105 protein-coding genes and 3 pseudogenes (1 of these 108 cut by a window edge) are annotated in these 115,343 nt (G+C 54.8%); 62 read left to right on the top strand and 46 right to left on the bottom strand.

What is annotated here, in order from left to right:
- From NTU47_10010 to NTU47_09975, 8 genes and pseudogenes are all read left to right on the top strand, one after another.
- On the top strand, positions 1–850 hold the 3' portion of the coding sequence (locus NTU47_10010; protein ID MCX6134132.1) for an NAD-dependent epimerase/dehydratase family protein. The gene continues 74 nt to the left of window position 1, outside the view; 850 of the gene's 924 nt are visible here — the last part of the coding sequence; the start codon falls outside the window, past its left edge; the stop codon is at positions 848–850.
- A 4-nt stretch (positions 851–854) separates the two neighbouring features.
- A complete protein-coding gene (gene meaB, locus NTU47_10005) occupies positions 855–1,817 on the top strand; it encodes a methylmalonyl Co-A mutase-associated GTPase MeaB (GenBank protein MCX6134131.1) in 963 nt (320 codons plus the stop codon).
- 75 nt (positions 1,818–1,892) lie between these two features.
- Positions 1,893–2,045: pseudogene (locus NTU47_10000) on the top strand (acyl-CoA dehydrogenase family protein).
- Complete coding sequence (locus tag NTU47_09995) at positions 2,042–5,131, top strand: fused MFS/spermidine synthase (GenBank protein MCX6134130.1); 3,090 nt, start codon at positions 2,042–2,044, stop codon at positions 5,129–5,131. Before NTU47_10000 ends, NTU47_09995 begins: the two are co-directional and overlap by 4 nt.
- 88 nt (positions 5,132–5,219) lie before the next feature.
- Positions 5,220–5,381: pseudogene (locus NTU47_09990) on the top strand (hypothetical protein).
- Positions 5,382–5,424: 43 nt separating this feature from the next.
- On the top strand, positions 5,425–6,405 hold the full coding sequence (locus tag NTU47_09985; protein MCX6134129.1) for a hypothetical protein: 981 nt from the start codon (positions 5,425–5,427) through the stop codon (positions 6,403–6,405).
- Positions 6,406–6,413: 8 nt separating this feature from the next.
- Entirely contained in the window at positions 6,414–7,790 is a 1,377-nt protein-coding gene (locus NTU47_09980) for a sigma-54 dependent transcriptional regulator (protein MCX6134128.1), read from the top strand.
- On the top strand, positions 7,774–7,926 hold the full coding sequence (locus NTU47_09975) for a hypothetical protein (GenBank protein MCX6134127.1): 153 nt from the start codon (positions 7,774–7,776) through the stop codon (positions 7,924–7,926). The genes NTU47_09980 and NTU47_09975 overlap by 17 nt, the downstream gene beginning before the upstream one ends.
- Before the next feature lie 64 nt (positions 7,927–7,990).
- Here NTU47_09975 and rlmB read toward each other — a convergent pair whose 3' ends face one another.
- The 6 genes from rlmB to NTU47_09945 all read right to left on the bottom strand — a co-directional run bounded on the left by rlmB (position 7,991) and on the right by NTU47_09945 (position 14,425).
- Entirely contained in the window at positions 7,991–8,734 is a 744-nt protein-coding gene (rlmB, locus tag NTU47_09970) for a 23S rRNA (guanosine(2251)-2'-O)-methyltransferase RlmB (GenBank protein MCX6134126.1), read from the bottom strand.
- 33 nt (positions 8,735–8,767) lie between these two features.
- Complete coding sequence (locus NTU47_09965; protein ID MCX6134125.1) at positions 8,768–9,592, bottom strand: prolipoprotein diacylglyceryl transferase; 825 nt, start codon at positions 9,590–9,592, stop codon at positions 8,768–8,770.
- 38 nt (positions 9,593–9,630) lie between these two features.
- Complete coding sequence (locus NTU47_09960; protein MCX6134124.1) at positions 9,631–10,035, bottom strand: hypothetical protein; 405 nt, start codon at positions 10,033–10,035, stop codon at positions 9,631–9,633.
- On the bottom strand, positions 10,035–11,288 hold the full coding sequence (hisS, locus tag NTU47_09955) for a histidine--tRNA ligase (protein ID MCX6134123.1): 1,254 nt from the start codon (positions 11,286–11,288) through the stop codon (positions 10,035–10,037). The genes NTU47_09960 and hisS overlap by 1 nt, the downstream gene beginning before the upstream one ends.
- 117 nt (positions 11,289–11,405) lie before the next feature.
- Positions 11,406–11,876 carry a PTS sugar transporter subunit IIA gene (locus NTU47_09950; GenBank protein MCX6134122.1) on the bottom strand — a complete coding sequence of 157 codons (471 nt, stop codon included), beginning with the start codon at positions 11,874–11,876 and terminating at the stop codon, positions 11,406–11,408.
- Positions 11,877–11,917: 41 nt separating this feature from the next.
- Positions 11,918–14,425, bottom strand: a complete 2,508-nt coding sequence (locus NTU47_09945; protein MCX6134121.1) for a sugar phosphate nucleotidyltransferase — start codon at positions 14,423–14,425, stop codon at positions 11,918–11,920.
- 502 nt (positions 14,426–14,927) lie between these two features.
- Between NTU47_09945 and NTU47_09940 the strand changes: the two genes are divergently transcribed.
- From NTU47_09940 to NTU47_09890, 11 genes are all read left to right on the top strand, one after another.
- A complete protein-coding gene (locus NTU47_09940; GenBank protein MCX6134120.1) occupies positions 14,928–16,598 on the top strand; it encodes a sensor domain-containing diguanylate cyclase in 1,671 nt (556 codons plus the stop codon).
- Between the two features lie 24 nt (positions 16,599–16,622).
- A complete protein-coding gene (locus tag NTU47_09935) occupies positions 16,623–16,817 on the top strand; it encodes a hypothetical protein (protein MCX6134119.1) in 195 nt (64 codons plus the stop codon).
- Positions 16,818–16,912: 95 nt separating this feature from the next.
- The gene (locus tag NTU47_09930) at positions 16,913–18,097 is read left to right on the top strand and encodes a phosphopentomutase (protein ID MCX6134118.1); all 1,185 of its coding nucleotides are present in this window, start codon (positions 16,913–16,915) and stop codon (positions 18,095–18,097) included.
- 156 nt (positions 18,098–18,253) lie between these two features.
- On the top strand, positions 18,254–19,111 hold the full coding sequence (locus NTU47_09925; protein MCX6134117.1) for a sigma-70 family RNA polymerase sigma factor: 858 nt from the start codon (positions 18,254–18,256) through the stop codon (positions 19,109–19,111).
- 8 nt (positions 19,112–19,119) lie between these two features.
- Positions 19,120–19,824, top strand: coding sequence for an NlpC/P60 family protein (locus NTU47_09920; GenBank protein MCX6134116.1), 705 nt, complete (start codon positions 19,120–19,122; stop codon positions 19,822–19,824).
- A gap of 77 nt (positions 19,825–19,901) precedes the next feature.
- A complete protein-coding gene (gene def, locus NTU47_09915; protein MCX6134115.1) occupies positions 19,902–20,492 on the top strand; it encodes a peptide deformylase in 591 nt (196 codons plus the stop codon).
- Between the two features lie 9 nt (positions 20,493–20,501).
- Positions 20,502–21,443 carry a methionyl-tRNA formyltransferase gene (gene fmt / locus NTU47_09910; protein ID MCX6134114.1) on the top strand — a complete coding sequence of 314 codons (942 nt, stop codon included), beginning with the start codon at positions 20,502–20,504 and terminating at the stop codon, positions 21,441–21,443.
- 108 nt (positions 21,444–21,551) lie between these two features.
- On the top strand, positions 21,552–22,361 hold the full coding sequence (locus tag NTU47_09905; protein ID MCX6134113.1) for an AAA family ATPase: 810 nt from the start codon (positions 21,552–21,554) through the stop codon (positions 22,359–22,361).
- A 1-nt stretch (position 22,362) separates the two neighbouring features.
- Complete coding sequence (locus NTU47_09900) at positions 22,363–23,283, top strand: ParB/RepB/Spo0J family partition protein (protein ID MCX6134112.1); 921 nt, start codon at positions 22,363–22,365, stop codon at positions 23,281–23,283.
- Positions 23,284–23,380: 97 nt separating this feature from the next.
- Positions 23,381–23,770 carry a RidA family protein gene (locus NTU47_09895; GenBank protein ID MCX6134111.1) on the top strand — a complete coding sequence of 130 codons (390 nt, stop codon included), beginning with the start codon at positions 23,381–23,383 and terminating at the stop codon, positions 23,768–23,770.
- 18 nt (positions 23,771–23,788) lie between these two features.
- Positions 23,789–24,379, top strand: coding sequence for a DUF5683 domain-containing protein (locus tag NTU47_09890; protein ID MCX6134110.1), 591 nt, complete (start codon positions 23,789–23,791; stop codon positions 24,377–24,379).
- A gap of 10 nt (positions 24,380–24,389) precedes the next feature.
- On the opposite strand, the gene NTU47_09885 is transcribed toward NTU47_09890, so the two are convergent.
- Positions 24,390–25,316: a TIGR01777 family oxidoreductase gene (locus tag NTU47_09885; protein MCX6134109.1), complete on the bottom strand. Its 927-nt coding sequence runs from the start codon at positions 25,314–25,316 to the stop codon at positions 24,390–24,392.
- Positions 25,317–25,516: 200 nt separating this feature from the next.
- Here NTU47_09885 and lepA point away from each other — a divergent pair, with 200 nt between their 5' ends.
- The 7 genes from lepA to NTU47_09850 all read left to right on the top strand — a co-directional run bounded on the left by lepA (position 25,517) and on the right by NTU47_09850 (position 35,171).
- Positions 25,517–27,316 (top strand): translation elongation factor 4, encoded by a 1,800-nt coding sequence (gene lepA / locus NTU47_09880; protein MCX6134108.1) that lies wholly within the window; start codon positions 25,517–25,519, stop codon positions 27,314–27,316.
- The gene (gene lepB, locus NTU47_09875; protein ID MCX6134107.1) at positions 27,317–28,222 is read left to right on the top strand and encodes a signal peptidase I; all 906 of its coding nucleotides are present in this window, start codon (positions 27,317–27,319) and stop codon (positions 28,220–28,222) included. It abuts the gene before it with no gap.
- Positions 28,223–28,254: 32 nt separating this feature from the next.
- The gene (gene lepB, locus NTU47_09870) at positions 28,255–29,184 is read left to right on the top strand and encodes a signal peptidase I (GenBank protein ID MCX6134106.1); all 930 of its coding nucleotides are present in this window, start codon (positions 28,255–28,257) and stop codon (positions 29,182–29,184) included.
- Positions 29,100–30,401 carry a radical SAM family heme chaperone HemW gene (gene hemW, locus NTU47_09865; GenBank protein ID MCX6134105.1) on the top strand — a complete coding sequence of 434 codons (1,302 nt, stop codon included), beginning with the start codon at positions 29,100–29,102 and terminating at the stop codon, positions 30,399–30,401. The genes lepB (NTU47_09870) and hemW overlap by 85 nt, the downstream gene beginning before the upstream one ends.
- Positions 30,402–30,487: 86 nt before the next feature.
- Positions 30,488–33,232 carry a DUF2723 domain-containing protein gene (locus NTU47_09860; GenBank protein ID MCX6134104.1) on the top strand — a complete coding sequence of 915 codons (2,745 nt, stop codon included), beginning with the start codon at positions 30,488–30,490 and terminating at the stop codon, positions 33,230–33,232.
- Between the two features lie 2 nt (positions 33,233–33,234).
- A complete protein-coding gene (locus NTU47_09855) occupies positions 33,235–34,029 on the top strand; it encodes a class I SAM-dependent methyltransferase (GenBank protein MCX6134103.1) in 795 nt (264 codons plus the stop codon).
- A gap of 14 nt (positions 34,030–34,043) precedes the next feature.
- On the top strand, positions 34,044–35,171 hold the full coding sequence (locus NTU47_09850; GenBank protein MCX6134102.1) for a glycosyltransferase family 4 protein: 1,128 nt from the start codon (positions 34,044–34,046) through the stop codon (positions 35,169–35,171).
- Here the strand turns inward: NTU47_09850 and NTU47_09845 are convergent.
- From NTU47_09845 to ispE, 3 genes are read right to left on the bottom strand one after another with little or no spacing between them, the layout of a single operon-like run.
- Positions 35,160–35,705 carry an LOG family protein gene (locus NTU47_09845; GenBank protein ID MCX6134101.1) on the bottom strand — a complete coding sequence of 182 codons (546 nt, stop codon included), beginning with the start codon at positions 35,703–35,705 and terminating at the stop codon, positions 35,160–35,162. The genes NTU47_09850 and NTU47_09845 overlap by 12 nt on opposite strands.
- A 52-nt stretch (positions 35,706–35,757) precedes the next feature.
- Entirely contained in the window at positions 35,758–37,746 is a 1,989-nt protein-coding gene (locus NTU47_09840) for a TonB-dependent receptor plug domain-containing protein (GenBank protein ID MCX6134100.1), read from the bottom strand.
- Positions 37,747–37,761: 15 nt separating this feature from the next.
- Positions 37,762–38,616, bottom strand: a complete 855-nt coding sequence (gene ispE, locus NTU47_09835) for a 4-(cytidine 5'-diphospho)-2-C-methyl-D-erythritol kinase (GenBank protein ID MCX6134099.1) — start codon at positions 38,614–38,616, stop codon at positions 37,762–37,764.
- 161 nt (positions 38,617–38,777) lie between these two features.
- Between ispE and kdsA the strand changes: the two genes are divergently transcribed.
- From kdsA to pckA, 12 genes and pseudogenes are all read left to right on the top strand, one after another.
- Positions 38,778–39,608, top strand: a complete 831-nt coding sequence (gene kdsA / locus NTU47_09830) for a 3-deoxy-8-phosphooctulonate synthase (GenBank protein MCX6134098.1) — start codon at positions 38,778–38,780, stop codon at positions 39,606–39,608.
- A gap of 17 nt (positions 39,609–39,625) precedes the next feature.
- Positions 39,626–40,126: an HAD hydrolase family protein gene (locus NTU47_09825; GenBank protein MCX6134097.1), complete on the top strand. Its 501-nt coding sequence runs from the start codon at positions 39,626–39,628 to the stop codon at positions 40,124–40,126.
- An 11-nt stretch (positions 40,127–40,137) separates the two neighbouring features.
- A complete protein-coding gene (locus NTU47_09820; GenBank protein ID MCX6134096.1) occupies positions 40,138–40,416 on the top strand; it encodes a hypothetical protein in 279 nt (92 codons plus the stop codon).
- Positions 40,417–40,557: 141 nt separating this feature from the next.
- Positions 40,558–40,914, top strand: coding sequence for a hypothetical protein (locus NTU47_09815; protein ID MCX6134095.1), 357 nt, complete (start codon positions 40,558–40,560; stop codon positions 40,912–40,914).
- A 42-nt stretch (positions 40,915–40,956) separates the two neighbouring features.
- The gene (locus tag NTU47_09810) at positions 40,957–41,937 is read left to right on the top strand and encodes a KpsF/GutQ family sugar-phosphate isomerase (protein ID MCX6134094.1); all 981 of its coding nucleotides are present in this window, start codon (positions 40,957–40,959) and stop codon (positions 41,935–41,937) included.
- Positions 41,934–42,482 carry an LPS export ABC transporter periplasmic protein LptC gene (lptC, locus tag NTU47_09805; protein ID MCX6134093.1) on the top strand — a complete coding sequence of 183 codons (549 nt, stop codon included), beginning with the start codon at positions 41,934–41,936 and terminating at the stop codon, positions 42,480–42,482. The genes NTU47_09810 and lptC overlap by 4 nt, the downstream gene beginning before the upstream one ends.
- A gap of 121 nt (positions 42,483–42,603) precedes the next feature.
- Positions 42,604–43,905: a hypothetical protein gene (locus tag NTU47_09800; protein MCX6134092.1), complete on the top strand. Its 1,302-nt coding sequence runs from the start codon at positions 42,604–42,606 to the stop codon at positions 43,903–43,905.
- A pseudogene (gene lptB / locus NTU47_09795) lies at positions 43,898–44,644 on the top strand (LPS export ABC transporter ATP-binding protein). Before NTU47_09800 ends, lptB begins: the two are co-directional and overlap by 8 nt.
- A 284-nt stretch (positions 44,645–44,928) precedes the next feature.
- Positions 44,929–45,945 (top strand): 3-deoxy-7-phosphoheptulonate synthase, encoded by a 1,017-nt coding sequence (gene aroF / locus NTU47_09790; protein ID MCX6134091.1) that lies wholly within the window; start codon positions 44,929–44,931, stop codon positions 45,943–45,945.
- Between the two features lie 99 nt (positions 45,946–46,044).
- Positions 46,045–47,157: a prephenate dehydrogenase gene (locus NTU47_09785; GenBank protein ID MCX6134090.1), complete on the top strand. Its 1,113-nt coding sequence runs from the start codon at positions 46,045–46,047 to the stop codon at positions 47,155–47,157.
- 258 nt (positions 47,158–47,415) lie between these two features.
- A complete protein-coding gene (locus tag NTU47_09780) occupies positions 47,416–48,633 on the top strand; it encodes a pyridoxal phosphate-dependent aminotransferase (protein MCX6134089.1) in 1,218 nt (405 codons plus the stop codon).
- Entirely contained in the window at positions 48,630–50,270 is a 1,641-nt protein-coding gene (gene pckA, locus NTU47_09775; protein MCX6134088.1) for a phosphoenolpyruvate carboxykinase (ATP), read from the top strand. Before NTU47_09780 ends, pckA begins: the two co-directional genes overlap by 4 nt.
- 258 nt (positions 50,271–50,528) lie before the next feature.
- Here the strand turns inward: pckA and NTU47_09770 are convergent, their stop codons facing one another.
- The 8 genes from NTU47_09770 to hrcA form a co-directional block, all read right to left on the bottom strand.
- A complete protein-coding gene (locus NTU47_09770) occupies positions 50,529–50,873 on the bottom strand; it encodes a zinc ribbon domain-containing protein (protein ID MCX6134087.1) in 345 nt (114 codons plus the stop codon).
- Positions 50,874–50,985: 112 nt separating this feature from the next.
- The gene (gene coaD, locus NTU47_09765; protein ID MCX6134086.1) at positions 50,986–51,492 is read right to left on the bottom strand and encodes a pantetheine-phosphate adenylyltransferase; all 507 of its coding nucleotides are present in this window, start codon (positions 51,490–51,492) and stop codon (positions 50,986–50,988) included.
- A gap of 69 nt (positions 51,493–51,561) precedes the next feature.
- The gene (gene rsmD / locus NTU47_09760) at positions 51,562–52,125 is read right to left on the bottom strand and encodes a 16S rRNA (guanine(966)-N(2))-methyltransferase RsmD (GenBank protein ID MCX6134085.1); all 564 of its coding nucleotides are present in this window, start codon (positions 52,123–52,125) and stop codon (positions 51,562–51,564) included.
- A complete protein-coding gene (gene pilM, locus NTU47_09755) occupies positions 52,122–53,036 on the bottom strand; it encodes a pilus assembly protein PilM (protein ID MCX6134084.1) in 915 nt (304 codons plus the stop codon). The genes rsmD and pilM overlap by 4 nt, the downstream gene beginning before the upstream one ends.
- 54 nt (positions 53,037–53,090) lie before the next feature.
- Positions 53,091–53,507, bottom strand: coding sequence for a ComEA family DNA-binding protein (locus NTU47_09750; protein ID MCX6134083.1), 417 nt, complete (start codon positions 53,505–53,507; stop codon positions 53,091–53,093).
- Between the two features lie 6 nt (positions 53,508–53,513).
- Entirely contained in the window at positions 53,514–54,695 is a 1,182-nt protein-coding gene (dnaJ, locus tag NTU47_09745) for a molecular chaperone DnaJ (protein ID MCX6134082.1), read from the bottom strand.
- Positions 54,696–54,703: 8 nt separating this feature from the next.
- Positions 54,704–55,342: a nucleotide exchange factor GrpE gene (gene grpE, locus NTU47_09740; GenBank protein ID MCX6134081.1), complete on the bottom strand. Its 639-nt coding sequence runs from the start codon at positions 55,340–55,342 to the stop codon at positions 54,704–54,706.
- An 11-nt stretch (positions 55,343–55,353) separates the two neighbouring features.
- Positions 55,354–56,400 carry a heat-inducible transcriptional repressor HrcA gene (gene hrcA, locus NTU47_09735; GenBank protein MCX6134080.1) on the bottom strand — a complete coding sequence of 349 codons (1,047 nt, stop codon included), beginning with the start codon at positions 56,398–56,400 and terminating at the stop codon, positions 55,354–55,356.
- Positions 56,401–56,757: 357 nt separating this feature from the next.
- Between hrcA and carA the strand changes: the two genes are divergently transcribed.
- A complete protein-coding gene (gene carA, locus NTU47_09730) occupies positions 56,758–57,903 on the top strand; it encodes a glutamine-hydrolyzing carbamoyl-phosphate synthase small subunit (GenBank protein ID MCX6134079.1) in 1,146 nt (381 codons plus the stop codon).
- Between the two features lie 26 nt (positions 57,904–57,929).
- Here the strand turns inward: carA and NTU47_09725 are convergent, their stop codons facing one another.
- The 4 genes from NTU47_09725 to NTU47_09710 all read right to left on the bottom strand — a co-directional run bounded on the left by NTU47_09725 (position 57,930) and on the right by NTU47_09710 (position 64,418).
- Positions 57,930–59,069 carry a P1 family peptidase gene (locus NTU47_09725; GenBank protein ID MCX6134078.1) on the bottom strand — a complete coding sequence of 380 codons (1,140 nt, stop codon included), beginning with the start codon at positions 59,067–59,069 and terminating at the stop codon, positions 57,930–57,932.
- A gap of 71 nt (positions 59,070–59,140) precedes the next feature.
- Positions 59,141–60,364 (bottom strand): dipeptidase, encoded by a 1,224-nt coding sequence (locus NTU47_09720; protein MCX6134077.1) that lies wholly within the window; start codon positions 60,362–60,364, stop codon positions 59,141–59,143.
- A gap of 298 nt (positions 60,365–60,662) precedes the next feature.
- Positions 60,663–63,413 carry a vitamin B12-dependent ribonucleotide reductase gene (locus tag NTU47_09715; protein ID MCX6134076.1) on the bottom strand — a complete coding sequence of 917 codons (2,751 nt, stop codon included), beginning with the start codon at positions 63,411–63,413 and terminating at the stop codon, positions 60,663–60,665.
- Positions 63,414–64,199: 786 nt separating this feature from the next.
- Positions 64,200–64,418 carry a hypothetical protein gene (locus NTU47_09710; protein ID MCX6134075.1) on the bottom strand — a complete coding sequence of 73 codons (219 nt, stop codon included), beginning with the start codon at positions 64,416–64,418 and terminating at the stop codon, positions 64,200–64,202.
- 10 nt (positions 64,419–64,428) lie between these two features.
- Here NTU47_09710 and NTU47_09705 point away from each other — a divergent pair, with 10 nt between their 5' ends.
- Entirely contained in the window at positions 64,429–64,800 is a 372-nt protein-coding gene (locus tag NTU47_09705) for a hypothetical protein (GenBank protein MCX6134074.1), read from the top strand.
- A gap of 977 nt (positions 64,801–65,777) precedes the next feature.
- Here NTU47_09705 and NTU47_09700 read toward each other — a convergent pair.
- The 7 genes from NTU47_09700 to NTU47_09670 form a co-directional block, all read right to left on the bottom strand.
- Positions 65,778–66,326, bottom strand: coding sequence for an SPOR domain-containing protein (locus NTU47_09700; protein MCX6134073.1), 549 nt, complete (start codon positions 66,324–66,326; stop codon positions 65,778–65,780).
- Positions 66,323–66,700 carry an SPOR domain-containing protein gene (locus NTU47_09695; protein ID MCX6134072.1) on the bottom strand — a complete coding sequence of 126 codons (378 nt, stop codon included), beginning with the start codon at positions 66,698–66,700 and terminating at the stop codon, positions 66,323–66,325. Before NTU47_09695 ends, NTU47_09700 begins: the two co-directional genes overlap by 4 nt.
- Positions 66,701–67,071: 371 nt before the next feature.
- A complete protein-coding gene (locus tag NTU47_09690; GenBank protein ID MCX6134071.1) occupies positions 67,072–68,883 on the bottom strand; it encodes an L-fucose isomerase in 1,812 nt (603 codons plus the stop codon).
- 88 nt (positions 68,884–68,971) lie between these two features.
- Entirely contained in the window at positions 68,972–69,199 is a 228-nt protein-coding gene (locus tag NTU47_09685) for a hypothetical protein (protein MCX6134070.1), read from the bottom strand.
- Positions 69,200–69,372: 173 nt separating this feature from the next.
- Positions 69,373–70,509: a tRNA pseudouridine(38-40) synthase TruA gene (gene truA, locus NTU47_09680; protein ID MCX6134069.1), complete on the bottom strand. Its 1,137-nt coding sequence runs from the start codon at positions 70,507–70,509 to the stop codon at positions 69,373–69,375.
- 18 nt (positions 70,510–70,527) lie between these two features.
- A complete protein-coding gene (locus NTU47_09675) occupies positions 70,528–71,772 on the bottom strand; it encodes a hypothetical protein (GenBank protein MCX6134068.1) in 1,245 nt (414 codons plus the stop codon).
- A gap of 21 nt (positions 71,773–71,793) precedes the next feature.
- A complete protein-coding gene (locus NTU47_09670; protein ID MCX6134067.1) occupies positions 71,794–72,219 on the bottom strand; it encodes a thioesterase family protein in 426 nt (141 codons plus the stop codon).
- A gap of 138 nt (positions 72,220–72,357) precedes the next feature.
- Here NTU47_09670 and NTU47_09665 point away from each other — a divergent pair, with 138 nt between their 5' ends.
- The gene (locus tag NTU47_09665; GenBank protein MCX6134066.1) at positions 72,358–72,549 is read left to right on the top strand and encodes a hypothetical protein; all 192 of its coding nucleotides are present in this window, start codon (positions 72,358–72,360) and stop codon (positions 72,547–72,549) included.
- Between the two features lie 127 nt (positions 72,550–72,676).
- On the opposite strand, the gene NTU47_09660 is transcribed toward NTU47_09665, so the two are convergent.
- From NTU47_09660 to NTU47_09615, 10 genes are all read right to left on the bottom strand, one after another.
- Positions 72,677–73,273: a DinB family protein gene (locus NTU47_09660; protein ID MCX6134065.1), complete on the bottom strand. Its 597-nt coding sequence runs from the start codon at positions 73,271–73,273 to the stop codon at positions 72,677–72,679.
- A gap of 104 nt (positions 73,274–73,377) precedes the next feature.
- Positions 73,378–74,535, bottom strand: a complete 1,158-nt coding sequence (dinB, locus tag NTU47_09655) for a DNA polymerase IV (protein ID MCX6134064.1) — start codon at positions 74,533–74,535, stop codon at positions 73,378–73,380.
- 19 nt (positions 74,536–74,554) lie between these two features.
- Complete coding sequence (locus NTU47_09650) at positions 74,555–75,067, bottom strand: GNAT family N-acetyltransferase (GenBank protein ID MCX6134063.1); 513 nt, start codon at positions 75,065–75,067, stop codon at positions 74,555–74,557.
- Positions 75,068–75,098: 31 nt separating this feature from the next.
- On the bottom strand, positions 75,099–76,163 hold the full coding sequence (locus NTU47_09645) for a serine protease (GenBank protein ID MCX6134062.1): 1,065 nt from the start codon (positions 76,161–76,163) through the stop codon (positions 75,099–75,101).
- 63 nt (positions 76,164–76,226) lie between these two features.
- Positions 76,227–76,637: an OsmC family protein gene (locus tag NTU47_09640; GenBank protein MCX6134061.1), complete on the bottom strand. Its 411-nt coding sequence runs from the start codon at positions 76,635–76,637 to the stop codon at positions 76,227–76,229.
- Positions 76,638–76,700: 63 nt separating this feature from the next.
- Complete coding sequence (locus NTU47_09635; protein MCX6134060.1) at positions 76,701–79,412, bottom strand: valine--tRNA ligase; 2,712 nt, start codon at positions 79,410–79,412, stop codon at positions 76,701–76,703.
- Between the two features lie 98 nt (positions 79,413–79,510).
- Positions 79,511–79,966, bottom strand: coding sequence for a hypothetical protein (locus NTU47_09630; protein MCX6134059.1), 456 nt, complete (start codon positions 79,964–79,966; stop codon positions 79,511–79,513).
- A gap of 155 nt (positions 79,967–80,121) precedes the next feature.
- Positions 80,122–81,276, bottom strand: coding sequence for a M23 family metallopeptidase (locus NTU47_09625; GenBank protein ID MCX6134058.1), 1,155 nt, complete (start codon positions 81,274–81,276; stop codon positions 80,122–80,124).
- A gap of 46 nt (positions 81,277–81,322) precedes the next feature.
- Positions 81,323–81,700, bottom strand: a complete 378-nt coding sequence (locus NTU47_09620) for a hypothetical protein (protein MCX6134057.1) — start codon at positions 81,698–81,700, stop codon at positions 81,323–81,325.
- A gap of 14 nt (positions 81,701–81,714) precedes the next feature.
- Complete coding sequence (locus NTU47_09615; GenBank protein ID MCX6134056.1) at positions 81,715–82,386, bottom strand: fumarylacetoacetate hydrolase family protein; 672 nt, start codon at positions 82,384–82,386, stop codon at positions 81,715–81,717.
- Positions 82,387–82,631: 245 nt separating this feature from the next.
- Between NTU47_09615 and purM the strand changes: the two genes are divergently transcribed.
- From purM to NTU47_09595, 4 genes are read left to right on the top strand one after another with little or no spacing between them, the layout of a single operon-like run.
- On the top strand, positions 82,632–83,630 hold the full coding sequence (gene purM / locus NTU47_09610; GenBank protein MCX6134055.1) for a phosphoribosylformylglycinamidine cyclo-ligase: 999 nt from the start codon (positions 82,632–82,634) through the stop codon (positions 83,628–83,630).
- A gap of 39 nt (positions 83,631–83,669) precedes the next feature.
- Positions 83,670–84,143, top strand: coding sequence for a DUF2721 domain-containing protein (locus NTU47_09605; GenBank protein ID MCX6134054.1), 474 nt, complete (start codon positions 83,670–83,672; stop codon positions 84,141–84,143).
- Between the two features lie 8 nt (positions 84,144–84,151).
- Positions 84,152–84,769 carry a GNAT family protein gene (locus tag NTU47_09600; protein MCX6134053.1) on the top strand — a complete coding sequence of 206 codons (618 nt, stop codon included), beginning with the start codon at positions 84,152–84,154 and terminating at the stop codon, positions 84,767–84,769.
- Positions 84,770–84,789: 20 nt separating this feature from the next.
- Positions 84,790–86,589: a GAF domain-containing protein gene (locus tag NTU47_09595; protein ID MCX6134052.1), complete on the top strand. Its 1,800-nt coding sequence runs from the start codon at positions 84,790–84,792 to the stop codon at positions 86,587–86,589.
- A 97-nt stretch (positions 86,590–86,686) separates the two neighbouring features.
- On the opposite strand, the gene NTU47_09590 is transcribed toward NTU47_09595, so the two are convergent.
- Genes NTU47_09590 through NTU47_09580 form a run of 3 tightly spaced genes read right to left on the bottom strand, consistent with a single transcriptional unit; the run spans position 86,687 to position 90,685 of the window.
- The gene (locus NTU47_09590) at positions 86,687–88,819 is read right to left on the bottom strand and encodes a pitrilysin family protein (protein MCX6134051.1); all 2,133 of its coding nucleotides are present in this window, start codon (positions 88,817–88,819) and stop codon (positions 86,687–86,689) included.
- Between the two features lie 12 nt (positions 88,820–88,831).
- Entirely contained in the window at positions 88,832–90,325 is a 1,494-nt protein-coding gene (locus NTU47_09585) for a pitrilysin family protein (GenBank protein MCX6134050.1), read from the bottom strand.
- Between the two features lie 27 nt (positions 90,326–90,352).
- Complete coding sequence (locus NTU47_09580) at positions 90,353–90,685, bottom strand: hypothetical protein (GenBank protein MCX6134049.1); 333 nt, start codon at positions 90,683–90,685, stop codon at positions 90,353–90,355.
- A gap of 168 nt (positions 90,686–90,853) precedes the next feature.
- On the opposite strand from NTU47_09580, the gene NTU47_09575 reads away from it, so the two are divergent.
- The 14 genes from NTU47_09575 (at position 90,854) to NTU47_09510 (ending at position 106,271) form a co-directional block, all read left to right on the top strand.
- The gene (locus NTU47_09575) at positions 90,854–91,309 is read left to right on the top strand and encodes a hypothetical protein (protein ID MCX6134048.1); all 456 of its coding nucleotides are present in this window, start codon (positions 90,854–90,856) and stop codon (positions 91,307–91,309) included.
- Between the two features lie 46 nt (positions 91,310–91,355).
- Complete coding sequence (locus NTU47_09570) at positions 91,356–91,718, top strand: four helix bundle protein (GenBank protein MCX6134047.1); 363 nt, start codon at positions 91,356–91,358, stop codon at positions 91,716–91,718.
- A gap of 105 nt (positions 91,719–91,823) precedes the next feature.
- Positions 91,824–93,833, top strand: coding sequence for an excinuclease ABC subunit UvrB (gene uvrB, locus NTU47_09565; protein MCX6134046.1), 2,010 nt, complete (start codon positions 91,824–91,826; stop codon positions 93,831–93,833).
- A gap of 45 nt (positions 93,834–93,878) precedes the next feature.
- Entirely contained in the window at positions 93,879–94,169 is a 291-nt protein-coding gene (locus tag NTU47_09560) for a hypothetical protein (protein ID MCX6134045.1), read from the top strand.
- 133 nt (positions 94,170–94,302) lie between these two features.
- Positions 94,303–95,007, top strand: a complete 705-nt coding sequence (locus NTU47_09555; GenBank protein ID MCX6134044.1) for a ComF family protein — start codon at positions 94,303–94,305, stop codon at positions 95,005–95,007.
- Positions 95,008–95,103: 96 nt separating this feature from the next.
- On the top strand, positions 95,104–96,900 hold the full coding sequence (locus tag NTU47_09550; GenBank protein ID MCX6134043.1) for a T9SS type A sorting domain-containing protein: 1,797 nt from the start codon (positions 95,104–95,106) through the stop codon (positions 96,898–96,900).
- A 508-nt stretch (positions 96,901–97,408) separates the two neighbouring features.
- Complete coding sequence (locus tag NTU47_09545) at positions 97,409–97,591, top strand: hypothetical protein (protein ID MCX6134042.1); 183 nt, start codon at positions 97,409–97,411, stop codon at positions 97,589–97,591.
- Between the two features lie 144 nt (positions 97,592–97,735).
- Positions 97,736–98,791 carry a type I glyceraldehyde-3-phosphate dehydrogenase gene (gap, locus tag NTU47_09540; protein MCX6134041.1) on the top strand — a complete coding sequence of 352 codons (1,056 nt, stop codon included), beginning with the start codon at positions 97,736–97,738 and terminating at the stop codon, positions 98,789–98,791.
- A gap of 91 nt (positions 98,792–98,882) precedes the next feature.
- Positions 98,883–100,151, top strand: a complete 1,269-nt coding sequence (locus NTU47_09535) for a phosphoglycerate kinase (GenBank protein ID MCX6134040.1) — start codon at positions 98,883–98,885, stop codon at positions 100,149–100,151.
- A 134-nt stretch (positions 100,152–100,285) separates the two neighbouring features.
- Positions 100,286–101,212, top strand: coding sequence for a rhomboid family intramembrane serine protease (locus NTU47_09530; GenBank protein MCX6134039.1), 927 nt, complete (start codon positions 100,286–100,288; stop codon positions 101,210–101,212).
- Between the two features lie 16 nt (positions 101,213–101,228).
- Positions 101,229–102,356 (top strand): flavodoxin-dependent (E)-4-hydroxy-3-methylbut-2-enyl-diphosphate synthase, encoded by a 1,128-nt coding sequence (gene ispG, locus NTU47_09525; GenBank protein ID MCX6134038.1) that lies wholly within the window; start codon positions 101,229–101,231, stop codon positions 102,354–102,356.
- A gap of 120 nt (positions 102,357–102,476) precedes the next feature.
- On the top strand, positions 102,477–104,876 hold the full coding sequence (locus NTU47_09520; GenBank protein MCX6134037.1) for a hypothetical protein: 2,400 nt from the start codon (positions 102,477–102,479) through the stop codon (positions 104,874–104,876).
- Positions 104,877–104,922: 46 nt separating this feature from the next.
- A complete protein-coding gene (locus NTU47_09515; protein MCX6134036.1) occupies positions 104,923–105,720 on the top strand; it encodes an aldolase/citrate lyase family protein in 798 nt (265 codons plus the stop codon).
- A 119-nt stretch (positions 105,721–105,839) separates the two neighbouring features.
- Positions 105,840–106,271, top strand: a complete 432-nt coding sequence (locus tag NTU47_09510) for an MmcQ/YjbR family DNA-binding protein (GenBank protein ID MCX6134035.1) — start codon at positions 105,840–105,842, stop codon at positions 106,269–106,271.
- Here NTU47_09510 and NTU47_09505 read toward each other — a convergent pair.
- Entirely contained in the window at positions 106,234–107,517 is a 1,284-nt protein-coding gene (locus NTU47_09505) for a GspE/PulE family protein (protein MCX6134034.1), read from the bottom strand. The two genes, NTU47_09510 and NTU47_09505, sit on opposite strands and share 38 nt — an antisense overlap.
- Before the next feature lie 173 nt (positions 107,518–107,690).
- Positions 107,691–109,724 (bottom strand): M13 family metallopeptidase, encoded by a 2,034-nt coding sequence (locus NTU47_09500; GenBank protein ID MCX6134033.1) that lies wholly within the window; start codon positions 109,722–109,724, stop codon positions 107,691–107,693.
- Between the two features lie 233 nt (positions 109,725–109,957).
- Between NTU47_09500 and NTU47_09495 the strand changes: the two genes are divergently transcribed.
- From NTU47_09495 to NTU47_09485, 3 genes are all read left to right on the top strand, one after another.
- Positions 109,958–110,536, top strand: coding sequence for a hypothetical protein (locus tag NTU47_09495; protein ID MCX6134032.1), 579 nt, complete (start codon positions 109,958–109,960; stop codon positions 110,534–110,536).
- Between the two features lie 255 nt (positions 110,537–110,791).
- Entirely contained in the window at positions 110,792–112,231 is a 1,440-nt protein-coding gene (locus NTU47_09490; GenBank protein MCX6134031.1) for an aldehyde dehydrogenase family protein, read from the top strand.
- Positions 112,232–112,305: 74 nt separating this feature from the next.
- Positions 112,306–113,265 (top strand): hypothetical protein, encoded by a 960-nt coding sequence (locus tag NTU47_09485; protein ID MCX6134030.1) that lies wholly within the window; start codon positions 112,306–112,308, stop codon positions 113,263–113,265.
- A gap of 59 nt (positions 113,266–113,324) precedes the next feature.
- Here NTU47_09485 and NTU47_09480 read toward each other — a convergent pair whose 3' ends face one another.
- On the bottom strand, positions 113,325–114,692 hold the full coding sequence (locus NTU47_09480; GenBank protein ID MCX6134029.1) for a serine hydrolase: 1,368 nt from the start codon (positions 114,690–114,692) through the stop codon (positions 113,325–113,327).
- Between the two features lie 393 nt (positions 114,693–115,085).
- On the bottom strand, positions 115,086–115,343 hold a 258-nt coding region (locus NTU47_09475), incomplete at its 5' end, for a type I glutamate--ammonia ligase (protein ID MCX6134028.1).

Below are 115,343 nucleotides of genomic sequence, written 5' to 3'. Positions count from 1 at the left end.
CCGGGTCATCGTGATCGATGATTTATCCTCTGGAGTGCGGGAGAATGTCAATCCCAGAGCTGAGTTTTATCAGCTGGATATCCGGAGCCCGGAAGTTGAGCAAGTCTTTCAGCGCTCTCCGATCGATGTGGTGAATCATCATGCAGCTCAGATGGATGTTCGCCGGTCTGTCGCCGATCCGAAGTTCGACGCAAGCGTGAATGTGCTGGGGGGACTTAACATTTTCGAAGCGGCAAGGCAGTACGGGGTCAAGAAGATCATCTTCTCATCGACCGGTGGTGCGATCTACGGTGAGCAGGACTATTTCCCCGCCGATGAAGAACATCCTGTCCGGCCTTTGTCGCCGTACGGAATCACGAAACTCGTGACAGAGAAATACCTCTTCTACTACAAAGTGGTGCACGGAATCGACCACGTCGTTCTCCGATATGCAAATGTCTACGGCCCGCGCCAGAACCCGCATGGCGAGGCAGGAGTGGTGGCAATCTTCGCAAAGAAATTGCTCCAAGGGGAAAGCCCGGTGATCAACGGTGATGGGAATCAGACGAGGGACTACACATTCGTCGGCGACGTTGTGAGGGGCAGTATCCTGGCGCTTGACTACAAAGGATCGAACATCTTCAATATCGGTACCGGGATTGAAACAGATGTCAACGAGCTCTTCGGTGTGCTCCGGGGTTGGTTGAACCCGAACAGTGCGGAAAACCACGGACCAGGTAAGCAGGGAGAGCAGCGCCGAAGCGTGATTTCGTACAAGAAGATCGAACGGGAGCTTGGGTGGAAACCGACTGTGGGGCTTTCCGAGGGTCTTCGTGTGACAGCGGAGTACTTCAAAAACAACTCAGCATAGAAGGGTGTCATCCATCGCCGCTACCATGATCGAGCATTTGCTCGCTGGAGATCGCAGGACCGTTGCGCGGGCGATCTCCCAGGTGGAGAACGACACGCCGCTCGCAAAGGACATCCTCAGCAGCGTTTATCCCCGCACGGGCAGAGCCTATCGGGTGGGCATCACTGGCCCGCCGGGGGCGGGAAAGAGCACGCTGACGAACAAACTCGCCCGGTACTATCGCCTCCAGCAGAAAAAAGTCGGAATCATCGCGGTCGATCCAACGAGTCCGTTTACAGGGGGAGCGCTCCTCGGCGATCGCGTCCGGATGAGCGATGTCGAGTTGGACGAGGGGGTCTTCATCCGCAGCATGGCTTCCCGCGGAAGCCTGGGAGGCTTGAGCAAAAAGGCCAAGGAAGCAGCCGACGTTCTCGATGCAGCAGGATATGACGTGGTACTGATGGAAACCGTCGGCGTAGGCCAATCCGAGCTCGATATTGCCAGCGCAGCGGATACAACCGTGGTCGTGCTCGTCCCCGAATCGGGGGATGGCATACAGGCCATGAAGGCAGGGCTGATGGAGATTGCCGATTTCTTTGTGCTGAACAAGGCCGATCGCCCCGGTGCCGATCAGGCTGTGATGTCCCTCAAGATGATTCTCGGATTTCGTTCGCATACTGCGGAGAGTTGGATGCCGGATGTTCTGAAGACTCAGGCGAGCGAGGGGAAGGGAATCGAGGAGGTTGCTGCATATGTTCAGAAACACAGGGAGTTTCTGGAATCGTCCGGTGAGCTCGAACGGAAACGGAAGTCGCGCCTCGAAAGCAGGATCCGGGAGATCATCGAGAACCAACTCCACATCGAATTCTGGAACCGCGAACGTTCCCGTAAGCTTCATGAGAAACTGGATCTTTTGTTACAGCGCCAGTCAAATCCGTACGACGTTGCAGCCGGACTTCTGGAGGATTTTCGGACGGAAGGGGTGTAGTGGGATACGAACGGGAAGTGCCATTGAGCGACAACGCGCAATCGATGAATTTCAGCTACACGTACGACATGAAAACACGGATTCATCAAAGACTTCCCGGTCGAAAAATTCTATCGTGACGTCAAGTTCCTCGCCATTGGTGAGGGGACGTCCGAAGTGCAGAAGATGGTGATCGCAAAGAATCTGTTCCGGACTAACCACGCTCTTCTCTCTCAAAGGACCTCATGACCAAGCAGACTTCGTACAGTATCATCGCAATTCTCTTTATTGTCTCCGGAGCCACGGGTCTCATCTATCAGGTAGCGTGGTTCAAGTATCTCTCCCTCTTCCTCGGCAACACGACATACGCGCAAACCATTGTCTTGGCGACATTTATGGGAGGACTCGCCATCGGTGCGTCGCTGTGGGGCCGTCGTGCAGATAGGGCAAAATCACCAATCCGCCTGTATGCCCTCCTGGAGTTCTTCATCGGCCTCTACTGCTTGTTGTATCCCTGGCTGATGAGCGCTGTGAAGTATCTTTTCGTGGTGACCGTACACGCATTCAATCTGCCCAGCGACGGAAACGCGGTGCTGCTGTTGAAGCTCTTGATCAGTGTGCTGACGCTTCTTTTCCCCACGATTCTCATGGGAGGAACGCTGCCAGTCCTTGTTCGCTTCATTTCTTCCAATGTCGAAGATTCTGGAAAGAATGTTGCGACTCTGTACTTCCTCAACAGCTTCGGGGCGGTTGTCGGATCGCTGCTCGGGGGATTCTTCCTTGTTCCGATGGCCGGACTTCAGGCCACAGTCCTTTCGGCAGGATGCGTGAACATTGTCATCGCTTCCGCAGCGTATGCCCTTGGCTCAGGAAACAGGCTCTCTCCCGCTGAGAGTGCGTCAGAACATGAAACCGAACTCCCCTCGTTTCCTCCTCACTTTGTCTCGCTCGCCGTCGGTGTCGCAGGTGTGTCCGGCCTCGCAGCCATGATTTATGAAGTCGCATGGGTCCGGCTGTTGATCCCCGTCCTGGGTTCGTCAACATACTCCTACACCCTCATGCTTGTCGCGTTCATATCCGGGATCACCATCGGCAGCTGGTTGGTGTCGGTTCTCATCGAAAGATGGAAGAACCTGTTCGCCGTTCTCGCCGTATGCCAGCTCCTTATCGGTGCTTCGATGGCGCTGATGCTTCCGCTCTACGGGCGGGTTCCGTACCTCTTCTGGCAGGTCGGCTCGGTTCTTACGCGATCGGATACAAGCTACCCGATCTTTCTCGCGATCCAGTTCATCATCGGCCTGACGCTCATGATCATTCCGACGATCTTCCTTGGAATGTCCCTGCCGCTGGCGAGCCGCATCGCTACACGGTCTGTGAAAGTGCTCGGGAAATCTGTCGGCACCGTGTTCTCCGTGAATACGATCGGCACCGTCCTTGGTTCGCTGGCAGCGGGTCTTGTGTTGATCCCGGTCATCGGCGTGCGACACGCCATGGAAGTCGGGCTCGTTCTGAACCTCGTGAGCGGCATCGTCCTGACATTAGTCGATGCGGGCGTCCCGAAAATCCGCCGCGGTGTGCTGGTGATCTTCGCTACACTTGTGGGAGCTCTCACGTTTGTGTTCGGCTCCGATTGGAATCAGATCGTAACACTTTCGGGCGTGTTCAGGCAATTCGGCAACAATCGGCAGGCTCCGGCGACCTATGAGGAGTTCGTGCGAGGAGTGAGAGCCAACAAGGTCCTTTACTACAAGGAAGGAGCCTCCGCCACGGTTGGCGTTGTCCAGAATCAGGCGGGGACTGGAGTGCAGAATGTCCTGATCATTAATGGAAAGGCCGATGCGTCGTCCGTTGGAGACCTCCCCACTCAGGTACTCCTGGGCCAGGTGCCGATGATGCTTCATCCCCACCCCGACACCGTCCTCGTGATTGGTTTTGGGAGCGGTGTGACTACGGGAAGCGTGCTCACTCATCCGATCAAGCGCGTGGATTGTGTTGAGATTTCGCCGGAGGTGATCGCGGGGGCGAAGTACTTCGAGCATGTCAACAACAAGCCTCTCGAGGATCCGCGGGCTAGGTTGTACATCGATGATGCCCTGGCCTTTCTCAAGCTTTCACAGACAAACTACGATGCGATCATCAGTGAGCCGTCCAATCCTTGGATCGCGGGCATCGGCAATCTCTACACAATCGATTTCTTTGAGATGTGCAAAGGTAGGCTGCGGCCCAATGGAGTCATGGTCCAGTGGTTTCACCTGTACGAAATCGACGACCCAACCTTCAAGCTCGTCGTCCGGACATTCCGAACAGTGTTTCCGCATGTTGTCGTGTGGCAATCGTTGACTCCCGATCTTCTGCTCGTCGGATCGAAGGACTCCCTGATCCTTGATGAGAACCAGCTGTCGCGGAAGCTGGCAAACGCCGCGGTGAAGAAGGATTTGGAACGCATCAAGATCCCCGATGCGGCAACCCTGGCTTCTCTTCAGATGATCTCTGAGAACCCAACCAGGGAATACGCGAGCGATGGCCCTGTGAACACGGAAGACAAGCCATTGCTTGAACATTGGGCTCCGCGGGCATTTTTCGTCAACAAGGGTGCTAACGAGATCGCCCGCTACGATGAACGACTGGCTTTCAATCGGACAGCACTCTTCCTCAACCAACTGGTGAAGCAGCGTGCTCTCACCGATGAGGAACGGCTGAACATCGGGCTCCTGCATTCGGATATGGGGAGGGGAAATCTGTCCCTCGGATATTCTATGCTCTCCAGCTACCTTGAGGCGCATCCGAAGGATCTTCGCGCTGTCACTGCCATGGCCGGTTTGGCAGATCGCTTGGGAAGGCGGGAAGAGCAGGTTCAGATGCTCGCGCGGGCGGTTGAACTCTCGCCGAACGATCCGGTGCTGCTTGAACAATATGCGTGGGTGAGGTTTACCCGCGAGCGCATCGTGGCAACGCAGTTCGGCGCATTTGATGTGTCGAAGACGGAGAAGCTTCTCAAGCGCTGCATTGAGCTCTCTGCAGACACTGTTGATTTCTATCGCATCCGCCTTGCCGACATGTATTTTGACATCCAGGAATTCCAGCCCGCATTTGAAAACTACAAGAAAGCCCTTCAACTCAGAGAGCGGTATTTTGCTGACCGACGAGTGCGGCAGGATGTCTTGCTCCTGCAGCTCGCGAAATGTTATCGTCGGTTGGGAGATCCGGGAAGGGCGGCGGGGTATGCGCTCCAGGCCATCAATATCAACCCGACGAACGAAGAAGCACGTGAACTGTTCTACTCGATCTTCCTTTTCGGTGGAACGGGGACGCGCGACACGACAGCAAAACAGTGAGGGATGACTCCTCCATGGCCCGCATCGGAAGCGCTATCAAAGCAGACGCCACGTTTCAGAAGAGCCAGCAGCAGGCAGGTCTGGCGAAAAAATGGTGAGCGCAGGGGCGAGCAGTGTGGTCCCGAAATTCAGCTTCATGGTGAGAAATCCCTACGGTGCGGGGAACAGCGCGATGTGCGGCAAGGTCTATGACCCGCGGATGATATTCGCGTGGCCATGCGCCCAGATCGCCTTGATGGGAGGCAAGTAGACGAGCGAGACACTCCTGAGTATCAAGGTTCAGGCGATGGAGAATGGGCGGAAAGCGGATCTCGAAGGAAAAGCAGGGGAGGCTGCTCAATGACACTCAGGATCGGTATGAGGCGGGGTTGGATCCGCTCTTTGCTGCCGCCCGGCTTTGGATTGACGGCTACACCGATCCGGCTGAAACTCGCGGCATCATTTCCCGTGGAATAGAGATAGCAGCCCACAATACCGAAATTCAATTCTGGAGTCATCCAAACCTGATGGTCTCTCGCAGTGCCATAAGACCTGTTGAAGCTTCTGGCAACTCCGTGAGGATATTCTTCGCAGCCGGGTTTCTTCTGCTGCTGATTCACGGCATTTCCAGTGCCCAGTGCGACGGCAAGCCGGGTCCGGACGGTCTCACCTGGGACTACGACGGTGGGGCGAAAGAGTCCTTCTCGCTGTTCAAGTTTATTGGGAACGCGTTCACGCCTGATTTGATCAAGGAGACGCGCCAGATCCGCGAATATGTCCGCGATGCGCGGTTCGGAGTTCTGATGAAACGGTGCGGCGATGCCCGGGCGATTGACGAAATCTACCTCAAGGCATTGAAGATCGCGGAGCACAATATTGCCCGCGCGTTGTTCCTCTCCTTGATGGGGACACTCGAGCATCGCGACGTGGACCTGAAGGTCCCTATCATCGGTCCCATTGGGGTGCCTCTTACCTTCGAAGCGGACAGCATGTTCAACGCCCGTTTTCGCAATCTCCCGTCACGTTTGTATGTTGACACGCCGCCGGAAGGTGACCGGGACAAGTTGCAGCATTTCTTTGCGTCGGCGTATATCGCATACTCATCCGAATCTCGTGAACTTGCCCGGACTGGTGGAAATCTTGTGGAATGGGGAGAGGCACAGTTCGTTGTCGGTGGTGTGGACGACCCTCGAGACCGCCGCTCAAACAAACACGGCGAACAGTTCGGCCATGATCTCCTGACGGTCAAAAACCTCCTGCCGTCGGATTATTTGAACCTTCCATTTCAAGAATAGCGTGCACCATGAAATCGATCCTTGTTGTTGATGATGAGAAGAGCGTCCGTGATTCGTTGAAAATGGTACTCGAATTCGAAGCGTACGAGGTGCTCTTCGCCCAAAATGGACAGGACGCGTTGCACCAGCTGGCGGCATCGCCGGTCGACTTGATACTGCTTGATGTCAAGATGGCCGGAATGGATGGACTTGAAGTCCTTCAACGAGTCCGGGAGAAGAGAGTGGAACTCCCGGTCATCATGATCTCCGGTCATGGAACAATCGAAACCGCCGTCGAAGCCACGAAGCTCGGAGCGTTCGACTTCCTTCCGAAGCCGCTCGACAGGGACAAGCTGCTTGTCACCGTCCGCAATGCGCTGCACCAGGCGAAAATATCGGAAGAGTACCGCCAGTTGCGCGAATCGGTCGAGGGAAAGTGGCAGATCCTCGGGGAGAGCCCGAAGATCAAAGAGATCCTTGGAGTCATCGAACGCGTGGCGCCGACGGATGTCCGTGTGCTCGTGACAGGGGAAAACGGTACCGGGAAGGAACTCGTTGCACGCGCAGTACAACGCCTGAGCAAACGGTCTTCCAAGTCATTCGTCGAAGTCAACTGCGCCGCCATCCCTTCGGAATTGATCGAGTCGGAATTGTTCGGACACGAAAAGGGCTCCTTCACAGGTGCGACAGCCCAGCGTATCGGCAAGTTCGAGCAGGCCGACGGCGGGACGTTGTTCCTCGACGAGATTGGTGACATGAGCTTCCGCTCACAGGCAAAAGTTCTACGCGCCCTCGAGGAGGGGACGATCGAACGGGTCGGCGGCACCAGGCTCATCAAAGTCGACGTGCGTGTGATCGCCGCGACGAACAAGAACCTGGAAGAAGAAATAAAGAAGGGGAATTTCCGGGACGATTTGTATCATCGACTGAGGGTTATTCCGATTCACGTGCCCGCGCTCCGTGAGCGCAGGGACGACATCCCGATACTTGTGAAATCTTTCATCGACGATGTCTGTACTCGCAATGGCATGGCGCTCAAGACGGCATCGGAGGATGCGCTACGCCGGCTTGCAATGCAGGAATGGCGTGGAAATGTTCGTGAGTTGCGGAATACAGTCGAACGGCTGGTTATCCTGTCTCAGGGCACCAGCATCGACATCTCCCTGCTGGAAGTGGGTGTTCAGGGGGGGCACGGAGAGTTCGAGGATATTCTCGCCCAGGGGGGCACATTTCAATTGTTCAAGGAACATGCCGAGGCTGCCTTTATCCGCCGCCAGCTGGACCGGCACAAGTGGAACATCTCAAAGACAGCGGAATCTCTCGATATCCAACGCAGCCACCTGTACACGAAGATGAAGCGGTACGGGTTGATGAAGGAGGGGGAGCCGGATGAAGGGGATCAGTAACAGGCAGAAAATGATTGTGAAGCCCCGGGAGAGTGCACAGAAATACGTCTCCCAACTGAAGGATCTTCAGCGGTCTGCGACCCGTGAAGGGGGACGATTGGTCAAGAAGAGGGGTGTGAACAGAAACAAGCCCTAGAACGATGCCTGCGCCGGGGATGTGCGATCGGACCGCCGGCTTTGTCCTTCTAGCTTTTTGGGGTTTAACTAGCTTGTTGATGTCGCTTCTTTGCCGCTTCAAACAGCACTAACCCGCCAGCCACAGAAGCATTCAACGATTCAATCTTACCGTACATCGGGATCTTCACGAGGAAGTCGCATTTCTCTTTTACCAGCTTCCGAATACCCTTCCCTTCGTTCCCAACAACGATTGCGAGAGGACCTGCATAGTCCTGGACGTCGTACGTCCGCGCCGCGGCCATGTCTGTACCAACTATCCACACGCCGCGTTCCTTCAGTTCATCCATGGTTGCTGCGATGTTGGTGACTTTGGCAATGGGCAGGTGGAGGGATGCCCCGGCTGAGCTCTTCGTCACGGTTTCATTCAGAGAAGCCGAATGGTGGCGGGGGATGATCGCCCCGTGAACGCCGGCGCATTCACCCGATCGCAACAAAGCTCCCAGATTGTGCGGGTCTTCGATCTCGTCGAGGATGAGCAGGAACGGCGGTTCGCCTTTCTGCGCGGCGGCTGCGAGCATAGTATCCACGTCGACATACGATGCCGTCGATGAGACGGCGACAACCCCCTGAGCGTTCACGTCCGGACACAGTTCCAGAAAACGCTGCCGGTCAATTTCCTTTACCGAGACGCCGCGTCGTTTCGCGATCTTCTGGATTGCCTGGATCGCAGCGCCGTGAGTTCCGAAAAGAATATAGATTTTTTCGAGAGGTGTATCCGATCGGAGTGCTTCGAGTACCGGCTGTCTCCCGGCGATCAGGTTTTCCACGAGTACCTCGGTGATGTCAGTACCATGCCAGGGTCACGTCGTCTGATGCGTGTCATGACTCTTCGTGAGGAAGAACCAACCAAACGCACCGACGAGAAAGAGCCCAAGGGCGATGAATTGTGCTTCTGAAAGTCCAAGCGAGGAACGCGGATTGACGCGAATAAACTCGATGAAGAATCGCTCCATCCCGGCCAGGACGAGATACAGCATGAAGAGCTTTCCCGCCGGTTGCAGTTTCGTACGAAGCCGCCATAAGACCAAAAAGAGAATTCCGCAAATGAGGAATTCGTAGATAGGGGCCGGGTGGCACAGCGTCGTGTCGGGTACGATGCCGCCGGGGTATTTGCTTGCGATCTCCGGAACGTTTCTGAATGCAATAGAAGGAGGGTATGTGCCTTTGGAATAGTCGGTTCCCCAGGGGAGGGTCGTCGGAAAGCCGTAATCTCCGTCTCCCGCAAGGTGGCATCCAATCCGTGCGATTCCGTATGCGAGCAACAGGCCGGGAGCGATCGCATCGGCAGCGAGGAGGAATCGAATCCCGCGCTTCCGGAGATAGAGATAGATTGCCAATGTCGCAAGCAGAAACCCCCCGTAGAAGGTCAGCCCGCTCGGAGAAAAGGCCATGCCTGCCGGATCATCGAGGAAGTAGCTCCAGTTCTCAATCAGGAAGAGGATCTTCGAACCGGCGACGCCCGCGATGAGCGCGATCAGGGTAATTGTATTGCCAAGATTCGGATCCATCCCCCGCCGTTTCATGTCGTTCGTAATCAGGTAGCTGCCGACAATGAAACCCACCGCTAACATGAGGCCGTAGCCGTAGATTGTAAAGGGTCCGATTTGCAGGAGTCGAGGGCACATAGTTCAAGAGATAGTTGATACACGAGAGAAGCCCGGCATCACTGAAGCATCACCGGCGTATTGGATACTGTGATGAAAGGCGAAGCTGGAGACCCCGAGATGACAATGCTCGAGGGAGACAGGTCAATCTGGAATTCGTTCAGCTCGCCATCGAGCTTGGCGATATTGAGCTGATACGAGCCGCGCAGGTCAGAGAAATCCTCCCGTCCCCGCGCCGGGCCTACGCCGGGCATCGTCAGAGGCGTTGTGCGAAGACCCAGGATCTTCACCTGAATTGTCCTTTCCCGAAGGGCCACATCCAGGAGGATCTCGTAGTGGAAACTCGTAAACTCCTTGACTGTCTGCACAAGGAATACCTGCAGGACCTTGCGGATCCGTTCATCGAAATAATGAAACACGTGAAGCGAGTATTCGGGATTTCGGTGTTTCCGCTTGCGTGGCATCAGGTCTGGAGTGCGGAATCGATCTCGTTCAAATTGACGGGGACATCGTCACCGGTCCGCATATTCTTAAGTTTCGCGGAACCCGACCGGAGTTCGGTTTCTCCGATCACGACGGTGTAGAGTGCTTCCTGACGGTTCGCCTCGCGCATTTGTGCCTTCACGCTCCGGCCAAGGTAATCGACTTCAATCCGCATGCCTTTTGTCCGCAGTGCGTGTGCTTTGGCGAAAGCCCATCGCCGTGCTTCTTCATCAATCGTAACGATGAACAGCAGCGGACGGAGATCGGTCGTTCGCTGCGGACCAATTTTCGCAAGGACCATCAGGAGCCGTTCTATCCCGGCGGCGAATCCGACGCCCGGGGTTTGCTTCCCGCCGAGTTCTTCGACGAGGAGATCGTAACGACCCCCGCCGGCGAGAGCATCCTGTGAACCGAGAGCTGTGCTCGTGATTTCGAATGCTGTTTTCGTATAGTAGTCGAGACCGCGCACGAGCCTGCCGTCAATGACGAAAGGAGTTGCCGTTGCCTGCAGCAGTGTCTGGACTTCTGCAAAATGCCGGCTGCATTCCGGGCACAGATGGTCCTTCATGAGCGGCACCTGGTTCGTCAACGCCTGATCATGTTCGTCCTTCGAATCGAGCACACGCAGCGGGTTCTGATCGATACGCGCCTGGCTCTCAGGCGATAGCTGGTTTCGCACTGTCTGAAGTGATTCGATCAGTTTCAGTTTGTATGGAGGGCGGCATTGCTCACAGCCGACGGAATTGATCTTGAGCGAGAACTCCTGAATCCCCAGTTCCCGGTACACACTCAACGCGAGAAGCATCATCTCGGCGTCGAGCTGCGGGGAGGAACTCCCCAGCGCTTCGGCCCCGAACTGGTGGAACTGGCGCAGACGCCCTGCCTGCGGTCGCTCCTGCCGGAACATCGGTCCGATATAGTAGAGTTTTGTCAGCGGTGTCTGTTCGCCGACGTTGTGCTGGATGTATGCGCGCAACGCGGATGCCGTTCCTTCAGGTCTCAGCGTCAGGCTCTCTTCGCTCCTGTCGCTGAAGGTATACATCTCCTTGCTCACGATGTCGGTCAGCTCGCCAATACTCCGGGCGAACAACCCGGTCTGTTCAAATACGGGAGTCCGGATCTCGCGGTAGTTGAAAATACCCATGACACGTCGAATGGTCTCTTCGACGTACTGCCACGCTTCCGTTTCTCCGGGGAGAACGTCTTTTGTCCCCCTGATTGATCTGAATTTCAATGGTGTGTCCGTTCCATGAGTCGGCGTTTGACATTTCCCGTCCAGCGCGTCCACGCTATCGTTCGGTGGTGGCGCGCTGCCCGGCGGTTGCGGGTGGTCAGAGTTGCATTGCCGTCGCTACGCTTCAAAATGTGTAGCTTCTTCCTGACGGAAGATTTCGAGAATGTCTTTCGGCGTTGGAGCATCCAGGAGGCGTTTACGGAAGTCTTCGTTATTCATGAGGCGGGAGATCCGGCTCAGCAGCTTGATGTGCGGTCCCACCATGTTTTCGCGGCCGACAAGGAGGAAGACAATTCTGACAGGCTGATCGTCGAGTGACTGATAGTCGATGGGTTGTGCGGTAACGGCGAATGCGGCAACAATGTCGCTGACAGCGTCTGATTTTGCATGCGGGATCGCAAACCCCGCGCCGACACCCGTTGACATGATTTTCTCGCGTTCGAAAATTGCCTCGCGCACTTTCTCCTTGTCAAGTACCCGTTCCTGTGCTGCAGCGACATCGATGATTGCGTTAATGATTTCGTTCTTGGACGTTCCAGCGAGATTTGTTCTGACAACGCTTTCATTCAGTAAGTCTACAATACGCATTCGTTACTCCGAAAAATCTGAGACACTCGTTATCTAGACATCTACGAATTCATCCACACGTGCAGTTTTACCTCGTATTCATTGGACAGCTGCTGCGCGATCGCAGCATCCGGTGATTCAGCATTGATGTGGAACTCGGGTCGGGTCCGGTCGGGAATCAGCAGCACCGATGTGAGCCGGTCATCCTGATTTGGGTAGATCTTTACCCCGTCGATCAATTCCCGCGGCAGCCGTTCTGTATCCTTCATCAGATACCGCATCACCTGCCCTTTGAGGTTCCAGGCACACGCGGTGGCACGCTTGATCATGTGCAGTCTGGGCGTCTCGCGGTCGAGTTCGCCAAAGCGTTTCTTGGTCAGAGAGAGACATTCAAGCAGCTTCGCCACGCAGAACATGCCGTCTGAGGCGAACAGGAAATCGTTGAAAATAAACCCGCCCTTGGTCCCGCCTACAAACCTGATCTGTTTGTTGGATGCTGCTTCCATGAGAGCAAGATGACTGTCCCGGGTTTTCACCACCGTGAGCCCGTACTCCTCGGCGAGCATGTCAACCTCGGCAGACGCTGAAATCGGAACGGCAATTTTCTTGATCTCAGGATGAGCGAGGATGACCAGCTTTGTCATCAGTGTCAGCAAACGATCATTTTCAATCGCGTGACCGCGTTCATCCACGACAATGAGCTTCTCGGCTCCGGGGTCAAGCATGCATCCGACATCGTACTGAAGCGAAGTCACGACGTGCGACAACTCCTTCACCGTCCGCTCGGTAAGCTCCCTGGTCCGCGTCAGTTTCTGACTGTCGAGATACGCGTTCAACGAAACAACCTGCACGTTGAGGTTTCCGAGGACGTTCGGGAAGATGGTGGATGCTATGCCGTTCGAATAGTCGATGACAAGTTTGATGCCGCCGGAGCGGATTGCATGCACGTCGAGTGCAGCGTACTCGCGCTCAACGTAGCTCTCAGTTGATCGCTCGGGGAACCTGATCGTGCCGACCGCGTCGTGGCTCGAACGTGTGAAGTCTTCGCCGAAGAACAATCGCTCGACAGATTTCGACTTCCCGCTCGGGAGGTCTTTTCCATCGGCGTCGAAGAAGATGATATCTGTGAGATTTTTGTCGTGGGGCGATTTCCGGACATGGATCCCTCCGCGCTCGGTAGCGCTCCGGAGCTCGTGGCGAACAATGGGAATGGAGGATATTCTCAGATCTGCGCAGTGGACGCCGGAAGACATCAGGCCGGTCATAAAGGCGCGGTTGATCATCCGGGACACATTGTCAGAATCGCGGCTCGTGACGACTGTTGAGCCGGAACCGGCGAGTGCACCAAACGCTGCTCCGAGTTTGGCGGCAAACTCGGGATTCATTTCGACATTCGAAACGCCGGTAACTCTCGCGTCGCGAAACAGTTCCCGAAGCCACCGGTCTTCCCAGACCAGACTTCGTGTGACCACCGCACCTTCTTCCACAATCTTTTCAGGCCACAGCTTGATGTTGGCAGACAGACGACTGCGTTTGCCAACCGTGCACCGATCGCTCATGAACACGTTCTCGGAAATGACCACATCATCTCCGATCACGCAGTCCGTCCCGATCACATCCGTGGACATCTCAACATTTGTCCCGATCTTTGTGCCGTTCCAGATGACGCAGTTGCGGATGACGCTTCCTGCCTGGATGTCGCAGTCGTCTCCGATTACGGAGTTCGCGATCGTAACGTTGTCGTGAACATGCGTATTCTTGCCGATGATGACTGTGCCCGAGAGGCTTTTGGGGTCCGTTTCGACCCGGCTGTTCGGTCCCACATAAATGTTACCGCGCTTCTCTCCCGGGAGAGCTGCTTTCACCTGGCCTCGCAGCGCATCGGAATGAGCGTCCTGGTATTCGTTCAGGTTCCCGACGTCTTTCCAGTAGCCTTCTGCGATATAGCCATACAGTCCCATATCCTGCTCGAGCAGGATGGGGAAGAGATTCTTGCTAAAGTCGAATTCCTCTTTGGGGGGAATGAGGTCGAGAACTTCCGGTTCGAGAATATAAATCCCAGTGTTAATCGTATCGCTGAAGACCTCTCCCCATGAAGGCTTCTCGAGGAAGCGCGAGATCTTTCCATTGTCATGGGTCAGAACCACGCCATACTGGAGAGGGTTGGGGGCATGCGTCAGGATGATTGTTGCTTTTGCCTTCTTTTCTTCGTGGAAGCGAACAGCCGCTGAAAGGTCAAAATCGGTGAAGACGTCCCCGCTAATGATGAGAAACCGTTCGTCGAGGAAGTCCTTTGCGTTGCGGACGCTTCCTGCGGTGCCAAAGTCGGCCTCGGCCCTCAAATACTGCATCGAGACGCCGAATCGGTGGCCGTCATCGAAGTAGCCCGAGATAACATCCGGCTGATAATAGAGGGTTGCTATGATGTCGGTAACGCCATGGTGTTTGAGCAGTTCGACGATGTGCTCCATCATCGGCCTGTTCAGCATTGGTACCATGGGCTTGGGGATATTGCAGGTAAGCGGCCTTAGGCGGGTTCCAAAGCCACCCGCCATGATCACAGCTTTCATTGAGATGTGGTCTCGGAGTGGTTGATGATAAAGCAATCGATAAGTCAAAAATTAGACAAAAAAAGCTTCTGCTGCAAGGCGATTGTCCGTCTGTCTGAACGAATACGATTGATAGAAAACTAAGAGACGAGATGAGATATAGTTTGGAAGTTCATCTCATTTTTCACCTTGACTTTGTTGGCCTAAATGGGTAAATTTAGCGTAATTTAAGGGCCAGATTCATATTTCTTACTTATATAGGACTGACGCCCGGATGTCAAAGACAATTCGTTCCTGGACTGAGTGGTATTTATCAAGACAGGAACTAGTTGTGTTATCGGGCGTCGTACTGTTTTTAGCTGGCCTGTTTTTCTCCTCACCGCTATTGAGGATTGTGGCGTTTTTGCTCTCAGGCTCGCTCTTTGCGTATGTCATCGTGTCTCGATGGCGGCCGAGGCCGAAGGAGCATTCGGAGGGTGACGGTTCCAGGATTTTAGTCACTGCACAGGAGCAAGAAGCCGAAATGAAAAAACTCGTCTTCGACGATTTTCAGCCGTCAGACAAGAAATTCAAGGTGGATATTGTGGAGGATCCCGCCGGGAAGCCGAAATCCGCAGCATCAAAACGCGGCCAGATTTCGGCTGTTGCAGAGTATGAGTTTCAGCCTTCTGATTTCTTTGATGTGAACGAAGATGTTTTCGTTCGCGAGGGGGGGCCGAAATCGGAATTCGGGTTCCTTATGAAAAAGGTTCTCACCGTCGTGAAAGAAGTGAACTTCGCGCATTCGGTGGCCTTTTTCTGGGTGAACAAGGACAAGAACCAGATTGTCCTGGAGAGCTTTGTTTCCGATAGCGACAAGTTCATGACGCATCGCCGCCGGGAGCTTGGGACCGACGTCATCAGTCAGGTCGCTTTCACGGGACATCCCAGAATTCTCAACCAGGTCAATGCGGCTGGACAGCTCGAGATGCTCGGCTACTACGAGGCTGTGGAACCTGTCAAGACGTTTGTCGCCGTCCCGATTTTCTATGCCAAATCGACGACGGTTCCTCATGAGCCCGTTGCGGTCCTGACCCTCGATTGTATCGATGAGGACGCATATGGACCGGAGACGCTGAGCTCGCTGGGCCAGTTCACGAAGTTGATCTCTGCGTTGATTAGAAGCTATACCGACAAGTATGATTTGCTTCTCGATTCGGAAGTTCTGCGATCAATTTCCAGGATGCGGGAGCAGTTGAAAATCGAGTTCAGTCTGCACAATGTCGTGCGGACGTTGGCTGAAGAGACATCCCGGCTGGTAACGTGGGATTACGTCTCCGTGGTTCTGTTCGATGAAAACCGGAAATCGTGGGTCGTCCAGTTTGTTCTCAATCGGATGAACGATTCGTATGTTACTGCAACCCAGGAAATTGACCCTCACCAGAGCCTTGTGGGGGGCGTTATTCAGTCAGGCGTTTCCCGGATTATCGACTCTATGGCAGGCATCGAGCTGCCCCGGTTTTACAAAGCGGAACGGGTTGATTCCAAGGGCGCTTGTATCATCCTTCCAATCATCTCGACGAGCCGCTGCTACGGTGTATTGGCTGTCGAAAGTAAGGACACTAAAACGTACTCAGACCCCGAGGTCAAGTTGCTCGAGAAGCTCGTCGAGACAACAGCGGTGGGTCTTGAAGTGCTGAACCTTACCGATGTTGTCAACAACTACGTCCTGATGGACGAGACAACGGGAGTGGCGACGAGAAGCTACTTCGCGAGCCGCGTGCAGGAAGAAGTGCATCGTGCCAATGATTTCGGAACGGATCTGACTCTTGTGATGTTGTCGATTGACTCGATGAACGAGCATTTGCATCGCTATGGCAAGGACGGATTCGATTTCGTCCTTCAAAATATCGGCCGAATGATCAAATCGTCTGTTCGACCGTACGATCTCGTGGGGCGGTTTGATTTCAACAGGTTTGCGGTATTGCTGGTAAGCACGGCTGCGAAGGAGGCCCATTTGTGGGCTGAGAAGCTGCGCAAGAACATCGCGAGCAATATCATCAATGTCGACCAGAAGAGCTTTTCTGTTACCGTGAGCATTGGAGTTTGTGGCGCCGTGAGCCAGACAAGTGACATCGAGTTGCTGGAAAATGTTGGCCAGACGTTGAAAAAGGCGGTCGAGGCGGGAGGAAATGTTGTTCGGATTTTTAATTAATGAGAATATGGTGAGGAGATAAGTATGGCAAAACAGACCGATTTTGCAGAAAAAGCTAAAAAAGCCGCACAGGAAAAAGGCACCAAATGTCCTAAGTGTGGGACTGTCAGGGTCCCCACCCTCTTCGTTCAGTCGATTCGATCAGCGCATGGTTCCTATCGTTTCAACCGTTCGCGCGTTCAGATCTGCAAGTGCAACGAAAAACAGGTATTAGCCTAACATTTGTTCTCATTCCTCGTAATCCTCAGTAGTCGGTTCTATCTGGAATCTCTGCGGGCTGTGGTGGGTCGAGTCGTGGAAGGGAGACTGCTATCTTGAAGCCAGGGAAAGTTGTCTTCATGGTCCTCGATAGCGTTGGTGTCGGCGCACTGCCCGATGCTCGTGCGTACGGAGACGAGGGAACGAATACGGTTGGGAATACGGCGAGAGCAATCGGAGGTCTGAAGCTCCCGAACCTGCAGAAACTCGGGCTCGGAAATATCGTCGATGCGCAGGGTGTGCCGCCAGTCAAAAATGCAGAGAGCTGTTTCGGAAAAATGGCCGAGCGTTCGGCCGGAAAAGACAGCACGACTGGTCATTGGGAACTTGCGGGTGTCATAACAGAAAAGGCGTTTCCGTTGTATCCGGGAGGATTCCCTGCTGATGTCCTCCGGAGTTTTATGGACGTTGCAGGTTGCAGCGGAGTCCTGGGTAACAAGCCTGCGTCAGGCACCGATATCCTTGTGGAACTCGGTGATGAACACGTTCGCACGAGGAACCCGATCGTCTATACTTCCGGCGATTCAGTATTCCAGATCGCCGCTCACGAAGGGGTGATCCCGCTTGAACGGCTCTATGAGATTTGTACGCGAACTCGTCATGAAGTGATGACGGGGATTCACGCTGTCGGACGAGTCATCGCCCGGCCATTTGTGGGTTCAAGCGGTGCATATGTCCGCACCACAAACCGAAGGGATTTTGCTCTCAATCCTCCGGCGCCCATGCTTTTGGATCTTCTGCACGATGAAGGGATCGAGACGATCGGCGTCGGGAAAATCGATGATCTGTTCTGTGGACGCGGACTGAAGCAGAAGATCCATACGACCTCGAACGCGGAAGGTCTTCGCAGGACGGTCGAGGCCGCAGCAGCATTGCGGCATGGGTTTGTTATGACAAACCTGGTCGATTTCGACATGCTGTACGGACATCGTCAGGACCCGAAAGGGATGGGGGCGGCCCTGGAGCAATTCGACCGAGGACTTCCCTCGCTGCTCGATGCGATGCATGAGGGGGATTTGCTTATCATGACGGCCGATCATGGCAATGATCCGACGGATCAGAGCACGGACCATTCGAGGGAATACGTGCCGCTGCTGAGCTTTGTGAAGGGCGGGAAGCAAAACGTGGACCTGGGAATTCGCCAGACGTTCGCGGATGCTGCAAAAACGGTTGCAGAGTACTTCTCCTTGAAGAAATCATCATTGCTTGCAGGGAACAGTTTTCTTCAATCGATGGTCTAATCAAGAAGAGCGCGAAGGGGGAGTCGGAAGCTTCGGTTCTCCGACGAAACACGAAGTAGATTCGGGAAATACCGAACTTTGTTGTATCTGAGTGATGTTGATAGGGTAGGGCTCAGACTACCTGCATAGTCCCATTGGAAAGAGGCGCGACAGTACATGGTAAAAATCAGTAAACAATACACGAATCGGGAAAGCCAGTCTCTCGACAAGTACCTTCAGGAGATCGGCAAGGTCGACCTGCTCACACCGCAGGAGGAAATCGATCTTGCCCGACGCATCAAGAAGGGGGACCAGAAGGCGCTTGAGAAACTGACGAAGGCCAACCTCCGCTTCGTCGTCAGCGTCGCAAAGCAGTATCAGAACCAGGGACTGTCCCTCGGCGACCTGATCAACGAGGGGAATCTCGGGCTGATAAAAGCTGCCAAACGGTTCGATGAGACGCGTGGATTCAAGTTCATCTCGTATGCCGTGTGGTGGATTCGCCAATCGATTTTGCAAGCCCTGGCTGAGCAGTCCCGTATCGTGCGTCTGCCGCTGAACCGCGTCGGTGCGCTGAACAAGATTGGCAAAGCATTCAGCACGCTTGAACAGGAATTCGAGCGTGAACCGAGCGCCAGCGAGCTTGCGGAAGAGCTGGACATGTCGCTCTTCGAAGTCTCCGACACGCTGAAGATTTCCGGGCGCCACCTTTCGATGGATGCACCGTTTGCACAGGGAGAGGATAACCGGCTCCTGGATGTTATCCAGGATCAGCGCCAGCCATCTCCTGATCACCAGTTGATGGAAGAATCCCTGAAGGTTGAAGTGCGACGTGCCTTGAACACGCTGAGCGAGCGGGAAGCACAGGTCATCAGGTTATATTTTGGGCTCGATCAGGAGCACTCGCTGACTCTTGAAGAGATCGGCGAGAAGTTCAATCTCACGCGGGAACGCGTTCGACAAATCAAAGAGAAAGCGATCCGGCGTTTGCGGCATGCCTCCCGGAGCAAAGCTCTGAGGGCTTACCTGGGATAATGGAACGAATGAGACATGCAACCAGTGGAAAGCCTCGGTGTAAGCCGGGGCTTTCGCTGTTCCGGAGGGTCCAACACACGAAAACTCTGGCCGTCGTGATCACTGCTCCCTTTCTTTTCGCCTCGGTTCTGGCAATCGGTGGCTGTGGTGGGACGTCCCCCCGGTTCAAGAGCGGGGAAACAAAGAGAGCGGAGTCTGCCGGGAAGACAGAACCAGCACGTTCCGGCAAAGACTCGGTTCAGGCACGAGATGAGGACGTCGAGACTGCTTCCGACGCAGCTGAAAACGTGTTGGCGGGAAAGCGGAGTTTCCGGACAGAGAAGAATTCGGCGATCTCGAATCTCGATCAGGCGAAGGTGATGCGCGAGATATCGAAACTGATGGGAGTGTCGTACAAACTCGGCGGAATGGATGAAGATGGAATCGATTGTTCCGCCTATACGATGACGGTCTACAAGAAATCGATCGGGAAGCTGCTGCCTCGAAGCAGTGCTGAGCAGTTCAAGACTGGAATTCCGGTGACCAACGACGATCTGAAGTTCGGCGATCTCGTATTCTTCAATACGACCGGCGAGACAGCCTCGCACGTTGGGATCTATCTCGGTGATGATCTCTTTGCTCATGCAAGCGTCTCGCTGGGCGTAACGATTTCGTCACTTGAAAGCTACTATTTCAAACAACGATACGAGGGAGCGCGTCGGGTTGTGGAGTAGGTTGCATTCAAGCGATGTGCTGAGTATATTTTCTTATCGAAGTTGAATTTCTACATTTGGGGCGGCAGAAAACAAGAATGTCCAGATTGCCTATCTATCTGTATGGGACTGAGGTGCTGCGCAAGAAGGCGAAGCCTGTCCAGAAGCTCGATGATTCTGCGATCAAGCTGATGTACGATCTGGCCGAGACAATGCACAGAGCGAACGGCATCGGACTCGCTGCCACCCAGGTGGGGGATCTCCGACGGATGCTCGTCGTTGATGTAGGCGCAATTGAGAGGGGAGTGCGGGAGGAAGATGAAGGAAAGCCCGCTGAACACGATTCGGAGTCCAAAGTACTTGTGATGATCAATCCTGTCATCAAGGTCATGGAGGGGTCAATCTCGATGGAAGAGGGGTGTCTCAGCATCCCCGATCTTCGCGCAGAAGTGGATCGGCCTGAGAGAATTGGCGTGAAATACCGGGATGTAAATTTCCAGGAGGCAGAAATAACAGCCGACGGCCTGCTCGCCAGGGTTATACAGCACGAAGCCGATCATCTGGATGGCGTCATGTTCGTGGACCGTGTTGGAAGAACGCGCCGGGCGCTTCTCCGCAGCGAGCTGAAAAAGATTGAAAAGGGTGAGGTAGACACGTCGTATCCTTCCATCAGTTCTGACGAGGTATGAGCCTTCACCATGCGAATTCTCTTCATGGGCACGCCGGAGTTTGCCATCCCCAGCCTCAAGACGCTGTTGGAGCATGGCTACAATGTTGTCTCCGTCGTGACATCGCCCGATATGCCTCAGGGGCGAGGACAGAAAGTCGCCCCATCCCCCGTCAAAGAATTTGCCGATGAGAGAAGCCTCCCTCTTCTCCAACCACAAAGCTTGAAAGACCCGGCGTTCGTTTCCGCCGTTGCCAGTCTCCAACCGGATCTCATCGCAGTCGTGGCGTTCCGCATTCTCCCGCCAGAAGTGTTCACAATCCCCCGGTTTGGTGCATTCAATCTGCATGCGTCGCTCCTCCCAAAGTTCAGGGGTGCCGCGCCGATCAACTGGGCGATCATCAAAGGGGAAGAGGAAACGGGAGTCACAACGTTCTTCCTGCGCGAGAAAGTGGATACAGGCGCGGTGCTTCTGCAGGCCCGCGTTCGCATCGGGCGTGACGAGACCGCCGGCGAATTGCACGACAGGTTGTCGGATCTGGGAGCCCAGGTTGTCCTTCAGACTGTCCGTGCAATCGAGCTCGGCAATGCCAAACCCATGGCCCAGGACGAATCCTCCGCATCGCTTGCCCCCAAGATCTGGCGTGAGAATTGTGAAATCGACTGGAAGAAACCTGCGCAGCAAATTCACGATTTTGTGCGCGGTCTTTCTCCCAGTCCGTGTGCCTGGACGAGGCATCATGGAAAGATCGTTCGGATCTATGGGACGGAACGTGTCGATGATTACGGACTGGTCCATGCGTGCGAACCGGGTGTCGTAGCGGACACGACCGCCACGAAAGTACTGGTCGGAACTCAGACAGGTTTGCTCGGACTCACCGAAGTTCAACAGGAGGGGAGGAAGCGAATGGCGATCGCAGAATTCATACGCGGCTATCCGCTCAAAGCGGGTGACCGGTTCGGCAAAACCTGAACGTCCTGCGGCGGCTCCCCCGACTGCGGTTGTTTGCATACTCTCCGAAAAAGGATTATATTCGCACATTCATTTGCCCCCCAGTCAGAGAGAACCGATAACTCGTCGATGTCAAAAGTCATTGTTATTGCGAATCAAAAGGGCGGCGTAGGGAAGACAACAACGGCCGTGAACCTGGCTGCGTCTCTCGCTGTGGCCGAAAAGCGTACACTTCTTGTTGATATGGATCCGCAGGCGAACGCGACCAGCGGAATCGGCATCTCTCCTCTCGAAGGCCGCACCATTTACGAAGTGATCGTCGACGGACTGAACATGGGATCGACAATTGTCGAGACCCAGATGCCGTTTCTCTCCTGTGTCCCATCCCATATCAATCTCGTCGGCGCAGAGATTGAGATGGTGGCCCTGGAAAACAGGGAGCGGAGACTCTTGACAGCTATTCAACCTGTGCGTGAGCTGTACGATTTTGTTGTCATCGATTGCCCTCCCTCGCTTGGACTTCTGACGCTGAACGCACTCACCGCAGCCGATTCCATTCTGATCCCGGTGCAATGCGAATACTTCGCTCTCGAAGGACTGGGTCAGCTCTTCAGCACGATCAATCTCGTGAAGAAGACGCTCAATCCGAACCTTGACATCGAGGGGGTGTTGTTGACGATGTTCGACTCGCGCCTGCGGTTGTCGAATCAGATCGTCGATGAGGTCAAACGATATTTTGGAAACAAGGTGTTCAAGACGGTTATCTCCCGCAACATCCGTTTGAGCGAAGCTCCGAGTTTCGGCAAGCCAATTATTCTGTACGACGCCATCTGCTCAGGCACCCGGCACCATATGGACCTGGCCAAAGAGGTGCTGGCGAACAACGATGCGCTGACGCCCGAGTCGATCCCGCAATCACACTCTGTTACCGGATCCTGATATGTCTACTCAAAAGAAATCAGTTCTTGGACGGGGGTTGAGCGCTTTGATACCGAAGGCGCCACCGAAAGAAGTGAGCTACCGGCACGATGAGATTGGAGCAGACACGGGAGAGGTAGGCATTATAGCCCGGGTCGCGATGGAGCTCATACGGCCCAACCCATTCCAGCCCCGGACGGAATTTGACGTTGAGGCGTTAGCGGAACTCACCCGTTCGATCGTCGAAAAAGGGATCATACAGCCGATTACTGTCCGGCGCGTGGACGGCGGATATCAGCTTGTAACGGGCGAACGGCGATTGCGCGCGGCGCAGAACGCCGGACTCACAGAGATCCCCGCTTACATCATCACGGTGGAATCCGATGAGGAAATGCTGGAACTCGCTCTCATCGAGAACATCCAGCGCGAGACGCTGAACCCTATCGAAATTGCCCACGGTTACAAACGCCTCATCGACGAGTGCCATCTGACGCAGGAAGAGGTGGCAGACAAAGTCGGCAAGGACCGCACGACGGTTACGAATTTCATCCGCTTGCTCAAACTGCCTATCGAGATCCAGGTAGGGTTGCGGAAGAACCTCATCACGATGGGGCACGCGCGGGCGCTGATCAACGTGCCGACAGAGGGCATGCAACTCCGTCTTTATCAGAAAATCGTCGATTCAGGTATCTCTGTCCGCAAGATCGAGCTCCTCGCGAAAGCGACGGGTAAAACAACACAAGGGACCGGCCGGAAGACCCTTCCGACAGAAGGCTCGGCCAGCGTTCAGAGCGTGGAAGCGAAACTGCGACAGACGCTCGGCACGAAGGTGAGCGTAAAGGAACGTGTCGGCGGAAAAGGGGAAATCGTCATCGAGTACTATTCGCTCGATGATCTGGATCGCCTGCTCGACCTCTTCGCATCACTCGAGAAATTTCACTAGAAGTCATTTCAACAAGAAGTCACGCAAAGGCACAAAGGCACGAAGAGATGTCTGCGGTGTGCCTGCTCAACGTTTCTTGAATCATCTGGAAGATACCATGGCCAATCAGAAAGTTCTCACCGACAAGGCGCCGAAACCAATCGGGCCGTACAGCCAGGGAATCATTGTTGACGGACGATTTGTCTACACGGCTGGTCAGGTTGCCATCGATCCTGCGACGAATAAGGTCATCGAGGGAGATATCAAGGCGCAGACCAGGCAGGTCCTGAAAAACATCGAAGCTGTGCTGAACGCAGCCGGCACGTCCATGAATGCCGTCGTGAAGACAACAGTCTTCCTGAAGGACTTCAATGACTTTGCGGCGATGAACGAAGTCTATGCGGAGTTTTTCTCGTCAGCCGCTCCGGCTCGAAGCACCGTCGAAGTGGGCCGGCTCCCGCGAGACATGAAGGTCGAAATCGAAGCTGTAGCGGTCATCGAGAAGTAGGTGGTTGTGCCTTGCATAATGAAAGCTTGGACGCATTCTCTCATCCATTCGCGGGTCGCTCTTCTGTGTGGTCTCCTCTCTCTTCTGATCGGCCCTGCCGTTAGTCAGGAGCGAGTCTCGTCGGCGTTGTTCAAGGCGGACCCGGTTTCGCAAACACCGTTCTTCCGCCTCCTGCCGGATTCCCTGAAGGCTGATTCTGCCAGCGTCGTGTTCATTCGTTCGAAGTCTCCGACAACTGCGGTACTGCTTTCGGCTATTCTCCCCGGTGCCGGCCAGATTTACACGGGGAGATATTGGAAGGTTCCGCTCATTCTCGGATTCGGAGGGTATTTCGGGACGCAGTGGTTTCGTATGAATGACCGCTATACCGAATCCCGATCGAGATACGACGAGTCTGTAAAGCTCGGGGCTAACAATGGGCAGGGGGATGCGCAACTGCTCTACGAGAGGGACTTCTACCACGATGAGCGCGACAGGTTCGCGTTCTATTTTGCAATCACTTATCTGCTAAACCTCGTCGACGCATACGTCGGAGCCAGCCTCTACGGTTTCGATGTCGGGGATAATCTTGGCGGAACTTCTCTCAAGATCAGCATCCCAATCCGCTAGGTCTGGTCCACTACCCCAGTATGTCCTTGAGTGCTCCGGTCAGAGCAGGAAACCGGAATTCAAACCCCGCTTTGAGGAGCTTCTCCGGCTTTGCACACTGGCCGTTGAGGACTATGGCCGACATCTCTCCGAGAATCGCTCTCAGAACAAAAGACGGCACCGGGAATATTGACGGGCGGTGCATAACTGCTCCGAGGGTTTGAGCAAAATCGCGCATCGTCGTGGCTTGCGGCGCTGCCAGATTCAAAGCCCCTGAAAGCGCTGTTGTATCGAGCGCGAACCGAATTGCCCGCACCTCGTCTTCATGGTGAATCCATGGAAACCACTGATCTCCGGAGCCAAGCGGGCCGCCGACAAAAAGCCTGAATGGAAGGAGCATTTTCTTGAGAGCGCCGCCCCGAGAATCCAGGACGATGCCGGATCGAAGCAGGACAACCCGAACACCAAGTTCTTGCGCCTCCAGCGCGGACGATTCCCATGCGACACATGTTCTTCCGAGAAAATCCTGTCCGGGTGGATGATTCTCGACAACGTTTCCCCGGGGGACGTTGCCGTAAAACCCAACGGCAGACGCGTTGACGAGGGCTTTCGGTTTTTTGCTCGAATGCCGGATAGCTTCCACCAGTGCCCCCGTCGGCTCTGTGCGGCTCAGAAGGAGTTCTTGCTTGCGGGTTTCCGACCACCTCTTCTCGCCAATCGACTGTCCCGAAAGATTTACAATCGCTTCTGCGGACTCAACATACTGTGTCCATTCGCCCTGGTTCTTTCCATCCCAGCGAACATACCGTACCAGGGGATGAACGGGCGCTCGCATCGCGTCCTGGCTTCTTGTGAGGACAACAACTTTTGTCCGACTCTCGACCAGACTTGATGTCAATTTCCGACCGATCAATCCCGTAGCGCCGGCGACTATGACCGTTCCCAATGGAGTATCCATACGATGTACATAATCAGAATTTCCGTGGAATTCCAGATCATGCCTTGAGTCGGATGCACCGACCTCCACCTTGCTCTTACGGCGATTTTACGCTATATTTCTTGTCCGAACGGGGAGTAAAGGGTGATTTGATTGCACTTCCACTCTTTACTTTTTCTTTTTTTGGAGCACTTGATTCGCAATCGAGTCACTGAAGGTTCATGAAGCACATCCGAAATTTTTGCATAGTCGCACATATCGATCACGGCAAATCCACCCTCGCCGACAGGATCCTCGAGCTTACCGGAGCAATCTCTTCCCGCAACATGACCAAGCAGGTGCTGGATGATATGGAGCTTGAACAGGAGCGCGGCATTACCATCAAGCTCCACGCTATCCAGATGCAGTACAAGGCACTCGATGGAGAGCAATACACGCTTAACCTGATCGATACGCCCGGGCACGTCGATTTTACGTATGAGGTCTCACGTTCTCTCGCAGCGTGCGAAGGGGCGATTCTTGTTGTGGACGCGACGCAGGGGGTGGAGGCGCAGACAATTTCCAACCTCTATCTCGCCATCGACGCGGGGCTTGAGATCATACCTTTCATCAACAAGGTCGACCTGCCCAGCGCAAAGACGATGATCGACACGGTCAAGCGCCAGGTCGTAGATCTCCTTGGATGCACAGAAGAAGAAATCCTGCTCGGGAGCGCGAAGTCCGGATTGGGGACGCACGAAGTCGTCGAAGCGATCGTGCATAGAGTGTCTGCTCCCAAGGGAGACCCCGACGCGCCGTTGAGAGCGCTGATATTCGACTCCGTGTTTGACGAGTACCGCGGCGCAGTGGCATACGTGAGGGTGATTGATGGGACGTTGAACGAAAAGGAACACATCAAGTTCTTCTCGAATGACAAGCAGTTCCAGGCCGAAGATGTCGGAATCCTGGAAATGCAGCGAAAACGTGTAGGCAGTATTTCCGCCGGCAACGTCGGATACGTCATCGCCAATGTGAAGGATGTCCACGATACCAAGGTGGGAGACACCATCACACACGCAGACAAGCCTGCTGCAGGGCCGCTTCCCGGTTACAAAGAAGCGAAGCCAATGGTCTTCAGCGGTATGTATCCGTCCAACAGTGACGCGTTTGGTGAATTGAGGGAAGCGTTAGAGAAACTCCGCCTGAACGACGCCTCGCTGACGTTCGAACCAGAGAGTTCGCTGGCCCTCGGGTTCGGCTTCCGGTGCGGTTTTCTTGGGCTTCTGCACATGGAGATCATCCGTGAGAGGCTCGAGCGAGAATACAATCAATCCCTCATCAATACTGTTCCGAACGTCGAATACAGCGTTATCAAGCTCGATGGCAAAGTCATGCTCGTGGATAACCCCGCGTTCATGCCTACCCCAGGCGAAATCGAGAGGGTCGAAGAGCCTTACATCAAGGGACAGATTATCACGCCGACCGAGTACATCGGTCCAATCATGAAGCTCTGCATGGACCGGCGCGGAATCCATCGTAATACTACTTATCTGTCCCCCGAGCGTGCCGATATCCACTATGAGCTCCCTCTGGCTGAAATCATCTTCGATTTCTATGACAAGCTGAAGTCCATTTCCCGGGGTTACGCCTCGTTCGATTACGACTTCCTGGAAAACCGGGAATCGGACCTCGTGAAGCTCGATATTCTGCTGAACGGGGAGTCTGTCGATGCGTTATCGACCATTGTACATAGGGCGAAATCGTATGACTGGGGCCGGAAGATGTGCGGGAAACTTCGCGAGCTCATCCCACGTCAAATGTTTGAGGTTGCAATCCAGGCCGCGATCGGCAGTAAGGTCATCGCACGGGAAACCATCAGCGCGATGCGAAAAAACGTCATCGCCAAGTGCTATGGGGGAGACATCAGCCGCAAGCGGAAGCTCCTGGAAAAACAAAAAGAAGGCAAAAAACGGATGAAACAGGTCGGCCGGGTGGAGATCCCCCAGGAAGCCTTCCTGGCTGTCTTGTCGATGGAGGAATGAATGAACGATGCACGCAAAGTGAAACAGGAAGAGCCACGGGACGACAGACCCTTGAAGGCGAAGGTGCTGGCCTTTCTAAAGGAGTTTGGTATAGTCTTTGGGGCTTTTCTGGTTCTCAATAATTTCGTCATCGCCTCCTTCCTGGTCCCGACCGGATCGATGGAGAATGAAGTGATGACCGGTGACCTGCTCTTCGTGAACAAGTTCATCTACGGCGGCACCTCGCCGCGCAACATACCCTTCACGAATGTGCGTCTACCCTGGTTTCGGATTCCAGGGTTCAGGGAGGTTGAGCGGGGCGATGTGATCGTTTTTGTGTTTCCCGGCTATCGGGATGAAGTGAAGCCGGAAGATTTTACGTTCTACCTGAAGCGCTGCGTGGCACTTCCGGGAGATACGCTGCAAGTGATCAAGAGGGTTCTCCACGTGAATGGCAAGGTTGCTCCGGTGCCGCGGAACATACACTTCAGTTTCCCGCGGATGGTGAGTGCAAGCGGTGTGGATGATCGGATTTTCCCGAAAGGGGCTTCCTGGAACGAAGACAACTATGGCCCTCTTGTGATTCCGAAGCAAGGGATGACGCTCCGCATCGACCCGACGACGATCGAGGCGTGGGATACGTTCATTCGCAGGGAGGGGCACACGGTCACTGTCAGCGGCAATCGTATCGAAATCGACGGCAAGGAGGCCACGGAGTACACGGTCCAGCGTGACTATGTGTTTGGCATGGGAGACCATCGGGATAACAGCCTCGACGGTCGTTATTGGGGGTTCATCCCCAAAGAAAACCTCGTCGGTACACCCCTGGTTGTCTATTGGTCGTGGGACACCAACATCCCGATCTACAACATTTTCTCCAAGATCGCTTCGGTTCGTTTGGGCCGGATAGGAACGCTTATCAAGTAGGGATGGTGGACGAGGAGAACCGACACATATCAATGAATGCGTCACCGGACGCGAAGCCTCCCGGCACGCCGCATGAATCGACTGTAATTCCTTCGACGCCCGAGCCTCCCCTCGGGCGTCGGGCGATGAGCTTTGCCAGGGCGATTCTCTTCACGATCTTCATTGCCTTCCTGCTGAAGACGTTTGTCGTAGAGGCGTTTCGGATCCCTTCCGGATCGATGGAGAACACTCTTCTCGTCGGCGACTTCCTTCTGGTCAACAAGCTCGCGTATGGATTGAAGACCCCGCGGTACGTTCCACTTACCAACCTTGCGATCCCTTCGCTGACGTTTCCCGCTTTCGGTTCTGTCGGGCGTGGGGATGTCGTTGTCTTCGAGTATCCCGGTAGGCATAGTGAGACTGAAGGAAACGAACCCGTCTACTACATCAAACGTTGCATCGGGATTCCAGGAGACACTGTTGCGATACAGTCGGGTGACGTTCTTGTTGACCGAAGGATGGTGCTTCCTCCGTCGCACGGGAAATCCTCTTTCCCGGGGCGGTCTCTCTGGCCGGAACCCGCACGAGGGGAGGGACGGGAGCCGATCGATGGGAACAATTACGGCCCGATCATAGTCCCAAAGAAAGGTGACGTGGTTGCACTGACGCCGGCGTCTGTTTCGCGGTGGAGAGATTTCATTGAGCGTGAGCATCACCGGTTGGACATGGATTCGAGTGGAACAGTGCTGGTCGATGGGATCACGTCATCTACCTACACGGTCCAACAGAACTATTACTTCATGCTCGGGGACAATCGCGGCAACAGTCTTGACAGCCGGTTCTGGGGGTTCGTCCCCGAGAGAAACATCGTCGGAGCGGCGCTCGTGGTGTACTGGTCATGGGATCCCGAAGATCCGGGGAGTGGCCTCAAGGAGAGGGTGAGCAAGATCAGGTGGTCGCGGGTTGGGATGTTGATTCGATAGCAGTCATCGGCAGTCAGTACCGCACACGAAGTGAGGAACTGGACAGAAGAGTGGCGAGCCTTTACATCCATATTCCGTTCTGTGAACACAAGTGCATCTACTGCGATTTCTATTCGATCGCCCCGAACGAGACCGCGTCGCGTTCCGAGCTGCCGACGACGCGGTTCGTTGAGACGTTGCTCAAGGAACTTGATATCCGGGCCCGCGAAGAGCGATTCCAGGTGCCTTATGAGACTGTCTTTCTGGGCGGCGGAACTCCTTCGTTGCTCTCTGTGGAAGACCTCAAGCTCATACTCGACAAAGTCACGAGTTCGTTCCACATAACGGCAGATGCTGAGATCACTGTCGAGACCAATCCCGGGACGGTGGATCGGCAGAAGCTCGACTCTTTCCGAAGGCTCGGGATCAACCGACTGAGCATAGGGATCCAATCATTTCACGATGACGACCTGAAATTCCTGACTCGCATCCATTCATCGGATGAGGCAAAGCAGTGTGTCCGTGATGCGCAGAATGCGGGGTTCGACAATGTCAGCCTTGACCTGATGTTCTCGCTTCCGAACCAGACGAAGGAACGGTGGCGTGCAAACCTCGAGCAGGCAATGGAGCTGAGCCCCGCGCACATTTCTTGTTACAGCCTGATTGTGGAGCCGAACACGCCCCTTGCCAGGATGGTCGAGTCACGGCAGATTTCGCTTCTGACCACCGATGAGGATGCGTCGATGTACGAGTTGACGATTCAGTATCTCGCCGCACACGGTTTTGAGCAATACGAGGTATCGAACTTCGCCCGCCTGGGGCTGAAGTCACGGCACAACGGCAACTACTGGAATCACTCGAACTATCTCGGGTTCGGACCTTCCGCTCATTCATTCTGGTCCTCCGGCGGTGCAGAAGGCTCCGTCCGCTGGTGGAATGTATCAAGCATCGTTGGTTATCTCGACAAACTCGATCAGGGATCGCTTCCTGTCGCGGGGCAGGAGCACCTGACGACGAAACAACTTGTGGAAGAGGAGATCTTTCTCGGTCTTCGGAGTGAAGGGATTGACATCGCCGGTTTTCGCGGGCGCTATGGGAAGGATCTGATGGCAGAGCATCGCTCCCGACTCAATGATCTCATTGAAAGCCGGATGGCGATTGTGCAGGACGGCAAATTGAGGCTTACATCCAAAGGGTACATGGTTTGCGATGAGATATGCGCTTCGCTGCGCGTCTGAAAACGCTGTTGCAGTTCAGGGCATTTCCTGATAGATTTTGCAGGTTTTGACTCGTCGCATCTGTCCAGATTGATAACGAGGAGTGCATGGAACACAAAAAGCTGAACCGCGTCATCGCCGGAGGCGTTTTTCTTGTCTCCCTTATTACATATATGGCTACCCTTTCTCCCACCGTCGTGTTCTGGGATGTAGGAGAGTTCTCCGCTGCAGCATTTTCATTGCAGGTACCCCATCCGCCGGGAGCTCCGCTGTTTCTTCTTCTGGCCCGCCTGGCGTCGATGGTGCCTTTTGTGCCTGATATTGCTGTCCGGATGCACTTTGTTTCCGGGCTCGCGAGCGCCTTGTCATGCGGTTTGCTGTATCTTCTTTCAGTCAAGTTCATCGTGACGTGGAGAGGCATACCGGGGACAACGTACGACCGGATTGTCGTGTTTGGATCGGCGGTTGTCGGAGCGTTGTCGCTGACCTTCAGCCCGACATTCTGGTTTAACGCGGTGGAAGCCGAAGTGTACGGCATGAGCATGCTGTTCGTCAGTGGCATCATCTGGTTGGGAATGCGATGGTATGAACGGGCGGATTTCAAGCGGGGAGACATGTATTTGCTGTTCATCGCCTACCTCGTCGGCCTGGCGGTTGGTGTCCATCTGCTGGCCATACTGGCGCTCTTCCCTGTGATGCTGTTCTACTATTTCCGGTACAACGAGTTTTCGATTCCGTCGTTCCTCAAGTTCGGCGTCGCGGCGATGATAATTTTCGGGATCATCTATCCCGGTGTGGTGAAAGTGCTGCCGTCCCTGCTCGACGGGGAATTTGGAGGAACAAAGAGTGAATTGTTCACATTCATGCCAATCGCGTTGATCGGTGCAGCTTTCTACGGCATTTACTATTCTGTCAAGAAACAGAACCGCCTCCTCAACCTCGCACTCCTGAGTTTCCTGCTGATCATCCTCGGGTACTCCACCTACACGATGGTGTACATCCGCGCGAATGCAAATCCCCCGATGAACGAAAACGATCCGAGTACGATGGCGCGCCTGGTCTCGTACCTCAATCGTGAGCAGTATGGCGAGGCCCCGCTGATCAACCGGCGATGGAACACCGAACCCGAACAGTCGGCTGCCGCAGCAAAATACGCGGGCGATCTGGACTACTTCTGGAAGTATCAGCTGAATCACATGTATCTGCGATATTTCGGATGGAACTACGTTGGTTCGGAAGGCGATTTCAAAGATGCGGGGGTCAATTGGAAGCAGCTCTACGGTATACCTCTGTTCCTGGGATTGCTGGGAGCCTTCTTTCACTGGCGCCGCGATCCAAAGATGGCCGCGGTTGCAAGTGCTACGTTTCTCGTGATGGGGCTCGCCCTGGTAGTGTACTTCAACATGCAGGAACCCCAGCCCCGGGAGCGTGACTACTTCTACGTGGGTTCGTTCTTCATATTTTCTATGTGGATTGGTATGGGCGTGCTCGGAGCCATCGATTGGATCAAAGAGAAATACAAGTCGAACGGCAGTCACGAATACATGGGATACGCGGTCCTCGTCCTTGCAGTCCTGTTTGTCCCTGTGAATATGTTCCGGACCAACTATCATCAGGCGGACCGGAAGGGGAATTACGTCGCGTGGGATTATTCGTACAACCTTCTGCAGACGTGTGAACAGGATGCAATTCTGTTCACCAACGGTGACAATGACACATTCCCTCTCTGGTACCTGCAAGACGTGGAAGGTGTCCGGCGCGACGTCCGTGTCGTCTGCCTCAGCCTTTTGAACACGAGCTGGTACATCAAAGAGCTCAAACACAGGGAGCCGTACGGCGCGAAGAAAGTCCCGATCACAACCCCCGACGGCGATATTGAGGTCATTAGGCCGAGGGAATTCCAGCCGCGTGTGATCAAGCTTCCAGTCCCCGGCGAAATCATGCGAAAGTACAGCGTGGAAGGGACCGCCGCGACACTTGATGCCAAGACGAAGGTGCAGGATGTGACCGATACCATGTCTTTCTACATGCCGAACTCACTCGAATTCGGCAAGGTGAAGGCCATCCGCGTGCAGGATATCATGGTTTTCGATATCGTTGCATCGTCCAACTGGCAGCGCCCCATCTATTTCGCGATGACTGTTTCCCCTGACGGCCAGATCGGCCTGAAAGAATATCTGCAACTCGAAGGACTTGCGTTCCACCTGATTCCCAGGAAGGGGACGTCGCTCGTCAGCAATATCAATGAACCCAAGATGCGCGCACAGTTCTTCACAGATATCCAGAATCCATCCAAGACTCCCGCAGTTGGATATCGGTGGAGGGGATTGCAGGACAGCACGACGTATTTTGATGAGGACATTCGCCGCCTGATGACAAACTACCGGCAGGCCTTTGTCCTCCTGTCGCAATACTACGCCAATACGCCGGGTATGATGTCGAAGGTCTCAGAACCGCTTGACAGGATGGAGCAGGTCGTTCCCCGGAAGGTCATTGCGATGGACTACCGGACAAAGATCTATGTCGCAAACCTGTATGCGGCCGCGGGAAGAGACGACAAGTTCCGCCTGATGTGCAATGAGATCGTTGGGGAGCTGAAGCCGATCGTCGAGCGCGGAACCGCCGAGCCGCTCTCGTATGAAAATCCGTATGTGGTGCTACTCCAGACCTATGAGACCCTGCATCAGTACGACGATGCTCTCAAGCTTGTCGATGTGATCCGCTCGACGTACCCGCGCGAACAAGGGATTGAACAGATCACAGGACAGCTGCGAGCCCGCCTCATGGCGGAGAAATCCGCGGCGCAGCAAAAGGACTCACTTGCCACACGTGCGCCGGTGAAAGGGAAGTAGGCATGGAGGGAAGAACGCAGCCGCCTGAAAAAGAATCAAGACGGGAACACTGGGAGACGTTTTGGGAAGAAAAGGAGAATGTCGCACACGTCTATTCGAACGAGGACCGGATTCTTCGAAACCTCCAACGTGTGGGCGATCTGCGCGGGATGAAAATACTCGAGATCGGAGCCGGAACGGGGAGGGATAGCTTTCCGCTCATGAAGTATGGGGCGGAGGTCGTCCAACTCGACTATGCTGAGAATTCACTCCGGATTCTCAAACGCCTGGCGGAAAATTTGCAGCTTCCCGCGAGAATTGTCGGCGGCGATACGTTCCAACTGCCATTTCAGGCTGAGACGTTCGACGTTGTGTTCCACCAGGGATTGCTGGAACACTTCCGTCATCCGCAGGCCGAGGCCCTTCTGAAGGAGAACATCCGAGTTCTCAAAACCGGCGGCATACTGCTGGTGGATGTCCCGCAGCGGTATCACTTGTATACGCTCGCCAAACATCTCCTGATGGCCGTGGACAAGTGGTTCGCAGGCTGGGAGCGATCGTTCTCCGTAGGCGAGCTGAAAAACCGCATGCAAACGCTCGGATTAACGCCTGTCTATGCCTACGGCGAATGGATGTACCCGAGTTTCTTTTATCGCTCCTTCCGAGAAGCGATGAAGGCCGTTGGCCTGACGCTGCCGCTCAACCCTCAACCGTTCAAATCCGTATCACGCTTCCGAAAGGGTGTTCGGATGGCTCTTCTCGAAACGCCGCTGCCTCTCTATACCGGCATCTCGATAGGCGTCATGGGCAGAAAGTAGCAGCCGGGAGCCTGATGAAGATCCTCGTCCTGAACTGGCAAGATATCAAGAACCCGCTTGGCGGCGGCGCCGAAGTCCATCTCCATGAGATTTTCAAGAGAGTCGTGGCGCAGGGACATTCGGTGACGTTGTACTGCTCAAAGTTTCCCGGATCACCTGATACGGAGGACATCGATGGCCTCCGTGTCATTCGTGAAGGGGGACGATATCTCTTCAACTTCCATGTCCCTCTCCGGTACCAATCGCAGTTTCGGAAAGAAGGATACGATGTCATTGTCGATGACATCAACAAGATTCCCTTCTACACCCCCTGGTTTGTCGACAGGCCGCTCGCGGGGATCGTCCACCACCTGTTTGGGAAAGCGATTTTCCTGCAGGCGCCCTTTGTCCCGGCGTCGTATGTCTACCTTGCCGAAAAAGTCGCAGCAAAGGTGTACAAGAACACTCCGATGGCGGTTGTCTCTGAAAGCACCCGCCTGGAGCTTATTGACCTCGGATTCCCTGCGGCGAACATCGTCATAGTTCCCAATGCAGTCAACGATAAGATCTACAAGCCGTCAGAAGATCTCTTGCCGGGGCAACCGTTGGTCGGTCATCTCGGTCGGTTGAAGAAATACAAGAGCGTGGACCATCTGCTCAGGGCGTTTCAGATAGTACTGAAAGACGTTCCCGATGCGCAGCTCAAAATCATCGGCGATGGTGATTTCCGGGCGGAACTGCAGCGGCTCGCTGGTGAGCTCGGTATTGCCGAACGGGTTGAGTTCACGGGATATGTAAGCGAGAGTGAAAAAGTGCGGCAGCTTCATCAGATGACCCTCGCGGTGAACTGTTCTGCGAAGGAAGGATGGGGATTGACGGTGATCGAGGCGAATGCGTGCGGCGTCCCTGTCGTGGCGAGCGATGTGCCGGGGTTACGCGATTCCGTGGTCGATGAGAAGACCGGTTTCTTGTACGAGTTCGGCAACATTGAGCAGCTGGCGCAGAAGATCACGTTGGTGCTTCGGGACGAGAACCTCCGGAATAGGATGCGGGTGAATGCGATTGCATGGGGGCGTTCGTTCAATTGGGAAGAATCAGCGGGGAAAATGATCGGTTTCCTCGAAGGAGTGATCGAGCGGAAGAGGGTGCGTTCAGTCCCCTGATCTCAAAAGCCTCTGCGTGAGCAACGCCGCACATTCCTCCGATGTCGCGACTTTCTGAACGAACTTCGTACAGTCGCCAAGCCCTTCCCACAACAGCTCGTCCTTCAGTGTATCAACCACTTGTCCCCAGAAGTTCCCTACGATGATGATCGGCTTCTCGGGAATGAATTTCTTGTTGATGAACTCCCAGACGTAGGCAAGTTCGAGGAGTGTGCCGGTTCCTCCCTTGAGGATGACATAAGCGTCCGCCTTGTCAACCAACACCTCTATTCGTTCAACGAGCGTCCTCATTCTGATTTCCGTATCGACCCACCGGTTTGCCTTTCTGGTGAACGTCTCAACTGTGACGCCGATAGTCTCTCCACCCGCTTCCTTCGCACCCCGCGCAGAAGCTTCCATGATTCCGCCATAGCCGCCATTACAGACAATGAAACCTGCCTGCGCCAGGGCGTTCCCGAGTTTCCTGGCCTCGACATATTCAGGGTCGTCTTCATGGGGCCTGAGACTTCCGAATACAGTAACGACTTTCTTCATTGGGATCTTTTCGGTTGGTTGCAGTGCTCAGGTAAGTAATAAGAGGAGCGGATTAATCGGTGAAAACCCAATTCACTCCCAACTTGATGTTTCGGTCCATCAGAGGATAATAGGGAATCATCATCCTGTTGACGCTGAGCGGATTCTCCCACTCGAATGTGAGATAGGCATCCCCGATTTTCGCCACACAGTAGAAATCGAGAGACGCGAACGCAGGCATCTCAGCAACGCCTTGCTCCGCAAACAAGCCAAGGCGTGGCAGGAACTGAAGTCCCCGATGGCGTGTCACAGCCTTTAACCGGATAGCCCCCTTCAGGTCCAGCTCGCCTCCAGCAAATTGGTCCCTGTACGACAATTCGCTGACCGACGTAATCTGCGGGATGACTGGAGGATCGCTCCCGTTCTTTTTGCTTCGTGTGAAAGTGATGTTGCCTGCGAGTTCGAATACCGAGACACGGAGCTTCAGATCGGCTGTCACACCGCTATAATCAAGCACCGGAGTCGAGACGAACGAATATCCTGCCTCTCCATTAGTCCAAGGCGTCAGGCTGATGGAGTTTTCTATTTTCTTGATGAAGCCCGTCAGCCCCAGTTCAAATGAGCTTGTCCGGATGCGAGTTCCGGCCTGGATCAGGGAATGAGTCTCTTTCGTCAGATTGTCAGCACGTTCAAGGTCCGAATCCACCCAGAACAATTCCTGAATCGTTGGGAATCGGTAGCTTCTTGACTGATCTCCCCACACTTCAAGCCACAAAGTCGGTCGAGATTTCAGATTAACACCCCACGAAAGACCGTGGTCCCCGCGAAGCCCTTCAAATCGGGCAGAGAACGCTCCTTCGATCCATTGGCCCGCCCGGAGCATTGTCATTGCGCTTCCTGCGGCATAATTCTCAGTGCGGTCTGCGAGGTAGTGATCCTGCCTCGTATGGCGCGATTCCATCTCCGCTCCCAGATCAAGGGAACCGACCGGGAAAGTGATGTTCTGCTGTAGCTTCATGCCCCAGAAGGAACTGACTTGATTATTGGAAAACAGGGGCTGCCCCCCGAGCGGGTTACCATTCGAATATTCCCTGTCGATGGAGGAAAAATAAAGTGTGGCTTTCGAGAGGGAAGTCGTATCGGAGAAAAACCTCCCGATGACTCCGACCGTAAGATCGTGCCTGGACGAGATCTGATAGGAGGCGAGGTCCTTCACGGTGGCATTCAGCTCATCGTACAGCGAAGCGCTCTTGGACGCATCCACGCCGTCGTTGAGGCCAATGGTCGACTTTGTGTAAAAGTCCCCGATCCACATGTTAAGATCCTCCGACACGTTGTAACGGAGGCGCAACCGGAAATTCCAGGAGTCGTACGCGGAGTTCTTGAATCGGCCATTTGTCACATGCCGTTGGAAGCCGAATACGGCGTTCATCCCGCGGCTTACGTTCTGGGCGAAGATCCCGTCTGACAAAATGTGATCAAACGCCCCCTGGAAGAACCGCAGCTTCGTGAGCGGTCTGGAACTGTTGTATTGATGGGAGACGAAATTGATCCTCCCGGCCGCAGAATTTGGTGATTGGAAGAGCGCACCCATGCCATCAGAGGATTCGATTTCATTCAAATACTCGAGAGGAATATCATACAGGTTGTACAGTCCCGTCACCGGATCGTTCAGCGGACGGCCATCGAGCTGGAGCGAAATTCCACGGGTGTCAACCCCGGTCTTGCTCAATTGTCCGGCCTGGCCCGGCTCCCCAAACTCGCGCAGAAGCACTCCCGGTATTTTCCAGAGCAAATCCCCGACATAGACGGCATCAGTATGGAGAAATTGATAGTGGTGGAGAGCGCTCGAAGTATCGACAGGTCGGCCGAGATTGCCAATACCTGGGATGAACCGCTTACGTGTGTCAGCGCGCAGGGAGTCGAGCCGCTGTGCTTTCACCGAATCGGGAATCTGGATATCCTGAGCGCTGGCGGCGGAGACCAGGCAAACAAGGAGAAAAGCAGACCGAATGACCTTTTGGTAAACGAAGTTTGGGCGGGGAGAATGTCGGATCTGCACTCGATCAGTCACTTGTTAGTTGATCTCTGGTTTGAACTGCGGCTCTGTGACCGATGTGAAATACTGTTTCGAAAGATCAGATGCGAGCCCTCTGGCTGTTTCGGCAGCAGAAAAAAGCCCGAACACAGACGATCCGCTGCCGCTCATAAGGGCTATGTCAGCGCCCCCGGACATGAAGGCCTCTTTCAGCTTCGCGATCTCAGGATGCCTCTCGAAAATCGTCGCTTCGAAGTCGTTCGAAAGCTCCCGGCGAAGCGTCGGGATGTCGCGAGTGTTGCCGGAGAGCAGCTCTTTCAATTTCGGTCGTTTTCTGTTCTCGGCGAGTCGAAGTGAGGAATAGGCCCAGGCGGTGGAAACGTGGATTGGCGGAGTGGCCACCAGGATGGTGTAGGGAAGCGGCAACACGAAGCTCTCCAGGATTTCTCCTCTTCCTGTGGCGAATGCTGTTTGTCCTGTGAAGAAGAACGGGACATCTGATCCCAGCGTCTCGCCGATGGTCTGCAGCTCGTCCGGGCTGATGTCGAGTGACCAGAGTTTTGTCAGTCCCCGGAGAGTGGCTGCCGCATCCGCGCTCCCCCCGCCGAGCCCCGCGCCGATGGGGATGCGTTTTGTCAGTTTCATTTCAACACCGGTGTGACACCCGGTGAGATCCCGGAGGACGTGCGCTGCGCGCACACAGAGGTTGGTGTTGTCGTCAGACAGCTCGGGTCTGTTGGAGGAGAACTGAATTCCCTGATCGTTCTGAACCATCTCCAAATCGTCGTAGAGATCAATGAGCCGGAAGACGGTCTCGATGGAGTGATACCCGTCGGATCGCTTACCGAGGACGTGGAGTCCAAGGTTGATTTTCGCGTATGCCCGGACTTTCATTCAGAAGTAGATATATTCAAACGCTAAAATACGTGAATAACGGAGGAGATGCAAGAAAGCAATAAAATCAGTCTTTTTTGATTGTTGTGGCAATTTTTCGTAGGTTAAAAATCACAGGGTCATTCAGGTAAGAGTCTCTGAACGATTTTCCAGAGGGTTTCTTGATAGTCCGGATAGGTGACATACGAATCGGTGGCAATGGTCCGCTCGTCCTGATCGCCGGGCCGTGCGTTGTCGAAAGCAGAAAGATGATTCTCTCGACAGCAGAGAAAATCGTTCACATTGCAGAACGCCGCGGCATCCCGCTGATCTTCAAGTCTTCCTACAAGAAAGCAAACCGCACAAGCGCTCATTCCTTTGTTTCAATAGGTGATGAGGATGCCCTCGAGATTCTCGCCGAGGTCCGTACGCGGTTTGGTATACCGGTACTGACCGACATCCACACCGCAGAAGACGCGGTGAAAGCAGCCCAAGTTGTGGACGTTCTCCAGATACCCGCGTTTCTGTCCCGACAGACGGAGCTTCTGCAGGCCGCCGGGAGAACGGGAAAAGTCGTCAATATCAAGAAGGGGCAGTTTCTGGCGCCGGCTGATATGCGCCTGGCAGCCGAAAAAGTGGCGATGACCGGCAACAAGAAGGTGCTCCTGACGGAACGCGGCACGACATTCGGATACAACAACCTGGTTGTCGACATGCGCTCGCTTCCGATTATGAGGCGATTCGGATTCCCCGTTGTGCTCGATGCAACCCACTCAGTCCAGTTGCCCGGAGGAGACAAGACCCGGAGCGGTGGTCAGCCCGAATTCATCTTCCCCATTGCGCGGGCCGGGGTCGCAGCCGGATGCGACGCGCTCTTTGTCGAAGCGCATCCGAACCCGTCAAAGGCTCTCAGTGACCCTGCAAGCCAGCTCAGGCTCGATCTGCTTGACGACCTGGTCAAGCAGGTGATGGCGATCGACGCCGTCGTGAAAAAGGATCTGAAAGAGCGGTAGACCTTCAAAGACCGACCTTGCCAACGAAAATCCCACAACGCTCAGTGCTTCGCAGGATCAGACTCCTCCTTCTTGATGTGGATGGAGTGATGACCGACGGCGGAATCTATTATTCCGGCCGGGGCGAAGAGCTCAAGCAGTTTAACACGAAGGATGGATACGGAATCGTTATGCTCCAGCGAAGGGGCGTGAAGGTTGGCATCATCACCGGAAGAGTGTCATCGATCGTCAAAGTAAGAGCGAAGGAGCTTGGGATCACGGAACTCCACCAGAATCTCGACAACAAGCTAGCGGCCTACGGGAAAATCAAGAAGAAAATGGCACTCACCGATTCCCAGGTGGCATACATGGGAGATGACGAACCCGATCTTCCCGTGCTCCAGTGCGTTGGATTCTCAGCTGCTCCTGCGGACGCGGTGCGGCGCGTACTTTCTCAGGTCGACTATGTTTGCGTGCGCTCAGGCGGTAAAGGCGCCGTGCGCGAAGTGATCGATCTCATTCTCGACGCTCAATCCTGAAGGAGCCCGTCATGGGGCTTGAGGAGTCCTTTCCCCGTCGACTCTCGGAGCCCGAGCGTGCATTGCTCCTGTGGGTGCTTCCGGAGGATCGGCCGGGATACGCTCAGTATCGCAGGCTTGTGAGTCAATGGATGGTTGTGGGAAAAGGTCGGAGGGAAGAGGGAAACTACATCCTCGGTTCACATGGTCTGACGCCTGACGTTGAGTCTCCGCTTCCGCAGATATTCGCATTCGGTACCGTGAAACTTGGGAAAGAGGATGTAACGATCAGTGTGCGGGAACGTCTTTAGGACCAGCTGGAATACGAGATCTCCGGGCCTTCTGAGGCGGATCTATCCCTCGGAATCGAGTCGTATCGCCGGTGGACGCTGTCGGAATGGCTGCCGAACCGGCCTTGTCCGAACTGTGGCGCTGCTCTGAGGGAAGTGGAGATGAAAACGGTATCAGGTCATTCACTGATTCTCGCTGTCTGTGCGGAGGATCATCGGCTCTGGGTGTTTGACGCTCAGACCGGAGTCAATCACCCGATACCCGTCACGAGTTTCTACAATGAGTTGATGCTTCAGAACCGGGCGCAGGATCGCAGGACTGTCCCTGATTCAAAGCGCCTTTTCACCGACCTTGATACGCACAGCGACGCGGCCTTGACGGGCGCCTTTTCGTCCTACAACAGGTTGCGCACAAAAGTTTTTCTGGGGGAACCTCTGGTTGTTCAGTCGGAGGCAGGTTTCAACTGGTTCAGACGAGCCACGCGCCGGCTCTTCAGGCAGGGAAAGACAGGGATGTGATCGTAGAATCGAGCGCGGTCCAGTTATCTCCGGAGTCACAGAATGGATACTGCAATCAGACGAGGCAAGGAAGTCGTCCGCATCGAAGCGGAGGCCATTCAGGCCCTCGAATCGAAAATCGACGAGAACTTTTCCGCCGCAGTTGACCTGATCTTCAATTGCACAGGGCGCGTCATCGTCACGGGCCTGGGCAAGTCGGGACTTGTCGCCCGCAAGATTGTCGCGACAATGAATTCGACGGGTACCGCTGCGATTTTCCTCCATCCTTCCGATGCGGTCCACGGAGACCTCGGCATGGTGAGGGCGGAAGATGTGGTGATCTGTCTTTCGAAGAGCGGCGACACGGAAGAAATCCGCGAATTGATTCCTCTTTTCCGGCGCATCGGCGTAAAGGTCATTTCGATGATCGGCAATACGTCATCGCATCTCGCGCTTCAAAGTGACATCGTCCTCGACGCGAGCGTGAAGGAAGAAGCATGTCCTCATGACCTGGCGCCGACGGCATCGACGACGGCTGCGCTGGTGCTGGGCGATGCGCTCGCTGTTGCGCTCCTGGACAAGCGCGGATTCACGAAAGAGGAATTCGCGATGTTTCATCCTGGGGGGAACCTGGGAAAGAGACTCCTTCTCAAGGTCGAAGAAATGATGGTCGGCGGGCCAAACGTTCCGATTGTACGTGAGGAGGTTCCACTTTCGGACGCAATCGTCGAGATGACGTCAAAGCGCCTCGGAGCAACGTGCGTTGTCGATGCAACGGGGAAGTTGCGCGGCATTATCACGGACGGCGACCTGCGCCGTTTGCTGCAGCGGACGAAGAACGTGACCAACGTGACCGCTGCCGAGGCCATGTCGAAGAATCCAAAAACCATTCGCAAATCTCTTCTGGCGGCGACGGCATTGGAGGAGATGGAGTCGTACACCATCACGCAGCTTATTGTCGTGGACGACGAGCAGCGTCCGGTCGGCATGCTGCACCTTCATGATCTCGTGAAAGCCGGTCTGAGGAGCGAGAGTGCGGGATGAGTGCACTGCGTCTTATAGCTGGGATATTGTCCGCTGTTCTCTTGATGATGACAACGCCGGGCTGCGAAGACAAGATCAAGCCGTCGGTGCTGCCGGGGCTCGATTCCAAAACTATCCCACAGCAGGAGAGTTGGAACAGCACAATCGTCGTCTCAGATTCCGGGCATATTCAGGCCAGGATCTTGGCGGGTTACATCCAGAAATATGATGGTCCGCAGGAAACGCAAATGAGCGACGGGATAACGGTCTTTTTCTACAACGATGTCGGGAAGCAGACTTCCGTGATGACAGCCAGGACGGGAAAGGTGAACGAACAGACGTACAGCATAGAGGCGGAAGGGGATGTGCTCGTTGTCTCGGATGACAGCACGAAACTCCGAACCGAGCGTCTGTTCTGGGACAACAAACATAAGTTGGTTCACACGAACGACTATGTGTCTGTGACGTCGCCGCGTGAGAATGTCCAGGGGCGGGGTTTCGAATCGGATCAACGTTTACGCAATTACAGAATTTTCAAGGTCACTGCACAAGTTCGCGGAAATTGAAACTACGATGCACGACGGTTCCGTCTGCAAATACGATATCCACAATCCGAAAGGGAAAGGCACACGTCGTGCTTCGAAGTATGGATTTTGTGCTTCGGATTTGTTCAGGATGTCGAGATTCGTGTTTCGTGCTTCACGTGTCGCATTCCAAATGCTTATCGTTGCGCTGTGTATCCTGGTTGGCGTCGTCGCGGGCCGATTGTCCGCCCAGCAAAAGAACTTCGAGATTCGCTCCGCCGACGTGCTCAATGTCAGGCATATAGGTGCGCAACAGATACAAGCCCTCATTGGGAACGTTCACATGGTGCAGCCTTCGGCATCGGGCGACATCAAGATCTGGTGCGACTCGGCGTTTCGCAACTTGCAGACAAACGTGGTGGACCTCTTCGGCCATGTGAAGATCGTCCGGGATAGCATGACGCTGACTTCGACAGAAGGAACCTATTCAGGCAACGACCGTCGGACGGTGTTGCCAAACAATGTGCGTCTCAACCGCGGTCGTATGGTTCTGACCTCGAAATACGGCGAGTATTGGGCGAATGACAAGCGTGCGTACTTTCGCGGCGACGTACACATCGTCGATTCAGCTTCTACAACCACGTCCGACGAGCTTACGTACTTCGAGAATGAAGACAAGTCGATTGCTGTCGGTCAGGTCAGGGTATCGAGCCTGGAGAATAATCTGACGGTTTTTGGCGACTCACTGATACATTTTGAGAAGCAAAAATACAGCCTCGTACCGAAGAACCCCCGACTGATGCAGATTGACTCGGCCGCAAACGGAGGACTCGATACGCTGATGATTGTCGGGTCACGGATGGAGGCATATCAGGACTCCCTCCAGCGGTTTGTTGCTGTGGGCAAGGTGGAAATGGCGCGGACGGACTTCGCTGCCCGATGCGGTGAGGCAACGTATTTCTATAAGAGGGACCGAATCATCCTCCGGCAGCAGCCAGTGGTCTGGAATGTCGGGAATCAAGTTTCGGGAGATTCCATCGTCGTCATGACGCGGAATCGGAAGTTGCAGAGTGTCTACGTGCGTGGACGTGCGATGGCCGTTTCGCTGGCTGATTCTCTGAACAGGACGAGGTTCAATCAACTCTCTGCCCGAGAGTTGACGCTTCGGTTCAATGAAGGAAAGATCAACCAGATCGATGCCGATCGCACAGCGACGAGCCTATACTATCTGTTCGACGGCGCATTGCCAAACGGCGCCAATCGCTCAAGCGGAGATCGAATCGTCATGGAAATCGTCGCCGGAACGATCAACAAGATCAAGATCGTCGGTGGCGTCGAGGGGAGATACTTCCCTGAGAAAATGATTGCGAAACATGAGAGGGACTACAATCTTGACGGATTTCGCTGGATCACCGATCGACCCCGGCGGAAACAATTATCCATCGTGCACGAATCTTATGACTAATACAGTGACGCAGACAGAGCCAAATGTTCTCCGCTCTTCGGCTCTCGTAAAGAAATACAAGAAGCGGATCGTCGTGAACGAGGTGACCATTCAAGTCCGACAGGGGGAGATCGTCGGTCTGCTCGGGCCGAATGGCGCGGGAAAGACGACGACGTTTTATATGATTGTCGGGATGATCAAACCGAACGGGGGAAAGGTGTTTCTCAACGAAGCCGAGATTACGACGATGCCGATGTATGAGAGGGCGCGTCTGGGGATCGGCTATCTACCGCAGGAGGCGTCTGTCTTCCGGCGGCTGACGGTGAAGGAGAATCTGCTTGCAGTGCTCGAGATCAGCAACCTTTCGAAGAAGGAGCGTCAAGAGAAATGCGATCAACTCCTGGAGGATTTCGGACTGACGCACCTCGTCAAGAGCAAAGGATATGTGCTCTCAGGGGGTGAGCGTCGCCGTACGGAGATCGCGCGCGCGTTGGCACTCGATCCGAAATTCATGCTGCTTGACGAACCGTTCGCCGGCATCGACCCCATCGCAGTTGAAGAAATAATGAAGATCGTCACCAGACTGAAGGAAAAGAACATCGGTGTGCTTGTGACGGACCACAACGTCCATGAGACCTTGTCCATTACGGACCATTCGTATCTTCTCTTCGAGGGTAGGATTCTGAAAGCGGGCACCGCAGAGTACCTGGCCAACGACCCGGAAGCCAAGAGGCTCTATCTGGGCGAAGAGTTCAAGCTCGATCGGTACAGTACGGGTAGAGCGGAAACGCCCTCCGCCGCTGACAAGAGTTCTGGGATTTCCAAGACCGTCAAAGCTCCGCGGGTTGCCAAGACCGCAAAGACTGTCAAGGTTGCCAGGGTCGCAAAGACTGTGAAGACTGCCAGGATCGCAAAGGTGGTCAAGATCCCCGGCAAGCGCAGGCAACTTTAGATTGTCGATCCTGGAACGTGGCTTCTGGTCCGCAGACCGACACACGAACTTAGCTCTCATTCTAATCACAATGTCACAGGCAAGTAAACGTCATGGTCGTCGTTACCGAACCTGGAGTATCTGAAAAGCAGATAGAAGAGATCATTCGCGCGCTCAACGAGCATGGCTTCGATGTCCATCGCTCGACGGGAATACAGCAGACTGTGTTGGGGGCGATCGGGGTGCATCCGGAATTCGATCATCGCCAGATCGAGCTGCTTCCCGGTGTCGCAGAGGTCCTGCGCATTACGGAGCCGTACAAGCTTGCGAGCCGGACGTTCAAGAGGGAGGGTTCGGTTTTTGACATCGGAGGCCTCAAACTGGGGGGCGAGAACGTTGTCGTCATGGCGGGGCCTTGCTCTGTCGAAAGCGAGAAGCAGATATTCACGATCGCGAAAGCTGTCGCAGATGCCGGAGCGAAAGTCCTGCGCGGAGGTGCATTCAAACCGCGCACGTCGCCTTACTCGTTCCAGGGAATGGGAGAGGAGGGCCTCAAACTTCTGCGCGCCGCCGCCGACGAGTACAAACTGAAGGTTATTACGGAAGTGATGGACAAGAGCCACATCACGTTGGTCGAAAAGTACGCCGACATTCTTCAAATCGGCGCACGGAATATGCAGAACTTCACGTTTCTCCGTGAGCTCGGTACAGCGTCGAAACCGGTGTTCCTGAAGCGCGGCCTCGCTGCGACGATAGACGAATGGCTGATGTCGGCAGAATACATTCTTTCCGGCGGAAACCACCAGGTGATCATGTGCGAGCGGGGAATCAGAACGTTTGAAACGGCAACGCGCAACACACTCGACATCAGCGCAATTCCAGTCGTGAAGAAGAAGAGTCACCTCCCTGTCTTCGCCGATCCGTCACATGGTATCGGTATCCGCGACAAGGTGATCCCCATGGCCCGCGCCTGTGTGGCCGCGGGGGCAGACGGGATCATGGTGGAAGTCCACAACGATCCCGACCACGCAAAATCCGACGGCGCACAGTCTCTCTTCCCGGACCAGTTTGCGCAAATGATGAAAGAAGTCCGCATGATTGCAGTAGCCATCGGGAGAACGCTGAATTGAGAAATCCAAGATCCTGATGGTGGCATTCGTACCCCGAATCTGCATCGCGCCCGGACTTTTACAAATCCCTGGAACACATCGACCCTTCAGCCAAACTGAATGAATTCTCGTCTTCGTATACAAAGTTCTTTCAAAAGGATCACCATCATCGGTGTTGGTGTCATCGGCGGCTCCCTTGGTCTTGCGATCAAGAAGCACTATCCCGACGTACGAATCGTCGGCGTTGACAAGGGAAGCGTGTTGGGGAAGGCCCTCAAGAGGGGCGCAATTGACGAAGCGGCGACAGATCTCCGGAAAGCTCTCTCCGGATCCGACCTTGTGTTTCTCGCTACCCCGGTCTCTGTCATCCAGCGGGTCCTTCCGAAAGTGGCAGCGTTTGCTCCTTCACGCACAGTCGTCACGGATGTCGGAAGTGTGAAGCGGAGCATCATGCGACGCGCGTCGAGACTGTTTCCATACGGTAATTTCATCGGCGGGCATCCGATGGCAGGCGTGGAGCTTTCAGGCGTGGATGCTGCTCATCCGCTGCTGTTCGAAAATGCGGTCTACGTCCTTTCTCCGATGAAATCCACACCTCCCTTGATGATGCAGCAGTGCGCCGACTTCCTGAAGGAACTGGGAGCGCGGATCGTTCTGCTTGATCCGGACACTCATGATGAAGTCGCTTCGGTGGTAAGTCACCTTCCCCAACTCACAGCCGTGGCTCTTACGAACGTGGCAGGGAAAGAGCATCGTTCGGGCCGGCGGCATCTGAGGCTTGCGGCGGGCGGTTTCCGCGACCTGACACGCATCGCTTCGAGCAGACCCGAGATATGGAAGGATATTCTTGAATTCAATCGCGACGAGATCGACAAGTCGCTCGTGCTCTTGATACGGGAACTTGAGCGTTATCGGACATATCTTCGCAAAGGAACAACTGATCTCGCGGCCAGGTTCAGATCGGCCAGGACGATTCGCGACGGCATTCCGAAGTCGATGAAGGGCTTCCTGCACCCGCTCGCGGAATTGTACGTGTTCGTGAAGGACAAGCCGGGCATGATGGCGAAGATGACTTCGGTGCTGGCAAAGGCGGAGATCAACATCAAGGACATCGAGCTTGTAAAGGTTCGCGAAGGGAGAGGCGGTACGTTCCGACTCGCGTTTGAGTCTAAGGAGATGTCCGCGCGCGCAGTGGTGATCCTAAAAAAGGCGGGATTCGAGATCGGGGATTGATCTCTGTACATGAAAATGCTGATGGATCGGAAGGAGCACCGAAGACAGCAGTCTTGTTGCACTGCATCCAAATGCGGTCGTCTGTCTCGTTACCAGCAATTCGTTATCAGAAATTGGAACTACCTCTTTCAGGCGTGCGAAACAGCGCTGCGGGAAGTGCAATACTCCTGAACAACAAGAGTGTTTCGATGGCATAAATGTTGATTTCAGAAGGTATTATCCGAAGTGGCAGGAACAGGAAAAGGAGGATGTTAGAACATGACAGTCAGCCAGCTAGCAAAATCGATAGCCGAATCTCCTACGTTGAAGCTGAACGAGGAAGCGAGGCTTCTGCGTGAGAAGGGGGAAGCCGTGATCCACCTTGGAGCAGGTGAGCCGAAGAATCGAGCGCCGATGTCCGCTATTCTCAGTTCGGCAGCAAAGCTCAATACAGGTGATGTCAAGTACACGCCGGCGGACGGAACACCATCCCTCAAGAAAGCGATTATCAAGTACACCGAGGAAAACTACGACAAGGTCGTCTCCCCGGAGAACATCATCGTCTCGGCCGGAGCGAAGCAGTCGGTGTACAACATCCTCTACTCGATACTCAACCCTCAGGACGAGGTGATCATCCTTGCACCGTACTGGGTGAGCTACCCTGAGATGGTGCGCATGGTGTACGGTGTTCCCGTGATAGTGACTCCCGAGGATGGCGGTTTCCACCCGAGGATGGAAGATATCCTGAAGGCGGTCAGTTCGTACACGAAAGCGATCATCATCAACAGCCCCAACAATCCTTCGGGGGTGGTTTACTCGGACGAGTTCATCGCTCAGATCATCGAATACTGCGAGAAGAAGGGGATCTATGTCATCATGGACGACATTTATCACAAGCTCGTCTTCGATGGCAAGAAGTGGCCTGCGTGCTACAGGTTCACAAAAAAGGATCTGGAGTCGAGCCATATCGTTGTCGTCAATGGTGTGTCGAAGTTGTATGGCATGACCGGCTTCCGGATCGGCTGGGCGGTTGCTCCGAAGGAACTCGTGTCGATCATGACAAACGTCCAGGGACAGATCACGACCACCACCTCGGTTCTCCTCCAGGCAGCGGCGGAGGGGGCCCTTACCGGACTCCAGAGCCATATCGACACCCTGCGTATGACTCTTGAGAACAACCGCGACGTCATGATGCAGGAGCTGAAATCGTTTTCCGGAGTGAAAATTACGAAACCAAACGGGACGTATTACTGTTTACCTGATTTCCGGGCGTTCTCAAACGATTCCGTCAAACTCTCGCAGCTGTTGCTGAAGAAGGCGCTCGTCGTCACCGTGCCAGGCAAGGAGTTTGGCATGGAAGGGCATCTCCGGCTCAGCTATGCTGGCTCGATCAAGGACGTCACGGAAGGCGTTGCGCGGATCAAATGGGCACTCGACCCCAACTCACCTAATGAAATATATATTGGCGACCGCAAACTCGTGAGGGATTGGAAATGAACAATATTCTTGACATCAAAACCCCGGCTCAAAGTGAAGCCTCCGCGCTGAAGAGCGACTACGGCCTCGAGAACCACGGGCTGTCGAATCTGCGGATGGTGTACTGGAACCTGCCGTCCGAAGCTTTGTATGAAGAGATATCGTTCAGGAGGGAAGCCCGCATCACGCAGATGGGCCCGATCGTCGCAAACACCGGCAAGCACACCGCCCGTTCTGCGAACGATAAGTTCGTGGTGAAGGAAGCTTCGACACAGGACAAGATCTGGTGGGGTCAATACAACCGCCCGTACAGTCCGGACAAGTTCCATGACCTCTACAATCGTATGCAGGGTTTTCTTCAGGGAAGGGATCTGTTTGTCCAGGATTGCTATGCCGGAGCAGACCCGAACTACAGGATGCCGATTCGTATCATCTGCGAGCACGCGTGGCATGCATTGTTCGCCCGCAATATGTTCATATTGCCGAAGACGAACGAGGAATATCGCCGCCACATTCCCGAATACACGGTCATGGCAATCCCCTCGTTCAAAGGGATGCCACAGATCGACGGAACGAATGCGAATACGTTCATCGTACTGAACTTTGCACAGAAGCTGTGCCTCATCGGCAACACGGCGTACGCGGGAGAGATCAAGAAGTCGATCTTTACGATCCTGAACTACGTTCTTCCTCTCGACGGTGTCATGTCAATGCACGCGTCGGCGAACGTGGGCAAAGAAGGGGATTCGGCGATCTTCTTCGGACTCTCGGGGACGGGGAAAACCACGCTATCGGCCGACCCGAAACGCGGCCTCATTGGTGATGACGAGCATGGATGGAGTGATGAGGGCGTGTTCAACATCGAAGGGGGATGCTACGCGAAGGTGATCCGACTCTCAGCGTCGGCGGAACCGCAGATATATGCAACAACAAGAATGTTCGGAACGATCCTGGAAAACGTTGTGCATGATCCGGTCACGCGCCTCATCGATCTTGATGACGACGCCATCACGGAGAACACACGAGCCTCCTATCCGCTCGAATACATCAGCAACGCAATCCCCGAGAAAATGGCCGGGCATCCGAAGAGCATCATCCTGCTGACGTGCGACGCTTCCGGCGTGATGCCTCCCATTGCCAGGCTCTCGCCTGATCAGACGATGTATCAGTTTATCTCGGGCTACACCTCCAAGATCGCAGGGACTGAAGTTGGGCTGGGGAAGGAACCCGAGATGACGTTCAGCACCTGTTTTGGCGCCCCGTTCATGGTGCATCATCCGTCGTTCTACGCCGACCTCCTGAAGAGGAAGATTTTGAAGCACGGCTCGAACTGCTGGCTCGTCAACACCGGCTGGATTGGCGGAGCGTACGGGGTTGGGAAGCGCATCAGCATCGGGCATACGCGGCGTCTCCTGGAAGCGGCTCTGACGGGAGAGTTGTTGAATTCAGAGTTCGTGACAGACCCAGTCTTTGGCTTCAGCGTTCCGAAAACGTGTGAAGGTGTCCCGGCAAATATCCTGGACCCTTCGGCTTCCTGGCCGAGCAAAGTAGTATATATGCAGAAGTACAAGCAGCTCGCATCCCGTTTTGTCGAGAACTTCAAGAAGTTCGAGGAGGGCTGTCCTCCGGAAGTGATGAAGGCAGGTCCGAAGATCTGATCCCGTATTCCATGACGATGCCCGGTGCTTGCCGTGTTTCACGAGCAAGCGTCGGGCATTGTGCTTTGGGGGAAGTTCGTCACATTCGCCAGGCGTCATTCGAGGGATTTGCTGAGTTCTCCGTGTCTTGGCGGGTCTTCATGTCCCGGGACTCAGACGGAACAGCCCGTCCAGTCAAGGACTTTGGGGAATGCATCTCGAGAGCTGTCTTCTCAACAGGCGGGTACATGTCAACAGTCGCTAATCGAAAATCGACAACTACTTCTGATCCGGTTTTGGCGGAGCGGCGGGCGGGGTCGATGGCTTTGAATCGGATTTCCCAGAATCCGTTGAAGAGTCGGAGCTCTTGTCGCTGGAAGAAGACTCTGACTTGGAAGACGGCTCGGATTTCGAATTTGACGAGCTTGTTGAAGAGCCTGCCTTCTTGTAGTCTGTCAGATAGAATCCGCTGCCTTTGAAAACCAATCCCGCCCCGCCTGCCATCAGACGGACGAGCCCGGGTTTGCCGCATGACGGGCATGTGACGAGGAAATCAGAACTCATCGACTGGAATTCTTCAAACAGGTGTCCGCACTCTTTGCATTTGTAATCGTACGTCGGCATTCCTTTGTCAACTCCCTCTAGAAAACCTTTCAATCCAGATGATCATTGCTGACCACTATCAAATGTTCTTGATGCTTCAGTTTTCTCAGCCATGTGGCGGAGACGTTATCCGCTATCGCTTGACTCGTTTCGTGTTCTTTGTTTTGTGAAGCTTGTTCTCCAGGGCGCGGAGCACGTGGGGCTGAACGAATTCCCGAATATTACCCTTATGCCTGGCTATCTCGCGTACGATGCTCGAATTGAGGTACGTGTATTTCTCGTTCGGCATAAGGAATACCGTCACCAGGTGCTCATCGAGCTTCCGGTTCATCAGTGCCATTTGGAGCTCGTATTCAAAGTCAGAAATGGCCCGGAGTCCACGGACGACGGCCGTCGCTTTCTTTTTTCGTGCGTAGTCGACCAGCAGGCCGTCAAAGCAGTCGATTTCGACCCCTTTGAGGTTTTTGACCGACTCCTTGATCATCGCCAGCCGATCCTCTTCTGAAAACAATGGATTCTTGGCAGAGTTCCTCGCGATTGTAATAATCACCTTGTCGAAGAGCTTCAGTGCGCGCTTCAATATGTCCAGATGGCCATTGGTAATGGGGTCGAAGCTGCCGGGGTATATGGCTGTTCTCATGGTGGTTCCTCGTATCAAATGGTCAATTGTGAACAATCAATTGACGCTTGTCCATTGGCCGTTGACCATTCACAATTGCAGGGTTTTCGCTCTAACCTGCATGATCAGCACTGTCGTTTGGCCGAACGGTTTGCGCGTGACGTCATACATCAAGTCTGAGACGATTACCTGACTTTCCTTGCTGTGCTCCATGACCACATATGTCCCCTCCTTCACGATGGGGGATTCATAGATGGCATTCGGAAGTTCTTCAATGCGCTCCAAGCGATAGGGAGGATCGACGAAGACGAGATCGAACGCTTTGCGCGTGTTCTTCAGATACCAGAAGACATCCGCAGTGTATGCTGTGCACTGATCCGAACAGCCGAGCGTAGTGACGTTGGACTCGAGCACCCGGAGTGTCTGTTGTGCTTTGTCGACGAATGTAACGTGGGCGGCGCCACGACTGACAGCCTCCAATCCCAGGCTTCCGCTCCCGGCAAAAAGGTCGAGAACCTCGATACCGTCGAAATCCAGTCGATTCGACAGAATATCAAAGATCGTCTGTTTTGCCCGATCTGTGGTTGGTCGTACAGAAAGATCACGGACGGTGGAGAGAGTTCGGCCGCGGTACTGTCCGGCAATGATTCTCATTGAGTTCGCAGAGCCAGTCCGATGGCTGCAGCAAAACGAGAACTGTCTTTTACGTACGCCTCGTAGAGCTTTTTGGATGGAACCAGATTGCGCACGCAATCGAGAGCCAGCGTGGCGATCCCCGTTTCTTTCTGAATCTGATTGATGATCTGGGAAGTTACGTCGAATCCGTAGAGGATGATCTTTGTCGGAGACGCAACGCCCCCCTTCTGCTCAAGGTGCTGCTTGTACGTGAGTACACATTTCTTCAGATCGTCCAGGCCGTCCACGGTGAATCCGCGATAGTCGGTATATTGCCCTTGTGCAACCATGCTTGCATCGGCGGAGCTGCCGCGGAGGCCGAACAGCAATACGTTCTCCTTTAGGACTTCGGGATGGCAGAACCGCAGCGTCTTCTCGGCGCTGAAATGATCGATGTCGATAACGTGCACCTGCATCCGGAGCTCACTCGCAGCCCGTTTCAGGAACGCGATGAGTCCTCTCCGGACTCCGACGAGAAACACTTCTTTCGCGCTATCCTTGGGTCCCGGAATGGGGTAGGCGCTGACCATGTAATCCTTGACGGCAACATTGGGATAATATTGCTCGAATTCCCACTGCACATGCGCGTTCAACTCGTTTCCCTGAAGCGCTGCATCCACGGGAATGACCGTGAGAAGGATCGGTTCCGTGGGAAGCGCGAACGAGATGGTCTTGGAGTGGATCTTGTTCTCCTTGAGAAGCTCTTCAAGCTCATACACGAATGTGTTGACCTGGGGATGGTCGGCAGAGAAATTGTTGTCCTGGCTGAAATCGATCGCCGTGCTTCGCTCGGACAGAGCGGTGACGGTCTTGTTCTTTCCGTGGTCGAGTTCGGCAAGTTGGATCTGTCCCTTGTAGAGGGATACGCCGACATAGTAAGAGGATCTCATAGGTTCACGGTACCTTTCCCGTTCGTCATGTGCAGGACATGAACCCCTGCAAGATTATCGAACGGTGACGTGTGGTTTGAGCTTTTCCAGTTTCTTTTTGCTGATCCCTTTGACCTTCTGCAAATCCTCAACGGACCCAAACTCCCCCTCTTGCTCCCTGAATGAAACGATTCTCTCCGCCAGTGTCGTGCCTATACCCGGGAGCGCGACAAGTTCCTCTTTGGACGCGGCGTTGATGTTGACCGCTTCACCGGGACTCAACTGCTTTTTCCTGGTGGAATCCGCCGCAAGATGCTCCCTAAAAACTGCGAACGAACTGTCAATGGAGCGGTAGTCGAACCGGCGCTCTGACGGATAGGTCTCCTGATACAACCGAATACCTGAGCCGACAATGAGCGTTGCCGAGAGGAACAGCAAGACTCGTTGTTCCGAGCGGGTCAACGCAAGCCAGTTGACGAACCGCTGCACCATTGAAAGTTACGAAAATGCGTCCTTCATTTTGTCGAAGAATGTCTTCGAATGGCCGTGGCGCTCTTCCTCGTTCGGAGAAATGTGCTCGTTCCCGGCCAGCTGTTTCAGAAGTTCTTTTTCTTTTGATGTGAGCTTTGACGGGACCCAGACGTTGATCCGGACGAGCTGGTCACCCCGGCTATAGCCATTCAGGTGGGGAATTCCCTTGTCACGCATGCGCAGCATGCGGCCGGAGGGGGTGCCCGGATCGATCACCAGCTTCGCTTTGCCCGTCAGTGTGGGGATTTCGATATCGCCCCCGAGCGCAGCCATCGGAAAGCTCACATTGAGGTCGTAGATAATGTCGTCCCCGCTGCGAATGAAATACTGGTGCGGTTGTTCTTCGATCAGGACGATCAGGTCTCCCGGCGAGCCGCCGCGTTGTCCGGCGTTTCCCTGTCCCTGGAGCGTGATGTAATTTCCCTCGGAAACGCCGGCGGGAACATTGACCTTGATCGTCGTCTCGCCGGGGACGCGTCCTTCGCCGTGGCAGCCCGTGCATGGTTCGCGGACGATACGCCCTTCGCCCCCGCAGGTTGGGCAGGTGGTGATATTTACGAATTGACCAAACATCGACCGGGATACCTGGCGCAACTCGCCTGTGCCGCTGCATTGCGGGCAGCTCGATGTTCCGGTCCCGGATTTCGCTCCGGTACCATTACAAACATCGCACTTCTTCTGCTTTTTTACCTTGAGCTTCTTCTCCACTCCGGAAGCAATTTCTTCGAGCGTCATAGGAAGCTTCGCCTTCAGGTCCGCTCCGGGCGTCCCATGCTGCGTGCGCGTCGCACGTCGGCCGCGGCCTGAAGCACCGAACACCTCGTCAAAGATCCCGCCGCCAAATCCTCCGGCTCCGCCTCCGAAGATGTCGCCAAAGGCCGAGAAAATATCGTTGACATTGTGGAAGTCATGCGTGTTCATCCCGCGCATGCCTTCGTGGCCGAACTGGTCATACCGCTGGCGTTTTTCCTTGTCGGACAGAACTTCGTATGCCTCCGCCGCTTCCTTGAATTGCTCTTCTGTCTCCTTATTGCCGGGATTGCGATCGGGGTGATATTTCATTGCCATCTGCCGATACGCTTTCTTGATCTCATCCTGCGAGGCGGTCCGGGAGACGCCGAGTATCTCGTAATAATCTCGTTTGGCCATGCGTCGACTCAGTTCTCCCGCTTCGTGGTAGTGCCCGTGCCCGGATTGGAGGCGTTGGGTGAACCCTTGACATCGTGAGCTCCATGATCATCCGGAGTGGTGGAGACTACGACTTTTGCATGGCGAAGGACGCGATCGTCCAGTGAGTACCCTTTTTCGACCACTTCGATGACAACGTGGGGGGGGACGTCGATGCGGGGCACCTGAAGGAGGGCGTCGTGGTAGTGGACATCGAATTCTTTCCCGAGGGAATCGATTTCCTTCACTCCCTGCGTGTCGAGAAACCTTACGAGCTTCTGGTAGATCAAATCAACCCCTTTCGCGAACGCTTCAGATTCCCGGCGGTCCTTGCTGAGCTTCAGCGACCGCTCGAAATCGTCGATAACGGGAAGGAGGCTCTGAATAATGTCGACCTTCGCGTATTTCAGCGTGGCGGCCGAGTCGTTCTCCATCCGCTTTTTGAAATTGTCGAAGTCCGCGACCTTTCTCAGAAGAAGGTCTTTATAATACTCCACCTGTTTCTCAGCTTCCGCAAGCCTCTGAGCCGTTTCATCAGCTTTCGATGGTTCCGGCGGTTTGGTCTCCGCTTCAGTCTGCTCCGCGTCGGGGTTCTTTATCTCTTCCATTCTCTCCTGATTGTCATCCATCGTGATATTTCCTACGCCCTCATCATCTTTGCCACAAGCTTGGCGACATGATCGACCAAGGGGATCATTTTGGCATATTCCATGCGCTTTGGCCCGATGATCCCGACTCTCCCTGTGACTCCATCCAGATCATAGGTTGCTGAAATGATGCTGTATTCCTTCGCCTTACTGTCCTGATTTTCCGATCCAATCGTAATCGCGAAGCTCTTGTCGATGTATTCGTGTTTCTCGAGCAAATGGACGATGATATCGTCGTTCTCGATGAGCTCGATGACGCTCCGGAAGTTCTTCGGATCAATGAACTCCGGTTGCTCGATGATGTTCTGTGTGCCGGAAATATGCACCTTGTCCCTATCCTTCATATCATCGAACAGATTGTCGACAGAATCAATGAACAGACGGATAAGACCTGTCCGCTCGTCCTGCATATCACGAGTCCGTTCAACAAATGTATCGCGAATGTCCCTGAGCGTCAAACCGGACAGCCGTTCATTCAGGAGGCGGGCAACCTGCTCAAGGTATTCCGGCTTCATTTCGATTCCCACTTCCATCATCAGGGTCTTGACCAAGCCGGTCCGGATGGAGATGACGACCAGAATTCTCGAGCCCGAGATCGAGATCAGTTCGAGCTTTTCAAATATCCCGCTACTGATATGAGGCGAGGAAACGACACTGAGCTGCCTCGAAATCTTGCTCAACAGCCTGGAAGTTTCCTTCAAGAGGGAGTCGGCGTCAGCGGCACTGGTGAGATGCTGCTCGATCTGAAGAATCTCGTTCTCCGAAAGCGACTGAGCCTCCATCAGATAATCAACATAATAACGATAGCCGAGGTCGGTAGGAACCCTTCCGGCGGACGTATGCGGATGCGACAAGAATCCAAGTTCCTCGAGGTCGGCCATGACGTTACGAATCGTGGCCGGGCTCAACTGGGAATCGAAATGCTTGGAGATGTACCGAGAGCCAACCGGGACGGCGGACTGGATGAAATTGAAGACGACGTGGTGAAGGATATCCCTTTCCCGCTCGTTCAACGGCTCCGGTTTTCCAGGTGTAATCATCAAAAAATGCCTATTTTTCTGCCTAAAATTAACACTTTTTGCATAGGATGTCAAGGATGAGTCTGGAAAGTCTCCTATGAGCAATGTAACATTATATGGCGAATCAGAGTTCTGCATAAGAAAAGAATTGGCGCTTCGTCGTGAATGCGGTTTTCAGGGAGCGAACGAATCATTTGCGGCGGGAGATAGACGGGGGAGTGTCTTTCCATGGAAGAGAGTCGAAGGGAGAACCGGAGAATTCGGAACCGACAAGTGAGCTGCGGAGCATTGCCCGTGACTCGTTATTTGCACCGCCGCGCATTTCTTGCTATCTTTGAATGAAAAGTGAATTCGAACTGTGGGAATGAAAGGACATCATTGGTCGCAAAGCTGGCGTTAGAGAACGGGACTGTCTTTACCGGCGAGAGCTTCGGGGCTGCGGGTGAGGCCACTGGCGAGGTTGTGTTCAATACGAGCATGACCGGGTACGAGGAGATCCTTACCGATCCTTCGTATGCGGGGCAAATTGTGACCATGACGTACCCGCTCATCGGCAACGTTGGGATTAACAGCGAAGACCTCGAATCGGCGAAACCGCAGGTGTCCGCATTCATCGTGAAAGAGTACTTTGATTTCTACAGCAATTTCCGCGCTACCGGAAGTCTGGGTGCATGGCTGATCTCTCATAACATCGTTGCCATCCAGGGGATCGATACCCGGATGTTGACAAAGATGATCCGGACGGTGGGCGCTCTTCGCGGCGTTATTTCGACTGTTGACCTTGACGACACGAGCCTGATCGCAAAGGCGAAGGGTTCGCTGATGATGGATGGTCTTGATTTGGCGAAGGTTGTGACGACCAGGGATCTCTACAACTGGAGTGAGGTCGATCGGACTCCTTTTGCCCTCAAGACAATCGGCAACAGGAATGGCGATGGCCGGCGATGGAACGTGGTTGTGTACGACTACGGTGTGAAGCAGAACATCCTCCGGCGCCTGACCTCATATGGATGCGAACTGACCGTGGTCCCTGCTTCATTCGCAGCGGAGAAGGTGCTGGAATTGGAACCCGATGGAATCTTCCTTTCGAATGGCCCGGGAGATCCGTCCGCAGTGAAGTACGGCATTCAGAACATCAAGAAGATTGTCGGCAAGAAACCCATTTTCGGTATATGTCTCGGACATCAACTCTTGGCGCTTGCGCTGGGCGGGAAGACATTCAAGCTGAAATTTGGCCATCGGGGAGCGAACCATCCGGTCAAGAATCTCCGGACCGAGGGGATCGAAATCACTTCTCAGAATCACGGTTTCGCGGTGGACCCCTCATCGCTTGATACAAAGACCATCGAGATCACACACACGAACCTGAATGACGGAACGAACGAAGGGCTGCGGCACAAGGAGCTCCCGATTTTCAGTGTTCAATACCATCCGGAAGCATCGCCGGGTCCGCACGACAGCGATTACCTCTTCGAGCAATTTGTCGCGATGATGGAACGGGAGCGTGTACCTGGCCAGCGATGAGCGGCCCGGTTTTCGACGACGAAAGTCTATTTGATCCGCCCGTATTTCCTCAGAATCTCCCGCACCTTGTCCAAAGGCAGAGCCTGCACCTCCGTGCCGCGATATCCTTTTGTCGTTGTTGCCTGAAGCAATGAGTTGTACACAGCTTCTTCGGTCGATTCGACAACGGCCTGAAAGAGCGGGGAGAGGTCGTCTTCGCGAAGCCGGGGGATAGATTGAATGATCGGATCGTCGGGGCGAAGCCGGATTTCGCGCGCCGTGGAAAAAGCGATCACGTAGTCACCGCTTCCGTGACTCATGGCTGAGCCGGTCCTGCCGAGAGCGAGCGTCGCTCGTTTTGCGAGACGTTTCAATTGTGCGCTGTTGAGGGGCGCGTCGGTCGCGATGACGATCATGCATGAACCGTCGCCCGGATTCTTCACTTCGTTTCGAAAGCTGTAACGCTGCAATTCCTTCCCGACGGGGACGCCTGCGATATCCAGCACGCCGCCGTAATTCGTCTGGACGATTGCACCGACTGTAAATCCACCCAGAGACTTCGGGAGTATCCGCGAACTCGTCCCGATTCCTCCTTTCCAGCCGAAGCAGACCGTTCCAGTACCGGCGCCGACACAGCCTTCAGCAACTTCACCTGGTTTCGCCTGTCTGATCGCCTCCAGAGCATGCGATCTCGTGATATGCCTTCCCCTGATGTCGTTGAGGCCGCCATCGTTGGTTTCTCCGACGATCGGGTTGATGGACCGCACCTTCTCATTGCCGGGGAGCGCAAGCATATAGTCTACAACGCCGTTGGTGACATCCCAAACGCCCAGCGTATTTGTGAGCAAAATCGGAGTCTCGATTTGGCCGAGTTCATCGAGTTGCGTGATACCGACAAACTTGCCGAAGCCGTTGCCAACAAAAGCAGCGGCGGGGACTTTTTCCTGAAACAGATTTCCCTCGTGCGGGAGTATCGCGGTGACGCCGGTGCGCACGCTGTCTCCCTGCACGAGTGTCAGGTGTCCGACGCGCACGCCTGCGACATCAGTTATCGCATTGAGCGAGCCAGTACGAAAAATCCCGACCTCGACGCCAAGGTCTCTGAGGCGAGGGCGTGCGTTTGGTTGGGAGAAGGCCGCAACCGATACGAGAAAGAATGAGAGGGTGAGGCAGAATATTCGTTTCATCTGAGCTGCTCTCTTTCATGACTCGATCCATCTGCCTCCTTGTGCGTCCAGGCAGACAGGCACAATGGACGTTACTCCGCTTGAAGCTCCTTCGCTCTCTGCTCCACTTGCGACCACACTCTGAGGAGATTCCCGCCGCAAATCTTCTGAATATCCTTTTCCGAATAGCCCCGTTTCAACAGCTCGTAGATCAGGTTGGGATACATTGAAACGTCTTTGAGCCCTGTCGGCAGCGAGTCGCCAACGCCGTCAAAGTCCGATCCGAGGCCGACATACTCCACGCCCACCAGCTTGACCACGTGGTCAATGTGATTGGCGACGTCCGTCACATCGGCGAACGTGACGGGATGATCGTTACGGTATTGTTTCAGGTACGTTTCCGCCTCCGGGTCGCCGAACTTGAGGTGGTGTTCCTTGAAGTAGGCTCTGACTTCCTTCTCCTGAACCGATTCGGTCTTCTGGTAATCCTCACGGAGGAATGATGACCCGAAATTGATCTGTATGACGCCCCCGTTCTTTGCCAACCTCGTGATCATGTCATCCGACATGTTTCGTTCAAATCCGGGCGTGAAGGCCCTGCACGAAGAGTGGGAGGCGATGACGGGTGTTCGCGTGATGTTCATGACTTCGTAAAATGCCTCATCCGTGACATGGGAAATGTCTACCATAATGCCGACGCGGTTCATCTCGGCGATGAGCCGGCGTCCAAAGAAGCTAAGGCCTCTCCACACACGGGTCGTGTCATAGGATGAGTCGGAAATGTGATTACTCAGGGCATGCGCGAGCGTAATGTAGCGGATGCCGCGGTCGTAGAAGTACTGGACATTCTTCAGGTCGTGTTCGATTGGCGTCCCGTTTTCCATCCCCATGCAGAGCGAAATCACTCCGCGCTTGAACTGGCTGGTGACATCCTTTGTCGATGTGGCGACCGCAAACTGTTTTGGCCAGTCCTTGGAGAACTTCACGACCATGTCGATCAGGCTGTCGGCGAGTTGTTTCCCCCCGCCTGTCTTCTCATAATCGGCAGGGATGTAGATCGACATGAACGGTGCATTCAGGCCGCCTTGCTTTGCCCGAACGTAGTCGAAATTCCCCTCCGGAGTCAGCTTCGAAATATCTTCGAACTTCATCTTCAGGCGAAAAGGGACGTCGACGTGCGTATCGATGATGACAAACTGTTGGGCGAGCTTCTGTGCCCTTGCCAGCATCGCCTTGTCCTGTGGAGCTTGCCGGGCGGTGAGTGACAACGTTGCGAATGAAAGAAGAATCGTGAGCCTGACGAGGAATGTCCTCATGTTTTCACCTCAGAGTATTGGGGAGTTGTTTGATTGGACCTGAATCCTGATTGCTCTTGCTATCGGCGCGCCGATCGCGTGCATATCAGCTGGCTCGGCGTTTTCGTTTCCGCGAGGCTCGTTGTGCTCGATTGAACTGCCCTCACAGCCGCCAATCGATGAGATCATCCTATGGCCTGATGCCATTGATGCTTCAATGTTCGCGTTCGGAATCATACGCCGCGAGGGGGAAAAGCAAATCGGCACGCCCTGGTTCGAGCGTGCCGATGCTGTTACTTTTGACGACAGGACAGCCTGATCAGGAACATCCGCTCGTTGATCCGCACTGCAGGCATTTGTAGCAGCTTCCGCTGCGGATCATGATGCTTCCGCATTCATGGCAGGGGGGAGCATCGGCCTGTGTTTGGAAGACGACTTTCTCGTTGCGTTCCAGAGCTGAGGTACCCCGTTGTGTTGAATCCTGCTGACGGATCACGGGCTGAGTAGCAACTTCAGGAACCGTCGGTGTGATGCTGCCGGTTGTTGGGGCGTCGCCCTTCGCGAGAAACTTCAGGCCGAGCCAACGGAAAATGTAATCGCTGATCGATTTGGCGATCGGGATCTCGGGATTGTTCGTGAACCCGGATGGCTCGAACCGCGCGTGGCTGAACTTGTCCACCAACACCTTCAATGGAACCCCATATTGCAGGGCAATGGAGATCGAAGTTGCAAAGGAGTCCATCATGCCCGATATCGTGGAGCCCTCTTTGGACATCGTAATGAAGACCTCGCCGGGCATCCCGTCTTCGAACATGCCGACGGTGATGTAGCCCTCGTGTCCTGCGATGCTGAACTTGTGCGTGATCGACTGACGTTCGTCCGGGAGGCGGCGGCGCAGCGGATGCGCCTTCGGAGCCTCTTTCTTCGCGTCGAGTGACGTGCTGAGGGGCTGTGTGCGTTTGCAGCCGTCGCGATAGACCGCAATGGATTTCAAACCCAATCTCCACGCTTCCACGTACGCCTGCTGGATATTATCGGCAGTGACGTCGGACGGCATGTTCACAGTCTTGGAGATGGCTCCGGAGAGGAACGGTTGCACGGCCGCCATCATCTTGATATGTCCCATATACTGGATCGACCGCTCGCCGTTGGCTGGCTTGAACGCGCAGTCGAAGACCGGGAGATGCTCTTCCCGCAGATGCGGTGAGCGTTCGATCGTGTCATTATTGTCGATGTAGGCGACGATATGTTCGATCTGTTCGCCATCGTACCCGAGTTTGCGAAGCGCTTCGGGGACGGTCTGGTTGACGATCTTCATCAGTCCGCCGCCGACCAGTTTCTTGTACTTCACCAGGGCGATATCGGGTTCCACGCCGGTAGTGTCGCAGTCCATCATGAAGCCAATGGTTCCGGTGGGCGCAAGCACGGTGGACTGGGAGTTTCTGAACCCATGCTGCTTTCCGTACCTCACGACATCTTTCCAGACATCATTCGAAGCGTCCCATAGATCTGCCGGGAGGAGTTCCTTGTCGATTCGCTCGGCATGGATGCCATGCTTCTGCATCACGTTGAGCATCGGTTCCCGGTTGGCCGCATATCCTTTGAACGGTCCCATCTCCTTTGCAACGAACGCTGACTGCTTGTACGCTTCACCGCACATCAGGGATGTGATTGCACCCGCGAAGGCGCGTCCTTCGTCGCTGTCATAAGCAAGGCCGCGTGCCATCAGCAGGGCGCCGAGGTTTGCGTAACCAAGGCCGAGCGGTCTGTAGTCAAAGCTGTTCTGCCCGATTGCGGGCGTCGGGTAGCTGGCGTTACCGACCTCGATCTCCATCGCGGTGATCGTGATCTGGACAGCTTTCCGGAACGCTTCAACGTCAAATTCTCCGTCGGGGCGGCGGAACTTCATAAGATTGAGCGATGCAAGGTTGCAGGCCGTGTCGTCGAGGAACATATACTCGCTGCACGGATTGGAGGCATTGATCGGAGCAGTGTTCGGGCAGGTGTGCCAGCTGTTGATCGTCGTGTGATACTGCATGCCGGGGTCGCCGCAGATCCACGACGCATCGGAGATTTGTCGCATCATGTCACGTGCGCGGTACTTGTCGACCGGTTTTCCGGAAGTGACTGCTCTTGTGACCCATTCCCTGTCTTCCAGGAAGGCCTTCATAAACTCGTCGCTGACGCGGATCGAGTGGTTTGCGTTCTGGTAAAACACGGAATCGTAGGCGCCGCCGGGGACGTTGAAACCGCCATCGTAGCCGGCTTCGATGAGCGCCCATGCCTTCTTCTCTTCGTCGGCCTTGCAGTTGATAAACTCTGTGATGTCAGGGTGCTCAACGTTCAGAATGACCATCTTTGCCGCGCGCCGGGTCTTGCCGCCCGACTTAATGACGCCGGCGAATGCATCATATCCTCTCATAAAAGAGACCGGGCCTGAGGCCGTGCCGCCGCCGCCGAGAGATTCCTTCGAGGATCGCAGAGTAGAGAGGTTCGAGCCTGTGCCGGATCCCCATTTGAAAAGCATGCCCTCTGTCTTGGCCAGCGTCAGGATCGAATCCATCGAATCCTGCACCGAATTGATGAAGCACGCAGAACACTGCGGATGTTCCTCGTTCCCCACGTTGAACCAGACGGGGCTGTTGAACGACATTTGCTGGTTGACCAGGAGGGCCGTCAGTTCGTTGTAGAAGATATCGCCATCTTCCTGACTGGCGAAATACTCATCCTTGAGACCCCAGTTGGTGATCGTCCGTGCAACGCGTTCGATGAGTTGTTTGACACTCCGTTCACGCTGTGAGGAGCCAAGTTTGCCATGGAAGTACTTCGAGACAACGACGTTCGTAGCGGTCATAGACCAAGACTTCGGTATCTCGACGTCCTTCTGTTCAAAAATCTTCTCTCCCTTTTCGTTCGAAATCACAGCAGTGCGCAACTCCCATTCAACTTCATCAAACGGGTGAACTCCTGGCTTCGAAAAATAGCGCTGAAATTTCAATCCACGAATATCGTTGGATTGTTCAGCGCGCTCAGCTTCTACGGGCGTCGAAATCGTCGCCTTCTCAAGCATAACGCTCTCCTCTTGATAACACGGTTCTTGAAGTAGGGTTTCTAAACTTTTGAGAAAAAGCTACCCGTGGACAAGGCGGGGGCCTGTCCCTGGATAGGTCATAGTCTGTGAATAGGTAGACGCCTCTAAGCGGCGTGGGACGTACTCTTCCACTGTGACTGCCCCTGGTGGAAGAAGGAACGTCCTGGGGGTAAAGAACAAGAAATCAGGTTTTCAACTGACGCAACTGAGTGTGAATATAAGCGGTTGCGGTACCTTTGTCAAGTTAATATTTAGGCCGCGACAATATCAGTTATAATTTAACTTGACATAACCTCCGTTTGAGAGTGAAAACACCTCCCGAGGAGGTGGATTTCGTCACACGACGTTTTTGTCGCTTCTGGACTGCTGGTCGTGAGTCTAACAACCTCGTGGTCGCTTGCCGTCCAATGCGCCGAAGCCCAATCCGCTCGATCGGCGTAGATTGCAGACTCGCAGCCTTTGCATGCAAATGAAGAACATCGCGCAAGTCATATTGGTTTCTCCGCGCGCCTCTTTCAACATTGCACTTTGGTTCATGCAATTCATTGAGACGATTGATGATGAACATGATGAGTGCGCAAATTCGTTGTCATCGGTTTTCTCTGATCTCTCAGATGTCCGACACGAAGATGAACATTTGTGCGGCTGATAAACGACCGACGTCGGTCGCAGTTTGCGGAGCCACCATTCGCGAAGTGCCGAACACATGTTGAAGTGTCTGCACTCGGCTTCTGTTGGTGTGAGGAGCAACGAGTAAGGTCGAAATCATTTCGGAAAACAAGCATGAGGCATTTCGTCGCCGATGGCGGATTCAACGCGATTGGCGCGTTCGAAGTTCCCACGTATCGGTTGCTCACCTCTTCTTTCATCGCCTGCATTCCAAGCGGTGGAGAAGCCAAGATCGTTGTTGTTTCGAACCCCTCTGGCCTGTGCAAATTCCGAAAACAAAATAGGAAGTGAGAGCACTTCGGCCTTCGTTGTCATAAATGAGATTTTGGATCAGCGACAGGGATGGACGCAAACGCTCTTCAAGGCACTGATCATCGGCGAGGCGTTTGAGAAACTGCACAGGTCATTTCTAAACAATGGGAACATCACGAGGGTGATGCAGACACTTCAGAATCCCTGGTCCAACATCAAGTGTGCGCGCGATCCAGTTCCGCCGAGCGAGCAGGATACAGTGCGTTCGTTTTCTCCGATCTGCAATTCCTTCGAACGCATAGCGGGGCATGAACCTGTGACGGCATGCGGCACTACCGTTGCAGAGGTGGAGAGAACTGAAACGGTCAGCGACAACTTGTCTGCAGCATGGCCAACAGCGATGCCTCGGCTTCGCGACTGTTTGACCGGGTCTGCGCAAGGGTGATGAAGCAAATCGACAGCAGCCTGCCTGCGTATGCTACGGTGGGCTGTAAGTGCGCGAAAGGGATTTGTAAAGGAGGAGAAGCGGGAAATTATCTCTCACGTTTTGTGTCATCTGCAGACACTGCGCGAAGTGTTCGGGTTTTCCAAACTGAAGCAGCGAAAGGGAGGACGGATCCGGATCTCTTGTCCCGGCGGGATCTGCTCTTGCACGCGAGCTTCGGAGATCGCGATCTTCCACCGGAATGGACTGACGGAGACATCGCTCGCTGCTCATGCGAACAGGGGCGAAGATCACGAATTCGGGAAAGTCGGTAGCTGATGCCCGACGTGAAAACCGAGATTGCCGAAGACGGAGAAACCTTGGAGAAGGACTCCAGGATCGTGCGGTTGCTAGCGCCATGTCTAACAAGAAATCTTGTGGATTGACGTTTCTGGTTCCCAACGCAGAGACGCCCCGACAATCCTTCGACTCACTGCCCTCGCTCAGGACGTCGGGGTAAGCAGAGAACGGTGAGCTCCGCAGAGGAGAGCGCCCATCACGCTGCGATTCTCTCCGCCAGACCGCATGGCGGGCCGTGGCGAACTCAGCGCCCGCCTGCTCATAGAATCCTCGGAAGCGGGCAGCTCTCTGCGATGAAAAATACAATATGAATTATTGGACACTGTCCCCGAGTGATCTTGTGATGGTCGCGGATCCTGAAGAGATGAAGGACACCTGGGAACGCTGCGGGAAGATCTGCGCACCTCCAAATGAGTTTGAAGTTTTACACTTCCCCTGAAACAGTTTCCGGCGGGTGATTGGGAAATCACTAAGGTCGGGAAAAGCGGAACGGATCGTGGTTAGGAAGGATCACTTCGCGAGATCAGGGGAATACGCGAGTGGGTGCGTGTGTCTGCATAACGATTCGAAAAAGGCCGGACGGCAAGGAGAGGGTACGGTTATGCGTGCCCTCTGTTGATTATTGGGGGTTGGGCGGCCTAGTTGTTCTTCGGGGAGGGTTGTGAAGGGACGCGAACAAGTTTTCGCTGCACGATTCTGTCGCCCACGACCCAGGCATCGGAAAACCCCTGCGCCACGATCGCCGCAAGCTTCTGATTCGCTTCGGAGCGTGTGGGGAAGTCGCCGACCCTGACTTTGTACGTCGGTGAGTCATAGACGACGTAGAGGGAATCTTCGGTGACCCTTTGTGCGGCGGTCATACGCATGGCATTTGCTTCGTCGATGCTGCCCGTGGCGAAAATCTGTATACGATAGCCTTGCGTGAATGTCGATTCTACGATGACGCTGTCCTGCCGATGTTCTGCTGCTGCTCGTTCCAGTTCTATCACGTGCTGGCGCTGGATTTCTAATATTTCGACATCGTAGTCGGAAGGGTTGAAGGCTTTTTCGTAGCGGGAAAGGGGGACCTTTTGCTCCCGTTCCTCGGAAGCGGCAGCAGTATCTTTCTGCAGACTACCGGAAGAGCCGCAACCGGAAAGCATGAGCAGGACTGCGGCGAAAAGCGGCGAATGTAGCCAGTACTTCATTTGGAGATATAGTTGATCCAGGAATCGGAATAGTCATCCGGAAATTGCTTGATCATCGACTTTCGAAGTGAATCGGCCTGCTGCCTTGTATCGAGCTTTCCGACGCGCACCCGGTACAGCTTGTCGTATGGCTCAAACGTGTTGAAGATGGGGATTTCGGCGAAGCGCTCGCGGGCGAGTTTCTGTGCCCGAAGTGCATGATCTGTCCTGGCGAATGCCCCAACCTGGACTGTGTAGGCTGTATTGGCCGGTCTCTCAATCGGTTTCACCACACGCATGCCTTGTTTTGAGGTTTTGACGACAGAAGCCATCAAGGTATCGTGCTGCGACGTGAAGCCTGCCCGTTTGGCGCGGAGAGAATCAGATCGCATCATTGAATCCACTTTGGCACGGACAGAATCTGAGACTGTCTGGCTCGCTACAGGTGCTCCTGCTCTTTTGCCTGTCCCGGTCCCTTCGGAGGAGACACAAGCGCCAAGAAGAAGAGAAGCGCAGACAAATGCACCGAGGCACACCCATCGAGCGATAAATGGACGATCAGAATGGATCATATGATCCCCGTTGAAATTGGCCGCCACGTTCTGAGGTCATTCGACACGGACGCTCGTTGATGTCCCTCTGATTCTGACTCAATGAGCGCTCTTCCTTTCGCGCGCAACGAATAATCACCAATATACCACAAAATCGACGAGTTACAAGTGCGAACTGCAGGCTCTCTCCAAGCCGCGACAGAAGCTGCGAGAGCTCAATATCTCCAATACAGCGGACCGTAGTTCCTGCAGGCCCGGAAATCGGCGCCTTCCGGATCGTTCGTCCCGAACGCGGTCCACGCGCTCGGCCGGAAGATACTCTCCTCAGGAACATTGTGCATCGACACCGGAATCCGGAGGAGCGAAGCGAGTGTGATCAGCTGGCTGCCGACATGGCCGTAGCTCAACACGCAATGGTTTGCACCCCAGGTGTTCATGACCGTATATGCATCGCGGAAGGGACCGCGTTCATGGGTCGTCGGTGCGAACCATGTCGTGGGCCAGGTCCGGTCCGTCCGCTCTTCGAGCGCACGATCAACCTTCTCCGGCAGATCAACAGTCATTCCTTCGGCGATCTGAAGTGAAGGTCCGAGCCCTTTTATCGTGTTGATGCGGAACATTGTCGCCGGCATACCCCCGCGCGTCAGATAACCAGACGAGTAACCGCCGCCGGGGAAGTATTCCCTCATTGCGGGATACCAAGTCGTTGCCCGCAGGCACTTCTCGGCTTCCTGTTTCGATATCTCCCAGAACTCCTTCATGACGGGTTTGCCATGGAGATCTTGTTGGCCTGAACCATCGAGGGCCGCCGCGCCCGAGTTGATGAGATGAAGAATGCCGCTGGCTGCGTGTCCCGTGAGCTTGTGGCCGGTCACGCGCTTCACGGCGGCCGGACTCCAATACGTACGCACGTCGGCAAAAATCTGAGCTCTGTTTGTCAGAAGGTGTCCGAAGAGCATCCCGGCTGCGTTGAGCGAATCGTTTTCCGTGGCGATGACGATTGGTTCACGGATTCCATTCCAATCGAATGAGGAATTCAATATGGCTTCGAGGAAATCGCCGTTCGGACTGTGGTCTGTCCATTGCCGCTGTCCCTGAAATCCTCCTGCGATGGCATTGTGCCCGAGGGCCTCTTCTCCGAATCCGATCTCTGCGAGTCTTGGATTGCCGATCATCAGGTCGCGGGCGATCATCGTCATCTTGACGACCGTTTCCCAGTCAGCATCTTTCGCGGCGCGGCTCTTTTGCACCTTCGCAGAATTGAAGTCTTTTCCTTCCCTGCAATTGTCCTTTGTCCACTTCAATGCTGTGACGAACTCCTTCTTATCGTAGATGTGCTCTTCCATCCTGCGGGTGAACTCACTCATATCCACAGTCTCGACGCGCATGCCGAGGAACGATTCAAAGAGGCCGTGGTCAACGATTGAACCTGCGATCCCCATCGAGACGCCCCCCATGGCGAGGTACGACTTGCCGCGCATCGTGGCCACCGCGAGGCCGGCCTGGATGAATTGAAGAATCTTCGCACGAACGTCTTCCGGTATGGCGGTGTCACCAGCGTCCTGCACATCCCTTCCATAGATGCCGAACGCCGGCAGCCCTTTTTGATTGTGTGCTGCGAGCGTTGCGGCGAGATACACCGCCCCGGGCCGCTCGGTGCCGTTGAATCCCCAGATCGCCTTCGGGAGCAGCGGATCCATGTCCATTGTTTCTGCGCCATAGCACCAGCAGGGGGTCACTGTGAGAGAAACGCCGACGTTTTCGCGGGAAAACTTGTCGGCGGCCTGTGCGGCCTCCGCCGCACCGCCGATGCACGTGTCGGCAATGACGCATTCCACGGGAGCTCCGTTCGAATGGCGGATGGACCCGGAGATCAGTTTCGCAACCGATCGCGCCATGCCCATCGTGGCGCCTTCGAGCGATTCCCGGACACCGCGCCGTCGGCCGTCAATCGCGGGGCGGATTCCAACCTTCGGGAGAGTGCCGATCAGGCGATGTGGCGCAACTTTCAAATTCTTCTGTGACATTGGAAAGCCTCCGGGGAGAGAAACTCATGTATCCTGATTATCAACGAGTGGAATTGTACCGTGTAATTCTTAGATCGACATCTATCGTTCACTTCTGGTCCGACTTCTTTTCATCAATTCCATCGAGCGATCCAAGCTCGTTTTTGGAATCCTCTATCGTGAGGTCCAGAAGTTCGCGCGGGATGGAGTCCGATGGTCTCATGCGCTCGGGCGGTTCTTCTGATTTCCAGGATGCGATTTCTCTGAGCTTCATCCACAACTTCACGCCCAGAAAGAGAAAACCGAAGATGATAATTCCGTAAGCGAGTTCGACCATCCAGACATCCGTAGCTTGTCAGTGAACGCTGTTCGAGGACGCCCCCAAAATAAGCCACCGAGAGCACTGAAACGATGACGTCAAGCACGCTGCGTTTGCTCCCGGTGATCGCCTGCAACAATCATATCAGAAGGTGCGGAACGACTCGAAACTATAGAAAATCTCCCGGATTTTCAACTTCCGCTTCCGGCACGAGCGGAACGTGAAAAGGCGAGCATCTGTGACCATGCCAGGACCGCGACACCGGTCAGGATTGAGAGGTCGGCGAAGTTGAAAATGGCCGTTTTCAGCGGCCCAAGTGTGATGATCATGAAATCGACAACGATACCTCCCTTGAACACCCGGTCCAAAAGATTGCCCAACCCGCCGCCGAGAATCAGAGAAAGAGACACCATGGCGGTGGCGGTCAATGTCTTGTCGAGCAGTGTGAATGCAAGTATGGCCGAGAGAGCACACGCCGTGAAAACTATGAAGAGCCAGAACCGTGTTTGGGCAGAGAGGTCGGTGCCAACCCCCATCATCGCGCCGCTGTTCTCAGTATACTCGAGATGGAAGATATGATTGACGAGTGTGACCGGTGTGTTGGGGGCGAGCGTGCGGCTCGCGATTGTCTTCGTTGCCTGGTCGCAACCCATGCAACCGAGGACGACGATGAGGGTGATCAGGATGCGCCTTGTCCTGTTCACGAGATTGCTCTTGAATCGACCGTCGCCCACCACCTGCCGGACCATTTTCCAGAGGAAATGCGACCCGATGAAGCGAATGAGAATCAAATCCCCATGCTCGCGGATATCAATCTGCTCGATGTGCACCTTGGTGGATTTTTCGTCCGGATCGTCGGCCGTGAAGGAGCGAAAATCCCTCATGCCTGTGAACAGTTTCAGCGCCGATCGCATCCGGTTGACGTCCAGTTGATCTTTGATCCACCATACGTACTTCTTGCCAAACGCTGTTCTGCGTCGGCTGATCTGGTAGAGGTAACTTCGCGACACCGCATCGTGCCGGGCATGGAACTGTGGGGACGCTTTGTCGACCTCGAGGATGTTGATATCGGCCGGCAGTTCGTCGTTGATCTTGCGGCGAAGGATCTCAGGAGCGAGCATGGTCGTTGCCTCGAGATGGGCGACCTGCCGCAGCGCATGCACGCCGGCATCTGTCCGTCCGGCGCCGTACAATTCGAAGCTCGTCGTGTTCAGCACAGTCCCGCAGGCAGACGTGAGTTCACCCTGCACGGTGCGGGCGTTTTTCTGAATCTGCCACCCGCTGTAGCGGGTGCCTTCGTATTCGATCGTGAGCTTGAAGCGTGCCATAGTGTTGTCCGTATTGAGTTACGTTTGGAGTCCGGAAGGGAGGCGCGGTGAAGAAATCAATTGCCTGAATTCGTCCCATCGTCGGGTGGGATCTTCAGCTGTGCCGCCCCGCGATTCGATGTACTTCCGCACGAGATCCTGACCGAGGTTGTAGTTGATCACATAACTCCGGTATGCATCAATGAACCGGACACGCTGTTTCGCCCGCTCGGGGGCCATCAGCGCGTACATCACGAGCCATTCTTCAGCCTGCTCTCGATTCATCGTGCCGTCGAGGTAGGACCGCGCCGCTTCATTGTGTGCATAGCTGAGAACGCCGGTCAGCCGGTGAATGGAATAGTACTCGTCTGCCCGGCTTCCATCCAGTCCGGCAATGGGGAAGAGCACATCGCGTTCGAATTCGATCCGTTGCGTGCCGGGAAATGCGACCTCGATGCCGAAATTGGCGGTACCCTCTGCGATCAACGATTGAGGGCTGAAGAGCGCGTAGACCATAAACTCGACCCAGCCCCGGGCGCGAGCGAGGAGAGATTCCAGCATGCTGTTGTAGACGTGGTGACCGGGATAACCTTCGTGCGCGGCGAGATCGACAGCGCGATCGATGTAGATCGGCAGATCGGTATTGATCTGTATGAGGCTGCCGCTCCCCCCTTTGAACCAGTTGTACCCGCTCCACGGTTTGTTGTTCACGTACTCGAGAGTGAATCGCTCGTCTGCCGGCAAGTCGATCATGCGGCGTGTCCGATCCCGGCATTCGCTGATCGCCGTCTGAAAAACCCGGTGCAACAATTTCAGCGGGATGATGAAATCACCGCGGTAGTGTTCATAGCGTTCCGCGATTGAACCCTTCCCCGGAATCACTCCATCGAGACTCGACAGAACAGTTCGGAAGTGCTCTTCTGGATAGTGTGGTGGCTCAGCGTCGTAGAGTGCCAGGGCTTCTTCGTCGAAGGTGAACACGCGTCCCTGAAGCATCTCGACCCGGGCGAGAAGTGCGTGGAGCTGCCGTGTCAAGTACTGGCGACGGAGCAGCACAATTTCCTCCTGTGCGACCGGGGTGCGTTCGATATCCTGGAGGACACTGTGAGCGGAAGAGCGGATGTCGTTGAGTGGAGGGACGTGTGCTGTTATCTCTTCCCGCCACGCGGCTGGTCCGAAGTAGGCGTCGACGTAATCGGGATAGTGCCCGCCGACTGCGAGGACGAGTTTCACGTATGATTCCGCAATAGCGTTCAGCGGATGCGCTGATAGTTCATCCTTCATCGGTGTATCACTTCTCTCGCGTCACGTGTGTGGAACGAACAAGGATTTGAATTCTTCAGGCATCTGAGCGATCTTTCGCTTCTCGTAATCGAAAAATACGATCCCTGTCTTTGCCCGGGCAATTTCTTTTTCCCCATCCAGCACTCTGTACGTGAGATCCGTTCCATGCGCATAAAGGTCCGTCACGCCCAATTCGATCGTCAGCGTTGTGCCGTAGAAGACCTCGGACTTGTAGATGATGACCGCATCTGACATGATGATGCCTCTCCCCCCGATGTTGCGCTCGGTAAACCCGAAGTGGGTCAGGAATTGTACTCGGGCTTCATGCAAGATCGAAAGCATGGAATCGTTGCCGACATGCCCCCCGTAGTTGAGATCGGTGATACGGACGGGGACCGTTGCGGCAAAGACGGGGCTTTCAGGGAGATCCAGTTTGACGCGCGCCATCGGAGCACTTCGCGATGTGAAAGGAAGAGAATGTTCCCCTCATAGTAGGTAAAAAACCGAAAACGGTCAACGAGTGATTGACTGGAGGCGAGTGCAACACCCGGCGGGATGCGCCGTAACTCAAAGAAGGAGGCTTCTATGACGAAATTTCTTCTTTGGCTGATACTTCTGATTCTCTGCTGGCCGATTGCGCTGGCCGCCCTGATATTGTATCCGCTTGCATGGCTCTTCTTGCTTCCATTCCGACTGGCCGGAGTGGCTGTCAAAGGGGCTCTTGGTTTGATTGAAGCAATCATTCTGCTGCCTGCCAGCATTCTGCGGCGGCTTTGATTGACCCTTCATCAGAGAGATACAGGAAAACGGAGGGGCGGGAGTTCAGAGGGGATGGAAGGAAAGCCTGCGGTCCCTCTTTTTCAAAGGACAGAGGATCCGCAGACTCCGTTCCAGCGTACGAGCATTACTTCTTCTTCATTGCGTCCTTCAGTGCTGCCTGTTGTTCCTCTGACCACGGGGGAACAACGCCATTAGAGCGGGCATACGCGATTGATTGACCCAGATGTTCATGCAAGTGACTCAGGAGCACGAACAGGACATTCCTGACGGATGATTTCCCGCCGAAAAACGCAACCTGCTTGTCAAGGTCCGCATCGGTCAGCTTTGAGACCTCTTCTTTTGTCCAGTCGAACGAAGCTTTCAGTGCGTCAGCAATCTTCGCCTTGTCGGTCGTACCTTTTTCGTCAATTTTCGAACTAGCAGGCAGCTTTGACCCTGTGAAGCTCATCAGGAAGTAATTGCTTCCGGCAATGTGCAGATACACCTCGCTGATTGAGCGAACTCCATCGGCGGGGCGCCAGTTGGCCTTATCCTGCGGGATTGCGCTTTCGAGAGACACGATCTGCCCCTTGACGCGCTCCAACTGACCGAGCATGTCCTGAATAAACGCGGACTTCGGACCATCTGTCGCATTCGCTGTCCCGGCCTGAATTGAAAGAAAGAGCGCCATTCCAGCAAGCAGCGCGCGAAGTGAGGTAAAGCGGTGTGATGCGTTCGACATGAGTATCTCCTTGATACGGTGTGTAGTGTAGTGGGTTGGCCTGGATACCCGTAGAACGGAGAGACGTGCGAATCCGTTCCCGGCCGCAACGTGGAGCCCGGGCGTCAATGCCCGCCGACATGAATGACGTCATCTCCGAATTTCTTACGGAGTTTGTCGACGGCATCCAGCATCTGTGCGCGCTTGCCGGTTTCGGGGAACAAGGAGAGTTCGAGCTGTTTTTCATCAACCAGATGGGAGGCGCGGACACCGAGGAGTCGGATGCCGATGCGCCGCGCATAGGATACCTCAAACAGTTCGCAGATTGTCTTGAACACGATGGTGTCGTCGTCCGCCGGTTCGATGGTTGTCGCACGAGTGATGGTGTCGAAGTCTGCATATCGGAGCTTGAGTGTAAACGTGCGCGCTTTCAGATGACGATAGCGAAGCGAGGAACACACTTCCTCGGTCAGGGAGAATATGATCTTCTTCAATTCGTTCCGGTCGGAGATGTCACGGGCAAACGTTTCTTCATTGCCGATGCTCTTTCGCTCGTGCTCCGTCGAAAGCTCGTCGGGTCCGAGTCCGTTCGCGACATCGTGAATCCAGAGGCCATGGTTGCCAAGGATGCGTTGGAGCTTGTCTTGCGAAGTCTTCTGAATGTCTGCGACTGTCGCGAACCCCTTCTTCCGGAGTATCTCGCCGGTTTTCTTCCCGACACCCGGGATGGCATCGATAGGAAGCGGGGCGAGGAACTCCCGCTCGGTGCCGTGCGGCACGTAGATCACGCCTGCAGGTTTCACAGTTTGTGCAGAGATCTTTGCGACAACCTTGTTGGACGCGAGGGAAATCGTGCACGGGAGTTGAAATTCTTTCCAGACGATGTGCTGCAGACTCTTGATGAACCCCGGGAGGTCGTTGTGGTAGAGGGACTCGCAGCCGGTCAGGTCGAAGTACATTTCGTCGATTGATGCACGTTCGACGACCGGGGCAAGCTCGAGGATTCGCTCGTACAGTTTGTTGGAGTAGTGCGTGTAGTCGCCGAAACGTCCGCGGACGATGGTGAGATGAGGGCAGAGACGCAGAGCGGCAGCAGTCGGCATTGCAGAGCGGACACCGAAGGCGCGTGCCTCATACGATGCAGAGGCTACGACGCCGCGGCCCGTCGGAGTGCCGCCGACAACGACAGGCCTCCCCACGAGCGACGGATCTTTGATCCTCTCCACCGAGACGTAGAAGCAATCCAGGTCGAGGTGGGCGATAGAGCGAATCACAAGAGACATTAAGAACTGTCCGAGATGACTACAGAGGGCGACCGGCGGAACCCGCGAGCTGCTCCAGCGGATCCCCCGTGAGACGATAGACCGTCCAGGTATCCATCGGTTTGGCGCCGAGCGATTTGTAGAAACCGATTGCGGGCTCGTTCCAGTTCAGCACTGCCCACTCGAGACGGCCGCACGTTCGTTTGACGGCAATTCCCGCGAGCGTTGCGAGAAGTGCTTTGCCAATTCCCTTGCCGCGAAGCGCCGGCCGGACAAAGAGGTCTTCGAGGTACAGTCCGGGTCTCCCGAGAAAGGTCGAGTACGAATGAAAGAACAAGGCATATCCCACCGGCTGGTCGTCGTAGTATGCCAGGATGACTTCCGCATAGGGGCGTTCGCCGAAGAGAGTCTCGGTGAGCAGGTCTTCCGTTGCCTCGACTTCGTGCGACAGGCGTTCGTATTCGGCAAGCTCCCTGATCAGAGCAAGAATGAGCGGTATGTCATTTCTGGTCGCCGGTACAATTCTGAGATTTTCTTCTGGGTGCGTTGTCATGCGTATGCTGGATTGGAGTGTTCTCTGTGATCTACTTCGCTTTGGATTCTATCTTCGCGGGTCTGATCCACGAAATCAGGTTGTATCCTCTTTGCGCGAGGCGCGATTGGTTCTTCTCAACGAACGCAACAATTGCCTCAGTCGGTATTGCCACGGCAATCCCCTGCTGGATCTCCGCTTTTCTTTGAACAAACATATCTCCATGGTACGGTTCCACGGGGTCGTACTCGACGTCTCCGTCCTTCGAGGGGGTGAGGATGTACGAAGTCTGTGCTGGGATCATCTTGATCATGCCGACAAGTTCAAAATGGGGTACTCCGTCTCGGATAGCAAGAGCGATTGAGCCGCTGGCCCCCGGCGAGACGACTGCATCGACGACGAACGAGCCCTGTGGTTTGGCTGAAAGACTGACGATTCCCTTCGTGACCATTCTGTACCCAGCCGGATATCCAAAAACATACACAAACGATCCCCACTCGAGCTCCTTTGATTTTCCCAGGGGATAGGAGAAGACGCGGAGGTTCGCGGTTTGATGAGGCTCGACCGTTTGGCCAAGAATGGCGAGGTCGGCAGTGCGGTCAAGAGCGAGAATGTCAAGCGCGATCCCGCCTCCCACCTCATTGAGGAAGATGAGCTGATTGGTTTTCACAGAGATTGTGCGGATAAACGGCGTAAGCTTGAAGTCCGCTCCCACGTAACGGGTAGTGACCGTGTCGGAGAAGTCTACAACGTGAGAGCAGGTTATGAGAGCGACTTTTCCGTTCTCGACATAGATGACCGTTCCCGTGCCTGCGGTCGAGTGGTGCTGGTAGGCCGCAAGAGTTTCCTGCCTGTCAAGGAAATCCCCGGTGATGTCCTGAACGCGAACAGAATCTTCCCGCCGGAACGAATAGGTCTTGTAATGCACCATGATCGTGACGCGTTTCACCGTTTGCGCAATTTCCTCGAGCTGCTGCGAGCATCCCCGGTACGGGAACTCCGAGTCATACTGGCCGTCGTTCAACGTCGGGTAGGCTTCTTTCAGGACGTACGATGAGCAGGAAGAGAAGACGAGCGTGAGAGATATGAAAGATAGAAGAGCAAAAACTTGCTTCATCGAGGGCTCCTGTTCTCACCTGTGGTGAATACATGAGGTCTCCCGGTTTGGGAGTATGAGGTGTCAATCAGGATACGAAAACAACAGATCGAGTGTTACGTCCGGGTGGAGGCTCTTTGCGACGGGACACGTGCGTCCGCTGTATTCCAGCTTCTGGCGGTAGTCGCGCGCGATACCCTTCGGGAAATCGATCTTCATGACGACGCGGGCGATGCGCCGGGGGGCATCGGTGCTCATGTGTTTTTCGGCATACACTCTCGTTCCATCGAGGTTGACACTGTCGCGCTGCGCCACGATCCCCATGGTGGTGACTGTGCATGTCGAGAGGGCGGTGACGACGAGATCCGTGGGGGAGAAGCTCTCACCGCGCCCCTGATTATCGGTTGGCGCATCGGTCACAAGTTCGACGCTGCTCGGGCCATGCGTGGCCTTGCAGCGGAGTTCGCCGAGGTAAATGAATGTTTGGGAAACCATGGAAGTTCCTTCGATGAAGCGGAACGGGATGCCGAGAATACCCCGTTCCGGTCTTTCACAGGACTAGGAGAGATGTTCTACATTTGTTCTCAGCTTCTCGATCGTTGCCTTGAAGGAGGAGAGCTTTTCGTGTTCCCGATCGACGACCTCTTTCGGTGCGCGATCGACGAACGAGGAATTGGCGAGCTTTCGCTCCGTCGCCTCGACAGCCTGTTGCAGCCGGGCGATTTCCTTTTCGAGCCTGCCCCGCTCTGCATCGAGGTCGATGAGCCCTTCGAGCGGCACGAATATCTCCGACCCGTCGACGACTGCGCTTGACGCGAGTGTGGGTTTGGCTCCTGAAGCGAGGATCTCGATGCCGGAGACGCGGGCGAGTTTGCTCATGTACTTTTCATATGTCTGAAATATCTGCACATTCGCGCCCTCAGCAAGACGGACCTGAAGTCTGATCTCCTTCGACGGTGCGATATTGTTCTCTCCGCGTATATTGCGCACCGCGTTGATGACATTCTGAACAAATGTCATCTCATCTTCCGTCTTCTGATCTATCCAGCGCTCATCGACGGCAGGGAAGGAAGCCCGCATCAGGGATTGCCCGTTGCGTGCCGTGAGATGTTGCCACAATTCCTCGGTGATAAACGGCATGACCGGGTGGAGCAACCGCATGGCCTGGTCGAAAACCCAGAGGGATCGTGCAAGGACGATCTTCTTCGTTTCCGCGGGTTCGTCGCCGTAGAACCGCGTTTTGACAAGCTCCACATACCAATCACAGAAATCATGCCAGATGAAGTCGTACAGCACTTTGCTCGATTCGTTGAGATGAAACTCATTCAACGTGGAATTGAAATGTTCGATCGAATGATGGAGCCGCGAAAGAATCCACCGGTCTGCAAGATCGAGCTGGGTTTCGGGCAGTGACTCCAGGTTGGCCTCGTCGGTGCCGAACAGCTCAGCCTTGTTCATGAGAAGGAAGCGTCCCGCGTTCCAGATTTTGTTGGCGAAGTTTCTGCCGATTTCGCACTTCTCGTTGGAGAACAGAACATCCTGGCCGAGGGGCGAGAGGAACGCTATCGTGAAGCGGAGCGCGTCTGCCCCGTATTGATCGATCACATCAAGCGGGTCGGGCGAATTGCCGAGTGACTTGCTCATTTTGCGTCCCTCGGCGTCACGGATAATGCTCGTGAAGTACACATCCCTGAAGGGGACTAGCTCTTCGTCCGTCGCCCGGGGTTTCCCGTTCGGCCCCGGTTCACCGCGCATGAATTCCATGTTGGCCATGATCATGCGTGCGACCCAGAAGAAAATAATGTCGGGACCGGTGACGAGCGTGCTCGTCGGGTTGAAGTACCGCAGGTCCTCATTGTCGTTCGGCCATCCGAGGATCGAGAACGGCCAGAGCCACGAGGAGAACCACGTGTCGAGCACATCCTCGTCCTGTGTCACCGGGACGCTGGAATCGAGGCCGAGTCTTGTTCGCGCCTCGTCCTCGTTGCGTGCAGCAGTGAAGGTTCTGTCCGGCGCGTAGAACACAGGTATACGATGTCCCCACCAGATTTGCCGTGAGATGCACCAGTCGCGGATGTTTGTCATCCAGTGGTCGTACACTTTTTCCCACCGCTGCGGATGGAAGCGCACGTTCCCCTGTTGCACGACGCGCAGCGCCGGTTCGGCAAGCGGTTTCATCTTCACGAACCACTGGTCGGAGAGATACGGTTCGATGACCGTGTGGCATCGATAGCATTTTCCCACGTTGTGTGTGTACGGCTCGACCTTCACAAGGAAGCCCTGTTCTTCGAGGTCCTGCACAACCTTTTTCCGTCCCTGGAAGCGATCGATGCCAGAGTACTGTTGCGGAACAGCCTCGTTCAGGAATCCTTTCTCGTCAAGGATGTTGATCTGTTCGAGGTTGTGCCGCTGGCCGATCAGAAAGTCGTTGGGATCGTGGGCGGGGGTCACTTTCACCATGCCCGTTCCAAATGATTCGTCAACGTAGTCGTCTGCGATGATCGGGATCCTGCGGCCAACAAGGGGAAGGATGGCGTACTTGCCGACGATCGATTCGTAACGCGTGTCGCGCGGGTTCACCGCGATGGCAGTATCACCGAGCATCGTCTCGGGGCGCGTCGTCGCGACGACGGCGAATTCCTGTGTCCCCTCGATCGGGTAGCGGATGTGCCAGAGGTTTCCGTTCGACTCTGAGTGATCGACCTCGTCGTCGCTAAGCGCGGTCTGATGAAACGTGCACCAGTTGACGATGTATTTTCCGCGGTAGATCAACCCCTTGTCGAACATCCTGACGAAGACTTCTTTCACGGCGTCGGATAACCCTTCGTCCATCGTGAACCGTTCGCGTTCCCAGTCGCACGAAGTTCCGAGTTTTCTCAGCTGCTTGATGATGGTGCCGCCGTACTGTTCCTTCCATTCCCAGACGCGGTTCACGAATTTCTCGCGGCCCAGGTCATGACGCCTGAGGCCGTCCTTTGCGAGTGCTTTCTCGACGGCATTCTGTGTTGCGATTCCGGCATGGTCCGTGCCCGGAACCCAACATGCTTCGAAGCCCAGCATGCGTTTCCATCTGACAAGGATGTCCTGAATCGTGTTGTTCAGAACGTGTCCCATAGTCAGAATACCGGTAATATTCGGAGGGGGAATGACCACCGTGTATGGCGTGCGGTCCTTCTTGACGGTTGCGTGAAAAAGCCCGTGCGATTCCCAATACTCGTACCACTTGTCCTCAACATCCTTCGGGTTGTATGCTTTCGAGAGTTCCTGCATTCCTGTTCTTACGTTGAGTGATGATGAAAAAAAAGGGGAGCTGAGAAGCTACCCGGCGATTGGCGAACGTATGTTTCTTCGGATCAGTAGCTTGATGTCTATTTCGAAAAATCCCTGACTGCTTCGAACGCACCCTCCGCCGTCGGCCCGATGAACGTGGACCACATCCATCGGCCGGTGATGCGGTCCGAGGAGACGGTCCCTTGAAGGAACACGTTGTTGTCGGCCCAGCCGGGGTTCAGGTTGATGGAGATCGACGATTTCTGCGTCGTCCCCGTCAATGTGCCCGTTCCAACCTGTGGACCGATCGTCTCCGCCGGCAGGACTGCGACGAAAGACCAGGTTCCGGTGACAGATATCGTGTCGAGCTGTGTTACCGTCATCGTGCCGTTGACCGCGACATTCCTTGCTGAGTTGAACGCCCTGTAGGCGTATGTCGCGGGTGCACCCCCGGGTTGCCAACTGTCGACCGGCTGATTCCCCCTGTCAACACACGCACTGAGCGTAAGAAAGAAGGAAATTGCGAGCAACCATGGATTTCGGCTCACGTTCATCGGGTCCCTGCAAACGGATTGCGGATATCCTCGGTCCAGCGGATGGACGAACAAATACCTCGCTGCTGGAAATAAACAAAAAATCCGCGTATAAATCAACGAGGGGGCCGTGGAGGATCGTGCTCGGTGAGAGCAGACTGGCGGTCGAGAAGCTGCTAGCGGGTTTGCGGCTTGCTGACTGTAAGAATCGCGGTCAGCGTTGATTCGTTGCCTGCGAGATCCCACGTGATGATCTTGAGCTCGTGGTCTCCGGGTTCGAGGTCAGACGCCTCGATCGAACCGGCCCCTTCAGGAAGGCGATTGTAGAACGAGAGACGATTGCCGGATTCGATATACAGCTTTTCGAATCGACCCTTTCTCGCCCGGAGCAGGTTCCTGTCATAATACGCCATGACCTGATGCGCTTCTCTTTCGAGGATGTACTTTTTCACTGAACTGAAGACCGGCTGACCATCGATGTACATCTCGAACCTGTAGGCTCCGGTCCGGTAGCGAAGTACATCGGCCTGATCTGTGACGCTGACGCTGACGCCTATCGACCCGGAGAGCTGTATCGGATGAGGGAGTACAAAATTGCCTGATGACTCCATCTGAGCGTCACTCACCCACGTCTTGTGCCTTCGTTGGATCTTGGCAGACCCGGAAAGCGGGGTGAAAGCGACCATATGATACACCGGTGGAACGACATCCCTGATGGCAGCAGAAATCTGCGGCAGGAGGAACGGATTGATTGGATTGGACGACGAATCCCGTACCTCGAAATGGAGATGAGCCGAACCGATTCCTGTGTCGCCGGTGTAAGCGATCAGGTCTCCTTTTGAGACACGAAACAGTGATGTGTCGATATCGACCTCCAGGGAATACCTCCGGTTCTGTTTCTGGAGCTGTTTAGCGTACTTCTCGATGGGGTCGAAAAACCGCTGGAGGTGCGCATACATGGTGACGTAGCCGTCATGATGCCGGACGTAGAGCATCTTGCCGTATCCGCGACGCGAGATGAAAATGCGGCTCACGTAGCCGTCACGGGCCGCATAAACGGGGTAGCCCTTCTGATTGTTTGTCGATATGTCGATTCCTTCGTGCAGATGAGTGCGACGGTAGTCGGCAAACGACGATGTGATGTTCGTGCTGGCGTTGGTCGGCCAGATATAATCCTGCAAATCGGTTCGGAGCGTATCGAAGGGGGCGTAGATCTCATCGACCCGGGAAACATGCGGCCCGTTTACGCTGGAATCGAGGTTCGTGCCCGGGAAATGGTTAACGCCCGAGAAACTCGCTACGAAGCCTATCAGGGCGGTAGCCCACACCATCAATGGTTGTCGCAATGTCAACGTATGCCCCGCGAATCATTTGTGATCAAACCAGTTTCCCGAGAATGTACCCGAACGTGATACCTGAAAGCAGCGCAATGGTGATGATTCGATAGTTCAATACATCTTTGGAATATCCCCGCCTTATTGCAGTGATCGAGGCCACATATCCGACACCGTTGATCAGCCAGATGAAGGGAAGTGACAGTACATGGGCAATCATTGGTCCGACCAGTGGAAGAAGTCCAATCCAGGCGATGAGTGCGCCAAACGCGTGACCCAGGACACCGAGAACGAGGACGGCAAGTGCAACGACGCTTCTGTCGACACTATAATAGAGCCCGGCACAGATCACGATGATGATAAGCATCCACGCAAGGAGAGCGACCCGGTAGTTGCTGAGGAATTGCCTGATCCTGGTCATGAGCTCGCGCGTGCCTACTGAACGCTGACTCGCAACGATGTGAGAATTGCGCGGGTAGGGGAGAGAAGCTGAGCTTCAAGTCGGTCTCCGGAGGCCGCTGCGGCAACTCCTTCCGGAGTCCCCGTGAAGATGATGTCCCCGCGTTCGAACGTGAAGAACTGGGAGATGTATGCTATCAGCTCATCGAGTTTGAAGATGAAGTTGCTTGTGCTGGATTGCTGCCGGGTTGTCCCGTTCACGTCCAGCTTGACTCCGAGCTCGTGCGGGTCCGGGATATCTGCGGCCGGAACGAACGGGGATATGGGGGCCGACGTATCAAATCCCTTTGCCAGCGTCCATGGAAGGCCTTTCTTCTTTGCGTCGCTCTGGACGTCGCGCAAGGTCATATCGAGGCCGATCCCGTATCCGGCTACGTGGTTCAGAGCGTTCCCCTTGAGGATGTCTTTGCCGCCGCGGCCGATGAGAACGGTCATCTCGATTTCGTGATGAAGGTCTTTTGATATTGATGGAATCCGGATAACCCCGCCTTCTCCGATGATTGCCGTGGTGGGTTTCAGAAAGAACACGGGAGCTTCGGGGATGGCTGCGTGCATCTCTTTTGCGTGGTCGGCATAGTTTCTTCCGATGCAGAAGATCTTTCGCACCTCGACAGGCTCCGCCGATCCCATAATGTAGGCACTTGCCATCGCTGGTAAATCAACTCCCTATTCTGATAATCTACAATATACTCAAGGCGGTTCTTTTTCGCAAGAATAGCTTTTGTCGGGTGGATTCGATTTTGGAATTTGTCCGCCGCGCATCTCGGAGGATTTGAGCCCGCGTATGGTCCCCGCCCAGAGAATTACTCTTGTCCCCTTCGTGAAACCGCCAAGAATATTGTTGTTCACCGAACGAAAAACTGGTATCTTACCTGCAAATCTCAGGCTGATGCATGAAAACATACAAAGATGCGGGTGTCGACATCGAGGCGGGTGAAGAACTTGTGCGACGCATCAAACGCCGGGTTCGATCCACCTTTACGCCAAATGTACTGACAGACATCGGAGCATTCGGCGCGTTCTATAGAGCCGACTTCAAAGGCATCCGGAAGCCAGTTCTCGTGACGAGCGTTGACGGCGTCGGAACAAAGCTTAAGATCGCCTTCGCGATGAACCGACACGACACAGTCGGACAGGACCTCGTCAACCACTGCGTCAACGATATCCTCGTCTGCGGCGCAAAACCCCTCTACTTTCTCGATTATTTCGCAACAGGAAAGCTCTCCCCGGCGATCGCCGCACAGGTCATCGAAGGATTTGTTGTCGCTTGCCGCCAAAACGGGTGTTCGCTCATCGGCGGCGAAACTGCAGAAATGCCGGGCTTCTACTCCGAGGGAGAATACGATCTCGCAGGCACCATCGTCGGTGTCGTAGACCAAAAGCGGGCGATCCGCGGGAACCGTGTCAAAAAGGGGGATGTCCTGCTGGCTCTCCCTTCAACCGGACTCCACACGAATGGGTATTCTCTTGCTCGATCCGTCCTGCTCGAACGATTCCAACTCGATCAGTATTTCGAGGAACTGCGTGGAATCCTTGGCGAGAGTCTTCTGACGGTCCACCGATCCTACTACAAAGCTGTCTATCCGCTTCTGTCGAAATTCGACATCAAAGGGATGTCGCATATTACGGGGGGAGGCCTGGAAGGGAACACGATGAGAGTGGTCCCTAAGGGGTTGACGCTTCGCATTGACTGGGAAGCGTGGGAGCGCCCGTGGCTCTTTGGCCTGATTCAGAAAACGGGCATCGTGCCTGAAAAGGATATGCGGCGGACGTTCAATCTCGGAGTGGGGCTTGTCATGATCATCTCTCCCGGAGAAGTTGACGGCATTCAAGCGGCGCTTCGGCGAAAGCGGGAGCGCTCATTCATCATTGGCGAGGTCGTACGGGCATAGTCTGGACCTTCTGTACAGAATTGGTCCAAAGGAAATAGTATGGATACGGGTTTCTCTGTCATTCAGATCATCCAGCTGATTCTGGCCCCTGCGGTCATGATCAACGCGTGCGGTCTGCTGCTGTTGGCAACGAGCAACAAATACTCCAGCGTGTTGAACAGAATTCGTCTTTTGAATGATGAAAAGAGGAAAATGTTCAGAAAAGCGGGAGACAAGAACTTCGAGGAGACGCAGCGCCTCGAGAGTCTCGCTCGCCAGATAGAGCATCTCATGCTGAGGGCGAAGTTGGTGCGGAATGCGGTGATGTGCTATACCGGCGCGATCGCTCTCTTTATCATGACCTCGTTGCTGATTGGATTCAGTTTCCTCATCAGAGGGTTCCAGTCGGACTCGGCGATCATGATTGCGTTTCTGATTGGAATGGCGACAATTTTTGCCGGCGTGATATTCTCTTTTCTTGATGCAAAACATGGATATGAGATCGTGCAGTTTGACGTACTTGTTGATAATTGAGGGCAGGGATGATCAAGATCCAGGTCGAAGAGGGGCTGTATCTGAAGAGCCTCGAGTTGAGAGATTCTGAAGACTTGCTCCCCCTCATTGAGAGCAACAGGGCGTATCTGCGCGAGTGGCTGCCGTGGCTTGATATGACGACCACCATAGACGAGATGATTGCATTCGTCGACGCGGCCATCCGCCAGCAGGCGGCTGGCCTCGGCTTTCAGGCGGGCATCATGCATCAGGACCAGCTCGTCGGCATTATCGGATATCACCATCTGGAATGGGCCAATCGGTCCACGTGCATCGGCTACTGGCTGTCAGAACCGTTTCAGCGCCGCGGAATCATGACGAAAGCCTCGCGTGCTCTTGTGGAGCATGCATTTGAGGATTGGCAGCTGAACCGGGTGGAGATTCGATGTGCCGTTGGAAACATGAAGAGCCGTGCGATCCCCGAGCGTCTGGGATTCAAATCGGAGGGGCTGCTGCGCGAAGCGGAGTGGCTCTATGACCATTATGTGGACCACATTGTCTATGGGATGCTCGCCAGAGACTGGCCAGTGGTACGCCGCACGCAGGGATTCCCGGCATCGGCGACACCAAAACAATCAACTATTGAAACTACTCATTCATCGTCGTGAAGTCATTCGTCTTTTCCCCTATGTCACCTGAATGGCACGCTCCTGATAATCTCGATTTTCTGACACCCGAGGAAATGCGGGCGCGGCTGATAGAGGCTCAGGAATTCAGCACACGCGTCAATACGCTGACCGAGGTCTCCCTCAAAGTGGATGCTGCGCACTCGCGGGAGGAAATCCTGCGGATCCTGAAGGAGAATCTCCGGCGTTTGATCGAAGGAGAGTGTGCTTTCATCGGATTGCTCAGCCACAACAAGACTCACTACGTCATCAGCACGCTCTCGCCGCTGATGGACGCGATCGAGCTCGATCACAAGCATTTCTCAATCGACGTCGGCATGCCCGGCTGGTCAATTCGGAACAAAGCCGGCATCATGGTCGACATCGATTCCGCCCCTGCGCTCCATCCCACGCTCGAGGGCTCGCTCAAAGATCTCGGGATCCGGTCGCTGATCATCGTGCCGGTCCATACACACGAAGAGATGGTGGGAGCGCTCGTGTTCGGTTCGTCGAAGCCGAATGCCTATGTCGACCCCGACCTGTGGCTCGCCCGGCTCCTGAGCCTGCAGATGGCTATCGCGTTGCGGCACACCTCGCTGCTCGAGCGCGCACAGAAACGTGTAACACAAATCAGCCTGGTGAACCAGGTCGGCCGCAAGCTCACGTCCACGCTCAACATCGATGAGCTGCTGACGTCGGCTTCGGAGTCAATTCAGAAGGACTTCCAGTACTTCGACGTGACCATCTTCCTGACCAACAAGGAGGAGAACGAGCTTGTGCTCGCGGCGCATTCCGGCAATTTCATCGATTTCCTCCCTCACGGATACAGGCAGAAAATTGGTCTGGGGATCGTGGGCTGGGTAGCCGAACATGGGCAATCCGTGCTGGCCAACGACGTAAGCCTTGAATCGCGGTTTCTCGCCCATCAGTACCACAATACGAATTCGGAGCTTGCGCTTCCCATCATCTCAGACGATGAAGTGGTCGGAGTACTGAATGTCGAGGACACAAAGCTCTACGCGTTCGACGAGACCGACGTGCTGGTCCTCGAAACTCTCTGCGACCAGATCGGCAGTGCAATCAGAAACGCCCGCTTGTTCGAGGAGATCACGCGGACAAACGAGCGATTGATGGAGCTGGACAGGCTGAAGACGGATTTTGTCGGGATCGTATCGCATGACTTCCGCACCCCGCTTTCAACGATCATGCTCGCTGCGAAGTCGCTGCTTCGCAAGGAGGTAAGCGCTGACCGGCTCCGCGAGTACCTGAACATTATCGTCGAGCAGGCCGGGCGGCTGAGCATGCTCGCGGAAGACACGCTCTCGATCGCGAAAATTGAGTCCGGTCAATTGAATTACCAGTTCAAGATTGTGAACGTCGAGACGATCATCCAGGAAGCGGTTTCCATGGTGAAAATCTCAGCCCGTCACACCTTTGGATTCTCGATCGACATGAATTGCGCGTATGTCCGCGGCGACCAGAACAAGTTGCGTCAGGTGTTACAGAACCTCATCTCGAACGCTGTGAAGTACTCTCCGGGCGGAGGGGAACTGAACGTCCGCGTTGTTTCGAGCGAGGAGCAGGCCGACGAGATTCTCTTCTCCGTCAGCGACCAGGGTCTTGGTATCCCTCAGGAACATCTGGGACGGCTTTTCCAGAAGTACGCACGGGTCGAATCGGGAGAAGCGGGGAAGATCAAGGGGACCGGTCTCGGGCTCTGGATATGCCGTGAGATCATCAAAGCGCACGGGGGAAAGATCTGGGTGGAGAGTGAAGTGGGGAAGGGGAGCAGTTTCCGGTTCACGCTGAAACGAGGTACCTGAGCTTATCGTCATTCGTCAATGGCCTGGTGGCAAAACACAAAACCTCCGGAATGCGATCTTCCGGAGGTTTTGTTTGTACCCTTGAGCAGGACTTCTCCTACTTCTTGAAGATCTCCTCTTTGACTCCCGCGTTCACCTTAATGCTTTCCACAGCCATTTCCGAAATCTTCTTTCCTTCGCTGGTTCCGAGCGTCTTGAAAGGGAACTGTATCCCGCTGATCGCTCGGTAGTCGGAAAACGACTCTTCAACGGTGGCCGGTCCGGATGGCCCCGATCCACGCACCGTTTTTTTCAGAACCATTCCGGTTTTCGAATCAATGGTGAACCGCATCGGATAGTTCGTCGGTGTGTAGCGAATGAGTATCACGTCTGCTGGCTTTCCGTCCACGGCTTCGTCCTTGAGATACTGCACTGCGTACTCCGGTTTCTCGAAGTTCTGCAGAACGTAGTGGACGTCGCTGATCGCTTCCTGCTGGAAACTCTCTCGTTGTGAGCCCGGAAGGTCCTGTGTCCCGTTTGGTGACTTCATCCATGCGTTCGAGCCGTCGAACACCATGGACATCTCGCCCATGGGCGTCTTGAGCTGCGCCGCCATCTTGTTCGGGCGGACGACTTGTATCTCGGCGTCCATGGCAAACTCGCCCATCGGTGTTACCTGAGTCTGCTTTCCTTTGATGACGAGATCCTTGATGCCAAGGAGCGCTGGTCCTCCCATCGTCGCCATGGTCTTCCGGAGGATTTCTCTGCCCTTCGCGATGGTTTCAGGGGTCGGATCCGGGATCTTTTCCGGCGGCGAAGGAATCGTGATATCGATCGTGCGGACATCGGCGCCGAGAGCGCTCAGCGGTTCATCGAAGTCGGAGTCCTTGCCGACGACGAGCAGGGTGAGCGATTCGGGTTTCCATCGTTTCTGCACTGCCTTGGTTACGCTCTCTTTCGTGGTTTCCTGGATGTCCTTTTGCTGCTTCTGAATGAAGTCTTTCGGATAACCATAGTACTCCAGTGCCATCAGCTGGTTGATGATCTTTCCTTTTGTGTCGTAGCGGAACACGAACGAGTTCAGATACGAATCCTTCGCATACTTCAGCTCTTCGTCAGTGATTCCGTCCTTGATGAATTGTCCCAGTTCAGTCCCGATCGACCGGACCATTTTGACCGTTGAGCCGGATTTCGTCGAGCCGCTCATGCTAAACGCGCCCGGATAGTCGTAGCTCTCTCCCCACGAACTGCCCACGGAATAGGCCAGCCCCTGTTCCGATCGCACTTTCCTGAAGAGGCGTGAAGACGCCGCTCCGCCGAATGCCTGATCGGCGACATTGAGCGGTCCGCTTTCGGGATCATTCAGCACACCCCCGAGATGGCCGAGGAAAATATTCGACTGGTTGACGTCATCCTTCTTGATGAAGTTGACCGTTTTCGTGCCCGCCAGGCGCGGCTGCGGGACAGGAGGGAAGCTGACTTCCTTGCGCTCCCACGACCCGAAGAGACTTTCGATCTTCGATTTCATCTCCGGAGTCGCAAAGTCGCCCCACACGGCGATCATCATGTTGTTGGGGACGAAGTACTTCTTGTGAAACCCGGCCATGTCCTCCTTCGAGATGTTCTCGACGGTGGCATATTCCATGGTTCGGGCATACGGATGGCTGGCGCCGTAGATCAGTTTGTTGAACTCACGGGCGGCAATCGCGCCTACCTGATCGTTGCGCCGCGAAATTGATGAACGGGCGGTTACTTTTGCGAGGTCGATCTTGTCATCCCGGAAGGCCGGGCTCTTGAGAAGATCCGCAAGAACTCCCAATCCCATGCCGACGTCTTCCTTGAGTACAGACATCCGTGCACCGCCGGACGTGGTTCCGATGTACGTCTCAACCGAGGCTCCGACTTTTTCAAGCATCTCGTCGAATTCCTCACCGGTCTTCGTTGCCGTGCCCCCGGTGCGCATGACCTGCCCCGTCATTGACGCAAGGCCGACCTTGTCTCCCGGTTCGTACCGGGACCCGGTGCGCACGAGCACAGCAGCTTCAACGAGCGGGAGCGTGTGATCTTCGATGAGAAAGACAGTCATCCCGTTGCCGAGTTGATACCGGAGAGGTTCAGGTATTTGCACCTGTCGCAACGGAGGGTACTTGAGATTCTTGTAGTGTTGCGGTTTCGTTACTGTCTGGGCAGAACCGTTGAGCACAAGCCCGATGACGAGCAAGAGAAGTGAGAACGTTTTTGAGGTTTTCATGGTCATCGCTCCTTATTTCACCGGCTCGATAGCGCCGATCGTGCGGTTAGAATTGGCGAACGCTTTGTTCGCTACCCGCTTGATGTCGGCTACTGTCACAGCGTTGATCTCATCCAGCTGCTTGAACAGATTTCGCCAGTCTCCAGTGATGACCTGGTAGAACGTCAGCTGACCGGCCATTCCGCCGTTGTCCGCCAACGACCGGATGAGGTTCGCCCGGGCACGGGTTTTCACGGCCTGGAGTTCTTCCGCTGTTACCGGATCTTTCTTGATCTTTTCGATCTCCTCGTTGATTGCCGCGAGGCATTCTTCATTCGTCTTTCCCTGGGCAGGGACTGCAAAGAACGCGAAGAGGTTGGGATACTTCTGTCCGGGGAAGCCGGAGAATCCAGCGGCCTGGATTGCGATTTTCTTGTCGCGAACCAGCGACTTGTAGAGTCTCGATGTGCGTCCCGAACTCATGACATCCTCGATGGCATCATAGACTGCCGCATCCGGATCCCGCGCCGATCCCTTCTTGTAACCGAGCAGAAGGATACGCTGTGATTCCTCGCGCAGCGTCACCGATCGCTCGCTTTGTTGTTCGGGTTCCACAGTGCGGACCTCGGGCGGCGGCGTCCCTGCGGGAATCCTGCCGAAGTACACCTCGGCAAGACGGATGGTCTGCTGTGGATCAACATCGCCCACGATCGCGATGATGATGTTGGAGGGGACATAGTACTTCTTGAAAAATGCGAGCGCTTCATCGCGTGTAATGCCCTGGAGGTCCGACATGTGTCCGATGACCGGCTCTTTGTACGGGTGTGATTTGTAGGCGACGGCGAGAAACTCCTCGACGAGCTTTCCAATGGGACTGCTCTCTGTGCGCATCCGGCGCTCTTCCATGACGACATCTTTTTCTTTGTAGAAATCGCGTATGACGGGATCAAAGAATCTTGATGATTCGAGCGTAAACCAGAGTTCAAGCTTGTTGGAAGGAAGGCTGAAATAGTACTGCGTCGCGTCGGCGCCTGTGCCCGCGTTGAGCCCGACGCCTCCTTGCTGCTCGATGATCTTGTCGAACTCACCATTTTCCACGAGCCCGGATGCTGTTTCCTGAGTCTTCTCGAACGCGGCGCGCAGTTCTTTGAGCTTCGAGGAATCTGCACCGACCCCTTTCTTACTTTCCTCTCTCCACGCTGACCAGGCTTTGTCCAGAACATCGAGAGCCGGTTTCTCTTTCTTGTAGTCTTTGGTGCCGATGTCGGAGGTTCCCTTGAACGCGAGATGCTCGAAAATGTGGGCGAGGCCTGTGATGCCGCGGTTCTCATTGACCGCACCGACATTGACGTAGGTATGGAATGACACGACCGGAGCGTCGTGGCGGGGCAGTATGAGGAACCTGAGTCCGTTTTTCAGCGTGTGTTCGACAACCTGGTTCTGCACAGCCTTGAATCCGTCTTGTGTGAAGAGCAGCGACGGCACAAGGGCCCAGGCGAGTAGAAGCAAAGCGTATCGTCTACGCATGGAGAGTACTCCTCATGGAAATGATGATTACTTCGATTGTTTGGATTTACGGCGTTCGAGTTCGGCGTGTACTTTGGTCTGGAACTGACTGAAGACTTCCTGAGATTGAGCGAGGGCTATCATGCGGCTTGAGAATTCCTCTCTCGTCAATCCGTTTGTCGAAAGAACGGCATGAACCTGAGATTGATAGGCAGTAGAGTCAATTGTCGGCCGTGGAGATTTGAGCTCCTCGTTCAGCATCAGCAGTTCAGCGTACACGGGGACGAGTTTCTCGTCTGCTGGGGTCAGGTCTTTCTGCTGCCGGGAGCAGCCGAACTGCAGGGCGATGAGCGCGAACAACAAAAACGGGCGAGTGTTCATGGCATGCATTGGCACTTAAAGTAGCAAATCGAATGGACGGATGCAAGATGCTGCGTTCTTGCAATCAGATGGGGCATCGCGTATATTGGTGGAGAATCTATCACGGTTCACGGTATCCCGGGTCCGACACGCATCTGATCATGGAATCAACAACCAGCAGGGGGAACTATGACTGAAGCATCGAAGACGATCCTTATCAACACGGTGAAAGAGTGGGCAAAGTTTGCGGCTGAGCGCGACAAATTCAGCACGATGGCCCACGAAGTTGCCGATCTTGCACGCCGTTGTGTGTTCGAAAGCGTCGCGTTTCTCAAGGCGCAGAACATAGACGTCGAAGCAGAGTCGCCTGAAACGATGACGATCATGAAAGTGGCGGTGCACGTTGACCCGGTCATCGAAGCGAACTTCCCGAACATCAAAGCGAGCGTGGCCATGAAATGCGCCGGGGCATCGCGTATGATTCTCATCAATCCGAATCTGACGGTTTCTGCCGGCGGCACTCCTGTGGCGTACGAAGCCCTGAAAAAAGGAATCCCGGCTTCATTCGAAGCGAACGCAGCAGACTTCGTCAGGGATGCGTTCTTGTACATCGCGCGCACGGGAGGTAAAGAACAAGCACCATAGAATTTTCGATTTTCAATTTTCGATTGTCGATTGGAAGAGAGGAAGCATGGATTCGGTCGAGCTGAAATCCAGGACGAAGGCTCTGGCGGTTAGCACAATTCGCTTCGTCGAAGGGTTGAGCAGAAGCCCTGCTTCGGATGTCATCGGTAAGCAGCTCATACGCTCTGCAACATCTGTGGGGGCGAACTACCGTGCGGCCTGTCGAGCGCGATCGAAAGCGGACTTCGCGAACAAAATGGGGATCATTGAAGAAGAAGCCGATGAAACCCTTTTCTGGCTCGAGATGTTGATTGAATGCAGCAAAGCCAAGTCCGAAGATCTGAAATCGATAATGGATGAATCAGAACAACTGCTAAGAATCTTCGCCGCTTCAAGAATGACGGCCAGGGCGCATGCCTCCTCGAAGTAGTCACGTAGGTGTCTGTGGAGGTTGGGTCACGCGTTGTATTTGCAGCACTTCCTAATCGACAATCATCAATCGAAGATCGACAATCCACCATCGACAATCTCTCTGATGCCCTACCAACTCACTTCTGAATACAAGCCCAGCGGCGACCAACCCGAGGCCATCAGGCAGCTGATTGAAGGCGTCGTGCGCGGAGACCGGTACCAGACGCTCCTCGGCGTGACGGGGAGCGGCAAGACGTTTACGATGTCCAACGTCATCCAGCACATCAACAAACCCGTGCTCGTGTTGTCGCACAACAAAACGCTTGCAGCACAGCTCTTCGCAGAGTTCAAAGGGTTCTTCCCCAAGAACCGGGTGGAGTTTTTCATCAGCTACTACGACTACTACCAGCCCGAAGCCTACGTCCCGTCAACCGACACCTATATCGCGAAAGATTCCTCCGTCAACGATGAGATTGACCGGCTCAGGCTCCGGGCGACAAGTTCGCTCCTGAGCGGCGATCCGAACGTGATCGTCGTGGCATCCGTGAGCTGCATCTATGGTATCGGCGCGCCTGAGGAGTGGCTCGCTCAAACGCTGCAGCTGCGCAAGGGGCAGAAGATCGCGCGCAACGATGTCCTGAAGAAACTGCTCGACATGCTATATTCGCGCAACGATTACGAATTCACGCGTGGATCGTTCCGCGTGCGCGGAGACGTTGTCGAGGTAATCCCCGGATTTGAGAACGAGGAAGCGATCCGTATCGAGTTTTTCGGTGATGAGATCGAGCGGCTGTCGTACATACAGAAGACCGATGGAAAGATCCTCGCGGAGACCGAATACGAAGTTGTTTACCCGGCAAAACAGTTCGTCACGACGCGTCCGAGCATCGAACGGGCGCTGAAGACGATCGATGTCGAGCTTCGAGAACGGCTGGCAGAGCTGCGCGACATGGGGAAACTCCTGGAGGCGCAACGGCTCGAGCAGCGGACGCGGTTCGATATGGAAATGATGAAAGAGATCGGCCATTGCTCCGGCATCGAAAACTACTCGCGCCATCTCGCCGATCGGCCGCCGGGGTCTCGTCCGTCCTGTCTCCTCGACTATTTCCCCGAAGATTTTCTTACGATCATCGATGAATCGCACGCGACCGTTCCGCAAATCGGCGCAATGTATGCTGGCGACCGCTCGCGAAAGGGAACGCTGGTGGAGTACGGGTTCCGGCTTCCTTCGGCGCTCGACAACCGGCCGCTGACGTTCGATGAATGGAATGCGATTGTGAAACAGGTCGTCTTCGTCAGCGCGACTCCGGGAGACTACGAACTTGAGCAGAGCAAGGGGGTGTTCGTAGAACAGGTCATCCGTCCGACCGGCCTGATCGATCCTGAGGTCGAGATCCGGCCGAGCAAACATCAGATTGACGACCTGATTGCCGAAATACGCGCACGTTCCGCGAAAAAGGAACGTATCTTGGTGACGACGCTGACGAAGCGAATGGCAGAAGATTTGACGGAATATCTGCTGAACATCAGCATCAAGGTCCGGTACATCCATTCCGAAGTCGACGCGCTGGAACGAGTCGAGATTCTGCGCGATCTCCGCCTTGGCGATTTCGATGTTCTCGTCGGCGTCAACCTTTTGCGCGAGGGGCTCGATTTGCCGGAAGTCTCGCTCGTCGCCATTATTGATGCAGACAAGGAAGGTTTCCTGCGCTCAGATCGATCCTTGATACAGACTGCCGGCAGAACGGCGCGCAACGTGAACGGGAAAGTCATCCTCTATGCAGACAGGCAGACTGGGTCGATGCAGCGGATGATGGAAGAAACATCCCGTCGCCGTGAAAAGCAACTTGAGTACAATAAGGTCAACAATATCACGCCGGTAACTATCTACAAATCAATCGAGGAAGTGCTGGCTGCAACGGCGATTGCGGATGTTGCCGCCCAACGTACCGCCCGCCGCGAAGGAGCGAAGCCGACGACGGTATCAGACAGCGTCGTGAAGTACCTCAATGAAGGGCAACGGCAGGATCTGCTCGTTGAGCTGAAAGAGGAAATGCGGAGAGCTGCCAAAGATCTCGAATTTGAACGCGCTGCGGAACTGCGCGATGAGATTGCGAGATTGGAAAAGAAGTGAATAGTGAAGTGTGACAAGAGGACATTTAAATCAGGAGTGCTCACCATGTCAGCCGACGACACGACAACCATGAGTCAAAAAGGGCGGGATCTTGCCCTCATTTTCACACTCACCAATTCAGCTGTCAATCAGGCGCTTGTGCAGGAGATGTATATGAAGACCTTCGGCCTTTCGCCCGAACAGACGGAGGCACATGTAGCGGATCTCCGGAAGCAGATATTCGCCGATGTGTGCACGACCCTCGCGAAGTATGGTGACCTCGATGTTTCAAGCTTGCTCCAATTACTTGAGACGTCGGGTGATGAGAAGGGGACAACAAAGTCGAAAAGTGAATAGTAAGTCTTGAACCGTGAACCGAACAACTTGAAACCTGGAACCACAAACCCAGAACGCGAAACTCAAAACCCTAGGTTCTTCCCAGCAATTTCTCCTTAATAGCCACGTTATACCGCGTATCCCGCCGATTGCCATGGCATTCGCGATCAAAGAGACCGTTCAAAGTTTCCTCGATTCCATTCTCGATTTCGTCTATCCACCGCTCTGCATTTCGTGCGGACGGTTGCTGGAATCGGGCCGGGAGCATGTTTGTCCCGACTGCTGGTCGGCGATCAAACCTGCCACGCGTGAGTTGTCCCTCTTCCGGGAAACCAGGAACAAGCTCATCTCGTCTGGAGAAGTTGATGATCTCGTATCCCTTTTCATTTTCGAAAAGGAGGGACCGTTTCAGAAGATCGCTCATGCCCTCAAGTATTCAGGTGTCCAGGAATTGGGACTTGAGCTTGGCGGGCTGCTCGGAGTTCGTATCCGGGATGAGGAAATCTGTGCGGACATACTCGTCCCTGTACCTTTGCACAAGCGGAAAACTCGCGAGAGAGGGTTCAATCAGGCTTTGCTCATTGGTCGCGGTGTCTCTGAAGTGTTGGGGATCCCTGTCCGGTCAGATCTGGTGTTGCGGAAGAGGTGGACCGAGACTCAAACCACACTCTCGAAAGAAGAGCGAAAAGAGAACGTGGAGAATGCATTCCAGTGCGGAAGGGCAGACCTGAAGGGAAAGCTCGTGATCGTGATCGACGATGTCATTACGACAGGGGCCACCATTGAGTCTGTTGCGAAGGCCCTGAAGGCATCCGGCGCGATGCGTGTCATCGCCGCATCCGCGGCTCTCGCACAGTAGAATTGGCAGGATTCCCGGGCGTGGAAGTGAGTCTCTTGACAATGGACTGTGAATGAGTAAATTAGTATTGAGCTACTTTCCTTCAGGGGGTCTCTCATGAAGAAGCACGCACGTTCATTCTCACTTGGATTCTTGATCGTATTCCTGCCGACTACCCTTCTTTCGCAATCGGAATCGACGCCCCCTGCCGCGAAGGTTCCGACCGGAAGCATCAACATCAACAATCTCTGGCTCAAGATCCGGAATGATGGAATCATCGGTTACGATTCAGCCAAAGGGACTGGCTTGAGCTATCCGTACCAGAACGGAAACCTCCTCTACAGTGACGATTTGATCTGGGTTGGGAAAGTCAGGGACGGCAAATTGCCAGAGCTGCGTACCGGGGGTGGAATCTGGCAGACGGGAGTGCGTCCGGGGAGCATCCTCGGCAAAGGTATGGCGGAAGATTACAACTCCGAGGGAGCCCGCGTCTATCGCTATCGGCCCGATTATCAGTCCGCCGACCTAACATACGATGTCGCGGCGTCGAACGGAATCGATGTTTCTAAAGTGACCCCTGAGATGATTGCCGCTCTTCGGAAGAGCTACGAAAAGGACGTGACCGAATGGCCCTGGCAAAAGGGGGCGCCGTTCATAGACCAGAATCGGAATGGCGTACTGGACGGAGGAGAAAAACCAGGCCTCCAGGGTGCGGGTCAGATCGCCTGGTTTTCGTATAACGATCTTGACGAAGCACGATGCAAATCTTTCGCCGGTGATCCTTCAATTGGTGTTGAAGTGCAGGTCACTCTTTGGGCGTACAAAGGGACTCCCAATCTCGACGATGTGATATTCAAACGATACCGCCTGGCATACAAAGGGACATCCACAGCCGCTCCGGGTTCGTCGATTGATAGCATGTATATCACGCAATGGGCCGACGCGGAAATCGGCACCGATCCGAACGATCTGGGCGGATGTGATTCGACATTGAATTTGGGCTACGTCTTCAATAATACTGTCGAACCCGACCCGGTGTACCGAAGTCTCGGCGGTGCCAATCCTGCCATTGGTTACACGCTTCTCCAGGGTCCGCTCATCGCAGGCAAGCCGAGCGACTATGGCTTATTCGATTTTGAGATCCGGCAGGGCAAGAAGAATCTCGCGATGACTTCATTCCTGCTGAACGCTGTAGGCGATCCGATCGGCGAGCCTCAGTACACTAAGCGTACGTTCTGGTACTGGAACGTTGCGAGAGGGTTCAATCCGTGGCCGGATAGCTATCCCAGCGTGACCCCCTGGACAGATCCGAACCATCAAACAACAAAATTCATGTGTTCGGGCGATCCCATTTCGAAAACCGGTTGGATCGACGGGTTGGGCATGATGTATGGCAATGCGCTTTCAGCGACAGAAAGCTACAGGCGTTTCATGCTGAGTTCCGGCCCCTTCACGATGGCATTGGGCGATGTGCAGGAGGTGGTCATCGCAATGATCGCCAGTGCCGCGCCAACAGGCGTCGAAAACGTTACCTGGTTGAGAAACAGGGCGAAATACCTGCGAGCTATCTATCCCAACCTGGAAGGGTATGTTACCGGATTCGTGACAGGGATTTCTGGGAATTCGAATGTCCCACAGGAATTTGCCCTCGAGCAAAACTATCCCAACCCCTTCAATCCTACCACGCAAATCAGATTCACAATCCCGCACGAGGGACAAGTGAAACTCTCAGTCTTTGATCTCCTCGGACGGGAAGCCAAGGTTCTCTATCAAGGTTTTCTCCCTTCCGGATTGCATACCGTTGCGTGGGATGGTCGCAATGCCTCTGGCGAAGCCGCGCCGAGCGGTGTGTACTTCTACAAATTAACACGAGGCGATCGACACGGTATTCGAAAGATGATTTTGATTCGTTGATCTGCACCCCGTTGTGATTTTCACCCCCGTTTTCGCCGCGAGGTCCTGAGAAGAGTTCGCGGCGTCCGCATGGCTTCGATGTCATCACCGCATGCCGCCTGGTGCTTGCCGCTTCGCGCTTCCCTGCGTACCGACGCCCCGAAGGACAATGAAAAATATTCGACAGAGAAAGAACAGCCTTCGCCTGATCGGATTCGATTATTCACAATGCGGTTCCTATTTCGTAACGATGTGTACGAAGGATCGGGAATCCTTGTTTGGCACGATAGAGAATGGATTTATGCGATTGACTGAAGCGGGAAGAATTGCTTCAGAGTGCTGGAGGCAGATCCCAGAACATTTTGGGAATGCAAGGTTAGATGAGTTCATAGTGATGCCGGATCATTTGCATGGGATCATTGTAATTGCCGATCGAACGAAATCGATCAGAGGGTTTGTTCACGGCGGGGCGATTCAAGAATCGCCCCGACTGGAGCGAAACGATCCAGCGTGTCGTCGAAGAATGCTCTTGCCAATGATCATCGGGCGATTCAAACAAAACACAGCAAAACAGATCAACATTCTGCGCGGCACACCGGGCATCCCGGTCTGGCAACGCGGCTACCACGACCACATTGTCCGGGACGAGAATTCTCTCTACAGAACCCGTCAGTACATCATTGCGAATCCGCGCCGTTCAAGCTCAAACTAGGCCTTTGTCTCTCGTCAACGGTCTTGGATCCCCCGGAGACCCCATTTCTTGACTATCACCCCATTTTTCGGTAATTTTTCAAGCCTCTTTGAGGCATTTTCCACCACGCGAACGATAAGTTTCTAACTTCTTTTGGAGGTATCTATGGCAGTCAAAGTTGGTATTAACGGCTTTGGGCGAATTGGACGTCAAGTGCTCAAGGCAATCCGGGACAAATACCCGAATACGCTTGAGGTCGTGGCGATCAACGACATTGGCGATCTCAAGACGATGGCTCATCTGTTGAAATACGATTCAAACTACGGCCGTTTCAATGGCAAGGTCGAAGTCGGTGAAGGTACTCTCATTATTGATGGGAAGACCGTGAAGGTCTTCAAAGAGACAGATCCTGCCAATCTTCCCTGGCGAGAGCTCGGTGTCGACATTGTCATCGAAGGCACCGGTTTGTTCACCATCAAGAAAGATGGCGTGAACAAGAAAGGCAAGACCGTCAAGGGTGCTGAAAATCACATCACCAAGGGGGGAGCAAAGAAGGTCATCATTACCGCTCCGGCAGAAGGCGAAGACATCACGATCGTTATCGGTGTCAACGATTCGAACTACGATCCCGCCAACCACCACGTGGTTTCCAACGCTTCCTGCACAACCAACTGTCTTGCACCTGCAGCAAAGGTGGTGCACGACAAGTGGAAGATCCTCCGGGGATTCATGACCACGGTCCACGCCTACACGAACGATCAGAAGATCCTCGACCTGCCGCACAGCGACCTCCGCCGTGCGCGCGCTGCGGCAATGAGCATCATTCCGACGACGACTGGCGCCGCAAAGGCCGTCTCGCTGGTCATCCCAGATTTGAAGGGAAAGATTGACGGATACGCGCTCCGGGTGCCGACCTCAACCGTGTCGGTAGTAGATCTTACGGCTCAGTTGTCAACGTCAATCTCGACCGAAGAACTGCGTCAGGCATTCCGCGATGCGGCAGCAGGTCCGATGAAGGGGATACTGGCTGCTGTGGATGAACCGCTTGTCAGCATCGACTTCAAGGGGGATCCGCACAGCTCATCTGTGGATCTGCCGTTCACGACAGTTCTGGGGAAAGAGAAGAACGATTTCGTGAAGATCGTGACGTGGTATGACAATGAGTGGGGATACTCGGTTCGCACCGCCGATCTCGCCAACATGATGGCGTCCAAACTCTAATTCTCCTCCTGCACACCGGTTGATCGGGAGCTCAGCTCCCGATCAGCGTTGAGGAGCATGTCACTTTTTGTGTCTTACAGGAAGGTTGATTATGAACAAGAAGACGGTCCGCGACGTTGACCTTCGGGGCAAGCGCGTACTGATGCGGGTTGATTTCAATGTGCCGCTGAAAAACGGCGTGATTCAAGACGACATCCGTATGCGAGCCGCGTTGCCAACGATCAACTATGTTCTCGAACAGAAACCAAAGTATCTCGTACTCATGTCGCATCTGGGGGATCCCAAGAAGGATGCGCAGAAGGCGAAAGAAAAAGCAGAAAAAGACGGCAAGCCCTTCGACGAAGCAAAGTACATCGAGGGGAAGCACAAGATGAAACCGGTAGCAGAGCATTTGGCCGAGCTTCTTCATTGCCCCGTCAAGCTGGCGCCAGCGGCAATCGGCCCGGATGCGAAGGCGGTGGTGGATGGATTGAAAGAGGGAGAAGTCGTGATGCTGGAGAATACGCGCTTCCACAAGGCGGAAACGTCAAAGGAGGCAGCAGATCGTGAAGGGATGGCGAAAGAGCTGGCGTCGTACGGTGATGTCTATGTGAACGATGCGTTCGGCACGGCTCATCGTCCCCATGCGTCAACGGAGACGGTCGCGCATTACCTGCCTGCCGTTGCGGGGTTCCTGATGGAAAAAGAGCTGGACTACCTCGGGAAGGCCATCGAGAATCCGGCGAAACCGTATGTTGCCGTGCTGGGCGGTGCCAAGATCTCCGGCAAAATCGATGTACTCCAGAACCTCATGGGTAAATGTGATGCGCTCCTGATCGGGGGCGGAATGATGTTCACTTTTTACAAAGCACAGGGAATGGAAATCGGGAAATCATTGTTAGAAGAGGACAAGATCGAGCTTGCAAAGAAGATCCTCTCTGATGCCAAAGCGAAAAACGTGAAGCTGCTCTTGCCCGTGGACACGGTCATTGCCGACAAATTTGAGAACGATGCGGCGACGAAAGTCGTGCCGGTGAATGCAATTCCGGCTGGCTGGGCGGGAGTCGACATAGGACCAGAGACTATCAGGATATTTTCTGAAGAGATCCGCAAGGCAAAGACAGTTGTCTGGAACGGCCCGATGGGTGTGTTCGAAATGTCGAACTTTGCCGCTGGCACGAACGCCATTGCCCACGCGATGGCGGACGCGACGAAAGGGGGAGCTGTCACGATCGTGGGTGGCGGCGACTCTGCATCGGCGATAGCGAAAGCAGGATTGGAAAAGCAGGTTTCTCACGTTTCGACCGGAGGGGGAGCTTCTCTCGAATTTCTCGAGGGGAAAGTGCTGCCTGGCGTGGCGGCGTTGAATGCCAAGTCGTGAATCCTGCAACACTGAGGTCCTTGTAACGTGAGTGTGGGGAGAGGGTCCGTCCCTCTTTCTCACACTCGCCCGTTTCAGGTCTGACCGAATCGGTCAGAGAAATCATCAGTCATCTCATTCAAATGTGAGTATGTATGGCATCCTATCCCGGACAAGGGAACTACTATAGACCAGCGATGTTCGGCGGATTTCAGTTCTTTCCGCCGGTTATCAAATGGTTGTTGATTACCAATGCGGCGGTCTATGTTCTGATCGGCATGGGGGGCAGGATGTTCACGCTCGATATGATGCCCCTTGAGATCGTCTTCAATTACTACCTCGGTCTGATGCCGCTTGGCCACGGGTTCTATCCCTGGCAGCTTCTGACCTACCAGTTCATGCACGCGAACTTCACGCACCTGCTCTACAACATGTTCGGTTTGTGGATGTTCGGCATGGAAGTAGAGCATGTATGGGGGTCACGCAAGTTCCTCGGATTCTACCTCCTCTGCGGAGTCGCCGCCGGAATCTCGCAGCTCATCCTCGCTCCGTTGCTCGAGCCGTCTTCTGTCGTCAGCATAACCGGAGTTGGTATCCCGACCGTCGGTGCGTCAGGAGCGGTCTATGCGGTCCTGGTGGCTTTTGGAATGATGTTCCCCGACCGTTATATCTACCTGTATTTTCTCCTGCCGGTCAAGGCGAAGTATTTCATCTTCGGCCTCATCGCCCTGGGCGTCTTCTCCATCGGCAGTCAGAGTGCTGTAGCGAACCTCGCACACCTGGGAGGTGCTGCTGCGGGTTTCGTGTACGTCATTTATCTTTCGCGACGATTCCCGTTCCAGGACACCGTCGAGCGGCTTGGCTGGTGGCTGAACTCGCGGCGGTCCAAGCATAAAGAAGAAACGTATCAGGAAACCGTCGAGGCAAAAGTGTTCGATATCAATGAACGTCCCAGGACGGAACAGGAACTCAATCAAATGAAAATCGACGAGATCCTGGACAAGATAAGCCGTGGCGGGTATCAGAGCCTGACGGAAGAAGAGAAGAAGATCTTGTTTGAAGCGAGCAAGAAACTCAATTGAAGAGCATCGGGACACTATGACAATCGAGACCCCGGAACTTGGCGTCAGCCAACAGTCGGCGCACCATGAAACCTACAAAGTGGGAGTGCGCAGGAAAACGCGTTCGGTTCTTGTCGGCGGCGTGAAAATCGGCGGTGATGCCCCGATCTCCGTGCAGACGATGACAAAGACAAAGACGGATGACATCCCTGGCACCGTGGCGCAAATCTGCACTGCGGCCGAAGCCGGCGTGGACATTGTGCGTGTGACGGTGAACGACAAAGAGGCCGCCGATGCGATGAAGGAAATTGTGCGGCAGTCGCCTGTGCCGATCGTGGCTGATATTCATTTCAATCATGTCTTCGCCCTCAAGGCGGTGGAGGCGGGCGTTGCGAAGGTCCGCCTGAATCCCGGCAACATCGGTTCCAAGGACAGGATCCGCCAGGTGCTCACGGCATGCAAAGACAAGGGCATTCCGATCCGCATCGGCGTCAACTCCGGTTCGCTCGAGGAAGATATTTTGCAAAAGCATGGGTACCCGACGCCGGAAGCTCTGTACGAAAGCGCGATGCGGCACGTCGGAATCTGTGACGAGTTTGATTTCAAGGACGTCGTGATTTCGGTGAAGTCGACAGACGTCAAGCTGATGATCGAGGCATATCGTCTCGTCGCTCAGCGGACCGACATCCCACTCCACCTTGGCGTGACGGAAGCCGGAACGACCCGCGTGGGAACGATCAAGTCCGCAGTTGGTATAGGGGCGCTCCTCTCTGAGGGGATTGGCGACACGATTCGTGTTTCCTTGACCGATGATCCCGTCAAGGAAGTTGAAGTGGGGAAGGAGATTCTGCGTTCGTTGAGTCTCGCCAGCCGCAGCCTTGAGTTGATCGCCTGCCCGACATGCGGGCGGCTCGAGGTTGATCTCTTTGGTATAATGGCTCAGCTCGAAGAAAAGCTTGCAGGCGTGAAGAAACCGGTCAAGATCGCCGTCCTCGGTTGCGTTGTCAACGGCCCGGGCGAAGCGAGTGAGGCCGATATTGGAGTTGCAGCCGGCAAAGGTGTCGCAATACTGTATCGCAAAGGCGAAGTGGTGAGACGCGTGAAGGAGGAGGAGATCGTGAGCGCCGTGATGGAGGAAGTTGAGCGCTTTCAGCCTGAGGTCTAGCCATTGAGCGCTCGCGATGCAAAAAAGAATTTAGATGTGAAGAGAATCGAAGGGCCGGATCAATCATCCGGCTTTTTTATGAATCATGCCGACCCCTGTATCTAACTTCTGACCCGAGCCATGCTGGATCTTCTCACTCTCAAAGACTTTGAACCCCCCATGGGGGATACCGCCACCCGCCAGAACGTCTCGAGCTGCAGAGCCATCTGGACTTCACCTCTCGAAGGAGAAGAAGACGCTCCTCTCCAGAGAATTATCCATGCCCGCGTACTCCAGCTTCATGCTCCCGCTCGTGTAGGACGTCTCGGCGTCCGCAAATCCGCCGGCTATCACAAATGCGGAAGCCGGCAGGATCTTGACTGGGTCACTGCGCTGCGCGTCCTGGCGTGGACGGGGACAGAATGGTCTGTTCTTCTCTCGGAGAGCACGATCCCTTCTCCGACCGACAAAATACTCTGGTTCAATCTCGGCAACGTTGAGACCAGTGCGATCATCATCGAGGTCAGGAGATGCGGCATCGACAATTGGTGGACGTCATGGAATCTGGCGTCGGGCGCTTTCATCCTCGAAGGTGAATACCCAGGCACAACAGCGCCGAGGAAAGAGAAACTCCTCGCGCTTGAACATCTTGACATTGCGGGAGTCCCCCCAACGGTTGCTGCATCAAGCGATGCCGGAGAGGTACGGTACCGCTCGCGGTTTCTTGATGTCGGATTCCGTCTTAATCGGGCGGGATTCTCTCATCTCTCGGTCGACGAAGAGGGACAAGGAAGAACTGGCGCGAACGTCCTCAAGCTACAGCCTGGTTCATTCTATCAAGGAGCGCAGTTGTCAGAAGTTGGCGCCGTCCCTGTCGCTGCCACTGTCCTGCGCCACGACGTCGAAGGAAGCACACGTGTTGAAGGTAACCGTGTCTCATACGATTTGAATTTCAAAACCGCAGGTCAGCGCTATGTGCTGAGATGGACGGTCGAAGAGGATCGACTGCGTCTCCATGCCGAACGGATCAGTGATCGTACAATCCGTGCGTGGCGGAGCTGCGCGTGGATGATCGGCATCAATAGTCTCGCTTCAGCTGCGCACGTTCTGGGGAAATCGATTCGGAAGGGGGAGACTGGGGTCATGGAGCTTCCGGCGCTGCTTCACCTGCCGCGCTTCGGCACGCTGAACGTGACGGCCTCAGGCAGCGACACACTGTGGCGTTCTGATTCTGAGCGCCCGTTGAACATGACCACCAGCGAGTTGAAACTCGGCGAAGTTCTCCAGCCTGAGGGAGACTATCTCCTGCCTGCCGGTCACTTCGTTGCAGATATTGAGATGACGGTCGGCCCCGTCTTCACTCCGCTGTCCGAAGGAACTCCTCAAAGTGTCGACCAGGCAGTGAAGCGCTGCTCGCTCACGGCGCTGACATATCGCGCTGACACCGGCACCCTGAGCAACAATGGTAATTCCATCCACTGTCCTATTTGCATGGACAATTGGTCTGCGATCACGACGAAGATGGATCCCATACTTCCGAATCTCCGGCCTGTCGATTTGCTCCGAGATTCACTGGAACGATGGCTCGACGGAGGCCCCGGGTACGCCAGCGGACCTTTGCTCCAGGACGGGAAAGTCCATGAAGCTGAAGACGAATATCTGATGACGGGAACGGCAGGACTGCTCGGTCTCGCAGATTACTTGCAGCATAGCGGCACTGTGGAGTGGGTGAGCCGGTATCGGTCGCAGATCCAAAAGAAACTCAAACAGATGAGAGCCCGGGATCTCGACAAAGACGGCCTTATCGAAAGCAAGTACCGGACGGGAGTCAGCGGCACCGGACAGTGGAGCACAACCTGGATGGATGTTATTTCATTCGGCTGGAAGGACTCCTGGACAAACGCTCTCTTGTATCCTGCTCTTACGAAGCTCGCAACCGTCCTGCCGGCACTCCGTCACCCCGATCTCGCGGAAGGCTTGTCAGCGTGGGCTTCGCTTCTCCGCAAGAACTACCGGTTGACGTTTTTCAACCAGAAGACGGGCTGGCTCGCGGGTTGGAGATGCGCGGAAGACAAACTGCACGACTATGGTTTCCTCGCGGTGAACGGAGCCGCTGTGTGTGGTGGACTTCTTGATGAAATCGATGCTCAGAGCGTCATCGAGAATCTCTGGCATGAAACAAGGCGGGTGAGAATGCCGAATCCCCGTTTCGGCCTGCCCATCAGTCTCTGGCCGATCCCGGATGAAGATCTCGCTGACATCATGCAGGGCTACCCTCACGGTTTCTATGGCAACGGTGCCTGCACACACTCTCAGTCCCGCCATTTTGTCGATGCCCTCTACGTTGTTGGAATGGCAAAAGAGGCGGATTACCTTTTGGAGCACTTGTGCAGCAGCCTCGCGGACGGATTGGTATACGGGGCGTGTAAGTCCGGACTCGACGCCCGGTACTGGGACGGATGGCCGTGCGGGTATGAAGGATTGCTGACCGATCAGTTCGGCATCCTGGCGTCGGCGTTCAAGCGATACGGAAAAAAGTGAAGTGCGTGTGGTACCATCGGTAGCCCAATCAGAGAGGACATCGAGCATGGCAGCTTCCATCATCCCGTCGAACAGACTTAAGAAAGCCCTTCGTGAGGGGAAATCTGCGATCGGCACTATGATTGTCGAGATCAGACAGCCTTCGGTCATGCAGATGCTGGCGAATGCAGGTCTCGATTTTGTCATCATCGACAATGAGCACGGCACATTCAACATAGAAACCGTCTGCGATCTCAGCCGGGCAGCGAGACAGGTTGGGGTGACTCCGGTTGTCCGTGTTCCCGAGTGGTCCTATGCGCATATCGTGCAGCCGCTTGATGCAGGAGCGCAGGCGATCATGGCGCCCCGCGTAACCGAACCAGGTCAGGTCAGGGAGATCCTGCAGATGATGAAGTATCCTCCGCTCGGCCGGCGGGGAAGCGTCGTTGCGCGAGGTCATACCGATTTGAAATCGGGATCGATTGTCGACACCATGAAGGATGCGAACGAGGAATCGATGCTCGTCGTGCAGATAGAGACCAAGCAGGCTCTGGATCGCATGGACGAGATCCTGAGTATTCCGGGAGTGGACGTCGCCCTTGTCGGTCCGACAGATCTCTCCGTTGCTTTGGGGATCGCGGGAAAGATGACTGACCCCGTGCTCGTCTCAGCAATCAGCGCGGTGATAGACTCGTGCAAGCGTCATAACGTCTATCCCGCAATCCACATGAATGATCTCACGCTCGCTTCTCATTGGGCAACGAAGGGTATGCGACTCGTGAGTTTCAATTCCGAGGTTGGCATGTTGACAAACGCTTTGGGGGGTGCTGTCGCAACACTCGGCTCGGCGATGGGGAGAGGATAGCCGCTCCCCAGGTGTTCTCCGAAGGTTCAGCGTTCGGAGAGGATTCACGTCCAAGATTGCCGTTGTGGAGATTTGCCGGTAGGTGAACTCACAGACAGCACTAAGAAGCGTAAGAAACCATGAACCCCGACGCCATACGCGAATACAGCTTGAACAAAAAAGGAAAGATCACGGAGGGATTTCCGTTCGGGGAAGGAGTGCTCGTATTCAAGGTTGAAGGAAAGATATTCCTGCTGATGAACCTGGACGAGCACCCGGTGACGATGAACCTGAAGTGTGAACCCGGGCTGGCTCTGGATCTGCGGGAAAGGTATGAAGCGGTCCGCCCAGGCTACCACATGAACAAAACGCATTGGAATACCATTGTCCTCGATGGATCCATCCCGCTGAAGGAACTGAGGACGATGATCGATCACTCCTACGAGCAAATCGTGAGGGGAATGAAGAAGTCGCTACGGGAAAAACTTCTCCCGGAGGACCGCCGCGAGCCTGAACAGAAGGACCTTCCTCCCGCTATCCGAGAACGCGAACGAACTCGGCGACCGAGGTAAGCCCCACCGACACCTTCTCCGCCGCATCTGATCGGATATTAATGAACCCGGAGTCTGACGCTTCCTGCCTCATTTTCACGATCGAAGCCTGCTGCAGGATAAGATCGCGAAATTGCAAGCTAATCGAAATAACCTCGCTGATCACCGTTCTTCCCTGGAAGCCCGTTCCGCCGCAGTTCTCGCATCCCTTTCCTTCGCAGAAGAAGTGTTCGGAACCTTGTGCCAGGAAAGGTCTCACCTGGGCCAACTCCTCCTCTTTGGGTTTTGCCTCTTGCTTGCAGTCCGGGCAGATCTTTCGTATGAGTTGCTGGTAGACGATTCCCGAAATCGTCGAAGAAAGCCAGAAGGGCTGTATGCCGAGGTGGAGCAAACGAGGGATCACACCCAGCGCATCGGTCGAGAGCATAGTACTCAGCACGAGGTTACCTGTCAGCGCTGCCTCGGCTGCAACAATTCCGGTTTCAGCGTCCCGGATTTCCCCGATCAGGATCACATTGGGATTCTGACGGAGAATCGCGCGAAGGGCATCCGCGAACCCGAACGAACGGTCTGCGGGGAGCTGAACCTGGCTGGCGAACGGGAGGCGGTACTCCACAGGATCTTCGACCGTGATGACACATTTCTCTGGCGTCTCTACCGCGTTCGCTCCGGCGTACACCGACGTTGTTTTCCCGCTCCCGCTTGGTCCGGTAAAGAGGATGAGGCCTTTGGGCGAGAGGAGGATCTGGTGGATTTGTTCCAGGGCGTGTTTGCTGTATCCGAGTTCTTCCAGGCGCGAGATGCGCTGAGTTTTTCTCAGCAAGCGAACTTCGGCCCGCTCTCCGCTCAGCACCGGGATGAGGCTGACGCGGAAATCGTAAGGCTCGCCCTGATACGTGGAAGAGAATCGTCCTTCCTGCGGTTTCTTCTTTTCAAACTGGTTGAGTGTCGCACGTGTCTTGAGAATGCTGAGGATGCTCTCCGTCATGTCGGGCGGGAGTGAAACCAGTCTCTTGAGAATACCTTCATGGCCAAGCCTGATGCGCATTTCCCCCTCGATCGGCTCGAAGTGGATATCCGTCGCTCCGATTTTTGTCGCCCTCTGGAAGACCTCCTCGACAATAAATTCAGAAGTAGGGAGTTTGCCTGCGCGAAACAGATCGCGGATCTTGTCTCTTGATAGAGTGCCCACGTCGATTTGCTCAAGTGCCACGCGAGGATGAACGGGTGGCCCTTGTTGCGGATTCGCTGGCGGTGGAAGGGGCATATGCGTTCCTTGGAATTGGGAGGAAGTTGCTCTGCTTCCAAAGGTACTTCAGAGTCTTGACTAGGTCAAGGTCGATATTCTGTGCACGACGGCCCGTTTGATGCGTATATGAGAAAACAAAAAGACCGGATCATCCGATCCGGTCTTCGTGCAATGAAGGTCGAAAGACGAGACTACCAGATTTTCGGTCGGACAATCTCAGGCCGGACCATCGAGCTCCCAACGGCACATCCGAATGCCTCGTAGAATGCGGGGATATTCGAGAGAGGTCCAATTGTTCTGAACCGCGCCGGGGAGTGAGGATCAGTACGCACCTGGAGCCGGAGAGCTTCGGGAGTGCTGTTCGTACGCCAGATCTGCGCCCATGCCAGGAAGAAGCGCTGCTGCGGCGTAAACCCGTCAATCAGTTGTTTCGGCTTGCCGGCGAGAGTCTTCTGCAACGCGGTGTAGGCGATCGAGAGCCCCGCGAAGTCGCCGATGTTCTCTCCCAGCGTCAGTTTCCCGTTGACATGGAGCGAATCGATCGCGACGTAGTCGTCGAATTGTTTCACGACGAGTGCTGTCCGCTCCTCGAACTTTGTTCGCGTCTCGCGTGTCCACCACATTTTGAGGTTGCCGTCCGCATCGTACTTGCTCCCCTGATCGTCAAAACCATGAGATATCTCATGTCCGATCACGGCACCCATGCCGCCATAGTTTACAGCGTCATCAGCATCCGGGTTGAAGAACGGAGGTTGCAGAATGCCCGCGGGAAAAACGATTTCGTTCCTCGTTGCATTGTAGTACGCATTGACGGTGGGAGGCGTCATGCCCCATTCAGTCGGATCGACCGGCTTGCCGATCTTTGCCATGTTGAACCGGAAATTGAATTGCGCCGCGCGGCGCAGGTTGCCGAGATACGAGGCACGATCGACGGAAAGCCCAGAGTAGTCCCGCCACTTGTCCGGATAGCCGATCTTGACGTTAAAGGTGGAGAGCTTCTTCAGTGCAGCGGCCCTGGTGATCTCATCCATCCAATCGAGTGCCTGGAGATGCTCTCTCATCGACGCAAGCAGGTTATTCACCATCTCCATTGCGCGAACTTTGGCCTGGGGACCAAATGTGCGTGCGACATAGAGCTCGCCGAGCGCTTCACCCATAGTGCCATTGACCACCTGGCTGATGCGCTTCCAGCGTGGCTGAAGTTCCTTCGTGCCTGTGAGAATCATTCCGTTGAAGCGGAAACTCTCTTTGACGAACGGCGAACTGAGGGCGTTTGCCGCGGCACTGACGAGCCGCCATCGCAGGTATGTTTTCCAATCGTTCAATGGCACGTCCGTGAGCATGGCGTTGACTTCTTTGAAGAAGGGGGGCTGTCCGACAATGACGTCCCCGGGAGTTGGCAGACCAACTGCAGTGAAGAACTGATTCCAATGAAATCCCGGTGCCATGGTATCTAACTGCCCCGGTGACATCTTGTTGTAGTTCTTCTCCGGGTCACGGCGTTCGACCCTCGTAAACGATGCTTTCGCGATTCGGGTCTCAAAGGCAAGAACCGCTTTCGCTCCCGCCGCTGCGTCACTTTCTTCATCGCCGAGCAATCTGAACATCGCGCGGATATGAGCCGCGTAGTCTTCTCTGTTCTGCTTCAGTTTCGGATCGTCAGAAACGTAGTAGTCACGGTCCGGCATTCCAAGTCCCCCCTGGGCAACCTGCGCGACCACCCGCGTGCTGTTCTTCTGGTCCTGGTTTGCGAAGAGCCCGAAGACTCCCCCGACCCCGTTGAGGTGGAACCAGGACAGCTCTTCCTGCACGCCGGCCATGTTTTTGATTGATGCAATTCGTTTGAGATCCGCCTCGATCGGTTTCCAGCCCAACGACTCGATCGTCGATGTATCCATCCCTGTGAAATAGAAATCGCCGATCTTCTGACCATTGGTCCCTTGTGGTGCTGCCGCATTGCGTGCGGCTTCTTCGAGTATGGCTCTCAATACGAGCGTGTTTCTCTCCGCGAGGATTTGAAAGCTCCCCCACCGGCTGAACTCGGGGGGTATCGGATTGCGCGCAAGCCATGCCCCGCTCGCGTAGCGATAGAAATCTGAACACGGTTGAACAGAGAGGTCCATAGTCGTCGGGTCGAAAGCAGGAACCTTCTCGGTTCCCTGCTGAGCCACCAGGACCATGAATGGCATGATGAATAACAGCGTGACAGTAGCGACGCGCTTCATAGTATGTGATCTCCGTATGGGTTGAGGAATGGTACGCAGCGTGTGTGCGAATCTAGCTCGACTTATGATGAGAGGCAAGCAGAAAACTGCCGGCCGGTGTCCCAGAAGGGCAGTAGGGCATTCCAAGGGGGCGAGTAGATGGCTCAATTCACGCGATTGATATTTAGGCAATGTCTGTTATATTTGTATGGTTTCTATTATTACAGATCAGCAAACAGAAAGGATTGATTCCGATGAAGAGATGGCTTGTGGCTCTTGTGTCCCTTGTAGTGGGAGTTCTTTTGTTCGTGCCTGGATGTTCCAAGAAATCATCGTCCCAGTCTGGTGATGTTGCGCTCACAAAAGAGTCGCCGGAGAGCACCGCCGGTGGCATCGTCTGGTCCTATCCGAGCAAATGGACGAAGGCCGGTCCGCGTGCGATGCGCGTGGTCACGTACACAATCCCGGCCGCTCAGGGTGATGCGGAAGCCGGCGAATGTGCGGTTTCGTTTTTCCCATCTGGAGCCGGAGGAGACATTGAGAGCAACATTCAGCGGTGGAGTGGTCAATTTGAGAACGCGCCCGCGCCGATGAAGAAGGACGAGGAAGTGAACGGGATGAAGATCGCGAAAGTCGTCATCTCGGGCAACTATCTCGCACCGTCGGGGCCGATGATGGAGTCGCAGGGAAAGAAGGAGAACTTCCGGCTGTTTGGAGCGATCATCGAGGCTCCTGAGGGAAAGGTGTTCTTCAAGTTTACGGGACCAGCGAAGACCGTGGAAGGAGCAGGGACTGAATTTGACGCCCTTATCGCGTCCATTGCAAAGAAATAGTGCACCGTTCGTTTCATTGAGTTTCACAAAAGGCGTCGATGAGACGCCTTTCGTGTTTTCTGGAAAGCTGTGTCACACCAATGAGACTCCGAGGTTTTCCAATTACTGAGAACATTTTCAATCGTCAGTCTCACGAAGGGTGCAGTGGTGTCTCCACGGTTGAGGTTCTTTGACATCGGTAGACCGAAGGTTGACAATCGGCTATGATTGTGATACTTTGACACCGTTTTGGAGTATCATCTCAAGGAGAACGAAATGCCAGCAAGCACGCTCAGCGAAGCTCAGCAATGTCCGATGCTCATCGGTGGGGAGTGGAAATCCCGATCCGAAACAATCAGCGTCCGGAATCCATACGACGACCGGCTTGTCGCTGAGGTTCCCGCGGGGACTGTCGAGGATGTCCGGGCAGCCATTGAGGCCGCGGCCGTCGCGCTTCAAAGTCCATTTCATGTCCATCACCGGTACGACGTTCTCATGAAGGCGGCGTCTCTCGTCGAAGAGAAGCAGGAATCGTATGCACGGACAATAGCGCTCGAAGGAAGCAAGACAATCCGTGAAGCGCGGCGCGAACCGGTGAGGACAGCGAACCTCCTGAGGCTTTCAGCGGAAGAGGGGCGAAGGTTGACCGGAGAAACCCTCCCGTTTGAGAGTCGTGTTGGATCGGAGAACCGGACCGGATACTACTTCCGTTTTCCGGTCGGTATCATCGCGGCCATTACGCCCTTCAACGATCCTCTCGCTATGGCCGGTCACAACATCGGACCTGCGATCGCAGCGGGAAATGCCATCATTCTGAAGCCAAGCGCGCGCACGCCTCTATCGGTATTGATGCTGGCGAAGGACCTCGTCGACGCCGGGCTGCCAAAGGGGCGATTGAGTGTCATCACCGGTCACGGTGCAGCGATCGGAGAATCGATGGTGAGCGATCAGCGGGTCCGTCTCGTAACATTCACCGGAGGGGTCGAAACCGGCCGTCAGGTGAGCCGCTGGTTGGGAATAAAAAAAGTACTGATGGAGCTCGGTTCCAACTCACCGGTCATTGTCATGGCCGATGCCGGGCTCGAAAAGGCCGTCCGTGCGATCTCTGCCGGCGCGTTTGCTCAGGCCGGGGAGAACTGTATAGGAGTTCAGCGTGTTTATGTACACGACGATGTGTATGACAAGTTCAGGGAAGGGATGGTCGCCCGGGTGAAAGGTCTGAAGGCAGGGTCCTCGATGGATGAGACTGTTGACGTCTGTGCGATGATTTCCACCGGGGAGGCTGAGCGTGTTGAAGCCTGGATTCAGGACGCTGTGCTGCGAGGGGCCAAGGTCCTCGTCGGGGGGAAACGGGATGGGGCTGTCGTGTGGCCGACGGTTCTGGAAGGAGTCTCTGCGGAAGCGAAACTCAGCTGCGATGAAGTGTACGGGCCTGTCGTATCCTTGTATCGGTTTTCCTCCCTCGATGAAGCCATTCGTCTCGCGAACCAATCCGAGTATGGTTTGCACGCGGCGATTTTCACCGAGCGCATCGACAATGCGTTCAAGGCCATCCACGGTCTCCAGTGCGGAGCGGTCATGGTCAATGACTCCACCGACTACCGGCTTGACGTGATGCCGTTCGGCGGAACCAAACTGAGCGGTGTAGGACGACAGGGGATCTGGAGCATGATCCAGGAGATGACGGAGACCCGGGTCGTGTGCTTCAACCTGTAGACTTGCCCGGGCGTTCCAGTAATCGCTCAGATGGTCTGTTTCAACTATCTTTTCACAAGCAGAGTGCTGAGAGCATGCAGATTTTTTTCTACGAGGCTTTTGAAGACGAAGCAGATACGCTCAAGGCGCTGCTGGGTGACGAGTTCACGTACGGTTTTGCTCCCGAAACCATCGCCGAGGCCGGTCATCGAAATCCCCCTGCCAGATTGATCAGTATCCGGACTCAGTCTTCCGTTCCGTTGGAGTGGACCGACCACCTCGACGGGGTCCTCAGCCGGAGCACGGGGTACGACCATCTCATCACGTACTCGTCGCAAATCCAACACCGGCTGCCGCTGGGTTTCCTGGAAGAGTATGCTACGCGTGCTGTGGCAGAACATGCGGTGATGCTGGCCATGGCGCTCTTGAGAAAACTCCCGCAACAGATGCGCCAATTCCCGGTATTTAATCGCGAGGGTCTCACGGGATCTGAGTGCGCAGGCAAGAACGTCCTCGTCGTCGGAGTTGGGCGCATTGGCAGCGAAATTGTGAGAGTGGCGAAAGGGCTTGGGTTCATCGTCAAGGGGGTCGACATCGTACCGGACAAGTCCGATGTAGAGTACGTTTCAAGAGAAGAGGGAATCCGCTGGGGAGACGTCATCATCTGCGCAATGAATCTGACGGAAGAAAACAGGGGGTATTTCAATTACGAGCTGCTGAGCCGAGCTCCGAAAGGGAGCATCTTCATCAATATCGCCCGGGGTGAATTGTCCCCACTGGGAGATGTGGAGCGACTCCTCGCTGACGCGAGCATCGCCGGGCTTGGGCTGGATGTGTTCGAGGATGAAGGGTTGCTCGGTGCTGCTCTGCGCAATCCCGGGAAAACCACCTCACCTCTGACCTCACAAGTCAATCGGCTGCTCGCCTTTCCAAACGTCATCCTCACTCCACACAACGCATTCAATTCAGCGGAGGCATTGCGTGGGAAATCTGCCTTGACGGTGCAACAAGTCAGGTTTTTTCTGAAGAACAAGGATTTTCTCTGGAAAATCTGAGAGCGAAACTTCCCGAAAGCTCCTGCTGACGCACATGAGCCTCCGGAAGGATCATCGTCCTATCGGGGGAGCCACGCCCTGATCTGTCGTGCGACCCGCTCCGCGGCGGGAGGATCCAGATTCGAAAGCACAGCGATGACATATCCCGGCCGGGGTTCCCACTCGAGTGCCGAATTCATGCCGGGTGCTCCGCCGGCGATGCCTAGTCCCTGCTCAGCGTCGAGAGCAGGGATGGTTCCATTCTCGAGGGCGTTGATGAACAGCAACAAGTCGTCGGCCGTCGAGTATCCGCCGCCGGCTGAGCTTCCCCTCGCTGGAAGAGTACTATAGTTCGTTCTCCAACCCTGTTTCTCTCCGTCTCTCGTATATCCTTTCGCTCTGTTCGGAACTTCCCTGTCCTTCTCGTATGAATCCGTGTTCGACATTCCCGCCGGTATGAAAATATTCTCTCTCACGAACGAGTAGTAGTCGGTGCCAGAGACCTTCTCGATGATCGCACCGAGGACGACGTATCCTCCGTTAGAGTACCTGTTGGCGGTTCCCGGCTCAAACTCAAGCTGTTTGTCCGCGAAGAGGGGGAGATAATCGTTGATGGATCGTATGTTCTCCTTCGGTGCAGCCATATATCGGTCTCCGAAGAAATCTCCGATGCCCGATTGCATGCTCAAGAGATGCTGGATTGTCACTTTCTCGGCAGCTTCCTTGTTTGGATAGTCCGGAAGAAACTTCTTGATCGGGTCGCTCAAGCTCAGCTTCCCCTGTGCAGCAAGCTGGTGAATGGCAGTTTTCGTAAACCGTTTGTTCATAGAGCCAACATTGAATTTTGTGTCGGTCCGATTCGGCACATTGCCGTCTCGGTCGGCGAAGCCGTACGCTTTCTTGAAGAGCTCTTTGGCGCGTTTCGCGATCAGCACAACTCCGGAAAATGCGTCAGCGTTTGACAGACTGTCCAGGAACAAATGTGTCGCTTCTACTACCTCTGCGTCGTTTGCTTTCCTTCCTGCAGAGGATCCATCGTCGTCTGATTCCCCTAGATCCTGCACTCTGATCCCGAGAAGCCCGTACGGCGATTGGGATTCGAACTCAAAGTCGAGTTGCACGGTTGCCCCGCTTTTCGCCGTTGCAAGGATCGTGACTGAATGAGAAGTGCTGCTCAAGACCCTTTTAAGATTGAGCGATCCCAGCCGTTCCTTCATTTCGGAAAAGCGCGAAAGGCGCTGCTCGACCGGCACATCTGCCAGGCTGGTTCGGGCAGTCCGCTCCTCGAAGAATGAGCGCATCTGGCCCTGATCGGGTGCGTTGAATGCTCCCAGGTATGCCTTCACATGCTTGCCAACAGGAGTCTCGGGAAGGCCCGCCTGCGGTTGGCCAACGGCGCAGGAGAACAGAAGGGTGATGAGAATCGTGAGGCTCAGGGAGGTTTTCATCTATACTCCGAAATACGTGAAAGTGGAGAGACTCTCAGTTTGACGAATCGTGACCGTCGGTGTTCCGGCCAGCCGGCAAGAATGCCATGACTCACAACTGGAGCGGCATACTGTAGGGGAATGTGAACCAGCCCTGATTCAGATAGTACCCGTACCACACGAGCTTGTCAACGAGAATCACGAGAACGAGTCCGATTCGGATTCTCCGGGTGGTTGCATCACTCTGGCTGGTCCCTCAGGCAAGCAGCGCTGCAAGAATCGGTATAAGCCCGATGATGACGAGGTGAGGGAGGCTGAAGAGCTGGAATTGTGAGGACACATCTCATCCCGGGGACACGGGCGTCCTTCCGAAGGCGGGGGTGCGTTCCAGTCCTTCGGAAGGACGTGCGCTTCTTATAAGTTGAAGTAGAGTTTATATTCGAACGGGTGCGGCATCGTGCCGATGGATTTGATTTCCACCTGCTTGATTCTTACCCACTGGTCGATGAGCTCGTCGGAAAAGATCCCATCTCTCCGCAGGAACTCATTGTCCGCAGCAAGCGCGTCGAGCGCTTCCGCGAGATTGCGGGGGAGAAACCGGATGTGGTCCCGGTCCATCTCGTCCACGTTGCTTCCGATCGGGCCGAACCCTTCCTTCACAGGATCGATCTT

The organism is Ignavibacteriales bacterium (genome assembly GCA_026390595.1).
Classification (GTDB): domain Bacteria; phylum Bacteroidota; class Ignavibacteria; order UBA10030; family UBA10030; genus UBA9647.
The sequence above is the reverse complement of the archived record's forward strand: the minus strand, read 5'-3'. Positions and strand labels throughout refer to the sequence as shown.

Excerpts from the sequence above, each read along its gene's own strand:
- dinB (MCX6134064.1), bottom strand. The coding sequence starts at position 74,535 with ATGTCTCTTGTGATTCGCTCTATCGCCCACCTCGACCTGGATTGCTTC.
- NTU47_09595 (MCX6134052.1), top strand. The coding sequence starts at position 84,790 with ATGTCACCTGAATGGCACGCTCCTGATAATCTCGATTTTCTGACACCC.
- NTU47_09715 (MCX6134076.1), bottom strand. The coding sequence starts at position 63,413 with ATGCTTGAGAAGGCGACGATTTCGACGCCCGTAGAAGCTGAGCGCGCT.
- NTU47_09895 (MCX6134111.1), top strand. The coding sequence starts at position 23,381 with ATGGCCAATCAGAAAGTTCTCACCGACAAGGCGCCGAAACCAATCGGG.
- coaD (MCX6134086.1), bottom strand. The coding sequence starts at position 51,492 with ATGAGAACAGCCATATACCCCGGCAGCTTCGACCCCATTACCAATGGC.
- NTU47_09945 (MCX6134121.1), bottom strand. The coding sequence starts at position 14,425 with ATGAAAGCTGTGATCATGGCGGGTGGCTTTGGAACCCGCCTAAGGCCG.
- NTU47_09905 (MCX6134113.1), top strand. The coding sequence starts at position 21,552 with ATGTCAAAAGTCATTGTTATTGCGAATCAAAAGGGCGGCGTAGGGAAG.
- grpE (MCX6134081.1), bottom strand. The coding sequence starts at position 55,342 with ATGGATGACAATCAGGAGAGAATGGAAGAGATAAAGAACCCCGACGCG.
- NTU47_09615 (MCX6134056.1), bottom strand. The coding sequence starts at position 82,386 with ATGGCAAGTGCCTACATTATGGGATCGGCGGAGCCTGTCGAGGTGCGA.
- NTU47_09495 (MCX6134032.1), top strand. The coding sequence starts at position 109,958 with ATGAAGAGATGGCTTGTGGCTCTTGTGTCCCTTGTAGTGGGAGTTCTT.
- NTU47_09920 (MCX6134116.1), top strand. The coding sequence starts at position 19,120 with ATGAGACATGCAACCAGTGGAAAGCCTCGGTGTAAGCCGGGGCTTTCG.
- NTU47_09640 (MCX6134061.1), bottom strand. The coding sequence starts at position 76,637 with ATGGTTTCCCAAACATTCATTTACCTCGGCGAACTCCGCTGCAAGGCC.
- NTU47_09890 (MCX6134110.1), top strand. The coding sequence starts at position 23,789 with ATGAAAGCTTGGACGCATTCTCTCATCCATTCGCGGGTCGCTCTTCTG.
- NTU47_09580 (MCX6134049.1), bottom strand. The coding sequence starts at position 90,685 with ATGAACACTCGCCCGTTTTTGTTGTTCGCGCTCATCGCCCTGCAGTTC.
- NTU47_09500 (MCX6134033.1), bottom strand. The coding sequence starts at position 109,724 with ATGAAGCGCGTCGCTACTGTCACGCTGTTATTCATCATGCCATTCATG.
- NTU47_09620 (MCX6134057.1), bottom strand. The coding sequence starts at position 81,700 with ATGACCAGGATCAGGCAATTCCTCAGCAACTACCGGGTCGCTCTCCTT.
- NTU47_09645 (MCX6134062.1), bottom strand. The coding sequence starts at position 76,163 with ATGAAGCAAGTTTTTGCTCTTCTATCTTTCATATCTCTCACGCTCGTC.
- NTU47_09855 (MCX6134103.1), top strand. The coding sequence starts at position 33,235 with ATGGAGGGAAGAACGCAGCCGCCTGAAAAAGAATCAAGACGGGAACAC.
- uvrB (MCX6134046.1), top strand. The coding sequence starts at position 91,824 with ATGCCCTACCAACTCACTTCTGAATACAAGCCCAGCGGCGACCAACCC.
- lepB (MCX6134106.1), top strand. The coding sequence starts at position 28,255 with ATGAATGCGTCACCGGACGCGAAGCCTCCCGGCACGCCGCATGAATCG.
- NTU47_09570 (MCX6134047.1), top strand. The coding sequence starts at position 91,356 with ATGGATTCGGTCGAGCTGAAATCCAGGACGAAGGCTCTGGCGGTTAGC.
- NTU47_09535 (MCX6134040.1), top strand. The coding sequence starts at position 98,883 with ATGAACAAGAAGACGGTCCGCGACGTTGACCTTCGGGGCAAGCGCGTA.
- pckA (MCX6134088.1), top strand. The coding sequence starts at position 48,630 with ATGAACAATATTCTTGACATCAAAACCCCGGCTCAAAGTGAAGCCTCC.
- NTU47_09700 (MCX6134073.1), bottom strand. The coding sequence starts at position 66,326 with ATGAAGTACTGGCTACATTCGCCGCTTTTCGCCGCAGTCCTGCTCATG.
- NTU47_09520 (MCX6134037.1), top strand. The coding sequence starts at position 102,477 with ATGCTGGATCTTCTCACTCTCAAAGACTTTGAACCCCCCATGGGGGAT.
- NTU47_09940 (MCX6134120.1), top strand. The coding sequence starts at position 14,928 with ATGAAAAAACTCGTCTTCGACGATTTTCAGCCGTCAGACAAGAAATTC.
- NTU47_09630 (MCX6134059.1), bottom strand. The coding sequence starts at position 79,966 with ATGAACGTGAGCCGAAATCCATGGTTGCTCGCAATTTCCTTCTTTCTT.
- NTU47_09555 (MCX6134044.1), top strand. The coding sequence starts at position 94,303 with ATGGCATTCGCGATCAAAGAGACCGTTCAAAGTTTCCTCGATTCCATT.
- NTU47_09995 (MCX6134130.1), top strand. The coding sequence starts at position 2,042 with ATGACCAAGCAGACTTCGTACAGTATCATCGCAATTCTCTTTATTGTC.
- NTU47_09785 (MCX6134090.1), top strand. The coding sequence starts at position 46,045 with ATGAATTCTCGTCTTCGTATACAAAGTTCTTTCAAAAGGATCACCATC.
- NTU47_09575 (MCX6134048.1), top strand. The coding sequence starts at position 90,854 with ATGACTGAAGCATCGAAGACGATCCTTATCAACACGGTGAAAGAGTGG.
- NTU47_09550 (MCX6134043.1), top strand. The coding sequence starts at position 95,104 with ATGAAGAAGCACGCACGTTCATTCTCACTTGGATTCTTGATCGTATTC.
- NTU47_09725 (MCX6134078.1), bottom strand. The coding sequence starts at position 59,069 with ATGAAACGAATATTCTGCCTCACCCTCTCATTCTTTCTCGTATCGGTT.
- NTU47_09975 (MCX6134127.1), top strand. The coding sequence starts at position 7,774 with ATGAAGGGGATCAGTAACAGGCAGAAAATGATTGTGAAGCCCCGGGAG.
- rsmD (MCX6134085.1), bottom strand. The coding sequence starts at position 52,125 with ATGAGAATCATTGCCGGACAGTACCGCGGCCGAACTCTCTCCACCGTC.
- lepB (MCX6134107.1), top strand. The coding sequence starts at position 27,317 with ATGAACGATGCACGCAAAGTGAAACAGGAAGAGCCACGGGACGACAGA.
- NTU47_09845 (MCX6134101.1), bottom strand. The coding sequence starts at position 35,705 with ATGAAGAAAGTCGTTACTGTATTCGGAAGTCTCAGGCCCCATGAAGAC.
- NTU47_09780 (MCX6134089.1), top strand. The coding sequence starts at position 47,416 with ATGACAGTCAGCCAGCTAGCAAAATCGATAGCCGAATCTCCTACGTTG.
- NTU47_09505 (MCX6134034.1), bottom strand. The coding sequence starts at position 107,517 with ATGCCCCTTCCACCGCCAGCGAATCCGCAACAAGGGCCACCCGTTCAT.
- NTU47_09585 (MCX6134050.1), bottom strand. The coding sequence starts at position 90,325 with ATGCGTAGACGATACGCTTTGCTTCTACTCGCCTGGGCCCTTGTGCCG.
- ispG (MCX6134038.1), top strand. The coding sequence starts at position 101,229 with ATGACAATCGAGACCCCGGAACTTGGCGTCAGCCAACAGTCGGCGCAC.
- NTU47_09665 (MCX6134066.1), top strand. The coding sequence starts at position 72,358 with ATGACGAAATTTCTTCTTTGGCTGATACTTCTGATTCTCTGCTGGCCG.
- NTU47_09770 (MCX6134087.1), bottom strand. The coding sequence starts at position 50,873 with ATGCCGACGTACGATTACAAATGCAAAGAGTGCGGACACCTGTTTGAA.
- aroF (MCX6134091.1), top strand. The coding sequence starts at position 44,929 with ATGGTCGTCGTTACCGAACCTGGAGTATCTGAAAAGCAGATAGAAGAG.
- NTU47_09675 (MCX6134068.1), bottom strand. The coding sequence starts at position 71,772 with ATGAAGGATGAACTATCAGCGCATCCGCTGAACGCTATTGCGGAATCA.
- NTU47_09850 (MCX6134102.1), top strand. The coding sequence starts at position 34,044 with ATGAAGATCCTCGTCCTGAACTGGCAAGATATCAAGAACCCGCTTGGC.
- NTU47_09590 (MCX6134051.1), bottom strand. The coding sequence starts at position 88,819 with ATGAAAACCTCAAAAACGTTCTCACTTCTCTTGCTCGTCATCGGGCTT.
- NTU47_09660 (MCX6134065.1), bottom strand. The coding sequence starts at position 73,273 with ATGTCGAACGCATCACACCGCTTTACCTCACTTCGCGCGCTGCTTGCT.
- NTU47_09605 (MCX6134054.1), top strand. The coding sequence starts at position 83,670 with ATGGATACGGGTTTCTCTGTCATTCAGATCATCCAGCTGATTCTGGCC.
- NTU47_09560 (MCX6134045.1), top strand. The coding sequence starts at position 93,879 with ATGTCAGCCGACGACACGACAACCATGAGTCAAAAAGGGCGGGATCTT.
- NTU47_09900 (MCX6134112.1), top strand. The coding sequence starts at position 22,363 with ATGTCTACTCAAAAGAAATCAGTTCTTGGACGGGGGTTGAGCGCTTTG.
- NTU47_09670 (MCX6134067.1), bottom strand. The coding sequence starts at position 72,219 with ATGGCGCGCGTCAAACTGGATCTCCCTGAAAGCCCCGTCTTTGCCGCA.
- fmt (MCX6134114.1), top strand. The coding sequence starts at position 20,502 with ATGCGAATTCTCTTCATGGGCACGCCGGAGTTTGCCATCCCCAGCCTC.
- ispE (MCX6134099.1), bottom strand. The coding sequence starts at position 38,616 with ATGAAAGTCCGGGCATACGCGAAAATCAACCTTGGACTCCACGTCCTC.
- NTU47_09635 (MCX6134060.1), bottom strand. The coding sequence starts at position 79,412 with ATGCAGGAACTCTCGAAAGCATACAACCCGAAGGATGTTGAGGACAAG.
- NTU47_09720 (MCX6134077.1), bottom strand. The coding sequence starts at position 60,364 with ATGAGGACATTCCTCGTCAGGCTCACGATTCTTCTTTCATTCGCAACG.
- NTU47_09480 (MCX6134029.1), bottom strand. The coding sequence starts at position 114,692 with ATGAAAACCTCCCTGAGCCTCACGATTCTCATCACCCTTCTGTTCTCC.
- NTU47_09690 (MCX6134071.1), bottom strand. The coding sequence starts at position 68,883 with ATGTCACAGAAGAATTTGAAAGTTGCGCCACATCGCCTGATCGGCACT.
- NTU47_09935 (MCX6134119.1), top strand. The coding sequence starts at position 16,623 with ATGGCAAAACAGACCGATTTTGCAGAAAAAGCTAAAAAAGCCGCACAG.
- NTU47_09860 (MCX6134104.1), top strand. The coding sequence starts at position 30,488 with ATGGAACACAAAAAGCTGAACCGCGTCATCGCCGGAGGCGTTTTTCTT.
- truA (MCX6134069.1), bottom strand. The coding sequence starts at position 70,509 with ATGGCACGCTTCAAGCTCACGATCGAATACGAAGGCACCCGCTACAGC.
- NTU47_09965 (MCX6134125.1), bottom strand. The coding sequence starts at position 9,592 with ATGTGCCCTCGACTCCTGCAAATCGGACCCTTTACAATCTACGGCTAC.
- def (MCX6134115.1), top strand. The coding sequence starts at position 19,902 with ATGTCCAGATTGCCTATCTATCTGTATGGGACTGAGGTGCTGCGCAAG.
- NTU47_09960 (MCX6134124.1), bottom strand. The coding sequence starts at position 10,035 with ATGCCACGCAAGCGGAAACACCGAAATCCCGAATACTCGCTTCACGTG.
- NTU47_09985 (MCX6134129.1), top strand. The coding sequence starts at position 5,425 with ATGGGCGGAAAGCGGATCTCGAAGGAAAAGCAGGGGAGGCTGCTCAAT.
- NTU47_09695 (MCX6134072.1), bottom strand. The coding sequence starts at position 66,700 with ATGATGCGATCTGATTCTCTCCGCGCCAAACGGGCAGGCTTCACGTCG.
- NTU47_09530 (MCX6134039.1), top strand. The coding sequence starts at position 100,286 with ATGGCATCCTATCCCGGACAAGGGAACTACTATAGACCAGCGATGTTC.
- hrcA (MCX6134080.1), bottom strand. The coding sequence starts at position 56,400 with ATGATTACACCTGGAAAACCGGAGCCGTTGAACGAGCGGGAAAGGGAT.
- NTU47_09815 (MCX6134095.1), top strand. The coding sequence starts at position 40,558 with ATGAAAACGGTATCAGGTCATTCACTGATTCTCGCTGTCTGTGCGGAG.
- NTU47_09885 (MCX6134109.1), bottom strand. The coding sequence starts at position 25,316 with ATGGATACTCCATTGGGAACGGTCATAGTCGCCGGCGCTACGGGATTG.
- pilM (MCX6134084.1), bottom strand. The coding sequence starts at position 53,036 with ATGAGATCCTCTTACTATGTCGGCGTATCCCTCTACAAGGGACAGATC.
- NTU47_09485 (MCX6134030.1), top strand. The coding sequence starts at position 112,306 with ATGCAGATTTTTTTCTACGAGGCTTTTGAAGACGAAGCAGATACGCTC.
- hemW (MCX6134105.1), top strand. The coding sequence starts at position 29,100 with ATGGGATCCCGAAGATCCGGGGAGTGGCCTCAAGGAGAGGGTGAGCAA.
- gap (MCX6134041.1), top strand. The coding sequence starts at position 97,736 with ATGGCAGTCAAAGTTGGTATTAACGGCTTTGGGCGAATTGGACGTCAA.
- purM (MCX6134055.1), top strand. The coding sequence starts at position 82,632 with ATGAAAACATACAAAGATGCGGGTGTCGACATCGAGGCGGGTGAAGAA.
- NTU47_09510 (MCX6134035.1), top strand. The coding sequence starts at position 105,840 with ATGAACCCCGACGCCATACGCGAATACAGCTTGAACAAAAAAGGAAAG.
- lptC (MCX6134093.1), top strand. The coding sequence starts at position 41,934 with ATGAGTGCACTGCGTCTTATAGCTGGGATATTGTCCGCTGTTCTCTTG.
- NTU47_09980 (MCX6134128.1), top strand. The coding sequence starts at position 6,414 with ATGAAATCGATCCTTGTTGTTGATGATGAGAAGAGCGTCCGTGATTCG.
- NTU47_09685 (MCX6134070.1), bottom strand. The coding sequence starts at position 69,199 with ATGGTCGAACTCGCTTACGGAATTATCATCTTCGGTTTTCTCTTTCTG.
- NTU47_09490 (MCX6134031.1), top strand. The coding sequence starts at position 110,792 with ATGCCAGCAAGCACGCTCAGCGAAGCTCAGCAATGTCCGATGCTCATC.
- dnaJ (MCX6134082.1), bottom strand. The coding sequence starts at position 54,695 with ATGGCCAAACGAGATTATTACGAGATACTCGGCGTCTCCCGGACCGCC.
- NTU47_09515 (MCX6134036.1), top strand. The coding sequence starts at position 104,923 with ATGGCAGCTTCCATCATCCCGTCGAACAGACTTAAGAAAGCCCTTCGT.
- NTU47_09925 (MCX6134117.1), top strand. The coding sequence starts at position 18,254 with ATGGTAAAAATCAGTAAACAATACACGAATCGGGAAAGCCAGTCTCTC.
- NTU47_09710 (MCX6134075.1), bottom strand. The coding sequence starts at position 64,418 with ATGACAACGAAGGCCGAAGTGCTCTCACTTCCTATTTTGTTTTCGGAA.
- NTU47_09625 (MCX6134058.1), bottom strand. The coding sequence starts at position 81,276 with ATGGTGTGGGCTACCGCCCTGATAGGCTTCGTAGCGAGTTTCTCGGGC.
- NTU47_09950 (MCX6134122.1), bottom strand. The coding sequence starts at position 11,876 with ATGCGTATTGTAGACTTACTGAATGAAAGCGTTGTCAGAACAAATCTC.
- NTU47_09810 (MCX6134094.1), top strand. The coding sequence starts at position 40,957 with ATGGATACTGCAATCAGACGAGGCAAGGAAGTCGTCCGCATCGAAGCG.
- NTU47_09820 (MCX6134096.1), top strand. The coding sequence starts at position 40,138 with ATGGGGCTTGAGGAGTCCTTTCCCCGTCGACTCTCGGAGCCCGAGCGT.
- NTU47_09750 (MCX6134083.1), bottom strand. The coding sequence starts at position 53,507 with ATGGTGCAGCGGTTCGTCAACTGGCTTGCGTTGACCCGCTCGGAACAA.
- lepA (MCX6134108.1), top strand. The coding sequence starts at position 25,517 with ATGAAGCACATCCGAAATTTTTGCATAGTCGCACATATCGATCACGGC.
- NTU47_09650 (MCX6134063.1), bottom strand. The coding sequence starts at position 75,067 with ATGACAACGCACCCAGAAGAAAATCTCAGAATTGTACCGGCGACCAGA.
- NTU47_09600 (MCX6134053.1), top strand. The coding sequence starts at position 84,152 with ATGATCAAGATCCAGGTCGAAGAGGGGCTGTATCTGAAGAGCCTCGAG.